Raw genomic sequence first — 115,343 nt, 5'->3', positions numbered from 1 at the left:
CAGGCGACGGGGGCGTCGGAGGCGACCGGGACGTCGAAGGCGACCGGAGGCGCGGTGGCCGCGTGAGGGGCCGGGCGGTCAGGGGAGCCAGTGAACGCGCGCGGGCACGTGCCGCTCGATCTCCTCCCACAGCCCGTCCGGCACCGGCGTGGTCGCCAGACGCAGCGTGTCGGCGACCCTGGAGGGGCGCGAGAAACCGACGATGGTCGAGGTCACACGGGGGTCGCGCAGGGAGAACTGGAGCGCGACGGCGGCGAGGCTCACACCGTGCCGCTCGGCGGCCCCTTGCATGGCGCGCACGGCCTCGCGCACGGCCTCGGGTGTCTCGCGGTAGGCGTACCGCGGCTGGGCATCGGGCCCCTTGACGAGCATGCCGCCCCCGTACGGGGCACCGTTCACGAACGCCGTGCCCTTGCTGCGGGCGAGGTCCATCAGCGGTTCGGCACCGCGGTCGACGAGGGTCCAGCGGTTGTGGTTGACCACCGCCGCGAACTCCCCGGTGGCCACGAAGCGGAGCATCATGTCCAGTTGCCCGCCCGCGACACCGAGGTGCCCCACCACGCCCTCGTCGCGCAGCGCCGCCATCGCCTCCACCGCTCCCCCGGGGGCCATGGCCTCCTCGAACGTCATGTGGAACTCGGGGTCGTGCAGGTAGAGCACCGCGATCCGGTCGAGGCCGAGCCGTTCCAGGCTCTCCTCCACCGAGCGACGCACCCGAGCACCGTCGAAGGCGCCCGTCTCAGGATCGGCGTCCGCCTTGGTGGCCAGCACGAATCCCTCCGGCAGACCTCCGCGACGGCGCAGCACGGCACCGATGCTGCGCTCCGCCGTACCGCCTCCGTAGCCGTTGGAGGTGTCCATGAAGGTGAACGGACCGTCCAGGACCGCCGCCACGGTGTCCTCGGCGCGCTGGCCGTCGACGCTGTAGCCGTAGAGCGCGGGCATGCTCGCGAGCGGACTGGTACCGACGCAGACCGGTGTGACGGCCAGGCCGGTGCGGCCGAAGGGCCGCGGAACGGTCGGGTCCGGGACACCGGATCCCGTTGCGGGAGCGGGGACGATCATCGTGGTTTCACCGTTCTCGGGAGGCGTCGGGAAGCGGGCAGGTGCTCATGGCGCGAGAGCGGCGGCGGCCTCTGCGGCCGCGTGCCGGGCGCGCACCAGCCGGTCGAGCACGGCGTCGACGGCGGGGTCGGGGCGCGTCGCGGCCTCGTGCCCGGCGCGCCAGTCACGCAACCGCCGTGCCCCCTGTGACCAGGTGACCACGGGGCGGAACGCGGGCACGTGGCGCCGGATCTTGGTGTTGTCGAAGACGGCGCTGTGCTGGAGGTCCCCCACGATCAGGTCCGAGAAGAACCAGTCGGGGGCGACGGCGGGCAGCAGGTCGGAGGGCAGGTGCAGCAGTCTCGCGGCGGATCCGGTGACCCGGCCGACCACCCCGTATATCTCGTTCCACGACAGCACCTCGTCGGAGGTGATGTGGAAGTCCTCGCCGACGGCCTGCGCGTTGCCGATCAGGCCGGTGAGGCCCACCGCGAAGTCGTCGGCGTGGGTGAGCGTCCAGAGGCTGGTGCCGTCGCCGGGCACCACGATCTCGTCCCCGCGCGAGAGGCGGTCCCACGCCGTCCAGTCGCCCGGCAGCGGCGGGTGCGCGTCGTCGTAGGTGTGCGAGGGACGCACGATCGTCGCCGGGAAGTCCTCCTCCTCGTAGGCACGGCGGAGCACGTCCTCCGCGGCGATCTTGTCCTGCGCGTAGCGGAGGTAGGGGTTGCGCAACGTGGTGGATTCGGTGATCGGCAGCCGGCGGACCGGTTTGTGGTAGGCGGACGCCGAGCTGATGTGGATGTACTGCCCGACGTGTCCGCGCAGCAGCCGGACCATCGCCGCCGCGTCGTCGGCGCCGAAGGAGAGGAAGTTGACGACGCAGTCGAAGTCACGGCCCGTCAGCACGTGCGCGAGGGCGTCCGGATCCGTGACGTCCGCGCTGAGACTGGTCACCGCGCCGGGCAGCGGGCGCCGCTCCTGCGTGCGGCCCCGGTTGAGGACGTGCACGTCGGCGCCGTGCCGGACCGAGGCGCTGACGCAGGCCGAGCTGATGGTGCCCGTACCGCCGATGTAGAGGACTCTCACGGTGCTGCTCCTGTGGGGCGTGGGGTGCGGGGAGGTGCGGGGGGATTCGCGGGGTGCGGGGAGGCATGGGGCGTCGGGTGCGGGGGTCGGGCTCACCGGCGGATCGGCCACACCGCTCGGGCCTTCCGCCGGTGTGGTGGGTCGTCCGGTGCGCGGTTGCGGTGTGCGGTTGCGGTGTGCGATCGCGGTATACGGCCGCGGTGTCCGCTTGCGATGTGCGGTCGCGGTGTGCGCTTGCCGTGTGCGGTTCCGGTGTGCCGAGCGGGAGCCGTGCGGGACGTGCGGCCCCGGATGGCCGGTGAGGACGTCACGTCCATCCGCCGTCCACCACCCACTTCTGCCCGGTGCACAGGCCGCTGTCGTCGGCGGCCAGCCAGAGCACCATGCGGGCCACGTCCGCCGGGACCAGCCGTCCCGGCAGGCTCTGCGACGCGTCGATGAGCTGTTCCGCCTCCGGGGTGACCCAGTCCCTCAGCTGGCGCTCGGTCATGATCCAGCCTGGGATGACGCAGTTGACGCGGATGCGGTCCGGGCCCAGCTCGCGGGCGAGGGTGCGGGTAAGGCCCTCCACGGCCGCCTTGGACGCGATGTAGGCCGGCATCCTGGTCAGCGGGATGTGCGCCGAGACCGAGCCCATGTTGACGATCGAGCCGCCGCCGAGCTCCCGCATGCCCGGGGTCACGGCCTGGATGGCGAAGAAGTGGTGCCGCAGGTTCACCGCGAGCTTGTCGTCCCAGTAGGCCTGGTCGATCGTGGCGCTGTCCCTGCGGTCGTCGTCGGCGGCGTTGTTCACCAGCACCGAGACCGGGCCGAGGGTGCGGGCGGCCGTCGCGAGGGCCTCGGTGTACGCGGGCACGTCCCGGACGTCCGCGGGCAGGAAGAGCGGGCGGGAGCCGGTCTCCTCCGCGGCCGCGTCGCACAGCAGCCTCCCAGCCGGCTCGTCGATGTCGGCGAACGCCACCCTGGCGCCCTGGGCGCAGAACTGCCGCACGAACTCGGCGCCCAGGCCGGTGGCGCCGCCGGAGACCCAGACCACCTTGCCGGCCAGGCTGGGATAGCGGGCGTACTCCACGGGCGGACGCCCCCTCACGCCGCCCACGGCAGCACCACTCCCCTGCCTACGGCGCCCCTGCCGAGGTCGTCGCAGGCGTCGTTGATCTGCTCCAGCGGGTAGGTGCGTCCCACGAGCCGGTCGAGCGGCAACCGCCCCGCCGCGTGGAGGGCGAAGAGCCTGGGCAGGTCCACCACCGGGTTCGACGAGCCGTACAGGCTGCCCACGATGCGCTTCTCGTGCTGGACGACCTGGTTCAGCGGCACGGACAGAGCGGTGTCGGGCCTGCTGAGGCCGATCGGTACGAGTTGGCCGCGGGGTCGGAGGGCGTCGAAGGCGATGGCGAGGACGTCCGGGCGGCCGATCGCCTCGATGGCGTGGTCGAGCCCGCCGGGGACGAGCCGTCTCAGCTCGGCGGCCACATCCCTCCGCGACGCGTCGACGACGTGGGTGGCGCCCAGTTCCACGGCCGTATCGAGGCGTTCGGCCACCACGTCGACCGCTATCACCGGGAAGGCGCCCGCGAGCCGGGCACCCATGACCGCGCTCAGCCCGACGCCGCCCGCGCCGAACACCGCGAGGGACGCTCCCGCGCAGCCGCCGACGGCGTTGAGTACGGCCCCCACACCGGTGATCACGGCGCATCCCGCGACGGCCGCGACCTCGGCGGGCACTCCGTCCGGCACGGCCACGACGGCGCGCTCGGACACCACGGCGTACCGGGCGAAGCAGGAGGCGCCCATCAGGTGGTGCAGCGCACCGCCGTCGGGGAGCCGGAGCCTGCTGGTCCCGTCGAGCAGCCCACCGTAGGCGGCCTGCACCGCGGCACGTTCGCACATCGCCGGGGCGCCGGTGACGCAGTACCGGCACTCACCGCAGCGGGGGCGCCAGAGCAGGCACACCCGCTGCCCGGCGGCCACCAGGGTCACGCCCTCGCCGACGGCCTCGACGACACCGGTGCCCTCGTGGCCGATCACCGCGGGCAGCCGGCTGGACAGGTCGCCGGCCATGTAGTGCAGGTCGGTGTGGCACACGCCCGCCGCGTCGATCCTGACCAGCACCTCGCCCGCCAGGGGCGCGTCCAGCAGGACGTCCTCGACGCCCAGGGGCTCGCCGGCCCGGCGCAGGACCGCCGCACGGACGGTGCGGGGCGCTGGTGTGCCCGGTCCCCCGAGGGAGTTGCGGTCCGTCACGGCATCCCCTCACAGAAAGTTTCTGAACTGTGTCGGAAATTTCGCGGCAACGGTAGAACGGGCTTTCCGGGAGGGTCAAGAGGCCATGGGAAAGCACGTGATCCGGGCGACCGGCGTCCTCAACGCCGCCTCGACCCGGCCCGCCGGGGCGCCGAGGTGCTCTCCCGCTCCACGAGACGCGTGGCGAGTTCGAGCCGCAACGACTGTCCCGGGACCTCCTCTGCGGGCTCCAGGACCCCCCGCACGGCGAGCATCGCCATCTGCGCCAGCGGCTGGCGCACGGTGGTCAGCCGAGGCGTCATCCACATGCAGGAGTCCACGTCGTCGAAGCCCACCACGCTGAGATCCCGCGGGATCCGCAGCCCCCGCTCGTGCGCCTCGTCGTAGACCCCGCGGGCCTGCAGGTCGGAGAGGGCGAAGACGGCGGTGGGCGGATCGTCGAGGTCGAGCAGTTCGGCGGCGGCGCGCCGGCCGCTCTCGGCGTAGAAGTCGCCGGTGCGCACGAGTTCCGGGGCGTGGTCGAGGCCGGCCCTGACCAGGGCGGCCCGGTAGCCGTCCAGCCGCTCCCTGCTGCACTGCACGTCGTCGGGGCCGGTGACGACGCCGATGCGGCGGTGCCCGAGGCCCACCAGGTGCTCGGTGGCGGAGAAGCCTCCGGCGAAGTTGGAGGCGCCGATGGTCGGTACGTTGCGGTCGTGGCCGCCCATCTGGTCGATGACCACCAGGGGGGTGCCCACCGGGCTCAGCCGCTCGGCGCCGAGTTGGCGGGCGTGCGAGATGACGAAGACCACGCCGTCGGTCGGCCGTGAGCTCAGCATGTCCATCCAGTCCCGTGGACGCGCCTGGCTGTCGTGGGTGACGCTCAGCACCAGGCCGGCCCCGAGCCGGTAGGCCTCCTGCTCGGCCCCGGTGAGCAGCTCCCGCGCCCAGGGCGTGTCCACGGTGCTGATCACGAAGTTGACGAGCCCGGTGCCGGTGCGGTCCCCCCGGCTCCGGCCGCGCCACTGGTAGCCCGTACGGTCCAGGGCCTGCTGGACCCGTCTGCGGGTGTCGGCGCCCACGTGGTGGCGGCCGTTGAGCACCTTGCTGACGGTGGGGACCGAGACGCCGGCCTCCTCGGCGACCATGGCGATGGTCACCCGGGCACCGGCGGTGCCGCCCGGCCGCGCCGGAGCGGCACGGCCGCGCCCGCCCCCCGGGACGTTCGCCGTCGCGTCTCGCCGTGCCGCCGCCACAGTGCTCCCCCGATGCCTCGACCCCTGGTACAGAAAGTTTCTCAACCCTAACACCGGCCCCTCAGGGGCCCCGTCGGGATGGCCGGGCGGCAACATGCGGCGCACGCGGGCCCCTTTCGGCGCCCATCGGACCGGGTGGAGCCCTAGCCGTCCTGGCGCCGGACCGGGAATCCGCTGTCGCTCGTCTTGACACCGAAGTGCCGCCGGTGGTTCGTTGTTTTCAGAACAGTTTCCGAAACTTTCGCAACTCCATCGGTTTCAGGCGGGCTCCGGGCCGTGTCGCCGGCGCCCCGCCACCGCGCGTCCCCATCCGCGAGAGTGCCCGCGGTTTCCCAGCCCGCTGCCCGGGCCGAGTTCCGGACAGGCCCCCCTGGCGCGTCCGGCGAGCCGGCCCGGCCCCCATGGACGGCACCGACGGCACCGCCACCCAGACCCCCCACCGCAGCTCGAAGTACCACAAGTACCACCCCAACAGGCCAGGCTCGAAGGAGAGTTCGCATGCCCCGATCCGCCACCGCCGCGAGGCCCCGGCTGCTGGGTGCCGTGACGGCGGTCGCCGCGCTGCTGCTGGGCGGCTGCGCCGGCGGTCCGCTGCCGGCGACCGAGGACAAGGGCCCGGCCGACTCCGGCTCGCTGACCTGGTGGGGATGGACACCGGACGAGGCCCCGGCCGAGGCGTACATCAAGGCGTTCCACAAGGCGTATCCGCGGATCAAGGTGACCTACAAGAAGCTCACCATCGACGGGTACAACGCCGCGCTGCGGCCGGCGCTCGCCTCCTCGGTGGGCCCCGACGTCTACGCGGTGGCACCCGGCTCCGGCAACGGCCCGGTCAAGCAGTACAGCGTCTTCGGCGTCGACCTCGCACCCGCCGTGCGCAAGGAACTCGGCCCCGGCTGGAGGTCCAAGCTGGCGTCGATCGGGGTCGGCAGCCTCACCGCCGACGGCAAGCTCGCGGCACTCTCGGCCGGCGCCACGTACGCCGGTTCCCTGTGGATCGACAAGGACCTCTTCGACAGGTACGGCCTGAAAGCGCCCGCCGACTACGCCGAGTGGAAGCACGTGTGCGCCGTCTTCGCGGCCCACCACGTCGGCTGCTTCGTCCAGGGCGCCGCGCAGACCGCCTTCAACGAGGACACCATCCAGGCCATCGCCGACAACGTCCGGCCGGGTGTCTGGGAGAAGGCGATGGCCGGCCGCGTGCCGTGGACGGACCCCACCATCGTCAAGGCGCTCGGCCTGTGGCAGCGGCTCTTCAAGGACGGGATCATGCAGAGCGGCGCCCTGGGCACCATGCAGTATCCGGACGCCAACAACGCCTTCATGTCGGGCAAGTACGCCATGGTGATGATGGGCACCTGGTACATGCAGTACGCCACCCGGGCGGGCTCGACCGCGGCCATCTCCGGAGCGGGCGTGGCCCATCCCAAGCCGTTCACCCAGGTGCCGATCCCGTTCCCCGACATGGCCGGCACCGGGCACGTCGGTGCGCTCTTCGGGGACGCCGACTTCGGGCTCGCCGTCAACCGGCGCTCGAAGCACATCGCGGCGGCCACCACCTTCGCCACGTGGCTGGGTACCTCCGCGGCAGGCCAGCAGACGGTGGCCGACGTGCTCAACGACGTGCCCGCGCTGAAGGCCGCCACACCCGACTGGAACGCCGTGAAGCTGACGAGTCCCGATGTCCAGCGGCCGGCCCTGCAGAAGCTGCTCAAGGACGTCGGCAGGTCCACCGAACCGCGGTTCGCCACCGTCAGCGCCGACATGCTGACCGCGATCGGCGAGGCGTCGACGACGGTCGCGAGCGGCACCTCCCCCGCGAAGGCCGCGGCCACCCTCCAGGAAGCGGCCGAGAAGGACGCCGCGGCGCGGCGGACGCACTGAGACACCACCGACGAACGGGCAGGAGACGATGACGTCGACCATGTTCAAGGCGCGCGGGCCCAGGACGGCCCACAGAGTGGTCGCAGGCGGGGCGGGGGTCAGGCGACGCGGCGTGCTGCCGTCCGGAGTTCCCTGGATCATGCCGGCGTTCGTGCTGGTCGTCGGCCTCATCTACTACGCCGTCGTCGAGACCGGCTATCTCTCCACCCTCGACTGGGACGGCACCTACCCGTACCCCACGCACGTCGGCCTCAGCAACTACCGGGCGATCCTGCACGATCCGATCTTCTGGAAGGCGATCTGGCACACCGCCGTGTTCTTCGTGGTCACCTTCGTCGCGCAGACCTTCCTGGGATTCCTCTTCGCGTCGCTGCTGCACTCCAGGATCAGGCTGGCGAGGCTCTACAAGGTCCTCGTGTTCACGCCGGTGGTGCTGGCGCCGGCCACCATGGCGCCGGTCTTCCGGCAGATGTTCGCGGCCGACGGGCAGGTCAACTGGCTCCTGCACCACATCGGTCTCGGCTTCGCCGCACAGCCCTGGCTGGCCCAGTCGAGCACCGCCCTGCCGGTGATCATGTTCATCACCGTCTGGCAGTTCACCGGCATCACCTTCGTGCTCTACTACGCCGCCATCGGGCAGATCGACCCGCAGACGCTGGAGGCGGCCCGCATCGACGGCGCGAGCAACGTCAGGACGCTGGTCAGCATCGTCTGGCCCGGGGTGCGCGGCACCACCGTCGCCCTGGCGATGCTCGGCGTGATCGGGGCGCTCAAGACCTTCGACGTGCCGTATCTGGTGACGGTGGGCGGGCCCAACTACAGCACCGAGTTCCTCGGTACCTACATCTACCGCATCAGCCTGCCGCAGGCCCATGTGGGCTACGGCGCCGCGCTGTCGGTGCTGCTGCTCGTCCTGGCGCTGCTCGCCGCCCTCGTGATCGCCGGCCGGGCACGCCGTGAGAGGGGAGACCGCCGTGTTTGAGGCGCGCAGGATGTCCACCAGGATGCTGCTCCAACTCCTGGCGACGCTGCTGGTGCTCCCGTACCTCTTCCCGATCGTGGTGATGCTCCAGGGTGCGCTGTCGGGCCGGGGCTGGGGCAACTTCCGTGCCGTGCTGGCGATCGACGCCGTGCCGACCTTCTTCAAGAGCAGCGCCATCATCGCCGCCTGCACCATCGTGATCGTCTGGGCGCTCACTATGGCGGCCGCCTTCGGTTTCGCCAAGCTGCCCGTGCGGGGCAAGGAGGTGTACTTCTGGCTGATGGTGGTGGCGCTCACCCTCCCCGAAGTCGTGCTGCTGACACCGCTGTTCGCCACGACGGTGCACATCGGCCTCTACGACACCTACGGCGCGGTGATCCTGCCGCTCGCGGCGGTGCAGCTGCCGTTCACGGTCCTGCTCGCCCGCAACTACGTCGCCGGCATCCCCGACCAGCTCTTCGAGGCCGCACGGGTCGACGGCGCCGGAGCGCTCGCCGCCTTCCGCTACATCGTGCTGCCGATGACCCGGCCGATCGCCGCGGCCATCGTGGTGCTCGTCCTGATCAACTCCTGGAACGACTACCTCCTGCCGCTCGTCATGCTCCAGGACCCGGCCAAGCAGACCGTCACGCTCCTGCCGCAGTACTTCGTCAGCCAGTTCAGCAACGACCAGACGAAAGTGCTGGCCAGCGCGGTCATCACCGCCGTACCCGAGATCGTCGCCTATCTCTGCCTGCAACGGCTCTTCGAGCGGGGCCTCGCCGCGGGCGCGCTGAAGTGACCGTGCGCACGGTGCTCTCCCCGTTATCTTTTTCGCGGTCCTGCAAGAGGGCCGCTGGCCTCCGGGCCCGGCATGACTGTGTCCCCCTGTCCGAGATGACGTGGGGGGTGGTGTTCACCGGGCCCGAGAGGTGCCGTCGGAGCCGCTGATGAGAGGTCCGGCCACCGTCCGGTCCGGCGCAACGCCGGACAGTTCACGGGCGGCAGGTCTGCATAACGTGGATGCGCGCGTACGACACCGAAGCCCAGGCCAGCCGCACCAAAGGAGCTGACAGCACGATGTTCGACACCGGCGACGTGGGCGTCTTCCTCGGCCTGGACGTCGGCAAGACCGCCCACCACGGCCACGGACTCACCCCAGCCGGCAAGAAGGTCTTCGACAAGCCCCTGCCCAACAGCGAACCGAAACTGCGAGCCGTCTTCGACAAGCTGGCCGCCAAATTCGGCACCGTCCTGCTGATCGTGGACCAGCCCGCCTCGATCGGCGCTCTGCCACTGACCGTGGCCCGGGACGCAGGCTGCAAGGTCGCCTACCTGCCCGGACTTGCGATGCGCAGGATCGCCGACCTCTACCCGGGCGAGGCCAAGACCGACGCCAAGGACGCCGCGGTCATCGCGGACGCCGCCCGCACCATGCCCCACACCCTGCGGTCCCTGGAACTGACCGATGAGATCACCGCCGAACTCACCGTGCTGGTCGGCTTCGACCAGGATCTTGCCACCGAGGCCACACGCACCAGCAACCGCATACGCGGCCTGCTCACACAGTTCCACCCCAGCCTCGAACGCGTCCTGGGCCCGCGGCTGGATCACCAAGCAGTCACCTGGCTGCTGGAGCGCTACGGATCCCCATCCGCCCTCAGGAAAGCCGGCCGCCGCAAACTCGTCGAAACCATCCGACCCAAAGCCCCGCGCATGGCCCAGCGGCTGATCGACGACGTCTTCGACGCACTCGACGAACAGACCGTCGTGGTCCCGGGGACCGGCACGCTCGACATCGTGATCCCCTCGCTGGCCCGCTCGCTCGCGGCTGTCCACGAACAGCGCCGCGCTCTTCAAGCGCAGATCGAGGCCCTGCTGGAGGAGCACCCTCTTTCCCAGGTCCTGATCTCGATGCCGGGGATCGCGGTCAGGACCGCTGCCACCCTGCTGGTCACCGTCGGCGACGGCACCAGCTTCCCCACCGCCGCCCATCTCGCCTCCTACGCCGGCCTGGCCCCGACCACCAAGTCGTCGGGCACATCGATCCACGGCGAACACGCGCCACGAGGCGGAAACCGCCAGCTCAAACGGGCGATGTTCCTGTCCGCTTTCGCCGCCTTGCACGATCCCGTCTCCCGCACCTACTACGACCGCTGCCGAGCCAGAGGAAAGACTCATACCCAGGCTCTCCTCCGCCTGGCCCGCCAGCGCATCAGCGTGCTCTACGCGATGCTCCGCGACGGCACCTTCTACGAACACCGAACCCCACGCCCCGCTTGACCAAGGACATAGAGGCACCCCCCCCCGCGGGCTCCGCGCCGCCACGCCCCTCCATCCGCCACCCCGACCTGACAGGGACGCCCCACATGACACCAGACCCCACCCCCCTCCTGCGCACCGAAGGCGCCCGCTTCGTCGACGGCTCCGGCGCGACCGTCCGGCTGCGCGGCACGGCCGTAGGCGGCTGGCTCAACATGGAGAACTTCATCACGGGCTATGCGGCGAACGAGGCACTGATGCGTTCCACCGTGCGGGCGGTGCTCGGCGACCAGCGCTACGAGGCGTTCTTCGAGCGTCTGCTCACGGCGTTCTTCAACGAGGACGACGCCCGCCTGCTGGCCGGCGCGGGCCTGAACTGCGTGCGCCTGCCGGTGAACTACCGGCACTTCGAGGACGACCGGCGGCCCTTCGAGCTCCGGTCCGACGGCTTCAGGCACCTGGACCGGGCCGTCGCCGCCTGCGCCGCACACGGCATATACACCGTCATCGACCTGCACGCCCTGCCCGGCGCCCAGAACCACCACTGGCACTCCGACAACTACACCCACCGCCCCGCCTTCTGGGACCACCCGCACTTCCAGGACCGGGTGGTGGCACTGTGGGAGGCCATCGCCGACCACTACAAGGACGACCCCTGGGTGGCGGGCTACAACCTGGTCAACGAGCCGGCCGACGAGTCACGCGAGGTCGTGGGGCCCTTCTACCGGCGCCTGGTCGCGGCCGTGCGCGCGGTCGATCCCCGGCACATCCTCTTCCTGGACGGCAACACCTACTCCACGGAGTTCGACATCTTCGACGAACCCCGCGGGACGTACGACGCGACGTACGCGGGGACGTTCGACGGGTACGGGGAGAACACCGTCTACGTCTGCCACGACTACGCGGCTCCCGGGCTGGGGCGCGGCGGCGACTACCCGGGCACCACCGACGGCCGGTACTACGGCAAGACGGAACTCCGCGAGAAATACGCGGAGCGCACCGCCTACAGCAGGCAGACCGGCACGCCGGTGTGGGTCGGCGAGTTCGGCCCCGTCTACACGGGCGATCCTCGGGTCGACGCCATGCGCGCGGAACTCCTCGACGACCAGCTCGACATCTACCGCGGCGACGGCGCGAGCTGGTCGATCTGGATGTACAAGGACCTGGGCAGGCAGGGCCTCACCGCGGTCAACGCGGACACGCCGTACCGGCGGCGCTTCGATGCGTTCGTGGCGAAGAAGAACCGGCTGGGGGCCGACAACTGGGGGAGCGACGGAATGGGGATCGCGGAGGTCACCCGGCCCTTCCAGGACATGATGGCGAGGGAGTTCCCGGGCTTCGACCCCTACCCGTGGGGCCGCTTCGACTGGGTGCGCACCCTGATCCTCAACCTGACGGTCGCGCAGCCGCTGGCGTACGAGTACGCGGAGCTCTTCCGGGGCCTGGGCGAGGCCGACCTGATGGCCCTCGCCGACTCCTTCGCCCTGGCCAACTGCACGCCCCGCGCAGGGCTCCTGGAACAGCTGCGAAAGGGGTGAGATGAGGCCGGGCCGCCACCCGACGGCGGCGGTTCGGGGCTCGGGGCTCCGTGCGGCGGGAGCCGCCGCCGGGAATCGGGGCGCGGACCAGGCCGGGCTGCAGCGCGGACTGCGGGCTCGCGCGATCCCATGAGCGAGATCGCGGTCTATGGCTCGCACGCCAGGTCGCGCCGGTACCAGCTGCCCGGCTTACCGCCGAGGTGAGCCGGGTCGGCCGGGCCGACCTCGACGAACCCGGCTTTGGCCAGCACCCTCCGGGATGCGGCGTTCCTGTCGGCGGTGGCCGCTTGCAGGGTTCGCAGCCCGTGCCGGGACGCCGCCAGCCGGCACAGCTCCCGAACCGTCCCTGTCGCCACGCCGTGCCCGGAGACGTGCTGCGCGACCCGGTAGCCGAGTTCTGCGGTGCCATCCTCGATGGCGTACAGGTTGAACCTCCCGAGCACCGAACCGTCGTCCGTGACGAGCACGTAGAAGGCGCAGGTACCGGCCTCCTGCTCGGCCAGCGAAGCGTTGTACCGGTCGGTGAACCGGTCGAAGAAGTCGTCGCCACGGTCGGAGATCGAGGCAGCGAAGAAGGCGCGGTTCGCCAGCTCGAAGGCCAGCACCGCCGGGGCGTGGTCGGCATGCAGCGGCTTCAGCTCGGGCACCGCCCGACTCTACCCGGACGGTCCGGTGCAGGGCCGCGTGACTCTGCGTGCTGCTTGTCGTCATCTCCAGCTGGGCTGCTGATGCGGTGCCTTGTCCAAGTGCCGAGACCACCGGCCCGGTGAGACTCCGTTGCCGATGCGCGCAAGGGCCGATCCATCGACGGCGCCTTGGATCGTGGTCGACGCGGCGGATCCGCGCCCAGACCGCCGCAGCCGCAGTCGCCGTCAGTCCCCCTTGGCAGCGCGGCCCAGACGCAGGCCCGAGATGAGGAAGAAGACGCCTCCGAGGAAGGCGTAGCCCGCGAGGCCTCGCAGTGTCGGGTCGTCGCTGCCGGCCTGCAGGAAGAACGATGCTCCGGCGAGCGTGGAGACGGCGCCGCTGGTGATCATGGGCCATTGCCCTCCGAGTGGCCGGCGGGCGGCACCCGCGACGAGTTGGACGATTCCGGAGATGACGGCCCAGTCTCCCCAGACCCGCAGGACGGCCGGGATACCGACGGACGTGGCGGCGACGGCCAGGCTGATGACCGCCGCTGAGCTGATGGCGATGTTCGCGCTGAGGGCGGGCGCGAGGGCCGACGAGGGGGCCGGCTCGGTGCCGCCGTTCGCTTTCACGGACCGGAGATCGACGACTGCGGCCGCCACGTCGAACAGGGGGTAGACCACCAGCAGCGTCACGCTGAGAACCCCCAGCGTGTCGGCGGATGTGAACAGCAGGGCGGCCCATACGGCGGCGAAGGCGAACCGCAGGAAGTACAGCTTCCGCAGGGACGCCGGAACGCTGGTGGGGGTCGTGGCGACAAGGGTGTCCACGGGAGTGCCTTCCTGAAGCGAGGTGGTGCGAAGCGGTGCGAAGCGAAGCGGCTGATCCATCGCGCGGGGCGCTCGGCTTCTTCGATCACGTGCGCCACCGTGCCGGGCCGGCTGCCCCCAACGGAGCGAGAAGTGTCGACCTGTTCCGTGTGTGTCGATGTGCGGGTCGAGCCTGACGAAGGACATGCAAGGGGAGAACGTTCTCTCTACCTGGAGCAGTAAAGAGGATCCTTGTGCGCCACGTCAAGACCGAACGTTCTATCGTTTGGTAGGTTGCGCGGCATGAGTCGGAGTACAGAACGTGGCAGCGTCTCCGAGGCGCGAACGCGGCTCCTGAGGACGGCAACCCGGATCTTCTACACGGAGGGGATCCACTCGGTCGGCATCGACCGGATCGTCGCGGAGGCGCAGGTGACCCGGGCCACGCTGTACCGCCACTTTCCCAGCAAGGAAGCACTGGTCCTGGCGTACCTGGAACAGGCCGACCAGGCGGTCCGCGAGCAGGTCGCCACCGCGGTGGCGAGCAGCCAGTCGCCTGCCGACCAGGTCCGGGCCGTCGCCAGGTCCATCACGGAGGGCATCCGGTCCTCCGGGTTCCGTGGATGCGCGTTCCTCAACGCGGCGGCCGAGTACTTCGACCCCGCCCACCCGATCCACCAGGCCGTCCTGGCCCACCGGGAGTGGTTCCTGGACACCGTCACAGACCTGCTGGCACAGACAGCCGACTCACCCGCCGACACCGCAGGCCAACACCTCGCCATGCTCCGCGACGGCGCCATGGCGGCCGGCTGCCTCTTCGACCCCGAACTCATCTCCGCGACCTTCCTCCACGGCGTCGAAGGAATCCTGCAGGCACGCACCGCCCGCCCACCCCAGCCCCGGAAGTAATCGCCAGAGCGCCCCCACACCACCGGCAACGGCAGGCCATGCGCAGGGCCCGGTCAGCTCGTCGACCGAGCAGCGGACCCAGGTGTGTTGCGGTCGAGCCCTCCGTGGTCCGCGGCGCCGTAGCGCAACCCGTCATAGAGGATCGCGGCGATGCGTACCGCATCGTCCTCCCAGCCGTTGGCGCGCATCCCGCAGATGCCACCGAGGGCACGCAGGACGGTGCGTCCGCTGACGCCACCGCGGACGACGCCGGCCGCGACGCCCGCGTCGAGCAGTTCGTCCAGGGCGCGGGCCATCTCGTCGCGCGCGTCGTCGAAGACCGGCGAGTCGGTCGCCATGATGCTCTCCAGCACGTCACCCATCCCCCTGCCGACTGCCGCGTGTTCCACGAGCAGCAGCAGGAAGGTGCGCAGGGCCTCGTCCGGAGCGTGCCGGTCGAGCAACCGCGCGAGGGCTTCGCAAAGCTCGGCGACCTCTTGGCGGTAGACCTCCGCGACGAGCGCTTCGCGCGTTTCGAAGTGGCGGTAGAGCGTGCCGACCGCGACGCCGGCTCGCCTGGCGATCTCCTCCACATGGACGTCGTCGGCGGCGAGGAACGCCTCGCGCGCCGCGGCCAGGAGCGATTCGCGGTTGCGTCGGGCATCGGCGCGGAGCGGACGTGATGACGGCAACAGTCCCCCATAAGGTGAGTCGGGTTCCGTTTTTGTGTACAGTTTCCGGAGTCGGGTTCACCTTACTGAAGGAGTACGGCCGTGGCGATCGACGACGAGGGGCTCTACGGCCTGCGGGTGCTGGTGACCGGCGGTAGCCGAGGACTCGGGGAGGCAACGGCCCGCCGGTTCGCCGCCGCCGGCGCCACGGTACTGACGGCCTCGCGCACCGCTCCCCCGGAAGACATGCCCGCCACCTTCATCCCCGCCGACCTGCGGTCCGAGGAGGGGGTGCGGGAACTCGGACGGCGCGTGCTGGAGAGCGTCGGGGGTGTCGACATCCTGGTGAACAACGCGGGAGCCGCAACCGGCACGACACCGACCCTGGAGCGGTCCGACGCGTCCTGGCTCGCCGACCTGGAGATGAACCTGCTCTCCGCGGTCCGCCTCGACCGCGCCCTGGTCCCGGGAATGGTCGAGCGCGGGTCCGGCGTCGTGGTGCACGTGTCCTCCATCGCCAGCCACCTCCCCCAGCCCGCCGAGGCGCCGTCCGCCGCGTCGAAGGCGGCGCTCAACGCCTACAGCCGCGAGTTGGCAACGGCGTTGGGAGTGCACGGCGTACGGGTGGTGTGCGTCCTGCCGGGCTTCATCGTCACCGAGGGAGCGGCCCAGCACCTCCAGCGGATGGCCGACAGCCAGGGCGTCGACCTCGACGACACCAAGCAGCAGATCGTGGACCGGCTGAAGCTGCCGATGGGACGCCCCGGCGAACCCGAGGACGTCGCCGAGATGATCGCCCTCCTCGCCTCGGACCGCGCCAGATGGCTCACCGGCGCCCAGTTCCGGGTCGACGGCGGCATCATCCCCACGGTCTGAGCCACTTCCGCCTCTCCCCCGCACCCGCGAAAACGGAGAATCACCATGAACTTCAGCCTGACGTCGCTGATCGTGGACGCCGCCGACCTGGAGAGCGAGAGCTCGTTCTGGCACAAGCTGCTCGGCGGCTCGATCACGAGGACGGCGACACACCACTTCCTCCAGGCCGGCGGCCTCCCCGTGATCGTGATCCAGCACGCTCCGGGGCATGTGCCGCCGCAGTGGCCCGACGGCGCTCCCCAGCAGATGCACTTCGACCTCGCCACCGACGACGTGGCGGCCGCGGACAAGCGGATTCTGGACGGCGGCGGCCGGCGGCAGAGGCCGACGGACGATGTCACCGCCTCCGGCCGGCAAGGCTCCCGGGTGTACGCCAGCCCGGCCGGACACCCCTTCTGCCTCCGTTCAGCCTGACCCCGGACCCGGGGGGCGGTCGGCCGGCGCGGCGGGCACATTGCCGGGGTGCGTCAGCAGGTCCGTGACGGTGTCCAGGAAACGCCGCCGACAGGCCAGGACGAACGCGCTTCGCGGACGCCACCCCCTTCGGGCACCAACCCCTCCTGAAATCGGGCTCGTTGCGCCAGGGGCCGACATGCGAGCAGATAGGACGTTCGGTCTTGACAGGAGCTTCACCAGGCACCTCTAGTGGCGAGAAGGACCGTTCTCTCTGGGAGTTTGTCATGCGTATCCGCATCCCGCGTTCGGCCGCGCTCGCCGCCGGTGCCGCTGCCCGGCGGCTACCCCAACCTGCTCGGACCGGACGAGACCGAACAGATCGCCCACGCCTACGGTCCGAACACCGAGCGGCTGCTCGCGGCGAAGCGCCGCTTCGATCCGGACCGCGTCTTCCGCGCCATCCCGCTGCCGGACCCGTCGTAAAGCCCAGGCAGCCCCGTCCCCACACCGAAACCGAGGCAGACTGTTGAATCCGCGAAACAGGACGACTCGCTACGCCGCGATCACCGGATCGCTGGTAGCGGCAACCGTACTGACCATCCCCCAGGCCATCGCCGCGAGTGCCCACGGGAGCGCCGGGTCCGCGAGCAGCACGGTCGGGACGGCCAAGGCCCTCGGCAGGCTCGGCCCTCTCACGGACCTCGCCATCGAGCGCATCCGCGTGAGTGATGACGTGGCGGCGTCCAAGTTCGGCACCGACTCGCCCATCGAGGACCCGGTGCGCGAGGCACAGGTGCTGGAGCAGGTCCGGGAGCAGGCCGGCGCCACCGGAGTGAACCCGGATGCGGCGGTGGCGTTCTTCCAGGACCAGATCACCGCCAGCAAGATCGTGCAGCGGGGACTGTTCGCCCGCTGGACCGCGCACCCCGAGGAAGCCCCCACGACACGCCCCGACCTCGACCAGATCCGCCAGCGGCTCGACCAGCTGACCACGGCGCTGCTCCACGAGCTCAAGGACACGGAGCAGTTGCGCGACAGGCCCGTCGCCTGCACGGTGCAGCTCGCCCTGGCCGGCGGATCGGGGGCCGTGCTGGAACGGCTGGACACGCTCCACCGCCAGGCGCTCAGGACAGCGACGGACTCCGTGTGCCACTCCGGTGAGCCGGCCGGACAGCAGGGCTGAACCTCTGCGGCACAGCGCGTCGTGGACCAGGATGCGGCACACCGCCGACCACGCCGCGGGGCGGCCCGCCGACGTGCTGGTCCATGACTGGCTGTGCGCTCACAACGAGTGCGTTCGCAGGTCTCGGTACGTGCGGCAGGCCGGCCCCCGCCTGCGACTCCTGCCGGGCACTCGGAACCTGCGGCCAGGCACGGCTCACCGGCAGCGGTGCCGGTCTGCTGCTCCTCGGCCGGCGTCCAGGTGGCGGTTGTCGTAGCTGACCAGCACACATACGAGATGGGCGACGGCCCGCCGGATGTCCGGCGGGCCGTCGTCGCGATGCTGTCCAGTTGTGGTCCAGGGGCTCGTCAGTCCGTGTCCGAGCTCGGGAGGTAGGCACCGGGCACCTGCGACGGGGCGTAGATCTTCGTGTCACCCGGGTAGGGCGACTTCCACTGGTGGGCCTGGTACCACGTGTACCGGTTCATCTGCTCCGGGTTGGCGTAGTCGGCGACCGCGCCCTTGCCGGTGGTGTGCTGCTTGGCGAGCCAGGTCTGCCAGGCAGCGGCGGTGGCCTGCTCGTTCGCGGGCACCGCGGTCTTCTGGGCCTCCGCCTTGTTGAGCGCCTTCGCCGCGGCGCCGGTGCGGCCCAGGGTGTCCAGACCACAGGCCGGCGCGGTGGCGATGCCCTCGGTGAGCGGGACCTGGTTCGGCACCGCGGTGAAGGGCTTGTAGTCGGGCCGGGAGGTGAAGGCGTCGTACATCGGCGTGGCAGCGGCGACCTTCTGGTTCAGCGGTTGGGCGCCGAGGATCTGCTCGATCGTCCGGACGGCCGAGATCTGCGAGTAGTAGGTGTTGATCACCTTGCCGTGCTGGGCCCAGGGGCTGATGACCTGGACCGGGGCGCGGTGTCCGTCCACGTGGTCGGCGCCGTCCTGGCTGTCGTCCTCAAGGACGAAGATGGCGGAGTCCTTCCAGTACTTGCTGTGCGAGATCGTGTCGACGATCTCGCCCGTGGCGAGATCGTTGTCGGCCACTCCGGCCACCGAGTCCGCCGGCCCACCGGTGTGGTCGCTGGAGAGCCACACCATGTTGAGGTTGGAGGGACCCTTCTTCTCGAAGTCCTGCTTCCACGTCTGGTAGCGGTAGGTGTCCGGGATCGCGAGGTCGAAGGGCGGGGACTGCGGGTCGGCGATCTTGTTCAGAGACGGGATCACCGAGCCGTAGTCGCCCTTCAGGTCCGGGGCGGTCAGCTGGGCCGGGTCACCACCGTCGTCGACGCTCTTGGCCGCGCAGTAGTACTGCTGCCACGAACCGGCCGGCTTGCCCTCCATGTACTCGAACTCGCCGTAGTTCCTGGCCGTAGCACCGGCGGACTCGGCGGCGGTCCACAGGAAGCCCGAGCGCGGGTGGCCCAGCACGTCCTCCTCGGTGTCATAGCTGCGCTGGTACTCACCCGCCGACGACTCGCTGTACTCGGGGTTGTCGCCCTCCATCAGCCAGTTGTGGCCCTCGGCGGAGTTGGTGCCGACGTCGTACACGTTGTCGTAGAGACCGAACTGCTTGGCCAGCGCGTGCTGATTCGGCGTGGCCCTCTCGCCGAACTGCGTGAGCGACGGGTCGCCGTTGCCCTCACCCATGTCGCCGAACAACTGGTCGTAGGTCCGGTTCTCCTTCACGATCAGGAAGACGTGCTTGATCGTGGACGGGTCACCGATGCGCGTCGGGACCGGGACCGCCGCCTTGCCACCCTTGTCGCCCTTGCCGCCCTTGTTGCCCTTGGCCTGCTGGACGTCGTTCCTGCCCCAGCCGTTCTGCTCGAAGACCGTGTCGGTGTAGCGCGCGATGTCGCGGTCGCTCGGCAGGGTGAAGCGCGTCAGGGACGCGGTGGTGCTGTGCGTGTCGTGGCCGCTCACGGGGACGGTTCCCTGTCCCTTGTCGGTCGTGATGGCGGGGCCGCGCGCGTCGATGCCGCGGGTGTTGGTGACGACGATCTTGCTTCCGACGGTCGCCACGGTCGCCGGGTAGTAGTCCGTCGGCAGCAGGCCGATGTAGCTCACCGGGTTCTTCGGCGTGCCGTCGTAGCGGTAGACCGCGACGGCGTTCGCCCTCCCCAGGCTGACCAGCAGGTGGCCGTCCTTGGTCAGGGCGATGCTGTCGGGCTCGTACCCCACCTTCGACGACGGCCACGGCTTGGTGTCGATCGTCTGCACGACCTGGTCCTTCGTCGTGTCGATGACCGAGACGGTGTCACTGTTCGTGTTGGCGACGAACAACGCGTCGTGGCTGGCATACATGGCGGTCGGGTGCAGGCCGACAGCGATCGACCCGACCGCCGCGGACGGTTTCGTGGTGTCGATGACACTGACGGACCCGGTCGTGGACGTGCCCAGGTACCCGTCGGCGGGCACCTTGGTGCCGTAGGAGTCCATGGTCGTGTCGCCGGCCCGTGCCTGGCGGCCACCCTCGTTGCTCACGTAGAGCTTGCCACCCGCGAAGGCGAGCTGACGAGGGGCGATGCCGACGTTCCACGTGTGCTTGACCGCACCGGTGTCGGGGTCGAGCGCCATCACGGTGTTCTGCCCGTTGATCGCGGCGTAGAGAGTGGACCCGTCGGGCGAGTACTTGGTCTGGGCCACCAACGCGGAGTTGGGCACCGAGTGGTGGTCGTTACCCGACGGGTGGCTGTTCACGGTCGGGATCGAGATGCGGGTCGGCGTACCAAGGGTGCCGTCGGAGTTGACCGGGAACCGGGTCAGGCCGTCCTGCTGCGGAAGCCAGAGGAACTTGCCGTCCGGCGAGTACGTCGGGCCTTCCTGCCCGACAGTGGCATCGGACAGGCTCTGGTTGAGCCCGGATGCGCTGCCGACCGTCCAGATGAGCTTGTAGGTCGAAAGGTCGAAGATCTGCAGGACCGCCGGATGGTCGGCGGTGGTCGCTGCGAGGAATCGCCCGTCCGGGCTGACCGTCGAGCCCATGAACTTGCCGAACTGGGTGAGCAGGCGGTCACCGATCGGCTTGACGATCTGGTTGTCGGAGACCACCTGGCCCTTGCTGGTCGTCTGGCCGACCTGGTCGGAACCGAACCCGATGGTCGATCCGACAGCGATCCCGGTCCCGGTGACGGCGAGAGCGACCGCGGCCGAGCCGACCGTGAGCGTGCGCGCCTTGAGACCGCCGAAGCGGTGGAGGCGCGGCGACTTCCCGGCGGGCTTTCGAAGACGTTTTACGTGCACGGAGGAGTACCCCTTCGGTGTGGTGGAGAGTAGGCGACAGCGTTGTCGAACCGTCAGAGCGGCTTCGGCCCCACATACGGGGCTTGCACCAGGAAGCCGTTGACTCGTTCGACCCGTGGCCGTCGGCGGCGGGCCGCCCCCGCCCGCGATCGCGCGCCGCACCGCCGTCGTTCGCCAGGCTGGTGAAGTCGTGCCGCATGAAGAGCACGTATGCCGGCGCGGTCGCGGTGACCGCCCACGCCAGGCTCAGGGCGATGCCGGTAAGCCTGCGCGAGGACGATCCCCGCCGTCGGCACGCCGGGAACCGCGGAGAGCGGCCGGCTTTGCGAGGTTCCCCCGGGCGGTCAGTGAAGGATGGAGCCCCGAGTCGTCGACGAAGCCAGCGACACCGTCAGGAGTCGCGAGCGCCCACCCGACCGGCGTTCCCAGGGCATCGAGAGCGCCGCGATCCGCGACGGCCGGGCCCGGCAGAGTCGCCCTCCCCGCGCCATGGGGCGGGACCAGCCCGTGAATCGGGCCCTGCGCCACGTCGCAATCGATACGGTCAGGGGCGACGACGACGCAAGACCCGGTGATTCCGCGAGCCCGGAGCGCCAGGGCTGCCACCATGGACCCCTTCCTCGGCAAAACTGGTCATATAGACCGCTTTCTATCGCGAAGGAACGCTAGAGATCACACGTGGCGCACGCAGGGCAGCCAACTGGACATTCCCTGAACACCGCCTGAAGGCGTCGGCTTGCCGCTACGTCAAACAGGCGGTGCCGGTGGGTCCCACCGCGTTCCGGCGCGCAACCTGATCGTGCCGGGCCTCGGCATCGCCGCGCAGGACATCGGCGTGGGCTCGGCATCGCCGCGCACTACATCCGCGTGGGCTCGGCGGTGGGCAACACGGTCGACCAGCTGGGCCGGGGCGTCTCCCCGAGAATATCCCTGGGCGATCTCGGGGAGAATTGGGCGCTTTCCGAACGAATCTCCGGAGGTGCGACCCCGGAAATACAGAGGGATTCATGGAGTTCTCTGCATCAAGGCTGCCGCCCCGCACCGGGCCCTGATCGGTACCGCGGACGGGGCGATTCCCCCTGCAGAACAGAAGGTCATGACCGCACGGGCCGGCTCCCACACCGTCAGCGTCAAGGCTCCGCACTGTCGATGGTGTTCAACCCCGACCGGTCACCGACGTGGTGATCAACGCCGTCCAGAACGGCATCTGACGGGTGCCGCCCTGCGTCTACCGGGCGGGTCCCTCTGGCGGAAGCGGTGCATCAACGGCTCAGGAGCTTGGCGGGTTGTGGGAGGCCACCCCGTCACCCGACCGGTGGCCAGCGTGAAAAGACTCAGTCATCTCCTTCCGGTCTCTGCCCGCCAGGCGACGCAGCCGGGACAGGCACCGAGGCAGGTCTCCATGTCGGACAGGTGGCGGACCACCGTGGCGGGTGCGTGGGATGGCGACCTGGTGGGGCTGTCGGCCGGAGCGTCGTCGACCACACCGGAGAGCACGGCCATGCCGCTCAGGATGGCAGTGGCCATACCGCCTGCCACCCATGCGCGTCTGCGGGTGCGTAAGTTCTTCATAGCGCTTCCCTCTCGAACTGTGCCGGGTTGACCCATGATCTTGGCCAAGGCTTGCCTTTACGCGATCGGGATCTCCGGGCAGAGATCTTCATATGCGGCCGCTACCAAGACGTCCGCGAAGTCGTATCGGTAGCCCAGAGAGTCAATGACGTCGCCCTGCGCGAATCCCCTCTTCAAAGAGGCACACGCCTGGTATCCGACACTCACCCGCTCGGGTTTCGAAACGCTCGTACGGTCCTTGACATTCGCGACCATGCCCGTGCCGGCCAGGAAGCTGACTTCGGCGCGGGTGTACTGCTTCTTCACCGAGGAAGACTTCTCCGTTATGGTCGCCGGCTGCCGTTCCCGGTCCGAGCGCAGCGCCACGGGGGTCAGTACGACCATTAATACGACACAGGTTACGGCTATTACCGCACCGGACATCTGCTTGTTGGTCATCTTCTCTCCTTGGTCCCGGGTTTTCTCAGCACTCCTGGTCAGTCTCGATCTGGCCGTCCTCTCGGCGCTTGTTCCCAGCGGTGGGTCGATGCCTGAAGGAGGGGCGAAGAGGCCAGCCGGCAGTGCCGCGGTATCGGCAATCGACGCAAGCAACGACGCCCCAAGAGCCCTGACCTGCAGTTACCGCGCGCCCATCGAGTCCGGAATGGAGCGCGATGACACTCCGTCCCTGGAGCACCTCAAGCGCTTCCGTGATCTGCCCAGGCCTGTACTCGGCCACCTCATCAGCCGCCGCCGGATCATCGAACGAGCAGGCCTTGCCGTATCCCCTGCGGGTCAACGAACGAGATGTGAGCGGCCGTTAGCGGCGTCCGGTTGTACAGGCATCGCGGGTATGCCCGGTCACACCCACTCGTTCCGGCGACGGAGTGCGTAGACGAACGCACCGAGGCCGTTCACGTGAAGCTCATGGCCGATGTGCCGGCGAGCGGTGTTGGCGGACGGATCGTGAGCGGTACGGCCCTCCACCTGTCCGGTGGTGAGATGCAAGGCCTCACCCGGGTAGCGACAGGTGGTATCAGGACACGGGGCAATGCGATCCGGATACCGTTTCCTTCGGATCGCGGGCCATCGACGACGTGAGCGATCTGCATGCTCCGGGGGCGTACTGCTGACAGTGCAGGTATACGACCATGGCACCCAATCCCTGGTTCGGCGCATCACCGGCTGCTATACCCAGATAGTGAGGGAACAGAGCATCGGCACACAAGACTTAGTCTGTATCGACTTTTGTATCATGCATGCCCACGAGACCCTGATCTACGCGGACATCAAGAGAGCCCGCCAAGACTCTTCCTGACGGGATCTTGTGGGTTCCGGGGGGTGATCAACGGGGAAGGTTACGACCAGGAGCCTTGGCATGGCGGTTCATCACAATCCCCGGAGTGGCACCCTGACCTGCGGGTATGCATCCAACGAGCATGCCGAGAGGCACGATTGTACGTCTGTGGTATTCGGCGGTACTGTTCACTACTGCTGTCCGCGGGGGACGGCACGACAGGAGAAGTGATCGCATGGCCACCAAGCCGGTACCGGCTACTGAAGCCGAGTACACCAAGGCTCAGGAAGTGGGGGATACCTCGGTCCAGCGGGTTGAGGTTCCCATCCCGGGCGTCACCGAACCGGTCATCCAGTTCTTCAAGGTCGAGTACGTGGATGACCTCACCGGGAAGCCGGAAGAGGGCACGGAGACCGTCCAGCTCCGGGTGCCTGTCGAGAAGGAGGAAGAGGTCACGGAGACCGACGACGGGGAGCCTCTGAGGAACCGGGACGGCACCGACAAGATCACGGTCCGGAAGTACATCGGGTACGAGAACCTGGAAGTGGACCTTGGTCCGACATCGTTCGCCAAGCTGGAGAGGGCACTCGCGCCGTTCGTGACCGCTGCACGTCCGGCTGCAGCGCCGGGCGGCTCAACCGGCGGGCCCGGCGCGCGCAAGACGGGCAAGGGCGCTCCGAACCCAGACCTTGCCGAATGGAACCGGCGGGTGCGCGACTGGCTGAACAACTCCCCGAAAACTCCGGTGAAGAAGAACGAGGACGTACCACCCAAGGGTCGCATCAAGGCGGTATGGGAGGCGGCCTACATCGAGGCCCACCCTGAGGACCCCAAGCCGGGCACCTTGGCATAACCGTTGGAGAGCATGAAAGAGGCCCCTACCAGGAGGTAGGGGCCTTCTCCGCGTGAGCTTCCCCAAGCTTCGTGGAGTACTGGCGTTCTCTCAGGCGGACTGGCGCGGTGTACACCTGGCCCAGTCGGCTTCCTTGCACTCGGCGGGCGGTACGCAGCGGAGCGCGGAGCGCCGTCTCACCAGAGCAAGCTTTCGCCGTCTGCGGCAAGTTACCGCGCACGCTGCGGGCACAGCCGCCAACCTGCGGCCAGGGTCACTGGCAGCGGTGCCGGGCTACTGCTCCCCGGTCGGCTCCAACCGCAGCGAGATCGAGTTGATGCAGTACCGCTGGTCGGTCGGGGTCGGGTAGCCCTCGCCCTCGAAGACGTGGCCCAGGTGCGAGCCGCAGCGGGCGCAGCGGACCTCCGTGCGGACCATGCCGTGGGAGCGGTCCTCGATGAGTTCCACCGCGTCGGTGTCCTTCGGGTCGTAGAAGCTCGGCCAGCCGCAGTGCGACTCGAACTTCTCGCCGGAGGTGAACAGCTCCGCTCCGCACGCGCGGCAGGAGTAGACGCCCTTCGTCTTCGTGTCGGTGTACTCACCGATGAAGGCGGGCTCCGTGCCGGCCTTGCGCAGGACCGCGTACTCGGTGGGGGTCAGCTCCGCGCGCCATTGTTCGTCCGGCTTCTCGACGTCGTACGCCATGATGTTCGGCCCTTCACTTCGACAGAGACGACAGACGGGTCAGGATCTCGGGCCCGAGCTCTGTCACGTCACCCGCGCCCATAGTGAGAACGAGATCACCGGGCTTCGCCATTCCCGCGACCAGCTCGACGGCCGTGGCCTTGTCGGCCGCGGCGGTCACGTCCGCGCCCGCGGCCCGCGCCGGGTCGATGATCAGGTCGCTGGTGACGCCGGGTACCGGGTCCTCGCGGGCCGGGTAGATGTCGAGGACCACGGAGGCGTCAGCGAGGGTGAGGGCCGTGCCCATCTCGGTGCCGAGCTGCTGGGTGCGGGAGAAGAGGTGCGGCTGGAAGAGCACCAGGACGCGGCCGTCGGGCGCCGCGCCGCGGAGCGCCTCCAGGTCCGCGGACATCTCGGTGGGGTGGTGGGCGTAGGAGTCGATGACCTGCACGCCCGCCTGCTCCCCGCGGAGCTGGAGACGGCGCTTGACACCCGTGTAGGAGGCCAGTGCGGCGGCAAGGTCCGCGGCCGGGACGCCCAGCGCCGCACCCGCGGTGAGCGCGGCCACGGCGTTGTGCGCGTAGTGCCGGCCCGGGACCGAGACGGTGAACGTCAGCTTGGTGCCGTCCAGCAGCACCGTGACCTCGCTGCGCAGGCCCTGCGGCTGGACGGAGAGGATGCGCACGTCCGCGTCGGGAGCCGCACCGTAGGTCACCACGCGGGGCCCCTCCGGCAGGCGGCGGGTCAGCTCCCGCGCGCCCTCGTGGTCGGCGGAGACGACCAGCGTGCCGCCGTCGGTGATCCGTCCCACGAACGTCGCGAAGGAGTCGTGGATCTCGTCGATGGAGGCGTAGGTCGCGTGGTGGTCGAGCTCCACGTTGAGGATGACGGCGACCTCGGGCGCGTACTTGTGGAAGCTTCGGTCGCTTTCATCGGCCTCGGCCACGAAGATGTCGCCCTTGCCGTGGTGGGCGTTGGAGCCGGGGGCGTCCAGCTCGCCGCCGATGACGTAGGACGGGTCGAGGCCCATGGTCGTCAGCGCCACCGCGAGCATGGAGGTGGTCGTGGTCTTGCCGTGGGTGCCCGCGACGGCGAGCGGCCGCAGGCCCGCCATCAGCGCGGCGAGCGCTTCCGCGCGGTGCAGCACCGGGATCCCCAGCTCGCCGGCGCGGACCAGCTCCAGGTTGTCCGCCCTGATCGCCGACGACACCACGACGCAGCTCGTGTCGGGGGTGACGTGCTCCCGGGCGTGTCCGATGTGCACGGTCGCGCCCAGCTCGCGCAGCGCCTGCACGGTCGCGGAGGTCCGCGTGTCGCTGCCCGTGACGGCCACGCCGCGTTCGGCGAAGATCTTGGCGACGCCCGACATTCCGGCGCCGCCGATGCCGATGAAGTGCGGTCGGGTCAGCGCGGCAGGAAGGCCGGGTGCCATGCGGGTCTCTCCAGGTACGTGCGTATGGGTGGTCTTGCGGTGCGGCGGCCGGGGCCGTCGCCTTGCGTGCGGCGCCCGGCACGGGGTGCGTACGGGTGCCTGGCGGCGTGGGCCGCGGAGCCTGCCGCGGTCGGTGCCCGTGCGCGGCGCCCACGGGCGGGGTCAGCCTATGCCCTCCGGTCCCGGACCGGCGCGACCGGCGCCCACCGGGATGCGGCCCGGGGTCGGCCTGCGCCGACGGCGCACCGTTCAGAGTCCGTCCGGGGCCGATGACCTGGGCCGGCGCATGCGGCTGAAGGCGGATGATCGCGCTGAGCGCGGTGCTGTGCCGCGTCCGGGATCCGGATCCGGGATCCCGTCGCGCACAAGGCTGAGCGGCTGCCAAGACCGGGAGGCTGCCAAGGCTGGGCGGCTGCCGGAGATGTGGGGGGCGAGCGGGAGCGGGGTGCGCTCGTCATGTCCCGGCCGACCGGGCGTCTCGAATACGGCCGCGGGCGCCGGCGCCGGCTATGCACGCGGCGTGCAAGGGGTGGGGCGGACGGACATGGGCCCCGGTGCCCGGTGCTGCCGGCCGCACGGTCACCTGGAGGCCCAACGGGGCCAAGGGACCAACGGGACCAAGGAGCCAGCGGGACCAGGGAGGCCAGCCGGACCAGGGAGGCCAGCGGGAACAGGTGCAGGAGGCCAGGAGGCCAGCCGGACCAGGGGGCCGGCACGCATCTGAATACTCAGCGCCTTGAGTGCGCGCGCACTACGCCTTGCTGTGCGAGAAGAGCTTCAGCACGGGCACGCCCACCTTGTGGCGGGCCCGCGACGCCCAGTCGCGGTGGAAGAACTCCTCCACGTAGTGCGGATCGGTCAGCACGATCACCTCGTCGGCCTCGGCCTCCTCCACGATCGACTTCAGCTCGTCCAGCGGATGGTCCTCGATCAGCCGCCCCTCCGCCTCGCACCCCGCCGCGTGCAGTGCGGCGAGCGAGACCTCCAGCGCCTGCTCGGCCTGGCCCTCCGCCTCCGGGGTGGCGCGCTCGTGCGCCGCCTCGTCCAGCTCGCCCATCGCCACGTCGTCGATGGCTCTCAGCAGCCGGTCGGCCTGGTCGCCACGGGGCTGGAGCATCACCTGGAAGGCGACGCCCTCGTCTCCGTGCAAGGTGGTGACGAAGTCGACGTCGGCGGTTGTCAGGGCCTTTTCGATCATCAGTACGCTTGTGAACACGTCAGACGCCCCTCTCCTCCTCGGGCCCGTCCTTGTCAGGCCCTGCGGAAACCATCCTGCCCCTTGGGCGCGGACGCTCGGTGGCTTTCCGTGTGCCCGGCGACGGCTATGCGGAACTTCTCGTTCTGACTTCCACCGGGATCGGAACGGAGCACGAAACCGCTGGCCAGAAGGGATTCACGGGGAATGTCCAAGAGGACTCATATGGTCGGCAGTGCCCGCGGCGGCAGGGGGAACACCTGCACCACGTTCACTAATTCGAGTATGTGCCCCCGAGCGTTCCCGACCGTTTCTCTTGTGATGTCGGCATATTTCGACCGTTGTATTGGTGAAAACGTCTGCACACCGACGTCCTATGACTCTGCTGTCTCTGCGCACCGACGTCCCATGGCGTGGACGCCTCCGTTCTATGACGCGGACGCCTCCGTTGACCGCCGGTAACGGGTGAAGAGAAAGCCGTCGTCCTCCAGGACGGAAACCAGTTCGAAGCGGCGCGGCACGGCCACGTCCGGCCCCAGCGCGATGCGTGAGGCCCGGCCCGCGGTGAGGACCGGGGACAGCGTCAGGCAGAGCTCGTCCAGCGCGTCCTCGGCCACGAACTGGCCGAGCAGCCGCGGCCCGCCCTCCAGCAGCATCCGCCGGTGACCGCGCTCGGCCAGCGCCCGCACCACCTCCCCCGGGTCCACGCCGGCGCCCGCGCCCGCGAACACCACCTGCGCGCCGGCGGCGCGTGCGGCGGCCATCCGGTCGCCCGGCGCCGCGGCGCCTGTGACGAGCAGCGTCGGCACCAGCGGCTCGGTGAACAGCGGACGGGAGAAGTCGAGGTCCAGGCTGGCGCTGACCACCGCGATGGCGGGCGCCGGCCCCTGCCCGGCCGCGGCCCGGCGCGCCTCGAACGCCTTGCGTGCGCGTGCCGGGCGGTAGCCTTCGCCGCGCGCGGTGCCCGCGCCGACGATCACGACGTCCGCGAGGGCCCGCAGCACCCCGAAGACGCGCATGTCGGCAGGGCTGGAGAGGGGCGCGGAACGGCCCTCGTGCTCGCCCGCGCCGTCCAGGCCGGAGACCATGTTGGCGCGCAGCCAGGGGCTCGGGCGGGGGGCGCCCTCCGCCCGAACACGGTTCCGGTCCCGGTCCCGGTTCCCTTCCGCTTGCGGGTACGCCTCCGCCTCCGCCTCCGGGTATGCGTAGGCGTCGGCGAGCTCATCGAGGTCCCATCCGGAGCCTTCCGGGGGCTCGGGGCGCCCGGATGCTCCTCCGCCCGGCACCCGCCCGGCCCCCGGCACCACGCCGGCCTCCGGCACCGCACCGGTCCCCGGCGCCGCCCTGTCCCGACCTGCGACTCCGGGCTCCCGGGCCGCGGACTCCCCGCCGGCCCCGGCCTCCGCCACCGCCTCGCCGACCCCCGGACGCCCCGTCCTGCCAGGTGTTTCTTCGGTCACAGGGAAGAGTCGTCGCATGCCGTGCAGTCTCGCACGGTGCTTACGCTGGGGAAGCGTGTCATGGTCCCCCGCCTCCCCCGGCAACGCGTCCTCCGGGAATGCCGCCTCCGCAAGCACCTCCGCCGGTGGCATCACCCCCGGGAACGCCTCCCGGCCCGCCCCCGAGCCGGCGTCCCTGGCTGCCCGGATGCCCGAGGCCGGCGCGGACCGGCTGGTCGCGGAGCTGGTGCCGCCGCCGCGGTTCGGCTCGGCGCGCTTCGCGACGTACGCACCGGATCCGGGGATCCCCAGCCAGGCTGCGGCCGTGCAGGCGCTCACCGCCTTCGCGGCGCAGGTCGGCGGCGCGGGCGGCGGACGGTCGGGGCGGTCGGGGCGGTCGGGGCGGTCGGGGCGGCGACGGTGGTTCGGGGCGCGGACGGCGCCGGGGGTGGATCCGGGCGGCGTGTATCTCGACGGCGGGTTCGGCGTCGGCAAGACGCACCTGCTCGCCGCCCTCTGGCACGCCGCCCCGGTGCCGGCCGCGTCCAAGGCCTTCTGCACCTTCTCCGAGCTGACGCACCTGGCGGGGGCGCTGGGCTTCCAGGCAACGGTGCGGGCGCTCGGCGGGCACCGGCTGCTGTGCATCGACGAGTTCGAGCTCGACGATCCCGGGGACACCGTCCTGGTCTCGTCCCTGCTCGACAGGCTCGGCGACGCGGGGGTGGCGCTGGCCGCCACCTCCAACACGCTGCCCGGCAGGCTCGGCGAGGGACGGTTCGCGGCCGGGGACTTCCTCCGCGAGATCCAGGGCCTCGCGGCACGGTTCAGGACGCTGCGCATCGACGGGCCCGACTGCCGGCACCGCGGCCCGGAGCCGTCCCCGTCGCCGTCCTCGCCGGAGCAGGTCGCCGGCGCCGCGCACGCCCTCCCCGGGGCCAGTCTCGACGACTTCCCGCGGCTGCTCGACCACCTGTCCCGGCTGCATCCGAGCCGGTACGGGGCGCTGCTCGACGGTGTCTCCGCGGTCTGCCTCACGGACGTGCGGCCGGTGCCCGACCAGGCGGCGGCGCTGCGGCTCGTGGTCCTCGCCGACCGGATGTACGACCGTGAGGTGCCCCTCTTCGCGTCGGGCGAGCGGCTGGACCTGCTCTTCGGCGAGGAGATGCTGGCGGGGGGCTACCGGAAGAAGTACCTCCGGGCGCTCTCCCGCCTCACCGCCCTGTCCCGGGAGGCCCGGCGGCCGGCCGTTCCCCCGGTGCCGCCCGCCCGCCGCCCAGCGGAGGGCTGACGGCGCGCGCCGTACCCCCGGTGCTGCCCGATCGGGCACCATCGCTGCCCCCGCGCCTCTGCCTGCGGGTACCCGTCGTGCCGTATCAAGGAGGGACATGCGGTTCGTCTCCGTCCGGCTCCGGAAAGGCAGTCCATGCGCACGCACAGCCCAGCGGAAGCCCAGGGCAGGCAGCGGCAGGCGTCGGCGCCCGGCGCGGGGCGGTCCCGAGGGGCGGCCGCCACGCAGGCTGCCGCGGGCCGTGGCGCGGCCGTCCCCGCCCGCCTCACGCCCGACGCGCTGAGGGCCCTGCAACGCACGGCGGGCAACCGCGCCGTGACGCGGATGCTGCGCGACGCCCGGCACCGGACGGCCGAACCGCTGCAGCGTGCCGCCGCCGAGGAGGAGGCCGCCGCCGCGCAGCGCTCGGCCGTGACGGGCGTGCTGCGCGGCCCCGGACGGCCGCTGCCCGGGGCGCTGCGCACCGAGATGGAGGCCAGGCTCGGCGCGGACTTCCAGGACGTCCGGCTGCACACCGGCCCCGCCGCCCGCGCCTCGGCCGCCGAGGTGGGCGCCGGCGCCTACACCTCCGGCAGCCATGTGGTGGTCGGGGACGGCGGCGCCGACAAGCACACGCTCGCCCACGAGCTCACCCACGTCATCCAGCAGCGGCAGGGCGCCGTCGCGGGCACCGACAACGGCGCGGGCCTCAGCATCAGCCACCCCGCCGACCGCTTCGAGCGCGCCGCGGAGGCCAACGCCGCCCGGGTCATGGCACGCCCGCGGCCCGGTGCCCCGGCCGCCGGGTCCCCCCGGCGCCCCGGCACGCGCCCCGCGGAGGAGGAGGCCGAGCCGCCGGCCACCGCCCGGGCCGCCGGTCACGGCACCGGCCACGTCCAGCGCCGCTTCGCCCCCTTCAGCGGCGGCACGGCATCCGCGGTCGACGTGGCCACGCTGGCCCCGCTCGACACCCTCTTCTCCAACGGCCTCACCTACGCGGACGGATGCACCCTCGGCAACTCGGTCAACCTGGAGCAGCTGCTGAGGCAGACGGGCGGCGGCTCGGAGCCCGGCTACCCGGAGGGATTCGAGGAGATCCGCCTCGTCGACCAGTACCTGCTGTGGGAGAACCGCCAGCAGGTCTCCACCGCCATGCACGCCATCAACGGCGACTTCGTGGCGGGCGCCAACAACACCGCCGGCAACATCTTCATGGGCACCGCGCAGGCCAACAAGACCCATCTGAACGAGGTCGAGGCGCCGATCCGCAGCGCCATGCAGGGCACCGCGAACCGGGGCGTCGCCGTGCGCTACCAGAACGCGATGCGCACCTTCCAGCCCCAGCACCCACCGGGCGCCCCGTGGATCCAGATGTGGGACAACCCGGGCGCCGACATCCCGGGTACCGAAGCGGGCGGCAAGAAGCTGCCGTTCGTGGTGGACAAGGGCCAGAAGGTCACGCACCACGTCGACACCGGGAAGCCCGCGGAGAACCCCAAGGCGTTCCCCAGGATCACCCGCTACAGCGTCGTGCCGACGTACGTGCAGGGCTACCTGCCGCCGTACATCCTCCGCAACCTCGCCAACGCGGACCAGCAGATCCAGGACGCCAAGGCGGACCTCGCCACCCTGGGCCAGCAGACGCCGCGGGACCAGAAGAAGATCGACGAGCTGGCGGACCAGATCGCCAACGAGGAGGACGCCGTCGCGCTGCTCAGGGCGAACGGGCCGAGCCTCTTCCCCACGCGGTTCACCTGCACGGCCGAGTACTGGCTCGCGTCGTACGACCCCTCGGCGCCCTGGACGGTCAGCCAGGAGAGCCAGGTCCTCGACGCCCAGGAGTGACGTGACACACAGGAGTAGTGAGCCGATGCCCGCCTCGCCGGCCGTCTTCCTCACCGCCGCGCAATGGGACCGCGCCTCGCTGACGGCGCTCGACCGGAGGCTGCGCCGGCGCGGGGTGCGCACCGGAGTGGACCCCGAACGCGTCCAGACCGACGACCTCCTCCCCGAGCCGGTGCTCCAGGACCTCGGCGCGTGCGACGCCCTCGTCGCGGTGTGGAGCGAGGCCGCGGCCGGGGACCCCTTCGTGGAGGCCCACCTGGAGACCGCGGCGTCCTTCGGCAAGCGCGCCATCCGCTACACGCCGAACGGCGACGCGCAGTTCGAGACGCTGCTCTGCGATCTCTACGGCGACGCTCCCGTGCCGGCTCCGCGGGAGCCCGCCGGGGTGGCCGTCGATCCCGGGCGGTGGCGGATCACCGACCACGACGCGGCGCTGGAGCTGGACCTCGTGCTCGGCCCCGACGGGCGGGCGACCGGCACGGGCACCGCCCGGGACCGCACCGGGCGGGTGTCCGGAAGCTGGCGGTACGACGCGCCGGAGGAGGAACTCGCCCTCGACCTCCGGATCACCATCGGCCTGCGGCCGACACCCCTGGCCCTGCTGCTCTGCCCCACCGGTCGCGACGGCGACCGCATCCACGCCGCCGACGCACATGGCCTGGCCGCACCTCACACGTACACCGTTGTGCCCGTGTCGGAGAATGGGGCCGACCCGCGGTGAGTGCCGACGCGGGCGCGCGCGGCACGCACGGGCGCGTGGGCACGCGGGCGCGCGAGGGCGGGGCTCGGGCGGGTCGGGTCACTGTCGCGGTCGGGAACGGAACGGGAGCAGCGCATGGTGGACGAGTGCGGGGCCGGTGCGGCCGACGGGACCGCGGCGGCCTCGGTGATCGGGGCGGCTGAGGCGGCCAAGGGGGCTGAGGCGGCCGGGCCGCCGTTCGCCGAGTGCGTGTTGTGCAGGGCCGCCACCGAATACCCCGAGAGCCACCGGGGCATCACGCTCTGCCCGGTGTGCGAGTGGCAGGAGGCGCAGCGGACCGCCTGTTCGGGGTGACGGTCCGGGCGCGGCGCCCGACGCGGCCCCGCGGTGGGCCGTCCGCGCCGCCGCGCACCGGCTTCAGTCGCGGCGGACCCGGCTTCAGTCTCGGCGGGGCGCGAGCGCGCAGGCCAGGACCGTGGCCACCAGCGCTATGGCGGCGCCCGCGGCGAAGGGCAGCAAGGGTGTGCGCACGGTGCCGTCCTGGGAGCCGGTGACCATGTCCATGAGGGCTTCGCGGGCCGGGGAGCCCGCCAGGACCAGTGCCAGGATCACGGCCAGCATCAGCGCCGGCACGGATCGCCCGGGGGTGTGCAGCAGCGGCCTGCTGGTGACGGCCCCGGCCGCGGCGCCGAGCAGGGCGCAGGCCAGCATCGCGAGCAGCCCGGCACCGGCGGCGGGAACTTTGGGGACCCGTACCTGGTGGTCACTGCTCACCGGATCGAGACGGACACGGGCGTCCGTACCGTCGAGGGCGCGGCGACCCGGGGCGTGAAGACGCGTCATGGGCCCCATCCTGGCGGCCCGGACGGACGGAGCCAAGCAGCGCCGGGCGTACGGACTCGTTCCGGCCGTCCAGGGCGGCGGCGCCCGGTGGGGGTTGTCAGGGCGGCGGGGTGGCCGCGACGGCCGGTCGCCGGCCGGCCGGGCGGGGGCCGGCCGGGCGGGGGCCGGCCGGGCGGGGGCCGGCCGGGCGGGGGCCGGCCGGGCGGGCGCCGCAGGTGCCGCGGGGCCGCCTGGCAGACTGGACGCGTGACCAGTCAGAACACCGCCGCCGAGGACAGCGCACCGCGCCAGGAGGCGACCGGCGCCCGGGACCAGGGCGACGGCCAGGACGGCCCGTTCCAGGACGCCGGCCAGGACAGCCCGTTCCAGGACGCCGGCTCGGTGCGTGACGAGGCGCGGCAGTTCGTGCTGCCGATGGTCGTGCGGATCGAGCGCGCCGCTCCCCCGGCCCGCACGGACGCGCTGGAGACCGCTGCCCGTGCGGTGCTGGTGATGCTCAGCGATCCGCGGTCCCTCGGCACGGGACCGTGGGCAGAGGCCGTGCGCGACTGGCAGGACGCACGGATCCGGAAGGTGGTGCGCCGGGCGCGCGGCGCCGAGTGGCGTCGTGCCGAGGCGCTGGACGGCATCACGGTCACCGGCCGGACCGCCGAGGTGCGGGTCTTCCCGCCGGTTCCGCTGGACGGCTGGCCGAAGGACCTGGCCCGGCTCCAGGTCTCGGGCACCCAGCTCGACGACCCGGAACCGCCCGCTGAACCTGACCCCACGGCCCCCGTCCTCTGGATAAGTCCACATGTCGACATGACGGCGGGCAAGGCCATGGCCCAGGCAGGACACGGCGCCCAACTCGCCTGGTGGGACCTGTCGGAACCGGAGCGCACCGCTTGGCGCGAGGCGGGCTTCCCGCTCTCCGTCCGCACGGCCGACCCCGCCCGCTGGCGCACCGTCACGTCCGGCGGCGGGCCCGTGGTGCGCGACGCGGGCTTCACGGAGATCGCCCCGGGCGACACGGTGGCGGTCGAGGGCCACCACCGGGTCGCGGAGTCTTCCGGTGCGCATGGGCAGTAGGACGTCAAGGCCCATGCCGTGGGCGGCCGTGCTTCGTCGATGTCCATCACACCTTCCTTGAGCAGACAGCCGAGTCCCGCGCCGAATCGCTGGGCAGTCGACGGGTACGTGAGCGCTGCGGGGTCACCAGGAACCGGCTACGGCAGTTCGAAGAAGATCATCGGGTTGTGGCTGCTGGTGCGTACCGGGATGTCGAGACCCAGTTCCTCCTTCACCTCTGCCAGATACTCGGTGGCCTCTGGAGCCCTCGCGGTCGACGGCGTGAAGAATTCGATGCCGCGCTCCCCAAGCCACTTGATGACGACGGACCCCTCGCTCAGCGGCTTCGGCCGGCGTCCATGGAACACGTCGTGCACGCTGACGGGTGTCTTCGGCGGGACGACCGGGAAGAGGTTGCCGATGTACCAGCGGGCGAACCGGGCACCGTGGTCGGCGTCGATGAAGAGGTAGGCGGTGTTGTCCGGCACCTTGGCCAGGTTCTCCCGGACGTCCCCCTTGGTGAAGGCCCAGCGCCCGTCGGACAGGTCCGCGGACACGTTCTTCACGGCGTTGTCGACGATGTCGAAGGAGGAGAGGTGCCCGGTGCCGTTGTCACGCAGGGCACTCAGGATCCAGCGGGTGGACCAGCCGTGGAACGTCCCGATCTCCACGACCGCTTCGGGGCGCTGCTCCCGCAGCAGAAGGTACGTGATCTCGGCCTCGTAGTCGTCGAGCTGAGGCTTCATCGCCTTTCCACGTTCCGCGAGGTAACTGCGCTGGGCGTCGCGGACCTTGCCCAGGTCGATCTGGTACTTCACGTACAGACGGCCTATGTATGCGATATCGAGCACGGCCATGAGTCCTCCAATGCCCACTCGGGCCCAAGCACGTTGTTCATGCCGTCGACGCTACGAATTCGCAGCTCAGAGCCACAATGGCGGGCTCCCCCGAAAGGGGGGTCCGGTTCTTCCGAACTCCGGGCCGTTCCCCGGGGGGCGGGCCGGACGGCGTACCGGCGCCCGCGGCGGCGAGAAGGTCTCCCGGTGATCGTCCGCCTCTCCCAGTGGGGGGCAGGGAGGCCGCTCGACTGCTTCGACCGCCCGGGGCCGTACGAGGCGGCTGGTATGACGGCGCTCAGTCGAGCCGGTCGAGGTAGTGCAGGACCGCGAGGACGCGACGGTGCCGGGATTCGGTTCGGGGCAGGCCCAGCTTGTCGAATATCGCCGCGGTGTGCTTCTCCACCGCCCGGCGGGAGACGCCGAGCGCGTCCGCGATGGCCGCGTTGGTGCGGCCCTCGGCCATGGCGGACAGCACCTCGTGTTCCCGTCTGGTCAGCGCCGAAAGCGCCTCGGCCGAACGGCGTGCGGCCAGGAGCTGGGCGACCACCTCCGGATCGAGCGCCGTGCCGCCGTCTGCCACCCGGCGCAGCGCGTCGACGAACTCCTCGATGTCCACGACGCGTTCCTTGAGCAGATACCCGAGTCCGGCGAGGCCGCCCGCCGCGAGGCGGTCGGCATACCGGGTCTCGACGTACTGCGAGAAGAGCAGTACGCCGAGGTCCGGATGGCGCTCGCGGAGTTTCAGCGCGGCGCGCAGGCCGTCGTCGCGGTGGGTCGGCGGCATCCGGATGTCGGCGACCACGGCATCCGGGCGCTGCTCCTCGACGGCGGCGACCAGCGCCTCGGCGTCGCCGACCGCGGCGACCACGTCCAGACCGCGGTCGCGCAGGAGCTGCACAAGCCCCTCGCGGACGACGGCCGCGTCCTCGGCGACGACGATCCGCAGCCGTGCGGTGTGAGGCACGGAGTCCCCCCTGGCTGCGAGACTCACCGGGCCTCCGTCATGGCGTCCGACTCCGCGTCCAACTCCCGGCGGCGAAACGGCAGTTCGACGGTGATGGCGGTGGGGCCACCGTCGGGGCTGACGATCGACAGGCGTCCGTCCACCGTACTGACCCGCTCTGCGAGGCCGTGGAGCCCGGTTCCGCCGGCGCCCCGTGCCGCACCCTGCCGGCGCAGGTGCGCGCCGCCGTGTCCGTCGTCCCGGACGGTCAGCCGGAGTACGCCTCCGGCGTGCGCGGCATCGATGTGCGCCCCGATCCGGACGGCTGTGGCTCCGGAGTGCCGCGTGGCATTGGCGAGCAGCTCGGCCGCGCAGAAGTAGGCGATCGACTCGATGGCCTCCGGCGGCCGTACCGGCAGATCCGTCTCCGTCCGGGCCGGGATCCCGGCCCGGGCGGCCAGGGTCTCCAGTGCCACGTCAAGACCGTCGTCGAGGGCCGGCGGATGGATACCGCGGATGAGCTCTCGCAGTTCGCCGATCGCGGTCCTGGACTCGGCCAGCGCCGTGTCCACCAGCTCGCGCCCGGAGACGAGTTCGGGCTCCGCACCGGGGAGCCGGGCCAGCCGCTCGCGTGCCCGGGCGAGCGTCATCGCCACCGCGATCATCCGCGCCTGGGCGCCGTCGTGCAGGTCGCGCTCGATCCGCCGGAGGGTGGCGGCGGAGTCCTGCACGGCGAGCGCGCGGGTGTCCTCCAGAACGTGGACGCGGGCGTCGAGCCGGCCGGGCCCGAGCAGTGCGCGGGCCATCGGCCGGACGGCCAGGTTGAGCAGTCCTCGGGTGCACCAGGTGGAGAGCGCCATCGGCAGGAGACCAGCCGGGCAGGTCAGCAGTGCGGCCACCCAGTTGTCGAGGTGGACGCCTCCGATGCCGAGTCCCAGACCGCGGTGTCCACCGTCCGACGTGACCAGCCGCCACCAGATCGGATAGCTCAGCGCGAGCAGTCCGTACAGGCGAACCATCGTGAATACCAGCACCAGTAGCGCCCCGACCGGCATGAAGGCGATCGTGAAGGCGGCGGAGCGCCAGCCGTCGGCATCGGTCAGCGCGGCGCGGGCGCGTTCGAGCAGCCCTTGGGGCGACCGGGGCCGGTGGGGCGGCGGCTGGATCCTCTCGCCCAGCAGCCCGCCGAGCAGCGCGCGGTGCATGGCACCGGTGCCGCGCGCCGCGAGCGGCACGCCGACCAGCAACACCGGGCCGACCAGGACGACCGACGCGAACAGGCCCGAGGCGAGTATCAGAAGCAACGCAGACCCGCAGAAGAACCCGGGCAGCGGTGCGAGCAACCCGTACGCGGCCTCCCCCGGCGAACCGAGAACCGCGCGGAGCATGCCCCGCGTCAAGTGCCTCAGCCGCCGGCACCGCTGCGCCCAGCGGTCCGGCACCGCCCCACCTCCGGCTTCGAAGCCTCGCCCCGTGCCGGGACCGTGATCCCCCTCGGCGGGAGTGCCGGAGGTGGGCTCGGCGGGCGGGGGGTGGCCAGGGGGTTGCCGGTGGGGTGGGTGGTCCATGGGAATCTCCCTCGGCGTGGCACGCCGCTTCGATGCGGTTCCCATCATCACCGACCGCTCCCCTCACGGGCCGTCAATTGCTGTGACGCGTCAGGCCGTCCATCGGTCGCACTCTCAGCATCCGAAGGAGTGGCGCACCTGAGGAGACACCGACGAGCACCGCCCCACCCAGCGCAACCGCGAGCCAGGCCCACCCCGGCACCACGCTCAGCGGGGTTCCGGTGCGGGCGCCGAGCGGCAGCAGCACCGCGCAGCCCGCGGCCACCCCCGCGCCGACCCCGGCCACCGTGATGATCGCGCATTCGGTCGCGACCGTCCTGACGATCTGCAACGGCTCCGCGCCGACCGCGCGCAGCAGCGAGAACTCGTACAGCCGCTCCAGGGACAGCATCACCAGGGTGTTGGCGGCGACCAGTCCGGCGAAACCGACGTAGAGCAGCGTGCCGAAGACCTCGCCCCAGTCCTCCCCGGCCCCGGACCCGGTGAACGAGGGCAACTTGGCCACCCCGAACGCCGTGACCAGCGCGACCGGGGTGATCGCCGCGGACAGCCGGCGCGCCCTCGCCCGGGTACCGGCCACCGCCAGCTCCCCGGGCGCCCCACCGAACGCGCGTAGCAGGGGGGTGCACAGCGCGATCGTGCACCGCCCGATCCACGGCCCGGCGAGGCCGATCGCGACCAGGTAGGCGAGCACCACCAGCGGGATCACCTCGCCCGCGTTCTCGGCCGACCCCCCGCCCGCGACCACGGTCAGCGCGGCCGCACCGGCCAGGGCGACCAGGGACGCCATCCCCCTTACTGCGCCCGCCCGTTCACCGCCCTGGACGGAGGACTCGGCGAGCGCCGCCGACGGCCGGGTACGGGACGCCCGCCATCCCGCGATCCGACCACCGAGCTGTGAGCAGACCAGCAGCATCCCGCCCGCGGTGAGAAGCGACTGCCACCCGGCGTGGAAGGAGACACCGGCCGGGGCCATGCCGTGCGCGGCCAGGCCGTACAGCCAGAAGCGGCCGAGCAGCGCCCCCAGCCCGTATCCGACGGGCAGGGCGGCGAGCGCGGCGGCGAGCGCCTCGACGGCGACCATCCGGCGGATCTGCCGGGGCTCGGCGCCGATCGCGCGCAGCAGCGCGCCCTCCCGCCGGCGTTGGGCCACCGCCAGCGCCATCACCTGGCCGATCACGAGGATGGACAGATAGGCCATCATCTGGCTGAAGGCGATTCCCATGTCGGAGAGATCGGCGAGTTGCGCGCGGGCGGCCGGATCGGCCCCAGGTGGGGCGGACGACGCCGAGACCGTCATCGCGACGCTCGCGACGAGCACTGTCGCGGTGAGCACAAGCGCCGCATAGGTACCCGCCAGAGCGGACGGGCGGGAGCGGACGGCCGCGGTGGCCAGACCGGTGGGACGCAGAACGCTCATCGCACCTGCCCCCTCACTGCCGCGGCGGCGCGCGCGACGCTGCCGGCGGTGAGACTTTCAGCCACGCTGTCCTGGGCCAGCCGCCCATGGGCAAGCCTTAGCACCCGGTCCGCCCGGGCAGCCACCGCAGGGTCGTGCGTGACCAGCACGACAGTCGCCCCCTGCTGGTCAACCGCCTCACGCAAGAGGTTCAGGATCTCGGCGCCCGTCTCCTGGTCGAGGGACCCGGTCGGCTCGTCGGCGAAGACCACCTCGGGCTCGGTGATCAGGGCCCGGGCGATGGCCACCCGCTGCTGCTGCCCGCCCGAGAGCCGGCCGGGACGGGCGTCCTCGCGTCCGTCCAGGCCGACCCGTGCCAGCAGCTCGCGTGCGCGCCCCGGATCGATGCGCCGCCCGTCCAGCCGGAGCGGCAACACCACGTTCTGCTGCACGGTGAGCGCGGGCAGCAGATTGAAGGATTGGAAGACGAACCCGATGTCCGCCCGCCGCAGCCGGGCCAGGCTCCGCTCCCGCATCTCGTTGATCACTCGACCGCCGAGGCGCACCACACCGGAGGTCGGCCGGTCCAGCCCTGCGGCGCACTGCAGAAACGTCGACTTCCCCGAGCCGGACGGGCCCATCACAGCCGTGAGCGAGTGTTCCGGCACCTGGACGTCCACCTCGCACAAGGCGTGCACCGCACGCCCGCCGCGGCCGTAGCACCGGCTGACCCCCTCCAGCTCAAGCACGTTTTTCATGCCATCGACGCTACGAACTCGCAGCTCAGAGCCACAATGGCGGGCTCCCCCGAAAGGGGGGTTCGGTTCTTCCGAACCCCGGGCTGGGCCCGGTCCGCTCCGGGTACGGATCACCCTCGGCGACTGCGGAGATCAGGCCGTGAGGCGGTATCCGTCCGGGTGGTGCGCGTGATGGTTCCTCAGCGCCTCCTGGCGGAGGTGGCGGTTCAGCACGCGGCCCGCCGGCGGCCTCGACGGTGCGGAGGGCGGGGACGGCCTTCCTCATGCGCCGCCCAGCGCCCTGGTACCGGGTCATCCCGCTGTCCTGCCCCTCGGACGGCCCTCTGCCGGGACGGGTTGCCGTGCGGGACCCGGCCATTGCGTCCTCGTCGGCCCGCCGGCCCCCAGCTCGCGGCCTCGTCAGCCCACGCCGCCGTCACCCCCTGTCGCCGTCCACCGCGGCCAGCGCCAGGTGCCAGGGGAACGCCATGCCGCCCGCAGGCGGCTCGCCGGCACCCGCGCTCCCGGCGCCTCCGGGGCGCTCGGAACCGTCGAGGTAGCGCACGCCCTGCGCACGCAGGGCCTCGACGCTGCGACGCACCGCCGGCTGCGCGGCCTGCGCCTCGTTGAAGTAGGGCACCGCAGCGACCGGGACGCCCAGGTTCACGGCCTCCGAGGCGAGCCCCAGGGCCAGGGTGTCGGCGATGCCGTTGCCCCACTTGTTGAGGCTGGTGCAGCTCAGCGGTGCCACCACCATCGCGTCGGCCTTCGGAAGCACGTCCGGCTCCCACGGCAGCTTGTACTGCGAGCGCACCGGATGCCCCGTCAGCTCCACCAGTTCCGTCATCCGCGGCTGCCACCAGCGGGCGGCCGACGGCGTCAGGACCACGCACACGTCCCACCCCGCGGACTGCGCCTGCCGCACCCCCTCGTCGACGTACTGGGCGGGCTCGGCAGCGCAGGCGATCAGATACAGCGTCCTCATGCCGCGAGTATCCACAGTCCATGCCTGCCTGCGGCAACCGCTCCGCCGGGGACGGACGCGGCTCCGGCAGGGACCCACGCGGGATGGCCCCCGGCCGCCGATCCACCGTCACCCGTGGCGACCGTGCCGGACCGCCGCCCGCCCGATAGTGACCGCACCGGACCGCCGCCTCGCGACGTAAAGCTCAAATGTTCCTCTGAAGACGGGGCCCGGACGATTCGGGACACCCCACCCTGGTCATGACAACGACACGGCGCAGAAGGGCCGGGCGCGCCGCGGCGGCGGCGCTCCCCGGGAACGGGGGGCTCGGGGAACGGCGCCGCAGGGGGACGTGGCGCGGCCCGGCCGCACGGTCCGAGGGCCGGCAGACGGCGAGCGGGCAGGCAGCACGCAGCACGCAGCACGCAGCACGCAGCACGCAGCACGCAGCACGCAGCACGCAGCGGAGGGACGCCGGACACCGTCCGGCGGTTGCCGGAAATGGCCGCGGCCGGCCGGCACCATCCGGAACGGCCTTGAACGGCCGGAGCGGCCTGAACGTCGGAGAGGAACAGGAGGGGGAGGGGACATGGAGCGACTGGGAACCGGGATCGGCTGGCGTCCGGAGATCGCCGAGGCGGTGGAGCGCATGCCCGGCATCGACTGGGTGGAGGCCGTCGCGGAGAACGTCTGCCCCGGCCACCTCCCCGACTCCCTGCTCCGGCTGCGCGAGCGCGGGGTGACCGTGGTCCCGCACGGCGTCGCCCTCGGCCTCGGCGGCGCCGAACGGCCGGAGCCCGGGCGGCTCGCCGACCTCGCGGAACGCGCGGAGGCCCTTGGATCACCGCTGGTCACCGAGCACATCGCCTTCGTCCGGGCGGGTGGCGAGCGGACCGCTTCGCCGCGTCTTGAGGCGGGCCACCTGCTGCCGGTGCCCCGGACCCGCGACGCCCTGGACGTGCTCTGCGAGAACGTCAGGATCGCCCAGGACGCGCTGCCGGTGCCGCTCGCGGTGGAGAACATCGCGGCGCTGTTCTCCTGGCCGGACGAGGAGCTGACGGAGGGCCAGTTCCTGTACGAGCTGGTGGACCGGACCGGCGTGCGGCTGCTGATCGACGTGGCCAATCTGCACACCAACCACGTGAACCGCGGTGAGGACCCCGCGAAGGCGCTGGACGAGCTGCCCGTGGAGGCCATCGCGTACGTGCACGTGGCGGGCGGCTACGAGCGGGACGGCGTCTGGCACGACAGCCACGCGCACCCCGTCACCCGCCCGGTGCTCGACGTCCTCGCCGAGCTGGCCGCGCGGACCACCCCGCCGGGCGTCCTCCTGGAGCGGGACGAGAACTTCCCGGCCCCGGCCGAGCTCGAGGGCGAACTCCGCGAGATCCGCGAGACGGTCGCGGCGGCACGCGGCGGCCGGCACGAGACCAAGAGGACCACCGTGGGGGGAACGGCCGCACCGGGGGAAGCGGCCGTCACGGGGGGCGCGGCGGTGGGGGCTTCGGCGGCCGGCAGGGCCGCGGCTCCCGCCGCCGCGACGGCGCCCGGCACACCGGCACCCGCCCCGGCACCGTCCGCCACCTCACCGGGCGGCCCGAAGCCCCCTGACACCCGAGGTACCGGGGCCATCCCAACCGCCCCCGACCCCGCGCGTCAGCGCCTCGCCCTCGCGCAGGCCGCGCTGCTCTCCTCGCTGGTGGCGCGGACGCCCGCGCCGGAGGGCTTCGACCGGGCCCGGCTCGCCGTGCAGAGCCGTGCGCTGGCCCGCAAGCGCGCGGACGTCGTGGCGAAGGTCGCGCCCGAGCTCCCGGAGATCCTGGGCGACGGCTACCGTGCCGCCTTCCTCGCGTACGCCGACGCCCGGCCGCTCACCGGCGGCTACCGCCGGGACGCGCTCGACTTCGCCGAGCACCTGCTCCGCGCCGGGCTCCCCAAGGACTCCGGGGCCGGCGGGGCCCGGCGGCGGCTGACGGCCTGGTGGCTGGAGCGATCGGGCCCCGAGCCGCCGTCCAGCCGCCCGGTCGCCCGGCTGGTGCGGGCTGCCCGGGTGGCGCTGCAACGGGTGTGACACCCGGGGCTCCGGCCGCGGGCAACACCCCCGGCCGGGCCTCAGCGGACGTCAGGCGAGCCCGGCCACCAGGTCGGCGATGGGCTTGCGGCGGCCCGTGTAGAACGGGATCTCCTCGCGTACGTGCCTGCGGGCCTCGGAGCCGCGCAGGTGGCGCATCAGGTCGACGATGCGGTGCAGCTCGTCGGCCTCGAAGGCGAGGATCCACTCGTAGTCGCCGAGCGAGAACGAGGCGACCGTGTTGGCGCGCACGTCCGGGAAGCCGCGGGCCATCTTGCCGTGCTCGGCGAGCAGGGTGCGCCGCTCGTCGTCGGGCAGCAGGTACCACTCGTAGGAGCGAACGAACGGGTAGACGCTGACGTAGGCGCGGGGCGACTCGTCCGCGAGGAACGCCGGGATGTGCGAGCGGTTGAACTCGGCGGGGCGGTGCAGGGCCATGTTCGACCAGACGGGTTCCATGGCGCGGCCCAGGCGGGTGCGGCGGAAGAGGTTGTACGCCTCCTGGAGCTGCTCGGAGGTCTCCGCGTGCCACCAGATCATGAGGTCGGCGTCGGCCCGCAGCGCCGAGAGGTCGTAGGTGCCTCGGATGGTGACGTCCTTGGCGGCGAGCTGGTCGAACAGCTCCTCGGCCTCGGCGATGTGCGCCGCGCGGTCCTCGGGCAGCGCCTCGCGGAGCCGGAAGACGGACCACAGGGTGTAGCGGATGGTGTCGTTCAGGTCCTTGGCCTTCTTGCCGGCGTTCGGGACCCGCTCGGGGGCCTGGGAGTCCCGGGCTTCTGGGGCGGCATCACTCATGGGGCTATTCTCCCGCTCCGCCGTGCAGGCTCTGCACCGGGTTCCGGGTGAGCTCGGCCATGCCGACCCAGTCACCCGCGAGGTGGGCCACGGCGGCCTGGGCGGAGGCGATGCAGGCGGGTATCCCGACGCCGTCGTAGGCCGCGCCGCACACCGCGAGGCCCGGGAGCTTCGCCACGTGGTCGCGGATACGGGAGACGCGCGCCTGGTGGCCCACCGGGTACTGCGGCAGGCCCTCGTGCCAGCGGGTGACGGCGGACGCGACGGGGGTGGCGGCGAGGCCCGTCGCCTCCGCCAGGTCGCCGCGCGAGGCGGCCACCAGGTCGGCGTCCGGGCGCTGGAGGACCTCCTCCTCGCCGTGCCGGCCCACCGAGGTGCGCAGCACCAGCAGTCCGGGGTCCTCCTCGGCGGCCCACGACCACTTCTGGCCGGAGAACGTGGACGCCTTGATGGTGCGCCCGTCGACCGGCGGCACCAGGAAGCCGCTGCCGGCGGGCAGCTCGGCCTCCCGGCGCCGATAGGCGAGCGTCACCAGGGCCATCGACGCGTACTCGATGCCGCTCAGCTCCGCGGCCGCCGCCGGGGACTCGGACTCCAGCAGGCGGGCGGCTGCGGGGGCCGGAAGGGCGAGGACGACCGCGTCGGCGTCGAGGGTGCGGGCGGAAGCGCCCGGAGCGGTCCCTCCCGAGAGCCCGCCGACGCTGATCCGCCACCGGCCCCGGGGCTGCCCCGCCTCCGCCTCGCCGGAGGGCACCCTGCGCAGGGCGGTGACCGGCGAGTCCGTCAGGATCTCGCCCCCACGTGCCCGGATCGCGTCCGCGACCGCCCCCGGCAGGCTGCCCACGCCGCCCTCGATGCCCATGAAGACCGGGCCCGGCTGCTGCCGCCCTGCCGCACGGCTCTGGATCTCGCGCACGCCCTCCGTGAGCGACGTGTGGGTGCGGGCGGCCTCGAAGAGCTGGGGGACGGCGGCGCGCATCGAGATGCGGTAGGCGTCTCCCGCGTAGACACCGCCGAGGAGGGGCTCCACCAGGCGGTCGACTACCTCCCGGCCGAGCCGCTTCGCGACGTACTCCCCCACGGCGACGTCGTCGCCGACCTCCGTGCGGGGCAGGCGGCGGTCCTCCTCGATGCGGCGCAGCCCCTCCTCGGAGAGCACGCCCGCGAGGGCCGCGGCGTCCGCGGGAACGCCCATCACGTGGCCCTTGGGCATCGGCCGCAGCGCGCCGCGGGTCCAGAGCGCGGCGGTGGCCGTGGCGGGCGGCTGGAGCCGGTCGCCGAGGCCGGCCTCCCTGGCCAGCGCGACCGCTTCGGGCCGCCTCGCGAGCATCGACTCCGCTCCCAGGTCCACCCGGACGCCCGCCAGCTCGCCGACGAGCAGCTTGCCGCCCAGCCTCGGCGAGGCCTCCAGCAGCGTCACCGACGCGCCCCCGACCAGCAGGCGGTGCGCCGCCGCAAGACCGGCGATGCCGCCTCCGATCACCACGACACGGCGACCGCCGAAGCCCGCCGCCGTCTCCACGCCCAGCCCCGCTGAGCCGTCTGCTCCACCCATGCCCCCACTCTCTCAGACCACCCCGTCAGCCCGTCCGGGCCTGTGGGTATCCCCCATTCCGCTTCCGCCGGGAGGGCCCCTGCCGCCGGCCGGCCCCACCGAGCACACCGTCATCACCCGGCTCCCCTCAGGCAATGCACCACCCGCCCCCCTTCAAGCACACCGCCACCACCCACCGCGAACCCCCCGCAACCTCCCGAGCCCCCCGCCCCCACAGCGACCGGACGCGAGACCCCCACCGCGATCCGCCTCCCTCGGACGCTCCGCCCCCTGCCCCGAGTCCCGACCGTGACCGCATCGTGGCCGTCCGTCGACATCGCGCCACCGGCTCCGGGCGTCGTAGGAGCGTCCGTCACCACGAGCCCTCGGGGGGTCATCCAGCCATGTACACGTCCCACTCATCCGACACGGCACCCGCGCGTCACCGTGCGTCCGGCCCGGGCCCGGCCGTGAGGGCGCTCGCCGCCCTGCTGCTCGCATCCTCGCTGGCCGTCGCCGGCTGCGGAGCGTCCAGGGACAGCGGCTCCGACAGCGCGGCGGCGCGGCCGGGCACCCAGCAGAAGGCCGACGGCAAGGCACCGGCCGCGGGCCCTGACGGCGCGCCCGCGGGTCCCGCGACCGGGACGGAGGGCGCGGGCGGCGCCGCCGGAGCCGCGCTTGGCGCCGGCGGCGACGGTTCCCAGGGGACCCCCGCCGCCGGCGCCAAGCGCGGCTCCGACAAGGGAACGCCCTCGCTCTCCGGTGTCCACATCGTCCGCACCGCCTCGCTCACCGTCCGCGTCAAGGACGTCCCGAAGGCCGTCGACGAGGCCCGTGCGTCGGTCACCGGCGCGGGCGGGTACGTCGGTTCCGAGTCGACCGACCGCGACACGCACGGGCGTGAGCGCTCCCGCCTGGTGCTGCGGGTGCCGCAGGAGCACTACGACGAGGTGCTCGCGGCGCTCTCGGGCACCGGCACGCTCGTCTCCCGCTCGGTCGAGGCCGAGGACGTCACGGACGAGGTGGTGGACGTCGACAGCCGCGTCTCCTCGCAGCGGGCGAGCGTGGCGAGGGTGCGGGGGCTGATGGACCAGGCCACGGACCTGAGCGACATCGTCTCGCCGGAGGGCGAGCTGAGCTCCCGCCAGGCCGACCTGGAGTCCCTGCTGGCCAGGCAGGCGGCGCTGAAGGACCGCACCTCCCTGGCCACCGTCACGCTCTCCCTCTCCTCGACCGCGTCCGCGAAGCAGCCCGCGCCCCCCGCGCACGGCGGCACGGGCTTCCTGGACGCCCTCGAAGGCGGCTGGCACGGCCTGCTCACCGTGCTGCGCTGGCTGGCGGTGGTGGTCGGTGCGGTCCTGCCGTTCGCGGTGCCGCTGGCGTTGCTGCTCCTGCTGTGGACAAGGGTGATCCGCCCGCGGCGCGCACGGCTGTTCGGGCCCTGGCGGCCGCAGCTCGCGGGCGCCCGGCCCCCCGGGGACGGGAACGGCTCCGAGCAGGGCGGGGGCGACGGGCATGCCACGGCACCGTGACGGCCGGTCCCAGGCCGTAGCGTGTGCCACATGAGCGCACCCAAGCAGCGAGAGCGTCTGGTGGTCATCGGCGGCGACGCGGCGGGCATGTCCGCCGCGTCGCAGGCGCGCCGGATGCGGGCATCGGACGAGATGGAGATCATCGCCTTCGAGAGGGGCGGGTTCACGTCGTTCTCCGCCTGCGGCATCCCCTACTGGGTCGGCGGCACGGTCGACGAGATGGACCGGCTCGTCGCCCGCTCGCCGGAGGAGCACCGCACCCGCGGGATAGACGTCCGCACGCGCACGGAGGTGACCGACGTCGACGTGGCCGGCGGACGGGTGCGCAGCCGCGACCTCGACTCGGGTGCCGAGGCGTGGACCGGCTACGACCGGCTGGTCATCGCCACCGGCGCCCGGCCGCTGCGCCCGCCGCTGCCCGGGATCGACGCGCCCGGGGTGCACGGCGTGCAGACCCTGGACGACGGCAAGGCCCTGCTGGACACGCTGCGCGGTGCGCGGGGCCGGCGTGCGGTGGTGGTGGGCGCCGGGTACATCGGCCTGGAGATGGCCGAGGCGATGCTGCACCGCGGCTACGAGGTGACCGTCGTCAACGCGGGCAGGGCCCCGATGTCGACCCTGGACCCGGACATGGGGCGCCTGGTGCACGACGCCATGACCGGCATGGGCATCACGGTCGTGAACGGCACCGCGGCCACCGCCATCCTGACCGGCGCGGACGGCCGGGCCCGCGCGGTGGTCACCGACGACGCCGAGTACCCGGCGGACGTGGTGATCCTCGGCATCGGCGTACGGCCCGAGACGGCCCTCGCCGGGGAGGCCGGGCTGCCGCTCGGCGAGCACGGGGGGCTGCTGACGGACCTGTCGATGCGGGTGCGCGGGCACGAGAACATCTGGGCGGGCGGCGACTGCGTGGAGGTCCTGGACCTGGTGTCGGGCAGCTTGCGCCATGTCGCGCTGGGCACCCACGCCAACAAGCAGGGCCAGATCATCGGCACCAACATCGGCGGTGGCTACGCGACGTTCCCCGGGGTCGTCGGAACCGCCGTCAGCAAGGTCTGCGACCTGGAGGTCGCCCGGACGGGGCTGCGCGAGAAGGACGCGCTGGCGGCCGGGCGCCAGTACGTGACGGCGACCATCGAGTCGACGTCCCGCGCCGGCTACTACCCGGGTGCCGGCCAGATGACGGTGAAGATGATCGCCGAGCGCCGCACCGGGCGGCTGCTCGGCGTCCAGATCATCGGCCGTGAGGGCGCGGCGAAGCGGGTGGACGTGGCGGCGGTCGCCCTGACCGCGGGCCTCACCGTCGAGCAGATGGTCAATCTCGACCTGGGCTACGCGCCGCCCTTCTCGCCCGTGTGGGACCCGGTGCTGGTGGCGGCACGGAAGGCGTTCCGGGCGGTGCAGGCCGGCACGCGCGCGTGAGCGCGGTCCGGACCGTGCAGGAGCGCGGTCCGGGCGACGCGGACGGTGGGGACGGCGCGAACGGAACGCCCCGGCGAGCCGGGCGAGCTACCGCCTGGTGCGCTCGTGCACGAACTCCACCAGCCGGGTCAGGGCGTCGGGGTCGGTGGCCGGCAGCACGCCGTGGCCGAGGTTGAAGATGTGCCCGCCGAGGCCCTGGGCGGCGTCGAGGACCTCGGCCGCCTTCGCCTGCACGGCCTCCTCGGGGGCGAAGAGCACCGCGGGGTCGAGGTTTCCCTGGAGCGCCTTGCCGGGGCCGACCCTGCGGGCCGCCTCGTCGAGGGGGACGCGCCAGTCGACGCCCACGACGTCCGCCCCGGCCTCCCCCAGCAGGCCCAGCAGCTCGCCGGTGCCGACGCCGAAGTGGATGCGCGGCACCCCGTACCCGGCGACGGCGGAGAACACCTTGGCGGAGGCGGGCAGCACGCTGCGGCGGTAGTCGGACGGCGCAAGCGCGCCCGCCCAGGAGTCGAAGAGCTGCACCGCGGAGGCGCCCGCCTCGATCTGCACCTTCAGGAAGGCGGCGGTGATCACGGCCAGCCGGTCCAGCAGCTCGGCCCAGAGCCCCGGGTCGCCGTACATGAGCGCCTTGGTGCGTTCGTGGTTGCGCGAGGGCCCGCCCTCCACCAGGTAGCTGGCCAGGGTGAACGGCGCGCCCGCGAAGCCGATGAGCGGGGTGGCGCCCAGCTCGGCGGTGAGCTGCCGGATGGCCTCGGCGACGTAGGGGACGTCCTCGGGGGTGAGGGCGCGCAGCCGGTCGAGGTCGGCCCGGGTGCGGATCGGCTCGTCCACCACGGGCCCGACGCCGGGCTTGATGTCGAGGCCGACGCCGATGGCCTTGAGGGGGACGACGATGTCGCTGTAGAAGACCGCCGCGTCCACGTGGTGCCGCCGGACCGGCTGGAGGGTGATCTCGGTGACCATCTCCGGGATCGTGCAGGCCTCCAGCATGGGAATGCCCTCGCGCACCTTGTGGTACTCCGGAAGCGAGCGCCCGGCCTGCCGCATGAACCACACGGGCGTGTGCGGCACCGGCTCGCGGCGGCAGGCCCTCAGGAAGGCGGATTCCCGGGGGCCCTCCTTGACATCCGGCTTGACGCCGCCGGCATCCGGCGCGACGTCGCCCTCGACGTCGCCGTGGGCGGGGAACGCGCCGCCGGAGCGGGCAGCGTGGGGAAGGTCGTTGGCACTCACAGGGCAAAGTCTCGCACGCTGCGGACGACACGATCCGGCCAGCCCGCGCGCCGCCGGGTGTCCCTCCCTGCGCCGGAGCCCGCTTCCCCTTAATCTTCCCCGCATGGCTGCGGCTCAGGGACGACTGTCGGACGGCGCCGACGGAACCAGCGGGACGGACAACGGCACGGGCGGAGCGGGGCAGGCACCGCTGGACGCGGCGGACCCGGTTCCCGCGGCCTTCCGCGGGGCCGTCGACGGGTTGCTGACCGCGCGGCTGCGACCCGGCGTGGAGATCGAGCCGGTCCGCCCGCCGCGCCGGCTCGCCCCCCATGCGTACGCGCTGGAGGCCACGGTCGTCGACGGCGACGACGACCTCGCGGACGGGCGCCTGGTGCTGCTGCACGATCCGGACGGGCACGAGGGCTGGCACGGGGTGTTCCGCCTCGTCACGCTGGTCCGTGCGGAGCTGGAGGCCGAGATGGCCGCCGACCCGCTGCTGCCCGAGGTGTGCTGGACCTGGCTGACGGGGGCGCTGCAGAGCCGGGGCCTCGGGTACGGGGAGCCGAGCGGCACGGTCACCCGGGCCAGCTCGCACCACTTCGGCGGTCTTGCGGAGCGTCCGGCGACGTCGCAGATCGAGATCCGCGCGTCCTGGACACCGCGCGAGGGCCTGGGCGGGGTCCCGGACACGGAGGCGCACCTGGCCGCCTGGTGCGACCTGCTCTGCCAGGTCGCCGGGCTGCCGCCGGCCGCCCCTGGGGACCCCTCCGTGGTGTCGCTGCCGCAGCGCAGGGGGCCGCGGCCGTCCTAGGGAGGGCCGGCGGCCGGGGCCACGGGCCTGGGCCGCGTTAGCGCCTCGCGCGGGCGGCCGGTGCGCGGTCGGTACGACGGCGTGCGGGCCTCCGGTCCGGCGGGTCGGTGCGTCGGCGTGCGGGCCTCCGGCTCAACGGGCAGGTGGGCGGGGGCGGTCGCTCCTGCGATTCGGCACGCAGTGCGGGCCGGCACCAGGTGCCGGCCCGCGCCAGAGGGTCTCCCCGCACGGATCCGCCCTGCTCGGAACCGCTGTGCCCGGCGCCGCGGCACCCGGGCTTAGGCCCCGTGTTCGGGGCGCCCGTGTTCGTGCACGCCGTGTGCACGTGTCACCGTCCCGTGGACGACGGTGACGTCCGGCCCCCGTTCCTCGTTCAACGTCGGCCGGGCTCAACAAATGGCCGGAATCTGCCATCGCCACACCCGTACCGAGAAACGGGCAGCTTCGGGCTGATTCAGACCCGATTCGTTCTCTGAATGATCGACCGCGTGTCCGATTCGGACGAATTATTACTCACCAAATCGTGATCATTCCCTAAAGGCGGACGGGTGGGCTGCCGAAGACGTCTGTGACCTTGAAAAAGCATGGTTCCCTCCGGTTTGATCCCCGAGCCGGCCCATCCCGCACCCCAGGAGGCCTGGTGTCCGTTCTTCTTGAGCAGCCCGCAAGCCTGGTCGCCTACCGCCCGAACAAGCCGACCGCCATGGTGGTCGTGGCCGACCCGCGTGTCCGCTCCACGGTCACCCGCCACCTGTGGGCGCTCGGCGTGCGCGACGTCATCGAGGCGTCGTCCGTCGCGGAGGCACGACCCCGTATCGCCAATCCCCGCGACATCTGTGTCGCCGACGTCCACCTGCCCGACGGCAGCGGCCTGACCCTGCTGTCCGAGACCCGCGCCGCGGGCTGGCCGAACGGCCTCGCCCTGTCCGCCGCCGACGACATCGGCGCCGTGCGCAACGCCCTCGCGGGCGGTGTGAAGGGCTACGTCGTCACCGGCACCCGCACCAACGTCGGGATGCCCATCCGTCCGGGCGCCGCCCCGATCGGCGCCGCCGCGGCCCGTATGCACCGCCGCCCCCCGGGCGCCCCGAGCCACCCGGGCGGGTACCGCGAGCTGTCGGGCCGCGAGGTGGAGGTGCTGCGGCTGGTGGCGGAGGGCCAGTCGAACAAGGCCATCGGCGTCTCCATGGGCCTGTCCGCACTGACCGTCAAGAGCCACCTCGCCCGGATCGCACGCAAGCTCGGCACCGGCGACCGCGCCGGCATGGTCGCGGTCGCGCTGCGCACCGGCATCATCCACTGATCCGATCCCCACGCGCCGGCGCGCTCACCCGAACCAGACCGTCCGTCCGCCCGGGCCCGTTCACCCGCACCGCATCGTCCGGCTCGTCCGCCCCAACCAGCCCGTTCACCTGCACCGGATCGCTCGCCTCAGCCGGTTCGCCCGTCGTCCGCACCGCTCGGTCCGCCTCCACCGGACGTCCGGTTCGAGCCACGCACGATCGGCCCGGGGGTCCGCGAAGCGTCCGCACGAGCGGTGCCGCGCCCGTCGACGGAACGTTACGTCGGCGGGCGTACGGCATCCGCGGATACCCTTGACAGGTGACCGACGCCGAAGACACCGCAGCAGACATTCCCCTGCGCACCGCCTCAGACCCGGAGAAGGAACCCTCGGCGAGCGGCGTTCCGGACGAAGGCGTCGCGGCCGAGGACCCCGTCCCCCTGCTGGAGCCGCGGGACGGCATCCCCCCGGTGATCGCCGACGCGGACGCGCTCAGCGAGGTGGTCGCCGCCTTCGCCGCGGGTACGGGCCCCGTCGCGGTGGACGCCGAGCGCGCTTCCGGCTACCGCTACGGCCAGCGCGCCTACCTGGTCCAGCTGCGCCGCGCCGGCGCGGGCAGCGCGCTGATCGACCCCGTGGCCTGCGCCGACCTCACCGCGCTCGGCGAGGCGATCGGCGACACGGAGTGGGTGCTGCACGCGGCCAGCCAGGACCTGCCCTGCCTGCGCGAGATAGGCATGGTCCCGGAGCGGATCTTCGACACGGAGCTGGCGGGACGGCTGGCCGGATACCCGCGCGTCGGCCTCGGCGCGATGGTCGAGAACGTCCTCGGCTACGTCCTGGAGAAGGGCCACTCCGCGGTCGACTGGTCGACGCGGCCGCTGCCCGAGCCGTGGCTGCGCTATGCCGCGCTCGACGTCGAGCTGCTGGTGGACCTCCGCGACAGCCTGGAGAAGGAGCTGGACCGGCAGGGCAAGCTCGACTGGGCCCGGCAGGAGTTCGCGGCGATCGCCGCCGCCCCGCCGGCCCCGCCGCGCAAGGACCCCTGGCGGCGCACGTCCGGGATGCACAAGGTGCGGCGACGGCGCCAGATGGCGGTGGTACGGGAGCTGTGGCAGACCCGGGACCGCATCGCGCAGCGGCGGGACATCTCGCCGGGCAAGGTGCTCGGGGACGCGGCGATCATCGAGGCTGCCCTCGCGCTGCCCGCCGACGCCACGGCGCTCGGCCAGCTGCCCGGCTTCGGCCGGGTCGGGCGGCGGCAGCTGGAGAACTGGCAGGGCGCCGTGGACCGGGCCCGCGCGCTCTCCGACTCCGCGCTGCCCGGTCCGGGCCAGCAGGTCGCGGGCCCGCCGCCGCCGCGCGCCTGGGCGGACAAGGACCCGGCCGCGGCGGCCCGGTTGTCCGCCGCCCGCGCCGGGGTGTCCGCGCTCGCCGAGCGGCTCGGCATGCCCCAGGAGAACCTGATCACGCCGGACACCGTACGGAGAGTGTGCTGGGAGCCACCCGCCGCGGTGACCGCGGAGACGGTGGCGGCGGCGCTCGCCGGGCACGGGGCGCGGCAGTGGCAGATCGACCAGGTGACGCCGTTGCTGGTGAGCGCGCTGGTCGCGTGATGGTCCTGTGGGGCGGACCACGGCAGGCCGGCCTACGGCCGGGTTCAGCCGACAGCCCCCCTGCACCCGTCTCGTTCCGGCGCGTCGCGCCAGGGCCACCACCAGCGCTGCCCACTCGCCGACGGCAACCCCTGGGGAGCGCTGCCGCGCGTCGGCGGCCACCGCCAGGGGGCGCGGGGAACTGCGCGAGCAACCACCCACCGGCCGGTGGTCCGGCAACGACAGGACCAGCCATCTCGGGACGGTGACGAACTGACCCTGTCGTCGTGGCTGGTCGCGCCCACGCGGCGGAGCCGCATATCAAGAACAGCCCCGCGTCCCTTCCGGGGCGCTGCCTGTTCCACAGGCTCCCCGCCCGCCGCCAAGGCGCGCCCCCACATCGACCGGTGGCGGGGAACGGGGGAACGGGGGACACGCCCCCCGTATGTGACCCTCACCGCTCCGAGGGACAGGCCTACCCCGTATGGTTACTGGCAAGTAGCATGGGGGCGCCGCGAAGCGCGTCCGCGGCCATGTACACGCGTCTTGAGGAGGGCCATCGTGCCTCGTACCGTCAGGGACGTCGTCTTCGTCGACGGCGTCCGCACCCCGTTCGGCAAGGCGGGCCCGAAGGGCATCTACCACGAGACCCGTGCCGACGATCTCGTGGTGAAGGCCATCCGGGAGCTGCTGCGCCGCAACCCGTCCCTCGATCCCGCCCGGATCGACGACGTGGCCATCGCGGCGACCACCCAGATCGGCGACCAGGGCCTCACCATCGGCCGCACCGCGGGCATCCTCGCCGGGCTCCCGCAGTCCGTGCCGGGCTACGCCATCGACCGGATGTGCGCGGGCGCGCTGACCGCGGTCACCACCACGGCGGGGTCCATCGCGTTCGGCGCGTACGACGTCGTCATCGCGGGCGGCGTGGAGCACATGGGGCGCCACCCGATGGGCGAGTCCGTCGACCCGAACCCGCGGTTCGTCAGCGAGAAGCTCGTCGACGAGTCCGCGCTGTTCATGGGCATGACGGCGGAGAACCTGCACGACCGCTTCCCGCACCTCACCAAGGCGCGCGCCGACGCCTACGCCGTGCGCTCGCAGGAGAAGGCCGCTAAGGCGTACGCCAACGGCCTGATCCAGCAGGACCTGGTGCCGATCTCGGTGCGCCGCACGAACGAGGAGGCCGGCGAGACGGGCTGGGGCCTGGCCACCGCCGACGAGCCGATGCGGCCCGGAACCACGCTGGAGCAGCTCGCCGGCCTCAAGACGCCCTTCCGGGTGCACGGCCGTGTCACGGCCGGGAACAGCGCCGGGCTGAACGACGGCGCCACCGCCTCCCTCGTCGCCGCCGAGGACTTCGCCCGCGAGCACGACCTGCCGGTGAAGATGCGGCTGGTCTCCTACGCCTTCGCGGGCGTGGAGCCCGAGGTGATGGGCTACGGCCCGATCCCCGCGACCGAGAAGGCGCTCGCCAAGGCCGGCCTGAGCATCTCGGACATCGGCCTGTTCGAGATCAACGAGGCGTTCGCCGTACAGGTCCTCGCGCTCCTGGACCACTACGGCATCGACGACGACGATCCCCGGGTCAACCAGTACGGCGGCGCCATCGCCTACGGCCACCCGCTGGCGTCCTCCGGCGTGCGGCTGATGACCCAGCTCGCCCGGCAGTTCGAGGAGCAGCCGGGGGTCCGCTACGGCATCACCACCATGTGCGTCGGCTTCGGCATGGGCGCCACGGTCATCTGGGAGAACCCGCACTTCACCGACGCCGCCGGAGGCACCAAGTGAGCACCACCACCGCCGAGCTGCTCAAGGGCGCGGCCGAGCTGTTCCCCGACGAGGTGGTCACCCAGGCGCACGTCCGCCATCTGGACCTGCCGGGCGGCGTGGGCAGGTTCGCCCTCATCACCCTCGACAACGGCTTCGACCACACCAAGCCCACCACCTTCGGACCCCAGTCGCTGGCGAACCTGAACGCGGCCCTCGACCAGGTCGAGAAGGAGGCCGCCGAGGGTTCCGTCGTGGGCGTGGGGCTCACCGGCAAGCCGTTCATCTTCGCCGTCGGCGCCGACCTCAAGGGCATGGAGCTGCTGCGCAGGCACGAGGACGCGCTGGCCGTCGGCAAGGGCGGCCACGAGGTCTTCAAGCGCCTCGCGCACCTCGCGGTGCCGACGTTCGCGTACTACAACGGCGCGGCGATGGGCGGCGGTGCCGAGGTGGGCCTGCACTGCACCTACCGCACCGTCTCCAAGGCGCTGCCGGCGTTCTCGTTCCCCGAGGTCTTCCTCGGGCTGGTGCCGGGCTGGGGCGGCTGCACGCTGCTGCCGAACCTGATCGGCGCCGACCGTGCGGTCAAGCTGATCGTCGAGAACTCGCTCAACCAGAACAAGCAGCTCAAGGGCCCCGAGGTCTACGAACTCGGCATCGCGGACGCCATCTTCGACAGCCAGGACTTCCTGGAGCAGTCGCTGCGCTGGACGGCCGCCGTGCTCAGCGGCGAGCTGGAGGTCGCGCGCCCCGAGGTGGACCGCGGCGAGACCTGGGACCAGGCCGTCGAGTGGGGGCGCGCCGTCGCGGACGGCAAGGTGCACGGCGCGGCCCCGGCCGCGTACCGGGCGCTGGACATCATCGCGTCCGTGAAGGACGGCGACCTCCAGCAGGGCTACGACGCCGAGGACCGCGCGCTCGCCGACCTGAGCATGAGCGGGGAGCTGCGCAGCGGCATCTACGCCTTCAACCTGGTGCAGAAGCGCGCCAAGCGGCCCGCGGGCGCGCCGGACAGGAGCCTGGCCCGGCCCGTCACCAAGGTGGGCGTGGTCGGCGCGGGCCTGATGGCCAGCCAGCTCGCGCTGCTGTTCCTGCGCCGCCTTCAGGTGCCGGTGGTGCTCACCGACATCGACCAGGAGCGGATCGACAAGGGCGTCGGCTACGTGCACGCCGAGGTCGACAAGCTGCTCGGCAAGGGCCGGATCGACCAGGACAAGGCGAACCGCCTCAAGGCCCTGGTGACCGGCGTGCTGGACAAGGCCGAGGGCTTCGCGGACGCGGACTTCGTCATCGAGGCCGTGTTCGAGGAGATGAGCGTCAAGCAGCAGGTGTTCGCCGAGGTGGAGGCCGTCGCGCCCGAGCACGCCGTACTCGCCACCAACACCTCCTCGCTCTCCGTCTCGGAGATGGCCAAGGGGCTCGCGCACCCGGAGCGGGTGGTCGGCTTCCACTTCTTCAACCCGGTCGCCGTCCTGCCGCTGCTGGAGATCGTGCGCGGCGAGGACACCGACGACGCCACGCTGGCCACCGCGTTCGACGTCGCCAAGAAGCTCCGCAAGACGGCGGTGCTGGTGAAGGACGCCCCGGCGTTCGTCGTGAACCGCATCCTGACCCGCTTCATGGGCGAGATCCAGAACGTCATCGACGAGGGCACGCCGGTGGACGTCGCCGAGCGCGCCGTCGAGCCGCTGGGCCTGCCGATGTCGCCGCTGGTGCTGCTGGAGCTGGTCGGCCCGGCGATCGGGCTGCACGTCTCGGAGACGCTGCACCGGGCGTTCCCCGACCGCTTCACGGTGTCCCCCAACCTGAAGGCCGTGGTGGACGCCGGCAAGCGCGGCTTCTACGCGTACGACAGCGGCAAGCCGGAGCTGGACCCGGAGGTCGCGGCGCTGCTCCGGCAGGGCGACACCGTGCTCACCGAGGAGCAGACCCTCGCCCGGGTGCTGGACGCGGTGGCGGAGGAGATCCGCCTGATGCTCGACGAGGGCGTGGTCGCCGAGGCCCAGGACATCGACCTCTGCCTGATCACCGGCGCGGGCTGGCCCTTCCACCTGGGCGGGCTCACCCCGTACCTGGACCGTGCGGGCGTCAGCGAGCGGGTCGCCGGCAAGCGCTTCCTCGACGTGGGTACGGCGAGCGTCCCCGCGTAACGGGCCATTTCCCCACCCCCACGGCACGGGCCGTGCCGGAGTCCTACCGGCACGGCCCGTCGCCCGTGGTGGGCGAGACGCCTGCCCGTGGCGGGCGAGACGCCTGCCCGTGGCGGGCCAGGACGCCTCCCGCCGGCTCGCGCATGATGGGCCGGCCGACATCCTTCAGCCTCCGCCGCGGCCCCGCCCCCGGGTCCCGGCGCCTTCCGGAAGGGCAGGTGGCCCATGACGGCACCGAAGCCCCTGCTCGTCGTCGACGCCGCCAACGTGGTGGGCTCGGTACCGGACGGGTGGTGGCGGGACCGGCGCGCGGCGGCGGAGCGGCTGCGGGACCACCTGGTGCCGGTGGCCGAGCAGGGCGTCCAGGGGCTGCCGGGGCCGCCGGAGGTGGTGCTCGTCGTGGAGGGCGCCGCGCGTGGCGTGCCGTCGGTGCCGGACGTGCGGGTGGAGGAGGCCGGCGGCAGCGGCGACGACCGGATCGTCGAGCTGGTCCGTGCTGCCGGCGACCGCCCCGTGCTGGTCGTCACCGCCGACCGCGAGCTGCGCCGCCGGGTGCAGGCCCATGGCGCCGGGGTGGCCGGTCCCCGGACGGTGTACGGGGGCGGCGCCTCCTGACCGCGTGACGGCCTGTCGGACACCGGGGCGACCTTCCTGACCCCATGGTGCCTACGAAGCCCGTGCGAGGGCGCTGGGAAGCGCTACGCCGAGCCCCGGGGCTCCTTGGCCTGGCGTGCCGCCCGCAGGGGCCGCATCCTGCTGTGCGAGCGGCCGTAGACGGCGTACACGAGAAGTCCCACCGCCATCCAGACCGCGAACCGCAGCCAGGTCTCCGCCGTCAGATTGAGCATCAGCCAGAGCGAGGCGAGCACGGACAGCACGGGCACCAGCGGCACCAGCGGGGTGCGGAACGCCCGCGGCAGGTCGGGCCGCCTGCGGCGCAGCACCAGCACGCCGAGGGCGACCACCACGAAGGCGAAGAGGGTGCCGATGTTCACCAGCTCGGCCAGCACGTCGATCGTGGTGAAGCCGGCCACCACCGCCACGACCAGGCCGAGCAGCACGGTGGTGCGGTAGGGGGTGCCGAACCGCGGGTGGACGCGGGAGAAGGCGGGCGGCAGCAGCCCGTCGCGGCTCATCGCGAAGAACACCCGGGTCTGCCCGAGCAGCAGGATCAGGCAGACCGAGGTCAGCCCCACGGCCGCGCCGAAGCTGATGACACCCGCCCAGAACGGGTGGTGGACGGCCTTGAAGGCGTCCGCGAGGGGCGCGTCGACGGAGAGGCGGGTGTACTTCTGCATGCCGGTGACGACCAGCGACACCGCCACGTACAGCACCGTGCAGACGGCCAGCGAGCCGATGATGCCGCGGGGCACGTCGCGCTGCGGGTTCCGGGTCTCCTCGGCCGCGGTCGCCACGATGTCGAACCCGATGAAGGCGAAGAAGACGACGGCGGCGGCCGTGAAGACGCCCATGACGCCGAAGGCGGCCGGCGCGTAGCCCGACAGGAGCCGGATGAGCGGCGCCCCGAGGCCCGAGCCGCCGCCGGTCTCCCGGGCGGGCGGCACGAACGGCCGGTAGTTGGCGCTCCTGACGAAGAACGTGCCCACCGCGATGACCAGCAGCACCACGGCCACCTTGACGGCGACGATGACCCCGGTCACCCGCGAGGAGAGCTTCACCCCCGCGATCAGGACGCCGGTGAGGAGGAGCACCAGGGCCGCCGCGAGCACGTCGAACCCGAAGTGGCCGCCGCTCGCCCCGCTGAGCAGCCCCGGCATGGGGATGCCCGCGGAGTCCATCAGCGAGCGGAGGTAGCCGGACCAGCCGACGGCGACCACGGCGCACGCGAGCGCCAGCTCCAGCACCAGGTCCCAGCCGATCACCCAGGCCGGGAACTCGCCCAGGGAGGCGTACGCGAACGTGTACGCGGAGCCCGCCACCGGCACCGTCGACGCGAACTCCGCGTAGCAGAGCGCGGCCAGCGCGCAGACCACGCCGGCCACCACGAAGGCCAGCGCGGTCGAGGGCCCGGCGTTCTCCCTTGCGACCTTGCCGGTGAGCACGAAGATGCCGGTGCCGATGATGACGCCGATCCCGAAGACCGTCAGATCGAGCGCGGAGAGGGTCTTGTGCAGCCCGCGCCCCGGTTCTTCCGTGTCCTTGATGCACTGTTCGACGGATTTCGTCCGGAAGATACCGCTGTTCACGTGGATGCGCCTCCCAGGCCCCTGACTCCCGGCGCGGGCGTCGCCTCGCCTTCGTCTCCGTCGGGGGGCGCACCCGCGCGCCGGCGAGCCGTTCCGGGGGCGCCCATGCACCTCCGTCTCCCACGGCGCCCGGTCTTTCATACGCGGCGGGCGGGCCCGCCACCTGAAGGGCGGCGGGCCCGGAGGCACGCGGGGTCCGAAAGCGGTCGGCCCCTGGGGACCGGGCCGGCGCGTGGAGACCGGCCCCTGGGCGCTGGTATGCGGGGCCTGGCGCCTGGCGCCTAGGTCCTGTCTGACAATTCCCGCCGGGCCCGCAACGCCTGGCACCGCACCTCGCCGCGTTGTCGGGCACGCCCACGTACGCCCAGCACGAGGGCGACCCTCCGCCTTGCGATGCACGGCACCAGACGCCGCGGGCTGATCCGCCGCGAATTGTCAGACAGACCCTAGTCCCTGGCGGGCTGCACGGCCTCGGCGGTGGCGCCGTCGAGCTTGGCGACCAGGCCGGTCACCTGGCGGGCGATGTCGGGCGCGGTCAGCCCGATCTCCGCCATGACCTCCTTGCGGGAGGCGTGCTGGAGGAAGCGGGGCGGGATGCCGAAGTCACGCAGCGGCAGGTCGACGCCTGCGTCCCGCAGGGCCTGTGCGACGGCGCTGCCCACGCCGCCGACGCGGGAGTTGTCCTCGACGGTGACGACCACGCGGTGCCGCTCGGCGAGCGGGGCCATGGCCTCGTCGACGGGCTTGACCCAGCGCGGGTCGACGACGGTGGTCGAGATGCCCTGTTTGTTGAGGAGTGTGGCGATCTCCAGGCACATCGGGGCGAGCGCGCCCACCGACACCAGCAGGACGTCCGGGGTGTCCGTGCCCGCCTCGCGGAGCACGTCCATGCCGCCGACCGTGCCCACGGCCTGCACGGCGGGCCCCACGGCGCCCTTGGAGTAGCGCACGACCGTCGGCGCGTCGTCGACGTCGACGGCCTCCCGCAGCTGCATCCTGACCTGGTCGGCGTCGCGCGGGGCCGCGATGCGCAGGCCGGGCACGCACTGGAGGATCGACAGGTCCCACATGCCGTTGTGCGAGGCGCCGTCCGTGCCGGTGACGCCCGCGCGGTCCAGCACGAAGGTCACGCCGCACCGGTGCAGGGCGACGTCCATCAGGAGCTGGTCGAAGGCGCGGTTGAGGAACGTGGCGTAGACGGCGAAGACCGGGTGCAGGCCGCCCGTGGCGAGGCCCGCGGCGGAGACCGCGGCGTGCTGCTCGGCGATGCCGACGTCGTAGATCCGGCCGGGGAACTCCTCGGCGAACCTCTTCAGGCCCACCGGCTGGAGCATGGCCGCCGTGATGGCCACGATGTCCTCGCGCTCCTGGCCGAGCTTGACCATCTCCTCGCCGAAGACGGACGTCCAGTCGGTGCCCGCGGCGGCCAGCGGCAGGCCGGTGTCCGGGTGGATCGGGCCGATGCCGTGGAAGCGGTCGGCCTCGTCCTGCTCGGCGGGCTGGTAGCCGCGGCCCTTCTCGGTGAGGCAGTGCACGATGACGGGGCCGTTGAACCGCTTGGCGCGGGACAGCGCGGACTCCAGCGCCTCGATGTCGTGGCCGTCGATGGGGCCGACGTACTTCAGGCCCAGGTCCTCGAACATGCCCTGCGGCGCGATGAAGTCCTTCAGGCCCTTCTTGGCGCCGTGCAGGGTGTCGTAGAGGGGCCTGCCGACGACGGGGGTGCGCTCCAGGATGTCCTTGCCGCGGGCCAGGAAGCGCTCGTAGCCGTCGGTGGTGCGCAGGGTGGCGAGGTGGTTGGCGAGGCCGCCGATGGTGGGCGCGTACGAGCGCTCGTTGTCGTTGACGACGATGACCAGCGGGCGGTCCTTGGCGGCGGCGATGTTGTTGAGGGCCTCCCAGGCCATGCCGCCGGTCAGCGCGCCGTCCCCGACGACGGCCACCACGTGGTCCGCGCGGCCCTGCACCTCGTTGGCCTTGGCGAGGCCGTCGGCCCAGCCCAGCACGGTGGAGGCGTGGGAGTTCTCGATGACGTCGTGCTCGGACTCGGCGCGGGACGGGTAGCCCGACAGGCCGCCCTTGGCGCGCAGCTTGGCGAAGTCCTGACGTCCGGTGAGCAGCTTGTGCACGTAGGACTGGTGGCCGGTGTCGAAGAGCACCCTGTCCTGCGGCGAGTGGAAGACGCGGTGCAGCGCGATGGTGAGCTCGACGACGCCCAGGTTCGGGCCGAGGTGACCGCCCGTCCTTGCCACCGCTTCGACCAGGAAGTCCCGGATCTCCGCGGCCAGCTCGTCGAGCTGCTCCGTGGTGAGCCGGTCCAGGTCACGGGGTCCCCTGATGCGGTCGAGCAGCGGCACCGGTGCCTCCTTGGTTAGGCGGTTCGAGCTTTCCGGGCTGGCCCGAGTCTAATGTTGCGATTGTGTTCTTCGCGCCCGGGCCGGGCCGTGACTCTTCCGGTACCGACCACGCACCTGCGCCCAGACCGCCTGCGTGCACCCATCGGGGCTGCGCCGGGACTGCCTGGGGGCGCCCCCAGACGTGGGGCTGCGCCCCGGCCCGCCAAAGGGGCGCGGGGAACTGCGCGAGAGGCCATCCACCGGCAGGTGGTCCGGACTCGACAGGGACACCCCCTCGGAGGGTGGCGACCTGACGGTCTCGTCGTGGCTCGTCGCGCCGTTCCCCGCGCCCCTACCGGGCGCTCCGCGCCGTCAGGCGCGGCCCGCCGTGCGCTGCGTCCTGCGGGTGATGGAGTCGATGCAGACCGTCGCGAGCAGCACCGCACCGGTGATCATGTACTGGATCGGCGTGGCGATGCCCTGGAGGGCGAGGCCGTACTGGATCGAGGTGATCACCATCACACCGAGCAGCGCGTTCCAGGTGCGGCCCCGGCCGCCGAAGAGGCTGGTGCCACCGATGACGGCCGCCGCGATGGCGTTCATCAGCAGGTCGCCGGTACCGGCGCCCTGGTTGGCCGCGGCGATCTTGGAGGCCAGGAAGAGGCCGCCGAGGGCCGCGAACGAGCCGGCGATGGCGTAGACCGAGATCCGCACCGCCGTGACGTTGATACCGGCCCTGCGGGACGCCTCGACGCTGCCGCCGAGCGCGAACACCTTCCGGCCGTAGCTGGTGCGCCGCAGGATGAAGTCCGTCAGCACCAGCGCGGCGAGGAAGATCACCAGCGCCAGGGGCAGGCCCTTGTACTGGTTGAACATGATGGCCGCCGCGAACGCGATGACGGCGAGCACCACGGTGCGCATCACGATGTCGCTCGCCGGACGGGAGGGCACTCCGGCGGCCTTCCGGCGCCTGCTGTCCGTGAAGGACGTCACGAAGAAGACCACGACGGCGACCAGGGCCAGCCCGTAGGCGGCCGCGACGTCCGTGAAGTAGTACGACGTCAGCTTGACGATCAGACCCTGGCTGTCCAGGTTGATGGTGCCGTCGTCACCCAGGATCTGGAGCATCAGGCCCTGCCAGAACAGCAGGCCGGCCAGGGTGACCGCGAACGCCGGCGCTCCGATCCGGGCGAAGAAGAAGCCGTGGATGATGCCGATCACGGTGCCGGTGAGGATGGCGGCGATGAGGGCCACCCACTCCGGCGCGCCGTGGTTGACCGCGAGCACCGCGGAGAAGGCGCCCGCGACACCGCTGACGGAGCCGACGGACAGGTCGATCTCGCCGAGCAGCAGCACGAAGACGATGCCGACGGCGATCATGCCGGTGCCGACCATCGCGACCGAGATGTTGCTCAGGTTCTCGGCGGTCAGGAAGCGGGAGTTGATGCTGGCGAAGATCGCCCAGATGATGATCAGGCCCGCGATGACCGGGACCGAGCCCAGGTCGCCGGCCCGCATCCGGCGCTTGAAGTCGCTGACGTAACCGGCGAAGCCCTGCTCGCGGACGAGCAGCCGGGGGTCGACCGCCGGCGCCGCGTCGGCGGCGACTTCGGTGTTGTCGACGGGGGAAACCGTGGTGGTGTTGTCCGTGCTCATGCCTGAGCCTCCCCATGACGCGCCGCACGACGGGTCACGGCGTTTTCCGTGGCGCCGGTGATGGCGGAGATGATCTCTTCCTGCGAGGTCGACTTCACGTCGAAGACGCCGTTGTTGCGGCCCAGCCGCAGCACGGCGACCTTGTCGGCGACGGCCTTGACGTCGGCCATGTTGTGGCTGATGAGCATCACCGCGAGGCCTCGCTCGCGCAGCCGCTCCACCAGGTCGAGGACCTGTGCGGTCTGCTCGACGCCGAGGGCCGCGGTGGGCTCGTCGAGGATCACCAGCTTGGGCTCGCCGAGCATGGACCGGGCGATGGCCACGGTCTGGCGCTGACCACCGGAGAGCGACGCGATGGGTATGCGCACGCTGGGGATCCGGATGGACAGGGTGTTCAGGAGCTCGCGTGAACGGCGCTCCATCTCCACCTCGTTGAGGACCCCGTACCTCTTGATCTCCCGGCCGAGGAAGAGGTTGCCGACGACGTCGATGTTGTCGGCGAGCGCGAGGTCCTGGTACACGGTCGCGATGCCCAGGTGCTGGGCGTCGTGCGGCCGCGTGATGCGGACGGAGCTGCCTTGCCATTCGATGCTGCCGTTATCAATGGGGTGCACGCCGGCGACTGTCTTGACCAGCGTGGATTTTCCGGCGCCGTTGTCGCCCACCAGGGCGACCACCTCACCGGCATGGACCTCAAGCTCTACGTCGGTGAGTGCTTGGACGGCACCGAACCGCTTGGAGACCCCGCGCAACGCCAACACGGGCGTAGCGGACACTTGAACCATCTCCTTCGCCGCCTGACCGGCGGGGATGCCGCGCCCAGGGGCCAGGCGCGGAGGTTGAGCAGGGGCAGACACCCTGATGACCCAGCAGGCCCGGTGGGGTGCTGGATCGGGGGTGCCGATGGACACGGCGGGCTGCAAGAGCCGGTGGCTGCCGCAGGCCGGGAGTCGTCCGGCGTGGAGCGGGGGGTGGCGGGCCCGGTGCGGGCGGCGCCGGGTTCTGTCCGGCGCCCCGCCCCAGCGGCGGGGCATTGGTGGGCGGAGCGCCGGACAGGCCTGTCAGTGGCCCCCGGAGACCGGGGGCCACTGGGGCCTCTCGTTCGGATCGTGCTGGGCTCGTGCGGTCCGGCACGATCCGGGCGGAAGGCCCTGGATCCGCTCGGCCGGTGGACGACCGTCCCGGTCTACTTCAGACCGATCTTGTCGCACGCGGCCTTGAACTTGGGGGTGCAGATCTCGTTGACGGTGTAGATGCCGTCCTTGATCACGGTGTCCTTGATGTTCTGCTGGGTCAGCGAGACCACCGGGACGAGGACGCTCGGGACCTGCTTGGTGGTCGGGCTGTCGACCTTCGTCTTGGCGATCGAGTCCAGCTTCTGGCCCTTGCCCAGCGCCACCGCCATCTGCGCGGCGACGTCCGCCTCCTGCGGGTAGGGCTTGTAGACGCTCATGTACTGGGTGCCGGTGACGATCCGCTGCACGCCGTTGATCTCGGCGTCCTGGCCGGTGACCGGCGGCAGCTTGGACAGGCCCGAGCCCTGGAGGGCGGTGATGACACCGCCGGCCATGCCGTCGTTGGCGGAGTAGACGCCGACGACCTTGTCCTTGCCGAGCGCGGTGAGCGCGCCCTCGGTCTCGGCGTTGGCCTTCTGGGCGTTCCAGTCCGGGGTGTCGTACTCCTTGCCGATGCTGACCTTGCCGTCGAGGACGGAGTGCGCGCCCTTCTTGAACTGGGCGGCGTTCGGGTCGGTGGCGGAGCCGTTGACCATGATGACCTTGCCGGACTTGGCGTTGCCGCCCAGCGCCTTCAGCAGGGCCTCACCCTGGACCTTGCCGACCTCCTCGTTGTCGAAGGAGGTGTAGCCGTCCACGGGGCCCTCGGCGAGGCGGTCGTACGCGACGACGGGGATGCCCGCGTCGTGCGCCTTCTGGACCGAGCTGGCGATGGCCTTGGAGTCCACCGCGTCCACGATCAGGACGTCCACCTTGTTGGTGATCATGGTGTCGGCCTGCTGGTTCTGGACGCTGGCGTCCTGCTTGGCGTTGGCGTACTTCACGGTCGCCTTGCCGTGCGTCAGCTCGCTGATCTTCTTCTCGATCAGCGGCTTGTCGAACTTCTCGTACCGCGCGGTCTGGTTCTCCGGAAGGAGCAGGCCGATGGTGAGCGCGTCGCCCTTCTTGGCGCTGTCGCTCTTGCTGTCGCCGCCGGACTCCTTGGCGCTGCCACAGGCGGCCAACGCAATGGCCATGGTGCCGGCGGAAACGACCACGGCGGCACGACGCATACGCGTGTTCACTTAAGAAACCTCCCTGACGCGGCCGCGTCGCTGCGGCCGAGGTGGCTGGAAGTCAACTCGGCCGCCACGCCGACGTCAAGGAGTAAATCCTTAACGAGATGACAACGGTGCCATGCGTGAACTAAGTGAAGGCAGGAGTAGCCGTCGGATGAACCCCATCCAAAAGGGTCGAATCACCCATTTCACTTAGCGCCAGCGCCAGCGCCCCGAGCACCTCCGCACGGCCGCCCAGCGCCCCCGGACGGACCGAGAGCTGCCGCCCGGCGCTGGGGATCGCGTAGCGCCCCACCGACTCCCTGATGGGCGCCAGCACCAGCTCACCGGCCTCCGCGAGGTCCCCGCCGAGGACCACCCGGCTGGGATTGAGCAGGTTGCAGAGGTTGGCGACCCCGCTGCCGATATGGCGGCCGACGTCGGCGATCACCCTCCGGCAGCCCGGATCTCCCTCGCGCGCCAGCCTGACGACGCCCTCCATGGTCAGACCGGTGCCGTGACTGGGCTGGAGCAGAGGAAGAACGTACCGCGCCGCCGTGAAAGTTTCGAGGCAGCCCCGGTTCCCGCAGCGGCAGACCGGCCCCGACTCGTCGAGCGTGATGTGCCCTATCTCACCCGCGGTGCCGCCGGGCCCCCGGTAGATCTTCCCACTGATCACCAGGCCCGCCCCGACACCGCTGGCGACCTTGATGTAGGCGAGGTCCTTCACGCCCCGCCCGCTGCCCCAGACCAGCTCTCCGAGGGCACCGAGGTTGGCGTCGTTGTCGACGTGTACCGGTACTCCGAGGCGCTCGCGCAGCTCCCTGGCGGGGCTCGTGCCGCTCCAGCCCGGCAGTATCGACGTGGAGCCGAGCGTGCCGGACTCCACGTCGATCGGGCCCGGCACGCCGAGCCCGACGCCCGCAACTTTCGCGCGATCCACGCCCGTGGCTGTGATCAGGCGGGTGACCAGCTCCTCGGCGCGGTCGAAGCCCTGGTCGGCCGAGGCGTCGACGTCCAGCGGCTCGGCCTCCTCGGCGAGCACCTGGTGGGCGAGGTTGCCGATCGCGACCCTCAGGTGGGTGTGGCCGAAGTCCACGCCGATGACGATGCCGGCGTCCCCGCTCAGCGAGACGCTGCGGGCCCGCCGGCCACCCGCGGACGTGGGCGTGACCTCGACCGTCCCGCCGTCCTTGAGCTCGCGGACGATGTTGGAGACGGTGGCCGCGGACAGGCCCGTCGTCCGCGCGATCTCCGCTTGCGTGAGCGAACCGGCCAGCCGTACGGCGCGTACGACCCGCTCCAGATTGGCCCGGTGCAGCGACGACTGCGACCCCGGAGTCTCCATCGACCCATCCACTCCTGCCCTCAGCCGGGCGACGGCGCTGCCGCCCGTGCCCCGGGTCACGGCAGCGGAACCCGGGCCATTTACAAGTTGTGAACTCCAAGCTCCGCTGAACGGGTTGCCGCAGTCAAGTCCTTGACAGAAATCGATACCGCCGGGGAACGGCTCCCACGGCCACCCGGCAGTCCGGAAGGACCTGTTCCGGGGGTGTTCGGGCCGCTGGGGACGCGGGGAGCCGCGGCCTGCGCTGCCAACCTCCGAAGGCGGGGTGCCGGCAGCCGGAGGCCGGCCACCGTGCGCGCCGGCCCGCGGGAGCGGTACGGAGGGCATGCGCGCGGTGGCCGGCGCGGAGGAGGGGCGGGTGGCGGTCTACTTCAGGGCGCCCGCCGTGAGCCCCGCGACGACCTGCCGCTGGAAGACGATGTAGGCGGCGAGCACCGGCAGCATGGCCATCACCAGACCGGCGAAGAGGCCGGACCAGTCGCCCTTGTAGCCCTGGCTCACGGCCAGCTCGACGAGTCCCTGCGAGAGCACCTTCCGGTCCGGGTCGGTGTTGAGCACCGTCGGCAGCATGTACTGGTTCCACTGCCCCAGGAAGTTGAAGATCCCCACGCTGATCAGGCCCGGCTTGGCCATCGGCAGCATGATCTGGAAGAACGTCCGGGTGTGCGAGGCCCCGTCGACGAAGGCGGCCTCCGCGATCGAGGTGGGCAGCGTCCTGAAGAACGACGTCAGGAAGAAGACGGTGAACGGCAGCGAGTAGGCGATGTAGACCAGCACCAGGCCGGGCAGCGTGTTCAGCAGCCCCATGTTGTTCATGACGTAGAACAGCGGCACCAGCGCCAGCATCACCGGGAAGCTCATGCCGCCGACGAACAGGTAGTAGATGAACCTGTTGAGCGGGAAGTCGAAGCGGGCCAGCACGTAGGCCGCCATCGAGCCGAGCACCAGCGTGCCGATCAGGGAGCAGCCCACCACCAGGATGGTGTTGAGGAAGTAGTCGCTCATGTGCGCCTGCGACCAGGCTCGCGACCAGTTCTCGAAGTGCAGCCGGTCGGGCAGGCCCCACGGGTGGGTGAAGATGGACGCGTCGTCCTTGAACGACGTCATCACGGCCCACAGCAGCGGCAGCACGACCATGATCGCCCAGATCACGAGCATGCCGTGCGAGAAGACGTTCAGGACGCCGCCGGTGGTGCCGCGCCCCTCCTTCGCCGGAGGGATGCCCGCGGGCTTGCCGGGGGCCTCGGCGGTCCCCGCGGCCGGCGGGGTGTCAGTGGTCTTCATCAGTACTCCAGCCGCTCACGCCTGCCGAGCCTCATCACGACGGCCGCGAAGAGCAGCGTGACGAAGAGCAGGGCGACGCCGATCGTGGTTGCGTAGGCGGCCTGACCGTCGTGGAAGGCCTTCTGGTAGACGTACAGCGGCATGACGATCGTCGAGTCGGCGGGTCCGCCCGGGCCGACTGTCATGATCTGCACGGTCGCAAAGGCCTCCGCGCCGAGCGCCATGATCCCCATGTAGACCCAGCCGGACTGCACGGTGTCCCAGAGCAGCGGCAGGGTGATCCGGAAGAAGGTCGTGACGCGGCTGGCGCCGTCCAGCAGCGCGGCCTCGTAGAAGTCCTTGGGAATGGACGTCATGCCCGCCGAGAACAGCACCACGAAGAATCCGACCGTGCTCCAGACCAGCACCGCCATCACGCACCACAGGGCCCACCTCGGATCGCCCAGCCACTCCGGCGGATCGCTCACGCCGACGGCCTGGAGGAAGCCGTTGATCGCGCCCTGCCGGGGGTTGTACGCGAACTGGAAGAGCAGCGCGACGATCGCGATCGACAGGACCTGGGGGAAGAAATAGGCGATCTTGTAGAACTCCGCACCCCGGACACCGGAGACAGCCGCGCCTTTGCGCCGGCTCCCGCCGACATTCAGCATGAACGAGAAGAAGAGTGCCAGGGAGAGCGTCACGAGCGGCAGCAGGATCACGAACAGCAGGCTGTGCTGGAAGGACTTCCAGAACAGCGGGTCGCCGAACAGCTTCGTGTAGTTCTTGAAGCCCACCATCGCGAACTCGGGGCTCAGGCCGGTCCAGTCCGTGAACGAGTAGTAGATCGCCTGGATGAACGGCCAGATCACGAAGATCGCGTACAGCGCGAGGGGGATCACCAGGAATCCCACGACAAAGCGGTACTTTCCGTGTTGCATGGTCTACCGATCCCGATCCGCTCTCGGGCCGCTCCCCCGGACCCCTTTCCGGGGTCCGGGGGAGGAACCCAGCTCGTGACGCCTGCTCACCTGTGCTTGTACTTCTTGATCGAGTCGTCCTTGGCCGTGGCGTCGGCGGCAGCCTGGCACTTCTTGACGGCCTCGGCGGGCGTCATGCGGCCGGCCATCATCTCGCCGAGCACGGCGACGCCGATGCGCTGCTTGTTGAGGTCCGTGTACCAGTCCTGGAGACGGGGGTTGACGATGTTGGTGCCCGCCTTGTCCAGCGCGGCGACCGCGGAGGACAGGCCCGGCGGGAGGTCCAGACCTGTGGTGCCGCCCTGCAGCGAGGTGAGCGAGGAGACCTGCTTGGTGAAGTTGGCCGAGGAGTCCTTGCCGAGCATGATGCGCAGCTGCTCCATGCCGCCCAGCGGGTTCTTCGCCTTCTTCGGCACGATGAACGGCTCGCTGCCGGCCGCCCAGAGGGTGCCGAACGGCATCTTGTCGCTCTTGTCCAGGCTGGAGGGCCCGGCGACGGACATCTGGAAGTCCTTGGGCGTGGTCTTGGCGGACTCGTTCTCCACCCAGGAGCCGTTCGGGATGAAGAGCGCCTTGCCCTGGTTCCACGCCGTCTGCGACTCGATGTGGGTGAGGCCGGGGGTGCCCTGGAGGATGTAGCCCTTCTTGAAGAGCTCGTAGTACGCCTCGAACGCGGCCTTCACCGCGGGGTCGTACCAGGCCTTGGGCGCCAGGTTGTCGATGGCGTCGAGGACGCTCGCGCCACCGATCTTGCCGATGAACGGGAAGAGCGAGAACGGGATGTAGTACGGGTACTTGCCCGCGTACGTCCAGCCGGCGACGCCCTTCTTCTTCGCCTTGGCGCACAGCGCCAGCATCTCGTCCCAGGTCTCCGGGTACTCGGCGTCGAGCTTGGCGAGGTTGGACTTGGAGTACCAGACGCCGTACACCGTGTACGCGTAGTACATGATCCAGACCGGGTCGCCGTCGAACTGGCCCATCTCCACGACACCGGGCCGCAGCGTGTCGCGGACCTTCTTGCTCGGGTCGTCGATCGACGGGGCGTCGAGCAGCGGGGTGAGGTCGGAGAGCTGGTTCTTGCCGACCAGCACGCCGGTGTCCATCTGCTCGGCACCGGAGTCGTCGATCAGGTCGGGGGGCGTGCCGCCGTTGAAGCGGGGCTGGAGCTCCGTCTGGATCTTCTGCGTCTTGTGGTGGTTGATCTTCGCCTTCGGAAAGCGCTTCTGGTAGAGCGCCTCGGCGTCCACGGCGTACTTGTCGCCGAATCCGCCGTCGAAAATGACGACGTCAAGGGGGGCGTCCTCCTTGACGGCCAGCGGATTGGCCGCGCTCTTCTTGCCCTTCTCGACCTCCTTGTTCCCGCTGTCGCTGCTGGCGCACGCGGAAAGGAAGCTCATGGTGGGGACGGCGATCAGGCCGAGTGCCGCGGACCGCTTGATCAGATCACGCCGGCCGAAGCCGTCCTGCGCGGAAGTGGATCCCATGCTCAAGTCCTCGCTCTCTCCAGGACTCAGGCGGTGAACCGGATCCTCCCCGGCACCGCGGTGATGTGAAGCTGGGGTCGTGCTCGAAAACTGGGTTCGTGCTTGAAGTCCGGGATCGCTTGGAATACCGGGCAGTTGGCGCCCTGACAGTGACACCTCGTGCCGCCTCCCCACTCCCCCGGGCCGCGCGATAAGCCGGGCCACCCCGCGGACGCCGACAGGTATAGTCCAGTTACCGAGACGGGGGCAAGATCGAATGCAGGTTTGGTCGGCAGTTTTTCCTAGTTGAGACCTCGCGGATACATGCCGCGGCCACCTTTCCAGGGCCCGCCGCCTGGGGTTTGACGGGCACTCGGTGACCATGGAGCGCCCGCGCCCTCAGGCCTTCTCGTACGGCAGGATGCGGCGCGGCGGCACCGTGCGCTGATGCCACGGGCGGCGCCACTCGCGGGGGTAGCCCACGGAGACCTCCTCGCAGCGGACGCCCTGGTGCCAGGTGGTGCGGGGGATGTGCAGATGCCCGTAGACCACGGCCTCGACGGGGAAGCGGGTCAGCCAGTCGGCCGTGCGCTCGGTTCCGCACCAGAGCGCGAAGTCCGGAAAGCGCAGGATGTCGGTCGGCTCGCGGGTGAGCGGGAAGTGGTTGACGAGCACCAGCGGCAGGTCGGAGCCGAGTTCGGCGAGCCGGGCCTCGGTCTGCTCCAGGCGCGCGGCGCACCAGGCGTGCCGGCTCGGGTACGGGTCGGGGTGCAGCAGGAACTCGTCCGTGCAGACGACGCCCTTGTCGTAGGCCTGCTCCAGGGCCTGCTGGCGGGTGTGGGAGGGGTCGGTCCTGAAGGTGTAGTCGTAGAGGAGGAAGAGCGGCACGACGACCACGGGCCCGCCCGGCCCCTCCCAGAGGGGGTAGGGGTCCTCTGGGGTGACGACGCCGAACGACCGGCAGGCCTCGACCAGGTGCTCGTAGCGGGCCGTGCCGCGCAGCTGGACCGGGTCCTCGCTGGTCGTCCACAGCTCGTGGTTGCCCGGCACCCAGACGACCTTGGCGAAGTTCCGGCTCAGCGTCTCCAGGGCCCAGATGATGTCCGCGGAGCGCTCCCCCACGTCTCCGGCGACGATGAGCCAGTCGCGGTCGGAGACGGGACGCAGTTCCTCGACGATCTTGCGGTTCTCGGGGTGCACGACGTGAAGATCGCTGATGGCCAAGAGGTGTGCCTGGTCCATTGACTGCCCGTCCGTTGAGAAGGTGAGAAGGCGTCCACCGGGGTGCCGCCGGGGATCCCGGGACACCGGGCGTCCGGGGCCGCGGGCCGACTGGCGGCGCGGCACGCACCGGGGCCCCGATCCCCGTGCGGGCGAACGGGCCCGCGGGCGGGCAGAGCTGGCCCGCGCTCAGGACCCCGGGGTCCCCGACCGCATCCGCCGCGCATGGCGACCCCTTGTCCCCCGCCGTCCGAGCCGCCGCCCGGAGCCCCGCACGAGAAGAACGCCCTTGTCCGTGCACGGACACCCGTGCATCCCGAGCCTACAGGGCAGGGGCCGCCGGGGGATGCCGGAATCATCCGGGTTCGCGGGGTCCGGGACGGCCGCCTCCGGGGCACGGCGACACCCCAGTTCGCGCCGGCACCGGGCACGGCCCGCACCCCCGCCGCGTACCCGCGCCCCGCCACACCCCAACACCCCTCCCACACCCTTGACATCACCCTCCACATCCCGCACTACTGGAGCACTGCGCACCCAACTGACAACGTTGTCCGACAGGGAGGGGACCTGACCATGCCCCGCACAGCTCATCACCGCCTGAGGCGGAGACTCGGCCCGCTGACCGCCGTGACCGTGGCCGCCGGGCTGCTGGTCGCGGCGGTGCAGGGTCCGGCCGCCGCGCGCCCCGGGCAGGCGCCGCACGCCGGCACGCACTTCACCTCGTCCTTCGAGGACGGCGACCGGGCACCGGACTGGACCAGCACGGTCGAGACGCTGCCGGACGGGACGCCGAAGGCCTCCGGCGTGGACGCGATGGAGGCGGCCGTGGACACCGGCCCGCCGGACTCCCCCACGGCCAGGAAGGACGCCGGCTTCACCGGGCTGCACGCCCTGCACTACGGCGGCAGGCACCAGGCCAACGGGCGGGCGTACGTGTACGACAAGGTCTTCGACGTCGACATCCCCGTCACCGCGCGCACCCGGCTCTCCTACCGGCTCTTCCCCGCCATGGAGGACGCGGCGCCCGACTACGACGCCACGAACGCCTCGGTGGACCTCGCGTTCACCGACGGCACGTACCTGAGCGACCTCGGCGCCGTCGACGAGCACGGGTTCCCGCTCTCGCCGCAGGGCCAGGGCGCGGCGAAGTCGCTGTACGTGAACCAGTGGAACAGCGTGGCCTCCCGGATCGGCTCGGTCGCCGCCGGCAAGACGGTGGACCGGATCCTTCTCGCCTACGACTCGCCCAAGGGGCCCGCGTCCTTCAGCGGCTGGCTGGACGACGTCTCGATCCAGGACGCGGCTCCCGAGCCGCCGAAGGCGCACCTGTCGGACTACGCGGTCACCACGCGCGGCACCAACTCCAGCGGTGACTTCTCCCGCGGCAACAACTTCCCCGCGACCGCTGTTCCGAACGGCTTCAACTTCTGGACGCCGGTGACCGACGCCTCGTCGCTGAGCTGGCTCTACGAGTACGCGCGCGCGAACAACGCGGCGAACCTGCCCACCATCCAGGCGTTCAGCGCCAGTCACGAGCCCAGCCCGTGGATGGGCGACCGGCAGACGTTCCAGGTGATGCCGTCGGTGGCGCAGGGCACCCCGGACGCGTCCAGGGCGGGGCGCGCACTCGCCTTCCGGCACGAGAACGAGACGGCCAGCCCGCACTACTACGGGGTGACGTTCGAGAACGGCCTCAAGGCCGAGATGACGCCGACGGACCACGCCGCGATGATGCGGTTCACGTATCCCGGCGACGACGCGAGCGTGATCTTCGACAACGTGTCGGACAAGGGCGGCCTGACGCTCGACACCGGCAAGGGCACGTTCTCGGGCTACTCCGACGTGAAGTCGGGCCTGTCGACGGGGGCCACGCGGCTCTTCGTGTACGGGGAGTTCGACGCGCCGGTCACGGCGGGCGGGGGGCTCAAGGGCGACGCGGGCGGCGACAACACCGGCTACCTCCGCTTCAGGCCGGGCGCCGGCCATGCGGTGACGATGCGCATCGCCACCTCGCTCATCGGCGTCGACCAGGCACGGGCGAACCTCGCACGGGAGATCCCGGCCGGTGAGTCGTTCGGCCAGGTCGAAAGGCGCGCCCAGCAGCAGTGGGACGACCTGCTCGGCCGCATAGAGGTGCAGGGGGCGAGCCGGGACCAGCTCACGACGCTGTACTCCAGCCTCTACCGGCTCTACCTCTACCCGAACTCCGGTTTCGAGCGGGTCGGCGGCAAGGACGAGTACGCGAGCCCGTTCTCCGCGCCGGCCGGCGAGAACACCCCGACGCACACCGGCGCGAAGATCGTGCAGGGCCGTCCTTACGTCAACAACGGCTTCTGGGACACCTACCGCACCACCTGGCCCGCCTACTCCTTCCTCACCCCGAAGCGCGCGGGCGAGCTGGTCGACGGGTTCGTGCAGCAGTACAAGGACGGCGGCTGGACGTCGCGCTGGTCGTCGCCCGGGTACGCGGACCTGATGACCGGCACCTCCTCGGACGTGGCGTTCGCGGACGCGTACGTCAAGGGCGTGCACTTCGACGCGGAGGCGGCGTACGACGCGGCGGTGAAGAACGCGACGGTGGTGCCCCCGTCGTCGGGTGTCGGCCGCAAGGGCATGGCCACCTCGCCGTTCCTCGGCTACACGACCACGGACACCGGCGAGGGGATGTCCTGGGCGATGGAGGGCTACGTCAACGACTACGGCATCGCGCAGATGGGCAAGGCCCTCTACGCCAAGACCGGCAAGTCCCGCTACAAGGAGGAGTCGGAGTACTTCCTGAACCGCGCGCGGGACTACGTGAAGCTCTTCGACGACAAGGCGGGCTTCTTCCAGGGCCGTGACGCCAAGGGCGCCTTTCGGGTGCCCGCCTCCTCGTACGACCCGAGGGTCTGGGGCTACGACTACACGGAGACCGACGGCTGGGGCTACGCCTTCACGGCGCCGCAGGACTCCCGGGGCCTGGCGAACCTCTACGGCGGCAGGGACGCCCTGGCCAAGAAGCTCGACACCTTCTTCGCCACCCCCGAGACGGCCGCCTTCCCCGGCTCCTACGGCGGCGTGATCCACGAGATGCGCGAGGCACGCGACGTCCGCATGGGCCAGTACGGGCACTCCAACCAGGTCGCCCACCACATCGCGTACATGTACGACGCGACGGGACAGCCGTACAAGGCACAGGAGAAGATCCGCGAGGTGCTGTCCCGGCTGTACACCGGCAGCGACATCGGGCAGGGCTACCACGGCGACGAGGACAACGGCGAGCAGTCCGGCTGGTACGTCTTCTCGGCGCTCGGGTTCTACCCGCTGGTGATGGGCAGCGGCGAGTACGCGGTCGGCTCCCCGCTGTTCACGAAGGCGACGGTGCACCTGGAGAACGGCCGCGACCTCGTCGTCAACGCCCCGCGGAACAGCGCGAAGAACGTGTACGTGCAGGGCCTGAAGGTGAACGGCAAGGTGTGGTCGTCCACGTCGCTGCCGCACGCGCTGCTGGAGAAGGGCGGCACGCTGGACTTCGCGATGGGGCCGCGGCCGTCGTCGTGGGGCTCCGGGAAGGACGCGGGTCCGCCGTCCGTGACCCGGGACGACGAGGTGCCGGCGCCGCGCTCCGACGCCGTCGAGGGCGAAGGACCCCTCTTCGACGACACCTCGGCCACCTCGGGTCCGGTGGCGACCACGGACCTGCCCGTGCCGTCGGCGACCGAGGCCGTCCAGTACACGCTGACGTCCGCGGACCACGCCAAGGCGCCCACGTCCTGGTCGCTCCAGGCCTCGAAGGACGGCACGACCTGGACGGACGTGGACCGCCGCACCGCCGAGTCCTTCCGCTACGACCGGCAGACCCGCGCCTTCACGGTGCCGCACCCCGGCGCGTACGCCCACTACCGGCTGGTGGTGGACGGGGCGGCGACGCTGGCGGAGGTGGAGCTGCTCCGCTGAGCCCCTGCGGGGGCCGTGGCTGGGCCACGCCCCCCGCAGGGGAACCGAAGGACGGTCTCCCTCACGACGGCGGACGGGCCGCACCTCTCCGTGAGGTGCGGCCCGTCCGGCCGTGCGGGTGCCTTATGCGGTGACGGCGCGCGTCACTGGTTGATCAGGCTGCGCAGCACGTACTGGAGGATGCCGCCGTTGCGGTAGTAGTCCGCCTCGCCGGGGGTGTCGATGCGGACGACCGCGTCGAACTCCACGCCGGTGTCGGTGGTGACCTTGACGGTGGCGGGGGTGTCGCCGTCGTTGAGGGCGGTGACACCGGTGATGGAGAAGGCCTCCTCGCCGGTCAGCCGGAGCGTCTCGGCGTTCTGGCCCTCGGGGTACTGCAGCGGCAGGACGCCCATGCCGATCAGGTTGGAGCGGTGGATGCGCTCGTACGACTCGGCGATCACGGCCTTGACGCCCAGCAGCGCCGTGCCCTTGGCCGCCCAGTCGCGCGACGAGCCCGAGCCGTACTCCTTGCCGGCGAGCACCACCAGCGGGGTGCCGGCGGCCTGGTAGTTCTGCGCGGCGTCGTAGATGAAGGAGACCGGCCCGTCCTCGCGGGTGAAGTCGCGGGTGTAGCCGCCCTCGGTGCCCGGCGCGATCTGGTTGCGGAGCCGGATGTTGGCGAAGGTGCCGCGGATCATGACCTCGTGGTTGCCGCGGCGGGAGCCGTAGCTGTTGAAGTCGCGGCGCTCGACGCCGTGCTCCGTGAGGTACTTGCCGGCGGGGGTGTCGGCCTTGATCGCGCCGGCCGGCGAGATGTGGTCGGTGGTCACCGAGTCGCCCAGCTTGGCCAGCACCCGGGCGCCCGCGATGTCCTCGACGGCGCTGGGCTCCAGGCTCATGCCCTCGAAGTACGGGGGCTTGCGCACGTAGGTCGACTCGGCGTCCCACTCGAAGGTGTTGCCGGTCGGCACCGGCAGCGCCTGCCACTGGGCGTCGCCGGCGAAGACGTCCCGGTAGGACTTGGTGAACATGTCCTCGCCGATGGCGCTCGCCACGACGTCGTTGACCTCGGCCTCGGAGGGCCAGATGTCCTTGAGGTAGACGGGGTTGCCGTCCTGGTCGGTGCCGAGCTGGTCCTTGGTGATGTTCACCTTCATGGAGCCGGCGAGGGCGTAGGCGACGACGAGCGGCGGGGACGCCAGGTAGTTCATCTTGACGTCGGGGTTGATCCGGCCCTCGAAGTTGCGGTTGCCGGAGAGCACCGAGGTGACGGCGAGGTCGTTGTCGTTCACCGCCTTCGAGACCTCCTCGGGCAGCGGGCCCGAGTTGCCGATGCAGGTGGTGCAGCCGTAGCCGACCAGGTTGAAGCCGACCTTGTCGAGGTACGGCGTCAGGCCCGCCTTGTCGAAGTAGTCGGTGACGACCTTGGAGCCGGGCGCGAGCGTGGTCTTCACCCAGGGCTTGCGGGTGAGGCCCTTCTCGACGGCCTTCTTGGCCACGAGCGCGGCGGCCACCATGACGTACGGGTTGGAGGTGTTGGTGCAGGAGGTGATCGCGGCGACGGTGACGGCGCCGTGGTCGAGGTTGTAGGTGGTGCCGTCGGGGGCGGTGACGGGCACCCGCTGGGACGGCACGCCGTTCACCGCGGTCGGGGTGTCGGAGGCCGGGAAGGACTCCTTGCCGCCCTCCTCGTCCTCGACGACGTAGTTCCGCACGTCCTGCGCGAACTGCTGGGCGGCCTGGGCGAGCACGATGCGGTCCTGCGGGCGCTTCGGGCCGGCGATGGACGGCACGACCGTGGCGAGGTCGAGCTCCAGCTTCTCGGAGAAGTCGGGCTCGGCGGCCGGGTCCAGCCAGAGGCCCTGCTCCTTGGCGTACGCCTCGACGAGGGCGACCTGCTGGGCGCTGCGGCCGGTCAGGCGCAGGTAGTTCAGGGTCTCGGCGTCCACGGGGAAGATGGCGGCGGTGGAGCCGAACTCCGGGGACATGTTGCCGATGGTGGCGCGGTTGGCGAGGCTGGTCGCGGCGACGCCTTCGCCGTAGAACTCGACGAACTTGCCGACGACGCCGTGCTTGCGCAGCATCTCGGTGATGGTCAGGACCAGGTCGGTCGCGGTGGTGCCGGCCTGCATCTGGCCCGTCAGCTTGAAGCCGACGACGCGCGGGATGAGCATCGAGACGGGCTGGCCGAGCATCGCGGCCTCGGCCTCGATGCCGCCGACGCCCCAGCCGAGCACGCCGAGGCCGTTGACCATGGTGGTGTGCGAGTCGGTGCCGACCAGCGTGTCCGGGTAGGCCTGGCCGTTCCTGACCATGACCGTACGGGCCAGGTGCTCGATGTTGACCTGGTGCACGATGCCGGTGCCGGGCGGCACCACCTTGAACTCGTCGAACGCGGTCTGGCCCCAGCGCAGGAACTGGTAGCGCTCGCGGTTGCGGCCGTACTCGAGCTCGACGTTCTGCGCGAAGGAGTCCGGGGTGCCGAACTTGTCGGCGATGACGGAGTGGTCGATGACCAGCTCGGCGGGCGCGAGCGGGTTGATCTTCGCCGGGTCGCCGCCGAGCGCCTTGACGGCCTCGCGCATGGTGGCGAGGTCGACGACGCAGGGCACGCCGGTGAAGTCCTGCATGATCACACGGGCCGGGGTGAACTGGATCTCCCGGCTGGGCTGCGCCCCCGAGTCCCAGGAGCCGAGCGCCCGGATGTGGTCGGCGGTGATGTTCGCGCCGTCCTCGTTGCGGAGCAGGTTCTCCAGCAGGACCTTCAGGCTGTAGGGAAGGCGCGCGGAGCCCTCGACCTTGTCCAGCCTGAAGATCTCGTACGACTCGTCGCCCACGCGCAGCGTGGCGCGGGCGTCGAAGCTGTTGGCCGACACGACAGTCTCCTTCGTATGTACGTATCCGCGCATACCACCGACCGCAAGGCGGGTGCGGCTGCCGCCGCGCGGTGCCGTCACGGCTCGCCCGCCTGTCCGATAAGGTAAGGCTTGGTTAGGTAGCCCTTACCGGGATTGGCAGCCAGGTGCGCCCGGCAGATATCTCGATGTCGAGATAACTCTAGTACATCGGTGCGGGACGGTCATGCCCGGAGGGGTGCCCCGTTCCCGCCGGCCGCGCCCGGATCGGCGACGCGGGCCGCCGCGTGCGGACCGGCACGGTGAAAGCACGTCGCCGGGGGCGTGAACGTCCGCGCACGGGGCAGGCGCAGAAGGGTCACGGCTTTCCGCAGAGGACACGGAAGGCGACGAAGGTACGGCAACGGGCCTCGCGCCCCGAAAGCGAAGGACGTCATGCCGGGACCGACACCGCAGGTCAGGGTCACCGAGCAGGCCGGGTACGCGATGCCGTACCCGGTGCGGACGGTGTCGCCGAGTTGCGGGGGTCGGGCTTTCGACGGACCGTCGTAGTGCACCCAGGTGCGCACGGGCTCGATCGGAGCCCACCCCATCCCCTTGCCCCTCCCCGGCCCGCCACGCCAGCGCGCCACCCTCAACGCGCGACTCATCTCATATCTGAGATATCCTGCACGCATGTCAGATGACTACCTCGTACGTATCGGCAAGCTCATCCGTGACGCCCGTCAGCATCGCGGCTGGACACAAACGCAGCTGGCCGAAGCGCTCGGCACCAGCCAGAGCGCAGTCAATCGTATTGAGCGCGGGAACCAGAACATCAGCCTTGAGATGATCGCCCGGATCGGAGAAGCCCTGGACAGCGAGATCGTCTCCCTCGGCTATGCAGGTCCCATGCACCTGCGTGTGGTCGGCGGACGCCGTCTCTCCGGCTCCATCGACGTCAAGACGAGCAAGAACGCCTGCGTGGCGCTGCTCTGCGCCAGCCTGCTCAACAAGGGCAGGACGCTGCTGCGCAGGGTCGCCCGCATCGAAGAGGTCTACCGCCTGCTCGAGGTGCTGAACTCCGTCGGTGTCCGCACCCGCTGGATCAACGACGGCGTGGACCTGGAGATCGTGCCGCCGGCCGACCTGGACATGGACGCGATCGACGCGGAGGCCGCACGCCGCACGCGCTCGATCATCATGTTCCTCGGCCCGCTGCTGCACCGTATGGACAGCTTCCGGCTGCCGTACGCGGGCGGCTGCGACCTCGGCACCCGCACCATCGAGCCGCACATGATCGCGCTGCGCCGCTTCGGCCTGGAGATCACGGCGACCGAAGGCCTCTACCACGCCGACGTGCAGCGGGACGTCACCCCGGAACGCCCCATCGTGCTGACCGAACGCGGGGACACCGTCACCGAGAACACCCTGCTCGCCGCCGCCCGGCACGACGGCGTGACCGTCATCCGCAACGCCTCCTCCAACTACATGGTCCAGGACCTCTGCTTCTTCCTGGAGGCACTCGGCGTACAGGTCGACGGCATCGGCACCACCACGCTGACCGTGCACGGCATGCCCACCATCGACGTGGACGTGGACTACTCGCCCTCCGAGGACCCGGTGGAGGCGATGAGCCTGGTGGCCGCCGCCGTGGTCACCGAGTCCGAGCTGACCGTCTGCCGGGTGCCGATCGAGTTCCTGGAGATCGAGCTCGCGGTGCTGGAGGAGATGGGCCTCGACCACGACATGTCCGCGGAGTACGTGGCGGACAACGGCCGGACCCGCCTCGTGGACCTCACCGTCCGCCCGTCCAAGCTCCAGGCCCCCATCGACAAGATCCACCCGATGCCGTTCCCCGGCCTGAACATCGACAACGTCCCCTTCTTCGCGGCCATCGCCGCGTCGGCGCAGGGCAAGACGCTGATCCACGACTGGGTGTACGACAACCGGGCCATCTACCTCACCGACCTCAACCGCATCGGCGGGCGCCTCCAGCTCCTCGACCCGCACCGGGTGCTGGTCGAGGGCCCGACGCGCTGGCGCGCGGCCGAGATGATGTGCCCGCCGGCACTGCGCCCCGCCGTGGTCGTCCTGCTGGCGATGATGGCCGCGGAGGGCACCTCCGTCCTGCGGAACGTGTACGTCATCAACCGCGGCTACGAGGACCTCGCGGAGCGGCTGAACTCCGTGGGCGCGCAGATCGAGACCTTCCGGGACATCTGATGTGCGAATGCCGCCGCACCCCGGCTGACCTGCCACTTAGCGGGTCAGGGAGGGGTGCGGCGGCGCCTCTGGGACTTCTCTGGGACTTTGGGTCCGCAGTGGGCTACTGGCCACGCTCCACGGCCTCTGCCGGCCAGCTGCGGCTACGCGAAGATCGCATCGATAGCGGCGCTGCCGCGTGCACCGGCCCGGGGCAGGAAGTGGGAGTACTTCCGCAGCGTGAACCCGGGGTCGGAGTGCCCCAGCCAGCGGGCCAGCGAGACGATCGATTCGCCGGCCTCCAGTTCCTCGGAGGCGAAGAAGTGGCGCAGAGCGTGGAAGCCGTGCTCACGGGACGGCTCCCACACGCGAGCACCGTCGGTATTACCCGCATCGAGCGGAGCGATCACGCTCGCCGCAGCCAGAGCGGGCTTCCACACGTAGGAGTTGAAGTAGTTCCGGTTGACGGCCTTCCGTTCGCGTCCCGTCACCAGGAGACTGTAGGTCCTCGGCCGCCGGTGTTTGGCTTCCACCGGCGTCTCCGAGGGCGTCGGGTCGTCCCAGGGCAGGGTGACCGGTACCGGCGCGAACTCCTCTGGGTGGGCCATCAGTGGTTGGCAATGTAGTCCTTGAGAGAGATGGCCCCATCGCGCGGATCGACGAACTCTCCTCGGCGAGCGTCGGTCTGAGCCTGGGCGAGCCAGGTCTTGGCGTCCTGGAGGGCGTCGAAGGAACGGTCCTTGACTCCGGGGATGCCCTTGACGCGGTAACGGGTGCACTTGCCGTACATGGCGGTGCGGTCACGTTTGCCGGTCTTCGGGTTGGGGCGCTTCTTCAACCATCGGTCTTCTATGTAGCCGGCCAGGTGGAGCTCCTTGGTGATGGGGATGGAGACAACGCTCTACAGAGCTTGGGGCTTCACGCGCCGAGGAAGCGGCTGGACCGCTCCTGCAGAGGGGTGTTGAGCGGGTTGAGGGCCGGGTTGGAGCAGGAGTCGGCCTGCTCCTGTTCGCGGACCCAGGCGTCGAGCGCTTCGAGCCGGTACATGACGCGACCGCGGGGTCCCATACGGAAGCTCGGGGGTCCCTGGCGACGGTGGCGCCAGACGTAGAGCGTGTGGGGTGAGAGGCCGAGATAGTCGGCTGCGTCCTTCACGGTCAGGAAGGCAGCGGATACAGCGCCCGAGGAAGCGGTAGCGGCAAGCAAAGATCGTCCAGGCATCGATGGTTCTCTGTGAGGTAGGAGAGGGGTGAGCCCGGGCGGGCGGAAATCCAGTTCCGCCCACCCGTTGCCTTTTCATGCGACAGGAAGGGAATCGCGGAGGATCCGCAACGCGGAACAGCGCTACGGACGGCGCACGGCGGTCGGGGCCGGCTCACTCGACAGGTCAGGAAGGGCGAGGGCAGCTTCGAGCCGGTCCCAAGGGATTTCATCCCGTGTCGGCTTGCGAAGGCAGTGCGCGAAGCGTTCGGCAAGGCGAGGAGCGCTCATTCCAGGGCACTCGGCAACCGTGAGGATGTGCGCCGCGGTCTGGTCACCGTTCTTCAGCCACGCCGCGATGCACGCGTCACGCAGAGCCGAGATATTCCTGCCGAGCGACGAGTCGACCTCGTGCGCTTCCAGAACCGCCGCCCGCGCTTGCCGCCAGATCTTCCGGTAGACCGGGGCGGTCAGCGGTCGCCCATCGTCGAGAACGAATATCGCGTCATCGGGGCGGAGATCGCGCCGGGTGATCTCCGCCTTCAGGAGCGCCACCAGTTCCCGGCAGGCGGGAACACGCCGTTCGGCGCCCGCGCGCCCCGAATCCGTCTCGCGGCGCTCTTGACCCTGAGGGCGGATCAGCAGCCAACCGCTGCCGTCGTCCGTGAGTTCCACGTCTCGGACGCGCAGCACCAAGGCTTCCTTCGGCTGCAGCGCCGCGAGAGCGATGGACGCCAGGAAAGCCCGCAGTACGAGGCCACTCTGAGGCTGTTCGGCGGCCCAGTCCAGGATCGAAAAACACTGCCGATCGGCCAGAAGGGTCGTTTTGGCGTCAACAACTGCAACCATGGTCAAGCTCCTTGAGGTGAGGCATGGGGTAGGTACGGCAGTCCTGGCACCGCATGTGAATCGCACAGCGACCGAACCTCTCCAATAGTCCGGAGAATCACCGGTTTGGGTAACCGGCGATCCCGTGCTATATTCCGCCGATCACGCAGACGATCTTCGGTGAGCTGCTCTAGGTTCACTCGCTTCGCCGCGCCATTCCAGTCCCTTCCGGGCTCAATATGTCTGCCGTGAGCGAATCACCATGCCGACCCTCAAATCGCTGACGCCCACCCACCAAGCACTAGACCCGAACGAGCGAAAGCGTCGGAACAGAGCAGGAGCCTTCTAAGCGCTTGGCCGCAGGTTCGAGTCCTGCCGGGGGCGCCCAGAACATGGCTGGTCAGATCCCTGACCAGCCGTCGTGGGCGGCGCGAGCACTTCCCGGGTCAGACGGCCGAGTTCCCGAGCCGTTGCGGCGGGGACGGTCACCTGGAGCCGGATCTCGCGACCCGTTCGGAGGTAGTGGACCTCTAGTACTGCAACGACACTCCGTGATGTCCTCTGCGTTTGTAGTGGCTGATGCGGGACCGGGTTTGACTTCTTCTCCGCCATAGAGACCAGGCGAGCAGGTGCTGGATGCTGTGACGGATAGGAGAAGAGATGCGATTGAAGATCCGCCGGGCCTCGTTCATGGTCACGGGTATGAGGGATTGGTCGCTGCCGGTATGTGGATCCCCTTTTTTGCCTCTGCCCGCAGGATGGCGAGAAAGGCAAGGGCGGCCATGGAGAGGGTTATGTGTCGGTACCACGCGATGTAACCGCGGACCTGGTAGTGATCGAGCCCCGTTTCGTTCTTCGCGGTCTGGAAGCACTCCTCGACCATCCACCTCGATCCTGCGACTCGGGCAAGCTCGTCCAGCGAAGTCCCAGCGAGACAGAAGCAGATGTAGTAGGCAATGTCCGTGGGATCCGTGAGGCTGCGCCGTGCCAGCAGCCAGTGAGGTTTTCTCAACGAAGATCATTTCAAGATTCCGTTGAGGACGAGTGCGGCACGGGCGATGTCGCCGATCCGGCTGGGACTGAGCGAGACCTTCTTGAGCGCGCGCCAGCGTTCCTTGAGTTCGGCGGCTGCGCGTTCGCCGAGGGCGCGCAGATCTCTGATCAGGGTGTTCGTAGTTCGGGTATCGGTGTGGAGGGCTTGCTCAGATCTACCCTGGGGGCGGCGCACCGGGATGTGGATGCCGATTCCGGCGCCGATGTAACCCTTGTCGGCAAGAGTCGGCAAACCGTCGGCGGCGGCCTTGTACAGAACGGGCAGGACGTGGATACGGGCCGCTGTGATGTCGGGGGTGGAGCCGGGCTCGACATCGGAGACCCACAGCGGGGTGCCGTTCGGGGAGGACAGGAACTGCACGTTGCCGCCGAACGCCTTGTGCTTCTGGCTGAACCACAGGTCGTTGCCGTTGTCGCGGACGCCGGCGAGACGGTCGGACTCGATGAGTGTGCCGTCCAAAATCACGTGCGTCATTCCTTCCCGCCGGCAGCGGTTCAGGACGTCGTGCAAGTCGGGGGCTTGGGCGGCCAGCGCGTCGATGCCTTCGTGGAGGTAGCGGTAGCCGGTGGCCTGGGAGACCCCGGCGTCGCGGGCCAGACAGTGCACGCACGCCTGCTCGCGGAACCAGCGCAGCACCAGCACGGCCTGACGGAACGGACCCAGCGCCCGCGACCCCCGCGGAGTGCCCAACCGTCGCCGGTGGGCGGCCAGCAGTCGTGAAAGGTGATCCACGACATGGCGCGAAACATCGAGCGTGGCAACATAGGTGACCAACGTGAAGCCTCTGGTGGGTCGGACGAGTTCTTGTGGTGAGACCTGTCCTACCAGGGGCTTTACGTCTGCTCACGACCAGGATGAGTTCGTCCGATCCACCCCGAGGCGAGCGGTTCACAACGCTTCGCGAAGATCATTTCTCTGAGAAAACCTCAGTGGTCCCAGCCTTCTCGCCGCCAGGGCCTGATCGGGGCCGCCGCCCAGTCATACTCACGCGGGCCATGAGCACCGTCACCGCAGCTCAGGAGCGTCCACGCGGCGTCGGAAAGCTCACTGACCAGCTTGTGCGCGCGGGCCTGGCCGAAGAATTCCATGGTCATGACCATCTGCGATTTCGGGACCGCGAGAACATGAGGGATGTCGTGTTCCTCCAGCCACAGCCGCAGGCGGCTCGTCTGGCCATACACCTCGTCCGCGGTCACCCACCCGAAGGGGATGCCGGAATCCACGGCACGCTGCAGCATACGTAATCCCATGTCCGGCTTGGTGGCGAACTCGACCTCGTCACCGATACCCGCCGCCCGGCACCGCTCACGATCCGATGCCCAGTCCTTCGGCAGATACAGATCCCTATCGATCAACGCCCGCCCCCGGTCGGACCCATAGGCCAGGAACACCCCGATCTGGGAATTCTCGATCCGGCCGGCAGTCCCCGAGTACTGCCGGCCCACCCCCGCCGACCGGACCCCCTTCTTCAGAAATCCCGTCTCGTCAAGAATCAGCACCCCCCGCGCGGGATCCCCGATATGCTCCACCACCGCGTCACGGACGTCGTCACGCAGCGCATCCACATCCCACAAGTAGTGGTTCAACAGCCGCTGCATCCCCTGGGGACCTGTGTCCCCGGCGGCCTCAGCCAGCGTCCAGCCGTTCTTGCGCTCCGCCTCACTCAGCAGTCCCCGCAGATAAGACACCATCCGCCGCCGCGGCTCCACCCGCCCGAAGCGCCCTGCGAACCGCGCCACGAAGTCATCGAACGCCCCTGACCACCCGTCAGCTACCTCTTCCACCACGAAGAAGTCAACGACGCCACGCGCACCACGTCACGGAGTGTCGTTGCAGTACTAGTCCGGAGCGTTCTTCTTGAACTAGCGGTGGTCACTCGGCGTGGTGGTGATGGCGACCTTGGGGTCTCGTGCCGGGCGGCGTCGTACGCGTAGGGCCGTCTTACGTGTTCAGCGTGTACGACGGTCACCGGCACCTCGGGACCCGGCCGGAACTCATCGGGGCAGCGCGCTCGGACCTCCATCATCCGTGTCTGCGCCCGCGTCCACTTCTGCGTCTGCGCCTGTGTCCACGTCTGCGCCAGTGCCTGCGGGCTCGGCGGTGGCCCGTAGGAGATTCCGCTCCAGGCGTCCCAGGGTGAGTAGGGCCGTCTCGCGCTCCTCGGCGGACAGGCCGGCCGTCACGAGGTCTTCGAGCCGGCTCCAGACCTGCTCGACCTCGCGGCGCAGGGCATGGCTGGCAGCGGTGGGTTCGATGAGCGATGCGCGCTTGTCGGTGGGTGAGGGGCGGCGGCAGACACAGCCGGCCTGTTCCAGACGCCGGACGCTGCGGGTCATGGTGGCGGCGTCGGAGTCCATGAGCCGTACCAGGTCGGCCTGCCTCTGAGGGCCGAGTTCCCACAGGTGCATCATGACCAGCTCCTGGCCGGGATGCAGGCCGATGCGACGCAGCAGCTGCCCCGCGAACATGCGGTGCAGCCGGGCCAGGCGGAAGATCGCATGGCTGACAGGCCCCCCGCTCGCCGCGGCCGGCAGGGGCACGGTGGCTTCCCGAGCCTCTCCTGAGAACTCTTGCGAGCGCTCCTTCCGGGGCTCCGGTGTGGACTGCACCATCGCGGTTCCTCGCTCCCCTGTCCGATCAGTCAACTCTACCTCCCGGCCTCGAGACATCCGCTGGCCAGCGTGGACGCCCGGGGACAAGAGCCGAACGGCGGCCTGTGACGCAGGTCATTTCCCCTGTCAGGAATGGGTCACCGACATTTGCCTGTTCGGACAGGTATCGCGATTACCTGTCCGAACAGGCAAATGTGGTGGAGGTGGTGAACCGCCAAGCCGCGGAGCACCACTCACCGCAAGGAACGCGATCAAGGCGAGCAACGCGAGGAAGAGGCCATGAGCACTGCTTTCGATCCGATCGTCCTGGGTGGCAAGCCCCTGGCAAACCGCGTCGTGATGGCGCCGATGACCCGCAACCGCGCCTTCGGGTCCGGCGCGGAGCCGACGGAGCTGATGGCGACGTACTACGCGCAGCGCGCGGGCGCCGGCCTGATCGTCACCGAGGGCATCCAGCCCACGGCGGCCGGCCAGGGCTACCCGAACACCCCCGGCCTGCACACGCCGGGGCAGGTGCGGGCCTGGCGGACGGTGACCGACGCCGTGCACCGCGAAGGCGGGGTGATCTTCGCCCAGTTGATGCACGCCGGCCGGATCAGCCACCCGAGCCTGCTGCCCGACGGGCTCGTCCCCGTGGGTCCGTCGGCCGTGGCCGCCAAGGGCCAGGTCCACACGTACGAGGGGCCGAAGGACTTCGTGGCACCGAAGGAGCTGAGCGAGCCGGAGATACGGCAGGTCGTCGCGGACTTCGCCGCTGCGGCCCGCAACGCCATCGAGGCCGGGTTCGACGGCGTCGAGATCCACGGTGCGAACGGCTACCTGATTCACCAGTTCCTCGGCCCCCGGACCAACCTGCGCACCGACGCCTGGGGCGCGGGAGTCGAGGGCCGGATCCGGTTCGCCGTCGAGGTCGCCGCGGCCGTGGCCGAGGCGATCGGCGGCAACCGGGTCGGCCTGCGGATCTCGCCCGGAAACCCGTACAACGACATGTCCGAGGGCGACCCGGCCAAGGCCTACACCGCGCTGCTGGACCGGCTGGCCGGCCTGGACCTGGCGTATCTGCACCTCGTGGAGAGCTCGGACCGGACGCTGACCGCACACCTGCGTAAGGCGTGGGCCGGCACGTTCGTCCTCAACCCGTTCACCCAACCCGACGTCACCGGGCCCGACGCGCTGAAGCTGATCGAGGACGGCAGTGCGGACGCGGTCGCCTTCGGTGCGCTGTTCCTGGCCAACCCCGACCTGCCGCGCCGTCTCGCCGCCGGCGGGCCGTTCAACACCCCCGCCCCGTCCACCTTCTACGGCGGCGACCACCGCGGCTACACCGACTACCCCACCCTCACCACCTGACCGCGGAGACCTCCGGAGGCCGCTTTTCGCGCCCCTGAGCACGGTCCGACCAGCCCCTTGCCGTCTGCGTCCCGGCTGACTGCCGGATGGGGGCTGAGCGCGCAGTTCCCCGCGCCCCCTTCGGGCGCCTTCCCGCAGGTGGGCAGCATGCTCAGCCCCGCCGATCAGGGGCGCGGGGAACTGCGCGAGCAACCACGACCCAGCCGCACCCGACCAGAAGGACCAACCCCGCACATCGTCCGCAGGTCGTAGCTGCGGCCCCTGGTCGCCCAGCGGTCCGTGAACGCGAACAGCTCGTCGTAGCGCCGGGGCACCACGTCCGCCAGCACCGGCGTCCCGAGCTGCTGGAGCTCGTCGACGTACTTGCGCCCCTCCTCCAGGATCATGCCTCCGAGCACCCGCGACACCGGGTGGAGCCGGACGCGCACGTGAAGGCACCCCTGGGCGGCCTGGGCGTGCAGCGCTTACCCCGAATATCGCCTCTGTGTTCCTGACCATCGATTCGGGCAGACACCCGGACCACGGCCTCACTCGATAACCGATCAGTAGTCAACATCGACGGACGGCTCTATGTTCAATTGCGTGTCCTGTGTGCCCCACGCATAGATGCCAAGGCCATACATTGATGCGATGTAGTAGGTTGCAGTTGTGATTGCGAACGACCCCGAAGTGACCCCAGCATCACGTGCGGTCATCCGCGGGGCCTTCCAGTTGCTTACGTCACTCCATCGCCTTGGACATGCCCGCGTCAGTGAACTCCAGCGAGATTGCGGTTTGCCACGGACAACGGTGCACCGGCTTCTCGCACAGCTTGAGGAGGTCGGCGCCGCCGAGAGGACAGCCGGCCGCTGGCGGCCCGGTCCCGCACTCGTGGAACTGGGAGCTTCAGTTCCAGCGGAGCCACGTCTACGCGAGGTGGCCCGCAGGCCCATGATGGATCTTGCCGTCGCCACCGGAGGCCTGGTCGCACTCAGCGTTGAGATGGCAGGCCAGAGCATGGTCGTCGAAGTTTTCCCCGGAGCACGTCATCTTGTTCACGAACCGATCCCAGGGATGATCGTCGACAGCCGGACCTTGACCAGATATGGCCTCGTGGCAGGCAGAGTGGCCTGTATCCGCGCTCATGAGCAGGCACACCGCGGCGACATGCAGTTGGTGGTCGACGCAGGCGGGGCCAACCCGCGAATCAACTGTATTGCGGCCCCCCTGCGCCTTTCATCTGACGATGTCGGTGCGGTCTGGCTGATGCTCCCCGGTGGGGTGGCCGTTTCAGGGGCGAATATCGCGGCGACCCACCGTATGGTCGCCCGTATCGTCAAGCAGCTGGCTCGCACAGGCGCCGAGCGATGACCACCTGGGAAACCCGATGTGCCGGAGTCCGTTCGTCGGGCGTCATGACCTGCGATTGAGGCGGCGCACCGGAATCAGCCGCCGCTGGTCAGAATCATCACGGAAAACACCGTAGACCGGGTCTGGGAAATGACCTCCCGCCACGATGGTGTTCGGCTTGAGGAACTCCCGCTGAAGATGCGACTTCGCCGCCCGAGTGAGCGCCGGGTCGTGATCATGGACGAACTGCAATTCCGGCAGCAGCAGTTCCGCCGGGCAGTGGATCGCGTCACCGGGAATGATGGCGCGCTGGCCCTCCGAGGCGACGACGAACGCAGTGTGTCCGGGCGTGTGCCCGGGGGTCAGCATGAGCTGGACCCCGTCGATGGGGCTGTCGCCGTCCTCTACCAGCCTGAGGTGCTCGCGCATCACCGCTGACTGTTCCGGACGCGGGCCGAGACCGGTCGCTCCGGGTTCGGAGGCCTCGTGCCAGAACTTCCATTCCGTCGAGGCCACGACGTTCACCGCGTTGGGAAAGGTGAACTGACCGGACTCAGGGTCGACGACCCATCCCGTGTGATCCGGATGCAGGTGGGTGTACATGACGATGTCGATGTCCGAGGGCTGAACGCCCAGGAGGGCGAGATTGTCCAGCAGGGCTCCGCCGACAACGTCCCCTCCTGGTGCTCCACCCTCGGTCGGCGGCATCTCGATGGATTCCGGACCCCAGGCCAGATCGATCAGAGCCGTCCTGCCACCCGATTCGACGAGGAAGGACCCGAGTGTCATGACGAGCCAGCCGTCCTCGTCGAGGGAATCCTTCCGCTCGGCCCACAACTCCGGCGTTGTGTTCGGAAATTGAGAGGTAGGCCGGAGGTGCGTAACGCCGTCCGGTATGTAGGTCAGGCGGATTGATCCGACATCGATCGACGCAAGCGAAGCGGCTTGTGCGGCCACAGGTCTTCCTTTCACCTGCCGGTGAGGACACCTACAGTGCGACAAGCGGCACGGTCTCCTCAATTGCGTTCCCATGGACAACTCCATGAATTCCGGCTTGTCGACAGCGTAGGCGGTGTCGGGCGACGCAGGCAGTACGCACAAAAAAGTAAGCGTGGCTCTCGCGCACGTCGGCGAGGTACCTGTCCCGGCCTGCGCCGTAACGGCGAGAACGGCGAGCGGGAAGATCGTCTCGTTGCCGCGCCGAAGTGGAAGCACCCGTGACCGCACTGAGGGCCGGGGCCGCCGGCAGCCACCGGCCGCGCGCCCGCCGCCGCCCAGCGCGGTCACGGCTTGCATCCTCGGTCGGCATGACCATCGCCGACGCCGCCCACGACGCCCTCCTCGACGTCCGGGACAACGCGTGGACGTCGGCCGTCGAACCGGACGAGAGATACAGGACGGCGGCTGGACGGCCGAAGTTGAACAGTCCGCCGTTGATGACCACTGACCGGTCACCGTAGAGGCCGCGCATCGCGTGCTTGCCTAACTTGACGCCGTGAGTACAGCAATGACTACACCGACGAGCTCCGGTGCCGGAAGGACTCCCCCCGGAGAAGCCGACGTGGTGTTGCACGATCCTGCCTCTGGTGATGTCTCGGAGCGTGAGGGTGCGGACCGCCGGAAGGTACCGGAGGGCCTTTCCCTGTTCAGGCCGCCTGTGCCTCTGATCAGGGTGGCTGTCTGTGAGGGTGATCCGCTGGCGCGTGCCGGTGTGACGGGGTATCTGGCCCGGCGGTATGACATGACAGTGGTGCGGCGGTCCGGGCGTGGGTCGGTGGGTGTGGCGGCGGGTGCGGACGTGGACGTGGACGTGGCGGTGGTGTTGGTGGACGCCTTCGACTCGGCTGCGTGCGTGCGGCTTCGGAAGCTGGTGGTGAACTCCCGGGCCCGGGTCGTTCTCGTGGTGGACGGGCTCGATGAGCGGCAGTTGGAGCTGGTCCTGGAGGCGGGGGTGCGCGGTATCGTGTGGCGGCGGCAGGCGACGGAGGTCCAGCTTGCCCAGGCCATCCGGGCGGCCTGGCGGGACGAGAGTGACATCCCGGATGACCTGCTGCGGCGGTTGATGGCGCAGCGGGCGGGCAGGGCCCGGGGTGTCGAGGTGGGCACCGTGGTGGCAGGCCGGCCCACCCCGCGTGAGCTGAGAGTGCTGGAGCTGGTCGCGCACGGGCTCAGCACCAAGGAGATCGCGGACCGGCTCAGCTATTCGGAACGCACCGTCAAGGGCAACCTGCACGACGTCATGGCGCGGCTGAACCTGCGCAACCGCGCCCACGCCGTGGCCTACGCCATACGCGAGGGCTACATCTGACCGGTCGGGCCGTCGATGTATCCGACGGGGCCCAACACACCTGTGCGCCTACCGGGATTCAGCATCGCCACGTAACGCACCTCAAGATGCGTTCTGCCTCAGCACGGTGATACGGTCAACTTAACGCATCACGACGTGCGCTATCCGAGGAAGAGAACCACCATGGAAGCTGTGCAGGTCAGCCGATTCGGCGACCCGAACGTGCTCGCACTCGCTGACGTCCCCGATCCGGCGCCGGGCCCCGACCAGGTCGCCATCGACGTCACCCATGCGGCCGTCGGTCTCGTCGACGTCCATATCCGGCAGGGGCTGTACAAGGACCGCGAGGGGCTGCCGACGCCGCCCTACGTCCCCGGTCTTGAGGTCGCCGGCACTGTCCGTACGGTCGGGGCACGGGTCACCGGCCTCACCGTTGGCGAGCGGGTGGTCGCACTCCCCTCCATGGGGTCGGGCGGGTACGCGCCCATCTGGGTCGGCCGGGAATCGCAGGTCGTGTCGATGGAAGGCTTCGACATCGATCCGGCCCTCGCCGTCGCCATCGTCCCCAAGGCGATCATGGCGCACATCGGCCTCACCCGCGCCATCCGCATGACCGCGGGCCAGAGCATCCTCGTCCATGGCGCGCTGGGGGCCTTCGCGGCGGCCTTTCCCGGCATCGCCCGGCAGTTGGGCGCCAGCCGGGTGGTCGGCACCGTCCGCGCCGAGAAGCTCAGCACGGCCGCCGGAACCAGGCTGCCGTACGACGCGATCGTGGACTCCGCCCAATTGCCCGAGGCCCTGGGCGACGAGAAGTTCGACGTCATCATCGACCCCGTAGGCGGGGCCGTCCGAACGAACAGCCTCGCCCTGCTCGCTCCCCTCGGCCGGCTCCTGCTGGTCGGCAACGCCAGCGGCGACTGGAACCACGGGGTCGATGGCAACCAGGTCTGGTACGGCAACCACACCGTCACCGGCTTCAACGCCGGCGAATACATTCCGGCCCATCCCGACGCCGTCAAACCTGCGGCCGAAGCCGCGCTGAAGGCAGCCGTAGACGGTCTACTGGACACCGCGATCGAACTGCTCCCCCTCGCGCAGGCCGCGGCTGCCCACCGCCGGCTTGAGGATCGCGCGGCCAACGGCCGCATCATCCTCGTCCTGCCCGAGCGGTAAAAATGGCCGCAGTGTCAGCGCCGCTGGTTCCCCTGGCGTCCAAATGCGTTTGAACGGGACCGCAACGCACCCTTCAGGGCAAACGCATCTTCGGGTGCGTTATTCTCCTGGGGTGCGTCAGAGAGCCCGATCCACCGAAGACAAGGCCCGTCGAGCAGAGGATCTGCTCGACGCGGCCGAAGCGATGGTGCTTGAACTCGGGGGCGTGCGCTACGTCACGCTGGCGCAGGTCACGGAACGCGCGGGCCTGCACCGCACCGGTGTGCGGCGCTACTACGCCAGCAAGGAGGAGCTGTTTCTGGAGCTGGCCGAGCGGGGCTGGGGCCAGTGGCGCGACGCGCTCAAGGCTGAGATCGCGCTCCAGACCGGGCTCACTCCGGCACAGACCGCGGCAGTGGTCAGCAGGACGCTGATCAGGTTGCCGATCTTCTGCGACCTGCTCACCCACGTGGCCCTCAGGCTTGAAGGCGACGTCGACATCGAACGGGCCCGCCGCTTCAAGACCAACGCCTTCGCCGCCCGCGACGAGATCGCCGCCGCGCTCGAGCACGCCAGCAGTCTGGCCCTCCAGCAGATCGAGACGCTAGTGGCCGTGTCCGTCACCCTGGCTGCGGGCTTCTGGCAGGTGTCCCACCCCACCGCCACCCTCGCGGAACTCTATGAGCAGGAGCCGCGCTGGGGCCATATCGCCCTCGACTTCGCCCCGCGACTGACCGCCGCACTACAGGCTTTCGCCCTGGGAATCTCTCAGGTGGGGGCATCTGCGGACGCGAGCTGAAGGCAGCCACGGCCGGCAGACGTGCTGTTCGATCCCCCACAGCCCGCCACGGTCAGGAGCACGGCTCTCGATCGCGTCGGTGACGCACTCAGCCTGCGGCGACAGCGTCCGGTGCCGCTACGGTCGGCTCGGCAGGGTCGGGGGCGATCTCCAGCCTGACCGTCTCCCTAGCGATGGCCATGGTGCGGAGCACGGTCGCTCGGTCCGGCCCGTGCACCGAGGCACTGACCGGAATGCACATGTTGTGGGTGGTGGTCGGCACATGGTCGCCGGGCCTGAACTCCACGAGCACATCAGCGATGCCGGGCAGGGCGCCCAGCTCATCCAGCCCGTGCACGGCCACCAGCGTGCCGGGGGCGTCGTCGTTGCGGATGACAACGGAGCCGAGCACAGCCCTGAACCCGTGATCCCCGTCGATCATGTTCGGACGACGGCCGAGGTAGCACTCCACGGCGTCGTGGAACGGCCGCAGGTCAGAGTGCCTCGTCCACATCGGCACCGCAGGTCCGCCCGTGAACCGGGCCGCGAGCTCGATCAGGTAGACGTCGTCTCCGTCGCCACTGCATTTGACCTCGATGTGGCCCGGCCCCTGGCGGATGCCGAACGCATCGAGCACCTGCCTACAGAACCGCTCCACTCGGACGTGGTCGGGATGGGCGCTGTCGATCTGGATGATGTCCCACAGGGGAAAGTCGTAGTCCCGGTGGTCGGGCCGTCGGTACTCCCAGATGTCGATCAGCCGGTGCTCACCGTCGGCGCTACAGAAGTTCACGGCGTACTCGCGCCCGCGTACGTAGCGCTCCACCAACCATTCGGTGACCGGCAGGCCGAGCAGGTCCACCGTCCACACCTTGCCTGCCTCGTCCAGAGCCGCCGCGTCACTGATCACAGAAACGCCATAGGACCCCGTTCCCATCGTCTGCTTCACGATGACGGGAAAGCCGATGTCCCGTGCGGCCTCCGCCACCTCACCGAGGGAGTGGGCCAGCCGGTGCTCCGGAATACGGACGCTCGTTTCCGCTGCCCTGGCCCGCATCGCCGCCTTGTTGAGTCGCGCCCAGCCCAGAGCGGGGTCGTTCCCGGGCAGGCCGAGCCGCGCCGCGATCTCGTCTGCCACGTGGAGGCTCGCCCCATGGGCGGGGACGACAGCGCGCACGTCGACCCCAGCCGCACGAACCTGCCGGACGGCGTCGTCCACGTCGCTGACTTGGAGCGACATCTCGCCGTCGGGGCCGGCCTGCTGGTTCGCGGCCGTGGACACCCCTGTGGACAGCGAGAGCACGGCGAAACCAAGATCGTGTATGGCCGCCCTGTAGTCCGGTCCGTTTCTGCTGGCGGGGTCGATCAGCAGGATCACCGGGTCATTCGTTTCCACAGAATCTCCTCAGGCCGGGGATGCGAATCATCGGGGGCGGGCGACGGCGAGCGGCTCCGAGCACGGCGTCACCCACACCCGTAGCGACGCCGCTAGCGCGCGGCCATGGCGTTGGCGGCCGCCAGCACCATGTCCTCTCCGGGGTGGACCCGGTCGATTTCGGCGACTGCGGCCATCAACTCGAAGACATCGACGTTCGCGGTCTTCGCGCACCTGCTGATCAGCGGGAAGAAGCTGGAGTGAGTTCGAGTGAGGCCGCCGACGAGCTGGTACGTGCGGTCGTCGTGCAGTCGCTCCAACGGGCGGATGGCGGACTCGCTCAGCTCCGCGAGGGCCCGGAAGTCGTACGTGTTGCGATGGCCCCAGGCGTGAAGGGTCGCTGCGAACGTCTCGGTGACGGTGTTGCCGGCTCCGCGGCCGATGCCGTCGAGCGTCGTGTCGACGAACCGTGCTCCGCTCATCACTGCCGCGAGCGAGTTGGCGTTGGCCAGGGTCAGGTTGTCGTGTCCGTGGTAGCCGAGCGGAATCGTCACCGACTGACCGACCTTCTCGAACAACTCGGTGACATCCGACGGCAGGTAACCGCCCACCGAATCGACGAGGTAGACCGTATCGGCGCCGTACTCCGCGCACTGCCGGACCGCATCCGTGACACCGTCGGAGCCGAGCACGTTCGTCTTCATGAGGTTGGCGAACGCCGTGATGCCGAGGTCCTTGGCGAGGGCGATGAAGGCCTCGGCCGGTGCGACGGCAGTGATATCCACTCCGACTCGGACGAACTGCATGCCGGCGGCCACGGCCTGTCGGAGATGATCCAGCTCGGCGATTCCCGGGATGCAGAACATCCCCCAACTCGCGCTCGTCAGCGTCTCGGAAGCGATGCTGAAGCACCGTACGTCGGAAACACGGCTTGGATGAGACGTGCGGTCGGCGGCGTTGAGGCCCATTCCGTGGCCCAGCTCGACGAACCGAACACCTGATCCTTCAAGACCGGTCAGCACTCTCCTGATCGTGCTTTCGGTGAACTTGAAGTCCACGGCGTAACTACCATCACGGAGCGTGCAGTCCAGGATTTCGACACTGGATGATCGCCCGTCCACGGCGACCATCGGCGATGTCTCTGACATTGAACACCTCAAGCAGAGAAGAATGGGGAATGCGCGGTATTGACATTAGCCGAGAAACGCACACCCACCGGCGGCAGAAGCCCGGCAGAAAGGCGCGCATGGGCAGGCCCGACTGCCTCTGGGCAGCCCTGTCTTTCAGTCCAACATGGCCAGTGCCCGCGCGGGTGCGCCGTCACCGCCGAGGACATTGAGCACGCCGATGAACAGCGTGCACCACCGGTCCGGGATCTCCCGCAGCACGAGGTTCTCCAGGATCGGCGTGCCGGCGCCCAGCAACGTGCGGTGTACGTCGTAGGGGAAGTTCGGCGGACGCATGCTCATCGGCAGATCAGGGCTCATCGTGTCCATGCCGATGAGCCGAAGCCCTGTGGCCACAGCCCATTCGGCGGCGTCGACCGCGAGGTACGGGTGCCCGTCCACGTAAGCCGGTTCGGCGTAGCGGTCGTCCCAGCCGGTGCGGATCAGCAGTGCGTCACCGGGTTCGAGGTCAACGGCGGACTTCAGGTCCGCTGCCGTGATCGGGTCGGGGCCGTCTCGCAGTACCTGGAGGCAGTAGGCCGGACCGACCAGCGTCGACAGCGGCAACTGGTCGACCGTGGCACCGTCCTCGACGAAGTGCGAGGGCGCGTCCAGGTGGGTGCCGATGTGGGTCGGCATGTCCAGTCGCATGACCCGCATCCGGTGTTCCGCCCATGTGCTGGTGGATTTGAATTCGGGGGCCGGGACCGTACGCGCGTGCGGCATGCCCGGTTCCAGCGGGTGGGAGAGATCGACTGTGGGCAGCATGCGGTGCTCCATCCTTCACGTTCTCGGATCATGTCGTGCGTGGGCTTGCCCCGATTAATTGGCTCGCCCGTCGTCCTGGACCCCATAAATTCGGCGCAGCCTACGATTGGAGGTGGTTTCCTGGAAAGGTCGGCGGCCGTGGAGCATCCGCCGGTTGTCCCACAGCAGGCCGACGCCACGCTCGAGCAGCACGGCCTCCGCGTCTCCCGCCGCAGCAGAAGAGACCTCGTCGAAATCGTCCATGGCCGCGAGAAGCTCTGCCGGCACCGGCATGTCCTCAGCCGCAAACGCCTGCTCAATGTACATGCGGACATAACGCAGCTCGTAGCCGTCCGCTGTGCGCTTGAGCACGGGCTGCCGTTTGATTCGGATTCCCGCGATCTGGTCCTTCACGTCGAAGGGCACGGGTCGGCTCAGTTCGGCGACGTGTGCCGGGTTGATCCGGGTAAGCTGCTGGACCAGGTTGTTGACGTCCATCAGCAGCGTCTCCCCACCCCTCGCCGCGGACAAGCCGAACAGGAATGCAACGTCGGGCAGCTCCGGCAGCAAGGTGCCATCGGTGTGATAGTTGCCCGCCTTGTTCGAACTCGAGTAGTGACTGGTCTCCGCGGCTCCGGCCTTGACCTCAACGGGATAGATGAGTTCGCCGGAGCTGTACTGCGGGACCGGACGGAAAAGCGTCGTGAAGAGGTTCCAGTACAGCGTGCAGACTTCGTGGTCGCTGAGCCCCTCCGGGTCGACCCGCACGATGGCGCCCCCCGCGTCCCCGCGGATCGCTGCCAGCATCTCGCCACCCAGTGCCTTGATCTCAACGCTGGTCGTCCGGAACGGATCTTCCGGCCATTTGTCCAGAGGTGTATCCGCGGCTATGTCCCGCCCCAACAGCCCCGAGGCCATGGAGCTCGGGATCGTGAATTCGGGGATCGTGAATTTCTTTGCCATCTTGACTATCCATTTCTGTGACGGGTCGAGGCCCGGTTGGTTCCGGGGTCCTGCGGGCTCGGACCGCCCACAGTCCCTGTTCGCCATGGCACGACTGAATAACGCTCACGCGTCAAGCGGCCACCTTCGATAGTGACCCCTTGGTATTCGCAGTACATCGCGTTCGACAAGCTGCCAGTCGCTTCGCACAGGTGGTTCCTCGGTCCTGCGACGTTCGCTCATCCGGCTCCGATGGAAGTCGATGACATCGGCGCTCAACCTGAGCTGACCAGTGTTCAGGTACCGCACCGCGCCCTGAACGTCCCGAGCCGTCAGCACCTCGCCACGGTTGTAGACGCTGGGCGAGAACGGAACGTCCAGATAACCACGCGCGAAAGCCTTCACCACGCCGTCCGTGAGGCTGCCGCCGCCGGCCACCAGGACACTCTCAAGGATCTGATCCACCTCCGCCCGCAGGATGGTGGCCTCCTCGCGTACCGTTCGCTCGTCCACCTCCATGCCGTTCGCCTCACTCGCGCCCAGCCGGCTGAGGCGCAGGCCCTCCTGGTTGTCGGACACCGACGGAATGGTGGTCGCCTCGACCGGTGTCTTGACGATCAGCCGTGAAGCCCCCGACAGCCGGCCGGTGGCGGCCGAGGCCACGATCAACTGCGTCGCCCGCGCCCGGTCCTGTGGAAATGCCGCCATGTGCTGGTGGAAGACGATGTTGACCTGGATTCCCGGGTATCCCAGGTTGGCCAGATACTTCTGGCCCAGTTCGCGCAGGACCCTGATTGCCGCGATGTCCTGGGATCGATTGCCCTGTTCGGCGTATCCGAGTGAAACGGAACTCACGCCCTGGCCGGCCGCCAGCATCGCCTCGATCAGATTGACGACGATCGCCAGACTTGGTGGGACCAGGACCGCGGTGAGGGTTCCGAAGAACTCACGGTCGATGACCACGCCGAACTTCTCGTGATAGAAGCCGACCAGACGATCGACGTACTGCCACCTTCTGAGCGACTGGGCGAGCGAGTAGTCCTTGAAGTATGGGATGTTGTACGTGATCGCGCCACCCTCGAAACCGGTGACGCCACCGGCAGACGAAATCTCGCAGAGGAGTCGTGGGTCGCGTGTGCTGTGGCGGGTCTGTAGCGGCGTCCGCACCTCAGCGATCAACTGCCGGAGAATGTCGACCCCGTGATTTACCATGGGAAATCCGTTGAGCGTGGAGGCACCACGTTCCCGGCTCTCCGCGATCCCTTCACCGGCCTTCTGGTAGTCGTTGTTTCTGGTAAGCGAATCGATCTGGTAGGACATCACGTCCGCGCCGGCCCGACGCAGGGCCCCGAATGCCGCGCGCTGCTCGGCGGCGAGCGCCACGCCTGAACGCGGCTGCACCAGGAACGGTCGTCCCGCCCGGAGCCGCGGCACATGCGCCCCGGCGAACGACGGCTGCCGGAGGAGAAACGTCGCGTTGTCCGCCAGGTCCCTCGCACGCGCCCCGGTCGGCCAGGATTCCAGAACCGCGGGTCGCTGCCGTTGCAGGTCGACCACGGTCAGCCGCTGGTCGGGCGGTGCCGTGCCCGGCTGGGTGGGCCAGGGGGGAGCAGCGGGTTTGCCGCGTACCCCAGGACGCCTGGTCAGGAGATCCTCGGCCAGGACCGAGAGAACCGTCGGAATATCGACGTACGTCGGAAAGACCCGTCGAAAGCCCAGGCGGCGCGCTTCACCGCGTATCCGTTCGGCACTGCCCACGTCGAGATTTCCGCCGGCATACCAGATCGCATCGATGTCGGGATACCTGAGTAGCAGGTCCGGAAATTCCTTCAGATAGTGGCGCAGGTGACCGTCCATGCAGGAGATCATCACGACATCCGCGTCGACCGCGTGCCTGAAAAAGTCGTCGAGGTTGTTCTGCGTGCCCATGAAGTGGACCGCATGGCCTGCCTCGCTGATGGCGTGTTTCAGCAGCGTGAGACCCACCGAATGAGCGTCGGCGCCAATCCCGCCGAGTACGATCGACCTTGGCATCGGCAATCTCATTGCTTTTCTCCGTTACCTTTCGGCTGCCCGGGTGCGGCAGTTCCGATTGCCGCACCCGGGCCATACCAGTGCGTCACGCGTGCTCGGCGACAGGTAGCAGTGAGGAATCCAGGCCCCTTTGAACCAACCACCTGCGGGTGTGCGGTCGTCCCTGTTGTCGGGTCGGAACTCATCCGTCAGTTCCATGAGGCGCTGAGTGGAGACCCGCGAGGCCGTCTTGGCGACGCAACAGAAACGCGACCATCGGCGATGTCACTGACATTGGATACCTCAAGCGGAGAAGTACGGGGCAAGTGTTGCGTCGACACTAGCCAAGAAGTGCACATCCGTCAGCGGCAGAAGCCCGGCAGAAGCGCGGCAGAAAAGCGCACATTAAGTGGCTCAACTGCCTCTCCGGATGGCGAGGTATGTCTTGCGGCACGTGCCGGGCAACGTGTACGAATTAGACCGTAAGAATCTGCGGTAGCTACCACGTTACTATGCGGAAGGGTTATTCGATGGACAGCATCCTGAGCCAGAGTCAGGTTGATTTCTACCGTGAGAACGGGTTCTGCGTCGTTGACGGGATATTTGAAGACGAGCTGGTCGAGAAGGCGCGATCCGTCGTCGACGGCCTGCTCTCCTCCGCCAACCTCGCCAGCGTGGCCGAGGCAGAGCCGGAAGACGGCTCAAAGGCTCGCCGTATCTGGGCTCCGACCTCGCGGGACGAGCTCTTCGCCGGCATCGCGGAGGACACTCGGCTCCTCGACGCGGTGGAACAGCTGATCGGTCCCGACATCGTGCTTCAGTACTCGAAGCTCAATGTGAAGCCGCCGCGCGTGGGCAGCGTCGTCGAGTGGCACCAGGACTTCGCGTACTACCCCCACACGAACACCGATCTGGTCGCCTCGCTGATCTACCTCGACGACGCGACTCGGGAAAACGCCTGTCTGCGGGTAGTGGCCGGTTCACACCGGCACGGCCTTGTCGACCACGAGTCGGAGGGCCATTTCGTGGGGAAGGTCTCGTCGCCCGCGGACGTGGGCCTGGACGACTCGGCGATCATCGACTGCGAGGGGGTCGCGGGATCGGTCGTGTTCATCCACCCCCTTCTCCTGCACTCGTCGGAGAAGAACCTCTCGGACATGTACCGCCGTGTCTTCATCCCGTCCTACCGCGCGGCCGACGCCCTTCCCGTCTACTACGGTCCACACGCCGCGCACAACGAGCCGACGGCAAAGCTCGTGCGCGGCAGTCTGGCAAGGACCGTTCGCAGCGAGGCCGGCCTGTGGCGACTCCCGATTGCGGCGGCGGAGTTCAACTCCCTGTACCAGGTGCAGGAAGGCTCCCACGTGAGCGACGGAACGAAGTCGTCCACCGGATATTTCTCACACGAGGCCGGCACGGAGGACACGACGGGCTCCTCGATGTGAGCCGACAACGCCGACGGCCAGTGGCGGAGCCACGCACACGGCCCGGTCCGGACCAGAAACCCCAAGGAACATTCATGACCAGCTCACTCATCGGAACACCTGCCGTCGTGCTCATGGACCCCGTCGGCGCGAGCATCGGTTTCAAATTCCAGGTGGCCGAGCGCGGAATGGCCGTGGTCTCCGTGTACACGATGCCCCGCGAGCACGTCCAAACCCGGTGGCCGGACCACACGGTGGGTGACACGGTCAGCATCTACGCCGCGGAACTCGGCGAGATCCGGGCGGGACTCGCCGAGTTGGGCGCCGACATCCGCGCGGTGGTGCCCGGCTTCGACGTCGCCGTCGACAAGGCGGACACGCTCGCTGAAGAGTTCGGTCTGCCCGGCAACGGCGCGCGGCTCGCCCTCGCCCGCCGGGACAAGTTCCTGATGCGGGAGATCGCTGCACAGGCGGGGGTCCGTATTCCCCGATACGTACTCGTCGAGGACGCGACCGGCATCGCCCGTGCCGCGGACGTCGTGGGCTTTCCCGCCTTCGTCAAGCAGACGACCGGTGCCGCGTCGCACGGCACTCGGCTGCTGAGCCGGCCCCAGGACGCCGAGGACCTCTCGGCCCTGCACCGGACCGACCACTTCGGACGGCCCGTCCAGGCCTGGTTGGTCGAGCAGTACGTGCGCGGCCGTGAGCTGGGCGTGAACTTCTTCTCGCACGACGGCGCGCACCACGTCGTGGACATCTGGGAATACCGGCAGCCCGACGACCGGGATTACTCGTTCCCTTACTGGGACTGGGCGCAGATCCCCCCGGACGACCCGGACTGGCAGACCGCCGTGGACTACGTGCGGCTGGTGCTCGACACGTTCGGCGTGCGTATCGGTCCCAGTCACACCGAGATCAAGATCTCGGCCGGCGAGGCCTGCCTCATCGAACTGGGCGCTCGCCTGCCCGCCTACCCCATGATCGACGCGTGGATCGCGCACAGCGATCTCGACCCGCATCGCCAGGCACTGGCCTGCCGGCTGGGCGAGGTGCCGAAGATCGCGACCGCGCCGGTGAAACTCGACGGCTTCTGCGGCGCCAACGCCATTCGCAACGACGGGCCGGCCGGTCGTCTGGTGGAGATCCACGGGCTGGACAAGGTGGAGCTGCTGCCCGGCGTGGACAAGGTGGTGGTGGAGTACAAGGCGGGCGACATCGTGCCGACGACCGACAGCATACGGACCATTCCGGTCAAGGTGAGTGTCTCCGCGCCGGACTACCAGGAGCTGCTCCAGCGACTGGCCGCGGTCCGCGACACCGTGGAACTAGTGATGGAACCGGTCCGCTGATCCCGATGAAGTTCTTGTCCTCGTATCGGGAGCTCTTCTCCCTGCCGAAATTCGGGGCCTCACTGCTCGCGGCCGTCGCCGGCAAGCTCAAGCCTGGAATCTTCTCGCTCGCTCTGCTGCTCGGGGTCGCACATTACCGGGGCCTCGGCCAGGCGGCCATTGTCGTCTCGGTGTCCGCGCTGGCCGGAGCCACCCTCCCGCTGAGGGGCAGGCTCATGGACCGCCACGGCTATACCCGGGGGATGGGGCCGGCGCTCGTGGCGTATCTGTTCGCGCTGACCGTCCTGGTGCTGAACGAGAGCGCGCACGGGCCGTTCGCCGCCACATTGGTTGTCGCGTTCGTCGCGGGGGTGTCGGCCCCGCCCATTCAGATCGTGACCCGGCTGATGTGGCAGGAGATGACCACCGGCTCGCTCCGGACAACCATCCTGTCGCTGGACACGATGCTGGCCGACCTCGGGTTCATCGTGGGTCCGACCGTCGCGGCCTTCCTGGTCGTGGTTGTGGCGCCCTGGGCCGGCCTGGCCGCCTCCGCGCTGCTGGGCACCATCGCGACCCTCCTGCTGCTCACCCGCAGGGTGCCGCACCCGCACCGGCCGCCGCAGTCCGCCGAGGGCCACTGGCTGGGCCCGCTGCGCAACGGTGTGCTGCGCAGGATCATGGCGGCGGCGATGTCCTTCTTCCTCGCGGTCCGCGCGATCGAGTTGGCCTTTCCCGCCTGGGCGCAGCAGCACGGCGCACCGCTGATGAGTGGAGTGCTCCTCAGCTGCATGTCGGTGGGCAGTGTGGCGGGGGGCCTCACGCTGGGAGCATTGCCGGCGCGGTGGTCGGCCAAGGCCACGTTGCCTGTCACGCTGGCCGTGCTGTGCGCGGGGAGCCTGCTGGTGGCGGCGGCCAGCTTCGCCTGGACGGTCTTCCTGGTCGTGGCCGGGGCGCTCATGGGCCTCGCGCTGGGGCCCAGTTTCGTCGCCCTGTGGTCGACAGCCGGCGAGCTGACTCCGGCGAACATGGCTGCGGAGACCCTGTCGTGGATCAGTTCCTTCATGGCCTTGGGCGGAGCGGTCGGGGCGGCGATCGGCAGTGTGGTCGCGGAGGCACTCGGGCCGGGGGCGGTGCTCGTTCTCGCGGCGGCGTTCCTCGCCATCGCGTCCGTGCTGGCGCACCGGGCCATCAGAGCCAGAGCGGTCGCATCGGATCAGGTGTCGGAGTCAATACCAATTTCGGTATGAATACGGAGGAGCCGTGACTCGTCAACGGGTGGCCCTTATAAGCCATGTTGGTTACGATGCTTACCGTCACGATGATGGCAGCCCTTTCTTCCATCCGGACGAATTCGACATCACACTGCTCGCGCGGCCCCGCGACATCGCCCGGTTGGCTCCCGGGCAGGTGAGCCGCTGTATCCCCGTGGACATCGACACCCATGCCGAGCTTGCGGTGTCGCTGCCGGACCTGCTCGGTGGCTTCGAATTCGACTGGGTGGTGGCGACCCAGGAACGGATGCTGCTGCCGGCGGCACGAATGCGCGAGGCCATCGGCGTCGGCGGTATGGGAACGGAGCACACGCTGCTGCTCCGCGACAAGGTGGCGATGAAGCACCACTTTTCGACGCACGGAATCCGGGTACCGGAGTTCTCGGAAATCTCCGAACCCATCCAGGCGACAGAGCTGCTCGACAAGTTCGGCCAGATCGTCGTCAAACCCGTCCACGGCTGCAATTCCTTGGGCGTGCACATCGTCCGTGACCAGAACGAGCTTATCGGCCTGCAGCGGCGAGGTTTCGCCGGTCCGGACCGGTACGAGGCCGAGGAATTCATCACGGGTCGCCAGTTTCACGTCGACAGCGTCGTCCGCGACGGCGTACCCGTTGCCGCCTCTGTCTCGCAGTATCTGGACTCACACGAAACCTTTCCGTTGAACGGGCAGATCCGGTCGCACACCCTCGACGATGGACCGGACCTCGAACTCCTGCTGGCGTTCAACCGCGCGGTACTCGGGTGCATCGACTGGTTCAGTGGCGCTGCGCATCTCGAAGCGTTCCTCGATGACCGCGGCGAGCCGGTGTTCTGCGAGCTGGGAGGCCGCCCCGGTGGTGCCGGAATAGACGCCACCTTCCGCTATCGGCACGGGATTTCGCTGCTTTTTGCCAGCATCATGCCGCAGATCGGGCGCAACGTGCCGGACAGCGGTGCTCAGGCGGGCATGGACCAGCCGGCGACCGGCTGGTCCATGATCTACCCGCCGGCGCTGGGTCGCTTCCGCGGGTACGGCACCCTTCCGGGGGCCGACTGGCTGCTCCAGCTCACGACGCCCTACCGTCCGGGCGACCGCGTCGTGCAGCCCACGCAGTCATCGGACGCGCTCGCGTTCGCTGCCGTCCGCGGCAAGGATTCCCGTGAAGTCGTCGACCGGCTCGCCGAGGTCAAGAGCGAGATCACCGCGTCGATCACCCCGGAATGATTTGCTGTTCGGCGATCGGACGGCACCCACACGGCCGAACTGTCGAGAGGCGACGAGGGCGAGGCGGGGCCATTGCGGCGAGGGGGCGGCCGTCCGTGGACGACGGGCGGAAGCCGCCCTACTCGGTGCGTGCTGCCGCCTGCCGGACCCGGTTGCGCAGCGCGCCGACCCCCTCGACGAGCGCCTCGACGACGTCACCGTCCTGAACGACCCCCGCCCCCGGCGTACCCGTGGCGATAACGCTGCCCGCCTCCAGAGCCATACCGCCGGAGAAGTAGCCGACCAGCCAATGGGGGTCGTACATCATCGCGGATACCCGGTTGGACGCGATCGTCTGCCCGTTGACGACGGTGGAGATCCGCACGGAGGAGAGGTCGGGGATCTCGTCGGGGGTGACGATCCAGGGGCCGAGGCTACAGAAGGTGTCGAAGGCCTTCGCCCAGGGGATGTGGCGGGGGTTGACCCGGATGGCGTCCTCGGCGGTCATGTCCAGGAGGCTGGTGTAGCCGAAGATGACGGACGGGGCGTTATCAGGTGTCACGTCGCGGCAGGTGGTGCCGATGACCACGCCGAGCTCGGCTTCGGCGGTGACGCGCCCCGACTGGCTGGGCAGCAGGATGTCGTCGTCGTATCCGATCACCGTGGAGGCCGGTCGCAGGTAGGAGCCGGGGGCGTCGGTCGGCTGCCGTACCCCCAGGTCGTCGGCGTGGCGCATGTAGTTCAGGCCCACACCCCACAGCTTCGGCGGGTGCCGGTAGAGGGGCCCGAACACCGGCTCCCCCTGCGCGGCCGGCACGCCGGCGCCGGGCAGGGAGGCGACCGTGGCCGCGAGCGCCACTGTCTCGCCCTTCAGGATGATGTCCATCATGGTGGGTCCGTACAGGGTTCCCGCGGTCGCGTTGATAACGCTCAGCGTGGTGATCCCGCCGGGCATCGACACGCCGACGTCCTCACCGGTCTCGGTGCGAAGAGTGCAGAGTCGCACTGTTTCTTCCTTCCTGATGGTGCACAGATCACGCGGCTGCGTTCTGTCCGGCGATTGCGCTCTGGCCGACCGTGCTGACGATGTTGAGCACCCTGAACATCGCCACGTCGTGATGGTCGACGCGGCGAAGGATGCCGAGGATAAGGAGGTGGTACATGTCGTCGGCGCATTCCGCCGCCGTCAGCCCCATCTCGTCCGCCACCTCTGGCACCGACCAGTAACCGTCCATGTCACGGGACGTTTTGCGGGACATGGTCGAGAGCAGGTCACGTTGGCGGTTGCTCAGCGCGGCAATGGTGTGGTGGACCGACGCATAGGCGTCCGGCTGCTGGTGGCCGCCCTGGGGCCGTCGCGCGACGGCGAGCGGCTCGGTGGTGAGTTGGTGGGCGAGCTGCCGCATGGAGTAGATCAAGCTCCAATGGGCCGCGGATTCGAGAGCCGCGGGAAGGCCGTCGAGCGCGCGGCAGATCCGGGCGACGTCCGCGAGAACATGAGCGTCGAGGCGGAAGGACGGCTGAATGCGCTTCGTCTGGGCGAGCAGCAACGCGACCGATGCAGCTGTGTCGAAGTCCGGCGACTCGGTGTCCGACGGGGGCACCGGAAGCGGTGCGAGCGGGAAAAGGGTCTCGAAAGGCATACCAGCGGGGTTTCTCGTCGTGACGAGAATCCGCAGCCGAGGGCATGCCGCCATGAGATGAGCCGTGATCTCCGCCAGCCCGTCCTCCGGCCGGGCACCGTCGAGAACGAGGAGGCTGTTCGACTCCCCGATGGTCTCGACGAAGCGCCGACGGCTGTAGGGCCCGGAGTGCACGACCTCGCGCAGCCATTCGGGCTGCTCTGGAGCCCCAACCGGTGCACTTCCGCTCCTGTGCCGACCGTCGTCGAGGGACAGCCAGAGGAGGGTCGAATGCTCGGCCGCCTCAAGTGCATGCCCCACTTCCCGTGCGAGCCGTGTCTTGCCGACGCCTTCGATCCCGGTGATCGTGACCAGGCGGTGGTGCTCGGCGCCGAGCATCGTCGTCAGCGCCGCCAGCTCCTGCTCGCGGCCGATGAAGGGGCCGCTCACGGCCGGCTCGGCCACCCCCGCCAGGAAGCCGGGCGAATGGCCGTTCGCCAGCTGGTTCATCTGGAGGGCACTGAGGCCGAGGGCGGCGGCGAGAAGGCGCAGAGAATCTGCCCTGGGTTGCCGTACCCTCCCGTTCTCCAGATCGCGGATCGCTCGAACGCTGAGGGTGCTGGAGCGCGCCAGCTGCTTCTGGGAAAGGCCGGCCTGGAGTCGGAGGTCGCGGAGCCGTCGGCCGAAGAGCGTAGCTCCCGTCCCCGTCCCGCCATCGTCCCAGCCCTCACGGAATCCGGTCGGAACAGTCTGCTTGACCGGCTCACCGGCCGCGACGGCCGGTTCGCGGCGCAGGCTCATCGGCGTCTCCCGCCCCGAAGGCCGAGTGGAGATCCGACCGATTCCTGACACCGATGGTGTTTCCATGGCACATGCTCCTCGGGGCCGCGGCAGCGCGGATCGGTGTACAGGGGCCGTGGCGGCGGCCCCGGATGGGTCTCAGGGATGCGGACCGGTTTCAGGGGTGCAGCAGGTTGAACATCTCGGCACGGAGCCCGGCGTCCTCGCCGAAGGCCCCGCGGTAGGCCGTCGAGGCCATCTGGGCGGCCGCCTTGATTCCGCGCATCGTCATGCACAGGTGCTCGCCCTTGGCGATGACGGCCACGTCCCTCGCCCCGCTGAGCGTGGCGATGTCCTCGGCGATCTCGGACACCAGCCGCTCCTGAACCTGGAGCTTGTGCGCGTGCCGATGGGCGATCCGGGCGAACTTCGACAGGCCCAGCAACCGGTCGGTCGGCCGGTAGGCGATCGTCACCGCGCAGTTGAAGGGCAGCAGGTGGTGCTCGCAGAGGGACCAGACCTGAATGTCCGAGACGACCACCAACTGCTCGCTGCCGACCGACTCGAACAGCGTGCCGACCGAGCCCGGCTCGTAATTGATGAACTCGCGCCACCAGCGGGCGAACCGCGCCGGTGTATCGCGCAACCCGTCGCGGTCGGGGTCCTCCCCGATCTCTTTCAGGAGCTGCCGGGCGATTCCGACCAGCGGGTCTTCCTCTCGCGGCTTCTCCGAGTCGACGCCGCCCTCTTGCACCCACGTCGTCACAGACATACAGGCACCTCTCCAGTCCGACCGGCACGGCCGTTGCTCGATTCCGATGAACGGGCGGCCGGCTCTCGACAGCCGGCCGGCGTTTCAGGGCCGGTACTCGGCCCAGGTCTTGGGGGTTTCGGAGATTCGCACGGACGTCAGCTCCGGGAACTCCTTCGACCAGCGCTCGTAGAGCCACACCGCCAGGTTCTCGGCCGTGGGATTCCTGTCCACCAGGTCGTTGAGGTGACGGTGGTCGAGCGTCCGGTCGAGCCACGACTTGAAGGGGGCCAACTCGCCGTAGTCACGCACGAACCCCGTCGGCGTCAGTTCCGTCGGATCGGCACTCAGCTCCAGCTCGACGACGTAGTTGTGGCCGTGCAGCCGAGCACACTGGTGCCCCTCGGCCAGGCCGGAGAGCCGGTGGCTGGCAGAGAACTCGAACTTCTTCGTGATGCGCAGCGTCATGTCTCCGATTCGTCTTTCTCGCTTGATTCGGCCACGCGTTCAGACACCTCGCGTGTCGCCCCACAACAAGGTGTGCAGGCGTGTGGTGAGATTCCAGCCCCGTGCGATCACCGCGTCGGCCAGCTCGGCCATGTGCCGGCTCACCTCGGCGCCCGTCTGCCCCTTCGGCATGATCCAGACCGAGTCGAGCCCGAACTCCTCGACCAGTTCCGCCACCTCGTCCAGGTCGCCGGCGTTGCGGCAGACGAACTTGAACGTGGTGCCCTCCGTCACCGCGAGGCTTTTCAGCGCGTCCGGCACGATCCGCCGATGGACCGGATCGCCCGAGTGGGCCAGCTTCGGCGAGACGTTGAAGCGGACCCCGGCGGCGATCAGAGCGGGGTCTGCGGCATGCGTGCCGTTGGTCTCGATCTCGATCTCCAGGCCTCGCGCCGTGAGCAGCTCGACCAGCGGGACCAGCCGGTTCTGCTGGCCGAGCGGCTCGCCGCCGGAGATGACGATCAGCTCGACGCCGAACGCGAGGAGTTCTCCGGCCACCTCGGTGACGGGACGGCGGTGCAACTCCTTGCGGGGGTCGTACTTGACTCCGGAGTCGCCCGCCCCGGTCCAGTCCCACGTGTAGGGCGTGTCGCACCAGGTGCACGACAGGTTGCAACCACCGAGCCGCAGGAACGCGCACCTGCGGCCCATGGACCTGCCCTCGCCCTGCACGGTCGGGCCGAAGATCTCGTTGACTACGAGTTCCGGTTCCACGCGACATCGCCTCCTTCCGTACCGAAGCCACAGATGAGGCGTCCGGCCCCCATCACCGCGGTGTCCACGCTTCGCGATAGACCGTCGGGTCCGTGATGCCCAGATCCGCGAACGCCCCGCGCCGCTCGGCACACGCCGCACACGCACCGCAGTGGATGTCCTCACCGCGGAAGCACGTCCACGTCTGGTCCCAGGGCACGCCGAGCTTCTCGCCGAGAGCGACGACTCCGGTCTTCGGCAGTGCGATCAGCGGAGCGAGCAGTTCGACCTCGGGCGCAAGAGAACCCCTGGTCGCCACCCGCTCCACCTCCAGGAACAGCCGTAGGAATTCCGGAGAGGTGTCGGACGGGCCGACGTCCTCGGCCATGACCCCGAAGGCAACGGCATCCGCCTGCACTGTGACCGCCAGCGCGAAGGCCACCGACAGCAGCACGGCGTTGCGGTTCGGAACGATGTTCGGGTTCCCGCCGACAGGCCTGTCCGGGCGGGGCACGGCCACGGACGGATCCGTCAGCGACGAGCCACGCATGACACTCCGCAGCGAGCGCAGATCGACCTCTTCGTACAGCGCACCGAGCCGGTCCGCGGCAGCGGCGGCGAACTCCAGCTCCTTGCGGTGGCGCTGACCGTAGTCAACGGCCATCACCTGGAGTGTGTGGCCCTCGGCGGCGAGGTGATGCGCCATGGTCACCGAGTCGATCCCGCCGGACACAACGGCAACGATCTTGCTCATGCCTCAGCCCACCGGGACGGAGTCGGGCGACACACCGAGCTTTTCGAGCACCGTCCGCCGCGCAGGCGCCGCCGGCAGCCCCCGGCCGCCGCCTGTCGTGGCGGTCAGCGGCTCGATCAGCGTTTCGGGGTCGGTCTCGAAGAAGAAGACCAGCGACAGCAGTTCCTCATCCGGAGCCGCCGGGCTGGGCGGAAGCACACGGTGCTTCAGCGCCCGCCACCGCCCATCGGTCCACAGCTCCATCAGGTCACCGAGATTGACGATGAGCGAGTCCGGACGATACGGCGGCGAGAACCAGCCGTCCTCCTCGTTCCATGCCTGCAACCCACCCACGCCCCGCTGACGGCTCAGCAGCGTGACGGTGCCCAGGTCGGTATGCGGCCCGTTGCGGAACTGGCCGCGAGCGACCTCTCCGATACTCGCGTACGACGGGTACCAGCTGGCGTTCTGCGTCCACGTCGCCATCCGCGCCCGCGAGGTGAAGAAGTCGTCCGGCAGCCCCAGCGTGACGGCAAGCACCTCATTGACGGCCTGTACCACCCGCACCATGTGCGTCGTGTACGCATCCGCGGCCGCCCGCAACTCCGGTAGCTCGACCGGCCAGCGGTTCGCCGGATAGTTGAACCGGTCCCGCCGCTCGTCGCCGGTGTGGTGACCAGGCCCGACGTAGAAGGACTCGTGGAGATCCGGGGCGCTCGGAGCCTGATCGCCCTCGCTCACGGGCACGCCGACACCACCGGGGGGATGCATCTCAAGCCACCCGCTTTCGTACGCGGCCTCGATGGCGTACTGGGCCTTGACCTCCCTGGGGAAGGCGAAGAACCGCTTGGCGGTGGCCCTGAAGTCGTCGATGACGTCTTGCGGGACACCGTGCCCGGACAAGAGAAACATTCCGGTGCCGCGCAGTGCGGCGTCCAGCGTGGCTGCGATCGGAGTGCGATCGGCGTCGGATGCCCTACGCCACGCCTCCAGGTCGACCTCGGGAATACTGCCTGGCACAGCCGTCACCTCTCACTTGCTCCGCGCGAGTACCGCGCCCACGCACGCACGGATGATGTCGAGACCTTCGTCCAGGTCGTCGTCGCTGATGGTCAGCGGGGGGAGCAGCTTCACCACGTCGGCGGCCGCACCGGACGTCTCCATGAGCAGGCCGTTCTCGAAGGCCGCGACGCACACCCCGCGGGCCGCGCCGGGGGCGGTGAGCCGCAGCCCCGCCGCGAGCCCGCGGCCCCGAACCTCCAGGCCCGCCGCGGGGTGCTCGGCGGCGATGGCGGCCAGGGCCGTCGCGATCCGCTGCCCTCGCTCGCGGGTGGACTTCTCCAGCGTCCCGTCGCTCCAGTAGGAGCGCAGCGCCTGCGCTCCGGTCACGAAGGACCCGCTGACACCGCGGAAGGTCCCGCTGTGATCGCCCGGTTTCCAGACGTCCAGCTCCGGCCGGATGAGAGTGAGGGCCAGAGGAAGGCCGAACCCTCCGATGGACTTGGACAGGCACACCATGTCGGGAGTGATCCCGGCATCCTCGAAGCTGAAGAACGGTCCCGTTCGGCCGCAGCCCATCTGGACGTCGTCCACGATGAGCAGCACCTCGTGCCGTTCGCACACACCAGCGAGGTCGCGCAGCCACTCCGCGTCGGCGGCCCTCAACCCGCCCTCGCCCTGGACCGTCTCCACGATCACAGCTGCGGGGCGGTCCAGCCCGCTGCCCCCGTCCGACAACAACCGGTCGAGATAGCGCGGGCCGGTGTCCCCGATGCCCGGGTATCCGTCGTACGGCAACGCGGTCGCCGAGGTCAGGGCCACGCCGGCGGCCGCACGTTTCGCCGCACTGCCGCTGACCGCGAGGGCCCCCAAGGTCATCCCGTGGAAGGAGTTGGTGAAGCTCACCACCGACTGCCGTCCGGTGACACGCCGGGCGAGCTTCAGAGCGGCCTCAACCGCGTTGGCTCCACCCGGACCGGGGAACTGCACCTTGTAACGCAGCCCTCGCGGCGTCAGGAGAACGTCCTGGAAGGTCTCGAGAAAGTCCCGCTTCGCCACGGTGAACATGTCCAGGGCATGCGAGACCCCGTCCCGGACGATGTAGTCCAACAGGGCCTGCTTGAGGAAACCGTTGTTGTGACCGTAGTTGAGCGCACCCGCACCGGTGAAGAAATCCAGGTAAGGCCGACCGTCCTCGGAGAACAGCCGGCTGCCCTCCGCCCGGTCGAACACGACGGGCCAAAGCCGGCTGTAACTGCGGACCTCCGACTCAAGATCGGTGAAGACCGTCATGCCGCCCTCCGCGCCTGGACCACGAACCAGTGCCGATCGAGCCGGACGCCGCGGCCACTGCCTGCGGAGGCCACATAGCGTTCGAACGGAACCCGGTCCGCCACCGTGTCGTAGTCCTCGAAGATCGGGACCTGGCGCAGGAACGTGTCGAGTTCGACCGGCGAGTGGTAAAGCTCCTCGGTACGGAAGGCCTTCTCCAGCACCACCGTGAAACCGGCCCTGGTGAGCTCCTCCACCACCTCGTCCATCACCGGCCTGCCGTCCCAGCGCCCGTAGAGCTGGCCCCGGCCGAAGGCCTCCTTCAACGCGCGGACGTCCGTCTCACCGATGCCCATGTAGATCAGATGACCGCCGGGCTTGAGCACCCTGCGGAACTCTTCCGGGAACAACGGCCCTCGCCGCGATGTGAGCACGTCAGCCTCCCCGTCAGGAAGGCCGGTGCGGGAAGCGTCACGCCGCTCGAACCTGACGTTGCCCAGCCCCGCCTCCGCACGCTGCCGCTCGGCGGACTCCAGCATCGACTCCGACATGTCGATACCGAGCACGCTGCCGAACGCCGGGGCGATCCTCAGCAGGCTGCGCCCGTCGGCGCAGCCGACATCGACCAGCCGGCCGTTCGGACCACCCAGGCCCGCCGACAGCTCGTCGAACGCAGCCTCCGGATCACCGTCCGGGAAGACGTCGGTACGCAGGCCGCTGCTGGTGTATTCGCCGAACTCGTCGGCAACCCGCGTGTAGAAATCCGGGTTCATCATCACTTACCTCGGGTTGATCGATCCGGCAGGGCCATTACGCGGAATCCGTTCGGCATGTGGGGCTTATGGCATCCGACCGCCGACGGAAAAACCGCGTTGAGGCGTTACCGGCTATGCGCTGTGATCGCGCGTTGGCAATCCTTGCCCGGACCGACCAGCGTCAACAATGTCCGTCCGTACGGACCTCTGGGGCAAGGCTCGGAGCCTCCGACGGACTGCGCCGTGCGCCGGGCGTCGGTATGCCCTCCAACCCGGCACGGGACACCGGTCCCGGGCAGGTTCGCGCCGGCCGCTCCGCGGAGCCCGGACGCAGGAGTGCGGCATACGGGTCGCACGTCTCGCGGCGCCGCTCGTTCTCGGGCGCAGCGTGGTCGTCGATGAAGCCGCCGTCGCCGGGCGGCGCTGATCTCGTCGGTCTCCGCCCGGGGCCCCAGCGTTCCCCCGTTGCCACGTCCGCGAAGACGTTGCCCTGCCCCGTCAACTCGCCCTTGGACGGGCCGCTCGCTGCTGCGCCGTTTTCGAGCGTGTCCTGCCAACGCGGTGGGAACAGCGCCCGGATGGACCGGCCTTGGGAACAGACGTCTGTTGAGGTGCTCCATCCGGGCGAGAGGGGCCGGCCGGCCCGACCGGTCAGATGTAGCCCTCGCGTATGGCGTAGGCCACGGCGTGGGCACGGTTGCGCAGGTTCAGCCGCGTCATGACGTCGTGCAGGTTGCCCTTGACGGTGCGTTCCGAATAGCTGAGCCGGTCCGCGATCTCCTTGGTGCTGAGCCCGTGCGCGACCAGCTCCAGCACTCTCAGCTCACGCGGGGTGGGCCGGCCTGCCACCACGGTGCCCACCTCGACACCCCGGGCCCTGCCCGCCCGCTGCGCCATCAACCGCCGCAGCAGGTCATCCGGGATGTCACTCTCGTCCCGCCAGGCCGCCCGGATGGCCTGGGCAAGCTGGACCTCCGTCGCCTGCCGCCGCCACACGATACCGCGCACCCCCGCCTCCAGGACCAGCTCCAACTGCCGCTCATCGAGCCCGTCCACCACGAGAACGACCCGGGCCCGGGAGTTCACCACCAGCTTCCGAAGCCGCACGCACGCAGCCGAGTCGAAGGCGTCCACCAACACCACCGCCACGTCCACGTCCACGTCCGCACCCGCCGCCACACCCACCGACCCACGCCCGGACCACTGCACCACCGTCATGTCATACCGCCGGGCCAGATACCCCGTCACACCGGCACGCGCCAGCGGATCACCCTCACAGACAGCCACCCTGATCAGAGGCACAGGCGGCCTGAACAGGAAAAGGCCCTCCGGTACCTTCCGGCGGTCCGCACCCTCACGCTCCGAGACATCACCAGAGGCAGGATCGTGCACCATCATGGAAATCCTTCGCGACAAGCAAACTTCCCCGCGCAATACGCGGGCCCCGCCCACGTCCCGCACGCAACCAAGACCCGCACACCCCAGCTGGACCCGGCACGGCACCACCCCGACGGCCCGACGCAGTGGACACCGAACACTCCCCCGAAGCGGCCAACCCCCCACTCACTCATCAGGTCAATCGATTGACTTCACGGTATGCGACTACGGACCGGTGGGCAAGTGATCCACTCAAGCGTCCGCAACGGTGAGGGGCGGCCACACACCTCCGAGCGCTGCACACCCCTGGGACGATCAGGCCGGCCGACCGCCAGCGGGCCGCCATGGACTCGGACCGCCGCCGAGCACCTGACCGGCACTCCATCGACGCCTATCGATGACTCCCTGCGAGAGGATTTCAA

Annotated in this window: 96 protein-coding genes and 3 pseudogenes; 38 read left to right on the top strand and 61 right to left on the bottom strand. The window is 70.2% G+C overall.

Features of this window, described 5'->3' with window-relative positions; genetic code table 11:
• Window positions 1–78 precede the first annotated feature (78 nt).
• From Sm713_RS31400 to Sm713_RS31380, 5 genes are all read right to left on the bottom strand, one after another.
• The gene (locus Sm713_RS31400) at window positions 79–1,065 is read right to left on the bottom strand and encodes an aldo/keto reductase (protein ID WP_212913356.1); all 987 of its coding nucleotides are present in this window, start codon (window positions 1,063–1,065) and stop codon (window positions 79–81) included.
• 45 nt (window positions 1,066–1,110) lie between these two features.
• The gene (locus Sm713_RS31395; RefSeq protein WP_212913355.1) at window positions 1,111–2,130 is read right to left on the bottom strand and encodes an NAD-dependent epimerase/dehydratase family protein; all 1,020 of its coding nucleotides are present in this window, start codon (window positions 2,128–2,130) and stop codon (window positions 1,111–1,113) included.
• 307 nt (window positions 2,131–2,437) lie between these two features.
• The gene (locus tag Sm713_RS31390; RefSeq protein ID WP_212913354.1) at window positions 2,438–3,220 is read right to left on the bottom strand and encodes an SDR family NAD(P)-dependent oxidoreductase; all 783 of its coding nucleotides are present in this window, start codon (window positions 3,218–3,220) and stop codon (window positions 2,438–2,440) included.
• Window positions 3,217–4,374: a zinc-binding dehydrogenase gene (locus tag Sm713_RS31385; RefSeq protein ID WP_212913353.1), complete on the bottom strand. Its 1,158-nt coding sequence runs from the start codon at window positions 4,372–4,374 to the stop codon at window positions 3,217–3,219. Before Sm713_RS31385 ends, Sm713_RS31390 begins: the two co-directional genes overlap by 4 nt.
• Window positions 4,375–4,493: 119 nt before the next feature.
• Window positions 4,494–5,513 carry a LacI family DNA-binding transcriptional regulator gene (locus Sm713_RS31380; protein WP_249416811.1) on the bottom strand — a complete coding sequence of 340 codons (1,020 nt, stop codon included), beginning with the start codon at window positions 5,511–5,513 and terminating at the stop codon, window positions 4,494–4,496.
• Between the two features lie 594 nt (window positions 5,514–6,107).
• On the opposite strand from Sm713_RS31380, the gene Sm713_RS31375 reads away from it, so the two are divergent.
• The 5 genes from Sm713_RS31375 to Sm713_RS31355 all read left to right on the top strand — a co-directional run bounded on the left by Sm713_RS31375 (window position 6,108) and on the right by Sm713_RS31355 (window position 12,254).
• Window positions 6,108–7,493, top strand: coding sequence for an ABC transporter substrate-binding protein (locus Sm713_RS31375; RefSeq protein WP_212913352.1), 1,386 nt, complete (start codon window positions 6,108–6,110; stop codon window positions 7,491–7,493).
• Window positions 7,494–7,521: 28 nt separating this feature from the next.
• Window positions 7,522–8,475 (top strand): carbohydrate ABC transporter permease, encoded by a 954-nt coding sequence (locus Sm713_RS31370; protein WP_212913351.1) that lies wholly within the window; start codon window positions 7,522–7,524, stop codon window positions 8,473–8,475.
• Window positions 8,476–8,485: 10 nt separating this feature from the next.
• Window positions 8,486–9,256: a carbohydrate ABC transporter permease gene (locus tag Sm713_RS31365; RefSeq protein WP_212913350.1), complete on the top strand. Its 771-nt coding sequence runs from the start codon at window positions 8,486–8,488 to the stop codon at window positions 9,254–9,256.
• Window positions 9,257–9,534: 278 nt separating this feature from the next.
• On the top strand, window positions 9,535–10,737 hold the full coding sequence (locus Sm713_RS31360) for an IS110 family transposase (protein WP_212911822.1): 1,203 nt from the start codon (window positions 9,535–9,537) through the stop codon (window positions 10,735–10,737).
• 86 nt (window positions 10,738–10,823) lie between these two features.
• Window positions 10,824–12,254, top strand: coding sequence for a glycoside hydrolase family 5 protein (locus tag Sm713_RS31355; protein WP_212913349.1), 1,431 nt, complete (start codon window positions 10,824–10,826; stop codon window positions 12,252–12,254).
• A 146-nt stretch (window positions 12,255–12,400) separates the two neighbouring features.
• On the opposite strand, the gene Sm713_RS31350 is transcribed toward Sm713_RS31355, so the two are convergent.
• Both Sm713_RS31350 and Sm713_RS31345 read right to left on the bottom strand, forming a co-directional pair.
• Window positions 12,401–12,901 (bottom strand): GNAT family N-acetyltransferase, encoded by a 501-nt coding sequence (locus Sm713_RS31350; RefSeq protein ID WP_212913348.1) that lies wholly within the window; start codon window positions 12,899–12,901, stop codon window positions 12,401–12,403.
• 225 nt (window positions 12,902–13,126) lie between these two features.
• Complete coding sequence (locus Sm713_RS31345) at window positions 13,127–13,714, bottom strand: hypothetical protein (RefSeq protein WP_212913347.1); 588 nt, start codon at window positions 13,712–13,714, stop codon at window positions 13,127–13,129.
• Window positions 13,715–13,996: 282 nt separating this feature from the next.
• Between Sm713_RS31345 and Sm713_RS31340 the strand changes: the two genes are divergently transcribed.
• Window positions 13,997–14,602, top strand: coding sequence for a TetR/AcrR family transcriptional regulator (locus Sm713_RS31340; protein WP_212913346.1), 606 nt, complete (start codon window positions 13,997–13,999; stop codon window positions 14,600–14,602).
• 53 nt (window positions 14,603–14,655) lie between these two features.
• Here the strand turns inward: Sm713_RS31340 and Sm713_RS31335 are convergent, their stop codons facing one another.
• Window positions 14,656–15,273, bottom strand: a complete 618-nt coding sequence (locus Sm713_RS31335; protein ID WP_212913345.1) for a TetR/AcrR family transcriptional regulator — start codon at window positions 15,271–15,273, stop codon at window positions 14,656–14,658.
• An 81-nt stretch (window positions 15,274–15,354) separates the two neighbouring features.
• Between Sm713_RS31335 and Sm713_RS31330 the strand changes: the two genes are divergently transcribed.
• The 4 genes from Sm713_RS31330 to Sm713_RS31315 all read left to right on the top strand — a co-directional run bounded on the left by Sm713_RS31330 (window position 15,355) and on the right by Sm713_RS31315 (window position 17,707).
• The gene (locus tag Sm713_RS31330; protein WP_212913344.1) at window positions 15,355–16,128 is read left to right on the top strand and encodes an SDR family oxidoreductase; all 774 of its coding nucleotides are present in this window, start codon (window positions 15,355–15,357) and stop codon (window positions 16,126–16,128) included.
• A 45-nt stretch (window positions 16,129–16,173) separates the two neighbouring features.
• Complete coding sequence (locus Sm713_RS31325) at window positions 16,174–16,542, top strand: VOC family protein (protein ID WP_212913343.1); 369 nt, start codon at window positions 16,174–16,176, stop codon at window positions 16,540–16,542.
• 306 nt (window positions 16,543–16,848) lie between these two features.
• On the top strand, window positions 16,849–17,007 hold the full coding sequence (locus Sm713_RS31320; RefSeq protein ID WP_374196095.1) for a BBE domain-containing protein: 159 nt from the start codon (window positions 16,849–16,851) through the stop codon (window positions 17,005–17,007).
• A 43-nt stretch (window positions 17,008–17,050) separates the two neighbouring features.
• Window positions 17,051–17,707, top strand: coding sequence for a chorismate mutase (locus Sm713_RS31315; protein ID WP_212913342.1), 657 nt, complete (start codon window positions 17,051–17,053; stop codon window positions 17,705–17,707).
• A 347-nt stretch (window positions 17,708–18,054) separates the two neighbouring features.
• On the opposite strand, the gene Sm713_RS31310 is transcribed toward Sm713_RS31315, so the two are convergent.
• The 3 genes from Sm713_RS31310 to Sm713_RS31300 all read right to left on the bottom strand — a co-directional run bounded on the left by Sm713_RS31310 (window position 18,055) and on the right by Sm713_RS31300 (window position 22,932).
• Window positions 18,055–20,922 carry a bifunctional YncE family protein/alkaline phosphatase family protein gene (locus tag Sm713_RS31310; protein WP_212913341.1) on the bottom strand — a complete coding sequence of 956 codons (2,868 nt, stop codon included), beginning with the start codon at window positions 20,920–20,922 and terminating at the stop codon, window positions 18,055–18,057.
• Between the two features lie 1,338 nt (window positions 20,923–22,260).
• Window positions 22,261–22,449: a hypothetical protein gene (locus tag Sm713_RS31305; RefSeq protein ID WP_212913340.1), complete on the bottom strand. Its 189-nt coding sequence runs from the start codon at window positions 22,447–22,449 to the stop codon at window positions 22,261–22,263.
• Window positions 22,450–22,551: 102 nt separating this feature from the next.
• Window positions 22,552–22,932 (bottom strand): DUF732 domain-containing protein, encoded by a 381-nt coding sequence (locus Sm713_RS31300; protein WP_212913339.1) that lies wholly within the window; start codon window positions 22,930–22,932, stop codon window positions 22,552–22,554.
• Window positions 22,933–24,005: 1,073 nt separating this feature from the next.
• On the opposite strand from Sm713_RS31300, the gene Sm713_RS31295 reads away from it, so the two are divergent.
• Window positions 24,006–24,623, top strand: a complete 618-nt coding sequence (locus Sm713_RS31295) for an Lsr2 family protein (protein WP_212913338.1) — start codon at window positions 24,006–24,008, stop codon at window positions 24,621–24,623.
• Window positions 24,624–24,896: 273 nt separating this feature from the next.
• On the opposite strand, the gene msrB is transcribed toward Sm713_RS31295, so the two are convergent.
• The 4 genes from msrB to Sm713_RS31275 form a co-directional block, all read right to left on the bottom strand.
• On the bottom strand, window positions 24,897–25,307 hold the full coding sequence (gene msrB, locus Sm713_RS31290) for a peptide-methionine (R)-S-oxide reductase MsrB (protein WP_212913337.1): 411 nt from the start codon (window positions 25,305–25,307) through the stop codon (window positions 24,897–24,899).
• 13 nt (window positions 25,308–25,320) lie between these two features.
• Window positions 25,321–26,718 (bottom strand): UDP-N-acetylmuramate--L-alanine ligase, encoded by a 1,398-nt coding sequence (gene murC, locus Sm713_RS31285; protein ID WP_212913336.1) that lies wholly within the window; start codon window positions 26,716–26,718, stop codon window positions 25,321–25,323.
• A 751-nt stretch (window positions 26,719–27,469) separates the two neighbouring features.
• A complete protein-coding gene (locus tag Sm713_RS31280) occupies window positions 27,470–27,934 on the bottom strand; it encodes an indole-3-glycerol phosphate synthase (RefSeq protein ID WP_212913335.1) in 465 nt (154 codons plus the stop codon).
• Between the two features lie 407 nt (window positions 27,935–28,341).
• Window positions 28,342–29,391, bottom strand: a complete 1,050-nt coding sequence (locus Sm713_RS31275; protein WP_212913334.1) for a pyrimidine reductase family protein — start codon at window positions 29,389–29,391, stop codon at window positions 28,342–28,344.
• 169 nt (window positions 29,392–29,560) lie between these two features.
• Here Sm713_RS31275 and zapE point away from each other — a divergent pair, with 169 nt between their 5' ends.
• From zapE to Sm713_RS31255, 4 genes are all read left to right on the top strand, one after another.
• Entirely contained in the window at window positions 29,561–30,640 is a 1,080-nt protein-coding gene (zapE, locus tag Sm713_RS31270) for a cell division protein ZapE (RefSeq protein WP_249417066.1), read from the top strand.
• 135 nt (window positions 30,641–30,775) lie between these two features.
• On the top strand, window positions 30,776–32,464 hold the full coding sequence (locus Sm713_RS31265) for a DUF4157 domain-containing protein (RefSeq protein ID WP_212913332.1): 1,689 nt from the start codon (window positions 30,776–30,778) through the stop codon (window positions 32,462–32,464).
• Between the two features lie 25 nt (window positions 32,465–32,489).
• Window positions 32,490–33,185: a hypothetical protein gene (locus tag Sm713_RS31260; RefSeq protein ID WP_212913331.1), complete on the top strand. Its 696-nt coding sequence runs from the start codon at window positions 32,490–32,492 to the stop codon at window positions 33,183–33,185.
• A gap of 114 nt (window positions 33,186–33,299) precedes the next feature.
• Complete coding sequence (locus tag Sm713_RS31255) at window positions 33,300–33,518, top strand: hypothetical protein (protein WP_212915159.1); 219 nt, start codon at window positions 33,300–33,302, stop codon at window positions 33,516–33,518.
• Window positions 33,519–33,602: 84 nt separating this feature from the next.
• On the opposite strand, the gene Sm713_RS31250 is transcribed toward Sm713_RS31255, so the two are convergent.
• Window positions 33,603–34,007: a hypothetical protein gene (locus tag Sm713_RS31250; protein WP_212913330.1), complete on the bottom strand. Its 405-nt coding sequence runs from the start codon at window positions 34,005–34,007 to the stop codon at window positions 33,603–33,605.
• 381 nt (window positions 34,008–34,388) lie between these two features.
• Here Sm713_RS31250 and Sm713_RS31245 point away from each other — a divergent pair, with 381 nt between their 5' ends.
• Window positions 34,389–35,075, top strand: coding sequence for a peptidyl-tRNA hydrolase (locus Sm713_RS31245; RefSeq protein WP_212914970.1), 687 nt, complete (start codon window positions 34,389–34,391; stop codon window positions 35,073–35,075).
• Window positions 35,076–35,212: 137 nt separating this feature from the next.
• On the opposite strand, the gene Sm713_RS31240 is transcribed toward Sm713_RS31245, so the two are convergent.
• The 6 genes from Sm713_RS31240 to Sm713_RS31215 form a co-directional block, all read right to left on the bottom strand.
• Window positions 35,213–35,911 (bottom strand): class I SAM-dependent methyltransferase, encoded by a 699-nt coding sequence (locus tag Sm713_RS31240; RefSeq protein WP_212913329.1) that lies wholly within the window; start codon window positions 35,909–35,911, stop codon window positions 35,213–35,215.
• Between the two features lie 277 nt (window positions 35,912–36,188).
• A complete protein-coding gene (locus tag Sm713_RS31235; RefSeq protein WP_212914969.1) occupies window positions 36,189–36,839 on the bottom strand; it encodes a response regulator transcription factor in 651 nt (216 codons plus the stop codon).
• A 41-nt stretch (window positions 36,840–36,880) separates the two neighbouring features.
• Complete coding sequence (locus Sm713_RS31230) at window positions 36,881–38,224, bottom strand: sensor domain-containing protein (RefSeq protein WP_212913328.1); 1,344 nt, start codon at window positions 38,222–38,224, stop codon at window positions 36,881–36,883.
• A gap of 253 nt (window positions 38,225–38,477) precedes the next feature.
• Window positions 38,478–39,824 carry an ABC transporter permease gene (locus Sm713_RS31225; protein WP_212913327.1) on the bottom strand — a complete coding sequence of 449 codons (1,347 nt, stop codon included), beginning with the start codon at window positions 39,822–39,824 and terminating at the stop codon, window positions 38,478–38,480.
• On the bottom strand, window positions 39,821–40,561 hold the full coding sequence (locus tag Sm713_RS31220) for an ABC transporter ATP-binding protein (RefSeq protein ID WP_212913326.1): 741 nt from the start codon (window positions 40,559–40,561) through the stop codon (window positions 39,821–39,823). The genes Sm713_RS31225 and Sm713_RS31220 overlap by 4 nt, the downstream gene beginning before the upstream one ends.
• A 415-nt stretch (window positions 40,562–40,976) precedes the next feature.
• Window positions 40,977–41,525 carry a flavoprotein gene (locus tag Sm713_RS31215; protein WP_212913325.1) on the bottom strand — a complete coding sequence of 183 codons (549 nt, stop codon included), beginning with the start codon at window positions 41,523–41,525 and terminating at the stop codon, window positions 40,977–40,979.
• A gap of 568 nt (window positions 41,526–42,093) precedes the next feature.
• Between Sm713_RS31215 and Sm713_RS31210 the strand changes: the two genes are divergently transcribed.
• Window positions 42,094–43,575, top strand: a complete 1,482-nt coding sequence (locus tag Sm713_RS31210) for a DUF692 domain-containing protein (RefSeq protein WP_212913324.1) — start codon at window positions 42,094–42,096, stop codon at window positions 43,573–43,575.
• Window positions 43,576–43,626: 51 nt separating this feature from the next.
• Here Sm713_RS31210 and hemQ read toward each other — a convergent pair whose 3' ends face one another.
• Entirely contained in the window at window positions 43,627–44,370 is a 744-nt protein-coding gene (hemQ, locus tag Sm713_RS31205) for a hydrogen peroxide-dependent heme synthase (protein ID WP_212913323.1), read from the bottom strand.
• A gap of 4 nt (window positions 44,371–44,374) precedes the next feature.
• Window positions 44,375–45,925 (bottom strand): protoporphyrinogen oxidase, encoded by a 1,551-nt coding sequence (gene hemG / locus Sm713_RS31200; RefSeq protein ID WP_212913322.1) that lies wholly within the window; start codon window positions 45,923–45,925, stop codon window positions 44,375–44,377.
• A 383-nt stretch (window positions 45,926–46,308) separates the two neighbouring features.
• Between hemG and Sm713_RS31195 the strand changes: the two genes are divergently transcribed.
• Together Sm713_RS31195 and Sm713_RS31190 are read left to right on the top strand one after the other, a co-directional pair.
• The gene (locus Sm713_RS31195; RefSeq protein ID WP_212913321.1) at window positions 46,309–47,436 is read left to right on the top strand and encodes a DUF4349 domain-containing protein; all 1,128 of its coding nucleotides are present in this window, start codon (window positions 46,309–46,311) and stop codon (window positions 47,434–47,436) included.
• 30 nt (window positions 47,437–47,466) lie between these two features.
• A complete protein-coding gene (locus tag Sm713_RS31190) occupies window positions 47,467–48,861 on the top strand; it encodes an FAD-dependent oxidoreductase (RefSeq protein ID WP_212913320.1) in 1,395 nt (464 codons plus the stop codon).
• 87 nt (window positions 48,862–48,948) lie between these two features.
• Here the strand turns inward: Sm713_RS31190 and hemE are convergent, their stop codons facing one another.
• Window positions 48,949–49,956 carry a uroporphyrinogen decarboxylase gene (gene hemE, locus Sm713_RS31185; RefSeq protein WP_249417064.1) on the bottom strand — a complete coding sequence of 336 codons (1,008 nt, stop codon included), beginning with the start codon at window positions 49,954–49,956 and terminating at the stop codon, window positions 48,949–48,951.
• A 241-nt stretch (window positions 49,957–50,197) separates the two neighbouring features.
• Here hemE and Sm713_RS31180 point away from each other — a divergent pair, with 241 nt between their 5' ends.
• The 6 genes from Sm713_RS31180 to Sm713_RS31155 all read left to right on the top strand — a co-directional run bounded on the left by Sm713_RS31180 (window position 50,198) and on the right by Sm713_RS31155 (window position 58,299).
• Window positions 50,198–50,887, top strand: coding sequence for a DUF3000 domain-containing protein (locus Sm713_RS31180; protein WP_212913318.1), 690 nt, complete (start codon window positions 50,198–50,200; stop codon window positions 50,885–50,887).
• Window positions 50,888–51,527: 640 nt separating this feature from the next.
• Window positions 51,528–52,190: a response regulator transcription factor gene (locus Sm713_RS31175; protein ID WP_212913317.1), complete on the top strand. Its 663-nt coding sequence runs from the start codon at window positions 51,528–51,530 to the stop codon at window positions 52,188–52,190.
• 299 nt (window positions 52,191–52,489) lie between these two features.
• Window positions 52,490–53,785, top strand: coding sequence for a ribonuclease D (locus Sm713_RS31170; protein ID WP_212913316.1), 1,296 nt, complete (start codon window positions 52,490–52,492; stop codon window positions 53,783–53,785).
• A 540-nt stretch (window positions 53,786–54,325) separates the two neighbouring features.
• The gene (locus tag Sm713_RS31165; RefSeq protein WP_212913315.1) at window positions 54,326–55,555 is read left to right on the top strand and encodes an acetyl-CoA C-acyltransferase; all 1,230 of its coding nucleotides are present in this window, start codon (window positions 54,326–54,328) and stop codon (window positions 55,553–55,555) included.
• A complete protein-coding gene (locus Sm713_RS31160) occupies window positions 55,552–57,684 on the top strand; it encodes a 3-hydroxyacyl-CoA dehydrogenase NAD-binding domain-containing protein (protein ID WP_212913314.1) in 2,133 nt (710 codons plus the stop codon). The genes Sm713_RS31165 and Sm713_RS31160 overlap by 4 nt, the downstream gene beginning before the upstream one ends.
• Before the next feature lie 225 nt (window positions 57,685–57,909).
• The gene (locus Sm713_RS31155; protein WP_212913313.1) at window positions 57,910–58,299 is read left to right on the top strand and encodes an NTP pyrophosphohydrolase; all 390 of its coding nucleotides are present in this window, start codon (window positions 57,910–57,912) and stop codon (window positions 58,297–58,299) included.
• Between the two features lie 83 nt (window positions 58,300–58,382).
• Here the strand turns inward: Sm713_RS31155 and Sm713_RS31150 are convergent, their stop codons facing one another.
• From Sm713_RS31150 to Sm713_RS31105, 10 genes are all read right to left on the bottom strand, one after another.
• Window positions 58,383–59,891, bottom strand: coding sequence for an amino acid permease (locus Sm713_RS31150; RefSeq protein WP_212913312.1), 1,509 nt, complete (start codon window positions 59,889–59,891; stop codon window positions 58,383–58,385).
• A 446-nt stretch (window positions 59,892–60,337) separates the two neighbouring features.
• Window positions 60,338–62,248 carry a 1-deoxy-D-xylulose-5-phosphate synthase gene (dxs, locus tag Sm713_RS31145; protein WP_212913311.1) on the bottom strand — a complete coding sequence of 637 codons (1,911 nt, stop codon included), beginning with the start codon at window positions 62,246–62,248 and terminating at the stop codon, window positions 60,338–60,340.
• Window positions 62,249–62,599: 351 nt separating this feature from the next.
• On the bottom strand, window positions 62,600–63,883 hold the full coding sequence (locus Sm713_RS31140; protein ID WP_212913310.1) for a sugar ABC transporter permease: 1,284 nt from the start codon (window positions 63,881–63,883) through the stop codon (window positions 62,600–62,602).
• Window positions 63,880–64,668, bottom strand: a complete 789-nt coding sequence (locus tag Sm713_RS31135) for an ATP-binding cassette domain-containing protein (RefSeq protein ID WP_212913309.1) — start codon at window positions 64,666–64,668, stop codon at window positions 63,880–63,882. Before Sm713_RS31135 ends, Sm713_RS31140 begins: the two co-directional genes overlap by 4 nt.
• Before the next feature lie 401 nt (window positions 64,669–65,069).
• Complete coding sequence (locus Sm713_RS31130; protein WP_249416810.1) at window positions 65,070–66,134, bottom strand: substrate-binding domain-containing protein; 1,065 nt, start codon at window positions 66,132–66,134, stop codon at window positions 65,070–65,072.
• A 169-nt stretch (window positions 66,135–66,303) separates the two neighbouring features.
• Window positions 66,304–67,503 (bottom strand): ROK family transcriptional regulator, encoded by a 1,200-nt coding sequence (locus Sm713_RS31125; RefSeq protein ID WP_212913308.1) that lies wholly within the window; start codon window positions 67,501–67,503, stop codon window positions 66,304–66,306.
• Between the two features lie 366 nt (window positions 67,504–67,869).
• Entirely contained in the window at window positions 67,870–68,787 is a 918-nt protein-coding gene (locus Sm713_RS31120) for a carbohydrate ABC transporter permease (RefSeq protein ID WP_212913307.1), read from the bottom strand.
• Complete coding sequence (locus Sm713_RS31115; RefSeq protein WP_212913306.1) at window positions 68,787–69,707, bottom strand: carbohydrate ABC transporter permease; 921 nt, start codon at window positions 69,705–69,707, stop codon at window positions 68,787–68,789. The genes Sm713_RS31120 and Sm713_RS31115 overlap by 1 nt, the downstream gene beginning before the upstream one ends.
• A gap of 86 nt (window positions 69,708–69,793) precedes the next feature.
• Window positions 69,794–71,230 (bottom strand): N-acetylglucosamine/diacetylchitobiose ABC transporter substrate-binding protein, encoded by a 1,437-nt coding sequence (ngcE, locus tag Sm713_RS31110; RefSeq protein ID WP_212913305.1) that lies wholly within the window; start codon window positions 71,228–71,230, stop codon window positions 69,794–69,796.
• A 378-nt stretch (window positions 71,231–71,608) separates the two neighbouring features.
• The gene (locus Sm713_RS31105; RefSeq protein ID WP_212913304.1) at window positions 71,609–72,451 is read right to left on the bottom strand and encodes a metallophosphoesterase; all 843 of its coding nucleotides are present in this window, start codon (window positions 72,449–72,451) and stop codon (window positions 71,609–71,611) included.
• 552 nt (window positions 72,452–73,003) lie between these two features.
• On the opposite strand from Sm713_RS31105, the gene Sm713_RS31100 reads away from it, so the two are divergent.
• Entirely contained in the window at window positions 73,004–76,366 is a 3,363-nt protein-coding gene (locus tag Sm713_RS31100) for a GH92 family glycosyl hydrolase (protein WP_212913303.1), read from the top strand.
• A 143-nt stretch (window positions 76,367–76,509) separates the two neighbouring features.
• Here the strand turns inward: Sm713_RS31100 and acnA are convergent, their stop codons facing one another.
• Window positions 76,510–79,224, bottom strand: a complete 2,715-nt coding sequence (acnA, locus tag Sm713_RS31095) for an aconitate hydratase AcnA (protein ID WP_283249832.1) — start codon at window positions 79,222–79,224, stop codon at window positions 76,510–76,512.
• Between the two features lie 654 nt (window positions 79,225–79,878).
• On the opposite strand from acnA, the gene Sm713_RS31090 reads away from it, so the two are divergent.
• On the top strand, window positions 79,879–81,408 hold the full coding sequence (locus Sm713_RS31090; RefSeq protein WP_212913301.1) for a UDP-N-acetylglucosamine 1-carboxyvinyltransferase: 1,530 nt from the start codon (window positions 79,879–79,881) through the stop codon (window positions 81,406–81,408).
• Between the two features lie 143 nt (window positions 81,409–81,551).
• On the opposite strand, the gene Sm713_RS40880 is transcribed toward Sm713_RS31090, so the two are convergent.
• The 8 genes and pseudogenes from Sm713_RS40880 to Sm713_RS31055 form a co-directional block, all read right to left on the bottom strand.
• Complete coding sequence (locus Sm713_RS40880) at window positions 81,552–81,878, bottom strand: integrase (RefSeq protein WP_249416809.1); 327 nt, start codon at window positions 81,876–81,878, stop codon at window positions 81,552–81,554.
• A 116-nt stretch (window positions 81,879–81,994) separates the two neighbouring features.
• Entirely contained in the window at window positions 81,995–82,225 is a 231-nt protein-coding gene (locus Sm713_RS40875) for a hypothetical protein (protein ID WP_249416808.1), read from the bottom strand.
• An 80-nt stretch (window positions 82,226–82,305) separates the two neighbouring features.
• On the bottom strand, window positions 82,306–82,542 hold the full coding sequence (locus Sm713_RS31080; RefSeq protein ID WP_249416807.1) for an AlpA family transcriptional regulator: 237 nt from the start codon (window positions 82,540–82,542) through the stop codon (window positions 82,306–82,308).
• 189 nt (window positions 82,543–82,731) lie between these two features.
• Window positions 82,732–83,436, bottom strand: a complete 705-nt coding sequence (locus Sm713_RS31075; protein ID WP_212913300.1) for a hypothetical protein — start codon at window positions 83,434–83,436, stop codon at window positions 82,732–82,734.
• Window positions 83,437–84,109: 673 nt separating this feature from the next.
• Window positions 84,110–84,415: pseudogene (locus Sm713_RS31070) on the bottom strand (IS701 family transposase); the annotation flags it as partial.
• Window positions 84,416–84,433: 18 nt separating this feature from the next.
• The gene (locus tag Sm713_RS31065; protein WP_212913299.1) at window positions 84,434–85,243 is read right to left on the bottom strand and encodes a transposase family protein; all 810 of its coding nucleotides are present in this window, start codon (window positions 85,241–85,243) and stop codon (window positions 84,434–84,436) included.
• Window positions 85,244–85,425: 182 nt separating this feature from the next.
• Window positions 85,426–86,256: pseudogene (locus Sm713_RS31060) on the bottom strand (IS701 family transposase); the annotation flags it as partial.
• Between the two features lie 207 nt (window positions 86,257–86,463).
• Window positions 86,464–87,081: a MarR family winged helix-turn-helix transcriptional regulator gene (locus Sm713_RS31055; RefSeq protein ID WP_212913297.1), complete on the bottom strand. Its 618-nt coding sequence runs from the start codon at window positions 87,079–87,081 to the stop codon at window positions 86,464–86,466.
• A 279-nt stretch (window positions 87,082–87,360) separates the two neighbouring features.
• On the opposite strand from Sm713_RS31055, the gene Sm713_RS31050 reads away from it, so the two are divergent.
• Window positions 87,361–88,431 carry an alkene reductase gene (locus Sm713_RS31050; RefSeq protein ID WP_212913296.1) on the top strand — a complete coding sequence of 357 codons (1,071 nt, stop codon included), beginning with the start codon at window positions 87,361–87,363 and terminating at the stop codon, window positions 88,429–88,431.
• Between the two features lie 164 nt (window positions 88,432–88,595).
• Here the strand turns inward: Sm713_RS31050 and Sm713_RS31045 are convergent, their stop codons facing one another.
• A complete protein-coding gene (locus tag Sm713_RS31045; RefSeq protein ID WP_212913295.1) occupies window positions 88,596–88,859 on the bottom strand; it encodes a hypothetical protein in 264 nt (87 codons plus the stop codon).
• Window positions 88,860–89,079: 220 nt separating this feature from the next.
• Between Sm713_RS31045 and Sm713_RS41805 the strand changes: the two are divergent.
• Together Sm713_RS41805 and Sm713_RS40870 are read left to right on the top strand one after the other, a co-directional pair.
• Window positions 89,080–89,256, top strand: a pseudogene (locus Sm713_RS41805) (helix-turn-helix domain-containing protein); the annotation flags it as partial.
• Between the two features lie 105 nt (window positions 89,257–89,361).
• Entirely contained in the window at window positions 89,362–89,781 is a 420-nt protein-coding gene (locus tag Sm713_RS40870; protein ID WP_249416806.1) for a hypothetical protein, read from the top strand.
• 42 nt (window positions 89,782–89,823) lie between these two features.
• On the opposite strand, the gene Sm713_RS31035 is transcribed toward Sm713_RS40870, so the two are convergent.
• Window positions 89,824–90,717, bottom strand: a complete 894-nt coding sequence (locus Sm713_RS31035) for an MBL fold metallo-hydrolase (protein ID WP_212913293.1) — start codon at window positions 90,715–90,717, stop codon at window positions 89,824–89,826.
• 350 nt (window positions 90,718–91,067) lie between these two features.
• Between Sm713_RS31035 and Sm713_RS31030 the strand changes: the two genes are divergently transcribed.
• From Sm713_RS31030 to Sm713_RS31015, 4 genes are all read left to right on the top strand, one after another.
• Window positions 91,068–91,220, top strand: coding sequence for a hypothetical protein (locus Sm713_RS31030; protein WP_212913292.1), 153 nt, complete (start codon window positions 91,068–91,070; stop codon window positions 91,218–91,220).
• A 338-nt stretch (window positions 91,221–91,558) separates the two neighbouring features.
• On the top strand, window positions 91,559–92,068 hold the full coding sequence (locus Sm713_RS40865; RefSeq protein WP_249416805.1) for a response regulator transcription factor: 510 nt from the start codon (window positions 91,559–91,561) through the stop codon (window positions 92,066–92,068).
• 162 nt (window positions 92,069–92,230) lie between these two features.
• Window positions 92,231–93,220 (top strand): alcohol dehydrogenase catalytic domain-containing protein, encoded by a 990-nt coding sequence (locus tag Sm713_RS31020; RefSeq protein ID WP_212913290.1) that lies wholly within the window; start codon window positions 92,231–92,233, stop codon window positions 93,218–93,220.
• 112 nt (window positions 93,221–93,332) lie between these two features.
• Window positions 93,333–93,998 carry a TetR family transcriptional regulator gene (locus Sm713_RS31015; RefSeq protein ID WP_212913289.1) on the top strand — a complete coding sequence of 222 codons (666 nt, stop codon included), beginning with the start codon at window positions 93,333–93,335 and terminating at the stop codon, window positions 93,996–93,998.
• Between the two features lie 88 nt (window positions 93,999–94,086).
• Here the strand turns inward: Sm713_RS31015 and Sm713_RS31010 are convergent, their stop codons facing one another.
• The 5 genes from Sm713_RS31010 to Sm713_RS30990 form a co-directional block, all read right to left on the bottom strand.
• On the bottom strand, window positions 94,087–95,373 hold the full coding sequence (locus Sm713_RS31010) for an ATP-grasp domain-containing protein (RefSeq protein WP_212913288.1): 1,287 nt from the start codon (window positions 95,371–95,373) through the stop codon (window positions 94,087–94,089).
• Between the two features lie 92 nt (window positions 95,374–95,465).
• Window positions 95,466–96,482, bottom strand: a complete 1,017-nt coding sequence (locus Sm713_RS31005) for a hypothetical protein (RefSeq protein WP_212913287.1) — start codon at window positions 96,480–96,482, stop codon at window positions 95,466–95,468.
• Window positions 96,483–96,635: 153 nt separating this feature from the next.
• Window positions 96,636–97,286 carry a cyclase family protein gene (locus tag Sm713_RS31000; protein ID WP_212913286.1) on the bottom strand — a complete coding sequence of 217 codons (651 nt, stop codon included), beginning with the start codon at window positions 97,284–97,286 and terminating at the stop codon, window positions 96,636–96,638.
• A gap of 54 nt (window positions 97,287–97,340) precedes the next feature.
• Entirely contained in the window at window positions 97,341–98,228 is an 888-nt protein-coding gene (locus Sm713_RS30995) for a TauD/TfdA family dioxygenase (RefSeq protein WP_212913285.1), read from the bottom strand.
• Window positions 98,229–98,333: 105 nt separating this feature from the next.
• Window positions 98,334–100,241 carry a methylaspartate mutase subunit E gene (locus Sm713_RS30990; protein ID WP_374196133.1) on the bottom strand — a complete coding sequence of 636 codons (1,908 nt, stop codon included), beginning with the start codon at window positions 100,239–100,241 and terminating at the stop codon, window positions 98,334–98,336.
• Between the two features lie 509 nt (window positions 100,242–100,750).
• On the opposite strand from Sm713_RS30990, the gene Sm713_RS30985 reads away from it, so the two are divergent.
• The 4 genes from Sm713_RS30985 (at window position 100,751) to Sm713_RS30970 (ending at window position 105,453) form a co-directional block, all read left to right on the top strand.
• Window positions 100,751–101,665 (top strand): phytanoyl-CoA dioxygenase family protein, encoded by a 915-nt coding sequence (locus Sm713_RS30985; RefSeq protein ID WP_212913283.1) that lies wholly within the window; start codon window positions 100,751–100,753, stop codon window positions 101,663–101,665.
• 74 nt (window positions 101,666–101,739) lie between these two features.
• A complete protein-coding gene (locus Sm713_RS30980) occupies window positions 101,740–102,993 on the top strand; it encodes an ATP-grasp domain-containing protein (RefSeq protein ID WP_212913282.1) in 1,254 nt (417 codons plus the stop codon).
• A gap of 5 nt (window positions 102,994–102,998) precedes the next feature.
• Window positions 102,999–104,222: an MFS transporter gene (locus tag Sm713_RS30975; protein ID WP_212913281.1), complete on the top strand. Its 1,224-nt coding sequence runs from the start codon at window positions 102,999–103,001 to the stop codon at window positions 104,220–104,222.
• A gap of 13 nt (window positions 104,223–104,235) precedes the next feature.
• Window positions 104,236–105,453: an ATP-grasp domain-containing protein gene (locus Sm713_RS30970; protein WP_212913280.1), complete on the top strand. Its 1,218-nt coding sequence runs from the start codon at window positions 104,236–104,238 to the stop codon at window positions 105,451–105,453.
• A 118-nt stretch (window positions 105,454–105,571) separates the two neighbouring features.
• On the opposite strand, the gene Sm713_RS30965 is transcribed toward Sm713_RS30970, so the two are convergent.
• The 10 genes from Sm713_RS30965 to Sm713_RS30920 all read right to left on the bottom strand — a co-directional run bounded on the left by Sm713_RS30965 (window position 105,572) and on the right by Sm713_RS30920 (window position 114,762).
• The gene (locus Sm713_RS30965; RefSeq protein ID WP_212913279.1) at window positions 105,572–106,438 is read right to left on the bottom strand and encodes a fumarylacetoacetate hydrolase family protein; all 867 of its coding nucleotides are present in this window, start codon (window positions 106,436–106,438) and stop codon (window positions 105,572–105,574) included.
• A 28-nt stretch (window positions 106,439–106,466) separates the two neighbouring features.
• Window positions 106,467–107,855: a helix-turn-helix domain-containing protein gene (locus tag Sm713_RS30960; protein WP_212913278.1), complete on the bottom strand. Its 1,389-nt coding sequence runs from the start codon at window positions 107,853–107,855 to the stop codon at window positions 106,467–106,469.
• A 157-nt stretch (window positions 107,856–108,012) separates the two neighbouring features.
• Window positions 108,013–108,606 carry a GTP cyclohydrolase I gene (gene folE, locus Sm713_RS30955; RefSeq protein ID WP_212913277.1) on the bottom strand — a complete coding sequence of 198 codons (594 nt, stop codon included), beginning with the start codon at window positions 108,604–108,606 and terminating at the stop codon, window positions 108,013–108,015.
• A gap of 84 nt (window positions 108,607–108,690) precedes the next feature.
• On the bottom strand, window positions 108,691–109,053 hold the full coding sequence (locus Sm713_RS30950; RefSeq protein ID WP_212913276.1) for a 6-carboxytetrahydropterin synthase: 363 nt from the start codon (window positions 109,051–109,053) through the stop codon (window positions 108,691–108,693).
• Window positions 109,054–109,092: 39 nt separating this feature from the next.
• The gene (locus Sm713_RS30945) at window positions 109,093–109,806 is read right to left on the bottom strand and encodes a 7-carboxy-7-deazaguanine synthase QueE (RefSeq protein WP_283249831.1); all 714 of its coding nucleotides are present in this window, start codon (window positions 109,804–109,806) and stop codon (window positions 109,093–109,095) included.
• Window positions 109,807–109,858: 52 nt separating this feature from the next.
• Window positions 109,859–110,539 (bottom strand): 7-cyano-7-deazaguanine synthase, encoded by a 681-nt coding sequence (locus tag Sm713_RS30940; RefSeq protein WP_212913275.1) that lies wholly within the window; start codon window positions 110,537–110,539, stop codon window positions 109,859–109,861.
• A 3-nt stretch (window positions 110,540–110,542) separates the two neighbouring features.
• Window positions 110,543–111,547, bottom strand: a complete 1,005-nt coding sequence (locus Sm713_RS30935; protein ID WP_249416803.1) for an isopenicillin N synthase family oxygenase — start codon at window positions 111,545–111,547, stop codon at window positions 110,543–110,545.
• A gap of 3 nt (window positions 111,548–111,550) precedes the next feature.
• The gene (ectB, locus tag Sm713_RS30930; protein WP_212913274.1) at window positions 111,551–112,810 is read right to left on the bottom strand and encodes a diaminobutyrate--2-oxoglutarate transaminase; all 1,260 of its coding nucleotides are present in this window, start codon (window positions 112,808–112,810) and stop codon (window positions 111,551–111,553) included.
• The gene (locus Sm713_RS30925) at window positions 112,807–113,565 is read right to left on the bottom strand and encodes a class I SAM-dependent methyltransferase (protein WP_212913273.1); all 759 of its coding nucleotides are present in this window, start codon (window positions 113,563–113,565) and stop codon (window positions 112,807–112,809) included. Before Sm713_RS30925 ends, ectB begins: the two co-directional genes overlap by 4 nt.
• A gap of 630 nt (window positions 113,566–114,195) precedes the next feature.
• Window positions 114,196–114,762 (bottom strand): response regulator transcription factor, encoded by a 567-nt coding sequence (locus Sm713_RS30920; protein ID WP_249416802.1) that lies wholly within the window; start codon window positions 114,760–114,762, stop codon window positions 114,196–114,198.
• Window positions 114,763–115,343 lie beyond the last annotated feature (581 nt).

Origin of the sequence: Streptomyces sp. TS71-3 (assembly GCF_018327685.1) — a bacterium.
Lineage (GTDB): Bacteria > Actinomycetota > Actinomycetes > Streptomycetales > Streptomycetaceae > Streptomyces.
The sequence above is the reverse complement of the archived record's forward strand: the minus strand, read 5'-3'. Positions and strand labels throughout refer to the sequence as shown.

Coding starts and splice junctions, on each gene's coding strand:
- Sm713_RS31000 (WP_212913286.1), bottom strand. CDS start 97,286: ATGCTGCCCACAGTCGATCTCTCCCACCCGCTGGAACCGGGCATGCCG.
- Sm713_RS30995 (WP_212913285.1), bottom strand. CDS start 98,228: ATGGCAAAGAAATTCACGATCCCCGAATTCACGATCCCGAGCTCCATG.
- msrB (WP_212913337.1), bottom strand. CDS start 25,307: ATGGCGTACGACGTCGAGAAGCCGGACGAACAATGGCGCGCGGAGCTG.
- Sm713_RS30980 (WP_212913282.1), top strand. CDS start 101,740: ATGACCAGCTCACTCATCGGAACACCTGCCGTCGTGCTCATGGACCCC.
- hemG (WP_212913322.1), bottom strand. CDS start 45,925: ATGGGTGGAGCAGACGGCTCAGCGGGGCTGGGCGTGGAGACGGCGGCG.
- Sm713_RS30960 (WP_212913278.1), bottom strand. CDS start 107,855: ATGAGCCTGCGCCGCGAACCGGCCGTCGCGGCCGGTGAGCCGGTCAAG.
- Sm713_RS31105 (WP_212913304.1), bottom strand. CDS start 72,451: ATGGACCAGGCACACCTCTTGGCCATCAGCGATCTTCACGTCGTGCAC.
- Sm713_RS31305 (WP_212913340.1), bottom strand. CDS start 22,449: ATGGCCACTGCCATCCTGAGCGGCATGGCCGTGCTCTCCGGTGTGGTC.
- folE (WP_212913277.1), bottom strand. CDS start 108,606: ATGTCTGTGACGACGTGGGTGCAAGAGGGCGGCGTCGACTCGGAGAAG.
- Sm713_RS31295 (WP_212913338.1), top strand. CDS start 24,006: ATGGCCACCAAGCCGGTACCGGCTACTGAAGCCGAGTACACCAAGGCT.
- Sm713_RS31265 (WP_212913332.1), top strand. CDS start 30,776: ATGCGCACGCACAGCCCAGCGGAAGCCCAGGGCAGGCAGCGGCAGGCG.
- Sm713_RS31260 (WP_212913331.1), top strand. CDS start 32,490: ATGCCCGCCTCGCCGGCCGTCTTCCTCACCGCCGCGCAATGGGACCGC.
- Sm713_RS31370 (WP_212913351.1), top strand. CDS start 7,522: ATGACGTCGACCATGTTCAAGGCGCGCGGGCCCAGGACGGCCCACAGA.
- Sm713_RS31340 (WP_212913346.1), top strand. CDS start 13,997: ATGAGTCGGAGTACAGAACGTGGCAGCGTCTCCGAGGCGCGAACGCGG.
- Sm713_RS31365 (WP_212913350.1), top strand. CDS start 8,486: ATGTCCACCAGGATGCTGCTCCAACTCCTGGCGACGCTGCTGGTGCTC.
- ngcE (WP_212913305.1), bottom strand. CDS start 71,230: ATGGGATCCACTTCCGCGCAGGACGGCTTCGGCCGGCGTGATCTGATC.
- Sm713_RS30925 (WP_212913273.1), bottom strand. CDS start 113,565: ATGATGAACCCGGATTTCTACACGCGGGTTGCCGACGAGTTCGGCGAA.
- Sm713_RS31180 (WP_212913318.1), top strand. CDS start 50,198: ATGGCTGCGGCTCAGGGACGACTGTCGGACGGCGCCGACGGAACCAGC.
- hemQ (WP_212913323.1), bottom strand. CDS start 44,370: ATGAGTGATGCCGCCCCAGAAGCCCGGGACTCCCAGGCCCCCGAGCGG.
- Sm713_RS31190 (WP_212913320.1), top strand. CDS start 47,467: ATGAGCGCACCCAAGCAGCGAGAGCGTCTGGTGGTCATCGGCGGCGAC.
- Sm713_RS31130 (WP_249416810.1), bottom strand. CDS start 66,134: ATGGCCATTGCGTTGGCCGCCTGTGGCAGCGCCAAGGAGTCCGGCGGC.
- Sm713_RS31400 (WP_212913356.1), bottom strand. CDS start 1,065: ATGATCGTCCCCGCTCCCGCAACGGGATCCGGTGTCCCGGACCCGACC.
- Sm713_RS31135 (WP_212913309.1), bottom strand. CDS start 64,668: ATGGTTCAAGTGTCCGCTACGCCCGTGTTGGCGTTGCGCGGGGTCTCC.
- Sm713_RS31050 (WP_212913296.1), top strand. CDS start 87,361: ATGAGCACTGCTTTCGATCCGATCGTCCTGGGTGGCAAGCCCCTGGCA.
- Sm713_RS31225 (WP_212913327.1), bottom strand. CDS start 39,824: ATGAGCGTTCTGCGTCCCACCGGTCTGGCCACCGCGGCCGTCCGCTCC.
- Sm713_RS31255 (WP_212915159.1), top strand. CDS start 33,300: ATGGTGGACGAGTGCGGGGCCGGTGCGGCCGACGGGACCGCGGCGGCC.
- Sm713_RS31100 (WP_212913303.1), top strand. CDS start 73,004: ATGCCCCGCACAGCTCATCACCGCCTGAGGCGGAGACTCGGCCCGCTG.
- Sm713_RS31075 (WP_212913300.1), bottom strand. CDS start 83,436: ATGGTTGCAGTTGTTGACGCCAAAACGACCCTTCTGGCCGATCGGCAG.
- Sm713_RS31120 (WP_212913307.1), bottom strand. CDS start 68,787: ATGAAGACCACTGACACCCCGCCGGCCGCGGGGACCGCCGAGGCCCCC.
- Sm713_RS31115 (WP_212913306.1), bottom strand. CDS start 69,707: ATGCAACACGGAAAGTACCGCTTTGTCGTGGGATTCCTGGTGATCCCC.
- Sm713_RS31055 (WP_212913297.1), bottom strand. CDS start 87,081: ATGGTGCAGTCCACACCGGAGCCCCGGAAGGAGCGCTCGCAAGAGTTC.
- Sm713_RS31030 (WP_212913292.1), top strand. CDS start 91,068: ATGACCATCGCCGACGCCGCCCACGACGCCCTCCTCGACGTCCGGGAC.
- Sm713_RS31230 (WP_212913328.1), bottom strand. CDS start 38,224: ATGCTCCGCGCGGTTCTCGGTTCGCCGGGGGAGGCCGCGTACGGGTTG.
- Sm713_RS31375 (WP_212913352.1), top strand. CDS start 6,108: ATGCCCCGATCCGCCACCGCCGCGAGGCCCCGGCTGCTGGGTGCCGTG.
- Sm713_RS31300 (WP_212913339.1), bottom strand. CDS start 22,932: ATGACCAACAAGCAGATGTCCGGTGCGGTAATAGCCGTAACCTGTGTC.
- Sm713_RS31275 (WP_212913334.1), bottom strand. CDS start 29,391: ATGCGACGACTCTTCCCTGTGACCGAAGAAACACCTGGCAGGACGGGG.
- Sm713_RS40870 (WP_249416806.1), top strand. CDS start 89,362: ATGATGGATCTTGCCGTCGCCACCGGAGGCCTGGTCGCACTCAGCGTT.
- Sm713_RS31360 (WP_212911822.1), top strand. CDS start 9,535: ATGTTCGACACCGGCGACGTGGGCGTCTTCCTCGGCCTGGACGTCGGC.
- Sm713_RS31325 (WP_212913343.1), top strand. CDS start 16,174: ATGAACTTCAGCCTGACGTCGCTGATCGTGGACGCCGCCGACCTGGAG.
- Sm713_RS30985 (WP_212913283.1), top strand. CDS start 100,751: ATGGACAGCATCCTGAGCCAGAGTCAGGTTGATTTCTACCGTGAGAAC.
- Sm713_RS30940 (WP_212913275.1), bottom strand. CDS start 110,539: ATGAGCAAGATCGTTGCCGTTGTGTCCGGCGGGATCGACTCGGTGACC.
- murC (WP_212913336.1), bottom strand. CDS start 26,718: ATGGCACCCGGCCTTCCTGCCGCGCTGACCCGACCGCACTTCATCGGC.
- Sm713_RS30990 (WP_374196133.1), bottom strand. CDS start 100,241: ATGCCAAGGTCGATCGTACTCGGCGGGATTGGCGCCGACGCTCATTCG.
- Sm713_RS31125 (WP_212913308.1), bottom strand. CDS start 67,503: ATGGAGACTCCGGGGTCGCAGTCGTCGCTGCACCGGGCCAATCTGGAG.
- Sm713_RS31090 (WP_212913301.1), top strand. CDS start 79,879: ATGTCAGATGACTACCTCGTACGTATCGGCAAGCTCATCCGTGACGCC.
- Sm713_RS30950 (WP_212913276.1), bottom strand. CDS start 109,053: ATGACGCTGCGCATCACGAAGAAGTTCGAGTTCTCTGCCAGCCACCGG.
- Sm713_RS30920 (WP_249416802.1), bottom strand. CDS start 114,762: ATGACGGTGGTGCAGTGGTCCGGGCGTGGGTCGGTGGGTGTGGCGGCG.
- Sm713_RS31155 (WP_212913313.1), top strand. CDS start 57,910: ATGACGGCACCGAAGCCCCTGCTCGTCGTCGACGCCGCCAACGTGGTG.
- Sm713_RS31355 (WP_212913349.1), top strand. CDS start 10,824: ATGACACCAGACCCCACCCCCCTCCTGCGCACCGAAGGCGCCCGCTTC.
- zapE (WP_249417066.1), top strand. CDS start 29,561: ATGCCCGAGGCCGGCGCGGACCGGCTGGTCGCGGAGCTGGTGCCGCCG.
- Sm713_RS31020 (WP_212913290.1), top strand. CDS start 92,231: ATGGAAGCTGTGCAGGTCAGCCGATTCGGCGACCCGAACGTGCTCGCA.
- Sm713_RS31140 (WP_212913310.1), bottom strand. CDS start 63,883: ATGAGCACGGACAACACCACCACGGTTTCCCCCGTCGACAACACCGAA.
- Sm713_RS30975 (WP_212913281.1), top strand. CDS start 102,999: ATGAAGTTCTTGTCCTCGTATCGGGAGCTCTTCTCCCTGCCGAAATTC.
- Sm713_RS31215 (WP_212913325.1), bottom strand. CDS start 41,525: ATGAGGACGCTGTATCTGATCGCCTGCGCTGCCGAGCCCGCCCAGTAC.
- ectB (WP_212913274.1), bottom strand. CDS start 112,810: ATGACGGTCTTCACCGATCTTGAGTCGGAGGTCCGCAGTTACAGCCGG.
- Sm713_RS31195 (WP_212913321.1), top strand. CDS start 46,309: ATGTACACGTCCCACTCATCCGACACGGCACCCGCGCGTCACCGTGCG.
- Sm713_RS31250 (WP_212913330.1), bottom strand. CDS start 34,007: ATGACGCGTCTTCACGCCCCGGGTCGCCGCGCCCTCGACGGTACGGAC.
- Sm713_RS31220 (WP_212913326.1), bottom strand. CDS start 40,561: ATGAAAAACGTGCTTGAGCTGGAGGGGGTCAGCCGGTGCTACGGCCGC.
- Sm713_RS31240 (WP_212913329.1), bottom strand. CDS start 35,911: ATGGCCGTGCTCGATATCGCATACATAGGCCGTCTGTACGTGAAGTAC.
- Sm713_RS31210 (WP_212913324.1), top strand. CDS start 42,094: ATGGAGCGACTGGGAACCGGGATCGGCTGGCGTCCGGAGATCGCCGAG.
- Sm713_RS31005 (WP_212913287.1), bottom strand. CDS start 96,482: ATGGTCGCCGTGGACGGGCGATCATCCAGTGTCGAAATCCTGGACTGC.